The organism is Sphingobacterium sp. CZ-UAM, from assembly GCF_002000245.1.
In the GTDB taxonomy this organism is placed as follows: Bacteria; Bacteroidota; Bacteroidia; order Sphingobacteriales; family Sphingobacteriaceae; genus Sphingobacterium.
The window spans coordinates 115,344-230,686 of sequence record NZ_MTCM01000006.1 but is presented as its reverse complement, the minus strand read 5'-3'; the positions used below and the strand labels follow the sequence as shown (position 1 = coordinate 230,686).

Genomic DNA, 115,343 nt, shown 5'->3' with positions numbered 1-115,343 from the left:
TGCGTATTTCAATGGGTGCAAACCAAGAGGTCAAAAAAATGATCAGGGATACCGAGCAACTATTGGAAGGAACCGATGACAAAAAGACAATCCTCGAACTGGAAGAGCATAAGCTGAATCTTGCTATCCAAAATCATGACCTGAAGCAAGAGTTAAAAGCACGTCGGCGTATTGAACAACTCCAGGATTCATTGCGCTTCCTGGATGGTGATCCAGTTTTGTCCCAGTTGAAATTTATGGCTGACAGGCAGAAATATGCTGACAAGTTATCATTAGCCCAGGCACTCATCAAGAAAAAGCGTGCAGAGACAAGATTGTGGGTGATATTGAGCTTGTTTGTATTGGTGCTATTCTTCTTTATTTATAACGCATTTCGATACCGCTCACGGAAGCGTATGCGGGAATATGAATATCAGTTGCTTAATCTCAAATACACCAAAGCCGAATTGGACAAGGAGCTAATGAGTTCCAAGAGCCAAATAGATGAGTATATGGTCTATCTCAGACGTAATAATGAACAAATCGATCTCCTTTCGTCTATGCTTGAAGAGCGGGGGGCGGCAAGTATCAAAGACCGGGATGAGCTTAAAATACTTTTGCAGTCTCATCTTATCACCGATGAGAAATGGCAGGAATTTAAGCTTTTGATTACTAGGGAATTCCCAAATTTACTGCAAGATATCCAAGCTAAATTTCCAGATCTTACTGAATCTAATCTGCGTGTGATCGTGCTGATGAAATTGGGACTAAATAATAGAGAAGTCGCCAATGTTTTGGGCGTTACCCCCGATGCGATCAAAAAATCAATGCAACGCCTGAAAAAGAAACTTGGTGCACAAGCAGGTATATTGATGGAATATATTTCGGATAAAGAACTTGTTTAGTCATTCATTCCGAAACAGCTTGATAAAACCTCCAATGAATCGCTGAAGAATAATTACTCCTTTATCAAGCTCTTTATAGTGTATTTCTGTTACTTTTTTGAATCAAGCAGCCCATCTGGTTTAGACAATATCGTACTCAATTAATTTAAGTTATACCTTTTTCTTTCCTGATATGTTCGACCATTAGTGCCCTTTGCTGGGGACCAACTTCGTACCATGTTATTACCAACTTCGTACCATGTTATTACCAACTTTGTACTGCAAGCAGATTGAGTGTACTTTGAATCCACCTTGAGTCCACCTTTTACAGTGCTTGCACTGTGCCTGCACGTTTTTTACAAGTTGGGAGGAGGGCGAACTTGGGCCGAACTTGTCCATAAGCTGTTTACAAGAAAGGGCGAAGAAAATTGCAAGACTTGCAATTGTTATTTAGCTTTAATGAAGGATCAATGATAATGGATTTATCAAATACCTCGCGGTTCTTTGTGTAGGTATGCTAACAAAGATAATCCGATTTTACCTAGATTTGTTTCGTCACAAACAAGGTGTAGCTTTTGCAAAAAGAGAAAGGATGTAGACAATCCAATTCACTACTGCCAAAAATATGACCGTCTCAGTTCCCTGGACGGTCATAATAAGTGTAGAGCTCAATGGGCTTCTATCTAATCCAACGGATTTTCTTTTAGATTTTTTTCCCATGCCCATGCGGAGGCCATCATCTCATCGATACCCAGTGCAGCTTTCCAGTGCAATTGATTGGCCGATTTCGTTACATCCCCATATACCTTGATGATATCACCATCCCGACGGGGGCCAATTTCATAATTCAATTTTTGACCAGAGGCTTTCTCAAATGCTTTGATGGCTTCAAGTACAGAGTAGCCGTTGCCGGTGCCTACATTGAATACGTCGTATTGGCCATTCGGATTTCCTTTTTCCAATAATTTGATTGCAGCGACGTGGGCTTTTGCTAAATCGACCACATGAATATAATCACGTACACAAGAACCATCAGGTGTATCATAATCGTCCCCAAATACCGTTAATTTTTCTCTTTTACCGATAGCCGTTTGCGTAATGAAAGGAAGTAAGTTTTGAGGTACACCATTCGGCAATTCGCCAATCAGGGCAGACTCATGCGCACCTACTGGATTGAAGTAACGTAGGGCGATAATGTTATAGTTATCGTACGCAGCGGCTGTTTCTTCAAGAATCTCTTCAGCAATCTGTTTTGTATTGCCATAAGGTGAAGTCGCTTTTTTTACAGGAGCGCTTTCATTAACAGGAAGAGTATCCGGTTCGCCGTATACTGTACAGCTTGAAGAGAATACAAAATTAATTGGTTTGTTCCGATAGGACTCCAGGATGTTGATCAGGGAGAAGAAATTATTGTGGTAGTATTTTAAAGGGTTTTGAACGGATTCGCCTACCGCTTTAGATGCCGCAAAATGAATAATCCCAGATATACCGCTGTTATTTTTTACAAATTCATTTACTTTATTGGCATCACAAAGATCGAATTGATGAAATTCGGGTTTAATACCAATGATCTTCTCGATCTGATCCAAGATCTTGATATTTGAATTGGAAAGATCATCAATGATTACAGGAGTATATCCTGCCTGATGTAGTTCGACAACGGTGTGAGAACCAATATAGCCTGTTCCGCCTGTGACTAATATTTTTTTGCTCATTATTTTTGATTATAGTATGTAAAGTCTTTATGTGATAAGGTTTCCAAAGGAACCTTTCTGTAAAAATCGATGGTTTTTTCTAAGCCTAATTTTCGATCTATTTTGGGCTGCCAATTTAATTTTGCCTTCGCCAGGCCAATATCCGGTTTCCGCTGTTTGGGATCGTCCACCGGCAGGGGTTTATGGCTGATCTTGCTGGAGCTGCCCGTTAGTTCGACAATCTCCTGTGCCAGCTGTAAGAGCGATATTTCATCGGGGTTGCCTATGTTTATCGGTTGTATACAATCAGAATGCAATAATCTATAGATCCCTTCGATCTGATCATCAATATAACAGAATGACCGCGTCTGTGAGCCATCACCAAACAGCGTAATGTCTTCGCCACGAATAGCTTGGGCTATAAAAGTAGGGATGGCACGACCGTCATTGAGGCGCATTCTCGAGCCGAAAGTATTGAATATTCTGACAATACGTGTATCAAGTCCATGGGCATTATGGTAGGCCATCGTAATGGCCTCCTGAAATCTTTTGGCTTCATCGTATACCCCTCTGGGGCCGACAGGATTGACATTGCCCCAATAATCTTCTGATTGTGGCGATACCAAGGGGTCGCCATAGACTTCTGAAGTGGATGCGACTAAGATCCGGGCCTGTTTGGCCCTTGCCAGACCAAGGAGATTGTGGGTGCCCAGTGAGCCAACTTTGAGGGTTTGAATCGGAATTTTAAGATAATCTACAGGACTTGCAGGAGAAGCGAAATGGAGAATGTAATCCAAATGTCCCGGAATATGGACAAACTTTGAAACATCGTGATGATAAAAATCGAAATTCTCCAGCTTGAACAAATGTGCGATATTCTGTAGGTCGCCCGTGATCAGGTTATCCATCCCGATAACATCGTAGTCTTCGGCAATAAAGCGATCGCAAAGGTGGGAACCAAGGAAGCCTGCTGCTCCAGTGATCAAAATCCGTTTGCGATGTTTATTTTCCACTCAATGCTTCCTTATTAATGAAATGGGTTTGATATCTTTGACTAAGATAAACATTATTTTAACAACATGCGTTTGCTTTATTCAATTGGAATCTTTCTTTATGGACTCTTACTGCGTATTTTGGCCCCTTTTCATGCCAAGGCGCGGCTCATGGTGACAGGACGAAAAGACTGGTATTCACGGATGAAACAAACGGTTGATTCCAGCCAAAAACATATCTGGTTTCACTTCGCTTCCCTAGGGGAATTTGAGCAGGGCAGACCTGTTTTGGAGGCCGTAAAAAATAATTATTTGGACCATAAAATAATTGTAACATTTTATTCACCTTCAGGCTACGAAATAAGAAAGAATACTAATCTGGCGGATCATGTTTTCTATTTACCTTATGACACGTCTCAGAATGCACGGCTGTTTTTAGACCTGATCAATCCTTCATTTGCAGTCTTCACAAAATATGAATATTGGTATTATTATTTTGAAGGCTTACACAGCAGGTCTATTCCATTATTTCTTGTTTCGGCGATTTTTAGACCGGAACAGATTTTCTTTCAGGCTTATGGTACTTTTTTTCTTAAGATTCTGGGTTTCGTAACTTATTTCTTTGTACAGAACGAGGAAAGTGTGCGTTTATTGAAAGAATATGGAATTCGGAATGCGGGATTGGCGGGTGACACACGTTTTGATCGTGTAATTGACTTACCTAAGAATCGGAAAGACATACCGTTAATAGCGGATTTTGTAGGTACTGCTCCTGTTTTGGTGGCAGGAAGCACCTGGCCTGAGGATGAGAAATTATTGAAAGAGCTATTCCAACGGTTTCAAGAATATAAGCTGATCTTAGCGCCGCACGAGATCGATGAGGGCCATATTGTCAGTATATTAAATCTATGGCCTGCAGCCCTTCGTTTTTCAAAAATGAAAGAATATGATACGGCTACTTTAACGGAAGGAAAGGTATTGATCATAGACAATATCGGCTTGCTGTCTTCTTTGTACGGTTATGGTCAGGTGGCCTATATCGGCGGTGGATTTGGTGTGGGGATACATAATACATTGGAAGCAGCGACTTATGGAATGCCGGTACTGTTTGGGCCTAATTTTAAGAAATTTCAGGAAGCGAAAGATCTGATTGAACAAGGGGGAGGTTTCTCCTTTTCTAACGGCGAGGGGCTTGCCGCTGTATTTGAACAATTGCAGGATCAATACAAACGCGTGGAAGCAGCGAAATCCGCACGCCAATATGTACAGCAGAAAGCAGGGGCGACACCCATTATCATGAAATACTTGAAGAATGCCAATTTATAAAAATATGAAGAAAGCTGCTCCAAAGGTAAAAGCAAACTAACCAAGCGGCGAAGAGCCAAAAAAGAGCCACTAAGCGTAGACCAGCGAAAGTAAAGAAAAATAGGGCTCCGTTGATTTTGGATACCCTATTTTATATTGAAAATTGGATTTTAATAGTACGTGTATCTTCTTACACCTGCAATATGCCGCGATAAACGCATGACCTGATGGGAATAGCCATACTCATTATCATACCATACGTACAGTACAATATTTTTGCCATCAGCCGAAACAATGGTTGCGGGGCCATCAACAACAGCGGCAGCTGTGGTACCTATAATATCGGTCGATACAAGCTCATCATTGCTGGAGAATTTAATCTGTTCGACAAGATTTCCTTCCAATGCACTCGTTTTTAAAATTGTGTTTATTTGTTCCAAAGATGTGGCTGAGGTCAGTTCTAAATTTAATATGGCTAACGATCCATTCGGTACTGGTACGCGGATGGCATTGGAGGTGAGCTTGCCAGTTAAAGTTGGGAGGACTTTTGAAACAGCACTTCCAGCGCCGGTTTCGGTAATGACCATATTAAGAGCTGCAGCACGACCTCTTCTGGATTTTTTATGCATATTATCCACCAGGTTTTGGTCATTTGTATAGGAATGTATGGTTTCTATATGACCTTTCAGGATACCTATTTTCTCTTCGAGAACGGCCAAAACTGGCGCAATAGCATTTGTGGTACAGGATGCCGCGGAAAAAATAGCCTGTTTTTCCAGATCTATCGTGCTTTCGTTTACACCGTAAACAATGTTGGGTACGCCTTTGCCAGGTGCCGTTAACAAGACTTGCGAAGCGCCTTTAGAAACTAAATGGCGTGCAAGTTCTTTTTCATCACGAAAGGCTCCTGTATTATCGATCACCAATGCATTATTGATACCGTATGTTGTATAATCAATATCTTCAGGTTGCTTAGCAGAGATAACGTTGACTGTGATACCATTAATAATCAGCGCATTTTTTTCAGGGTCTGTATACACTTCACCCTCAAATTCCCCATGTATAGAATCGCTTTTCAGAAGAGCAGCTCTTTTTAACAATGATTTGGCATCATTGGGGTCCCTGGTGACTATTGCCCGTAGCCGAAGTTGCTTGCCAGAACCCGATTTATTAATGAGTTCGCGTGCCAGTAGGCGACCAATACGACCGAAGCCATAGAGCACAACATCGCGGGGTGTTAATTCCTGCCATTCCGCGATTCCCTGTAATTCATTGAGAATAAAAGAAGACAAATCCTCCGAATTGATCTGTCGGTTGGTGACTTTAGCCGCAAGTTGACCAATATCAATTCGAGCAGGAGCTAAAGCTGATTTTTCCAGTACACGGGCAACAGCTAATAGATCAAATATGGTCATTGTATTGCCAGTAAGGATAGTAGTTTCGCGGAGGTGATTGAGAATCACGCTCACTTTTTCATCAACAAGCTGTTCTCTGAAAAGGATGAGTTCAACAGCCTGATTATACCACAGATTGCTAATGATTTGAATCAGTTCAACAGCTGCATTTTGCTGTTCTCTGTAACTTTTGATTTCTGCATCAAAAGAAGGTCTATGTAACATAATATTTTATAATAGATTATGTTGCAAACATAGGATAAACAGCGCTAAAAATTAGACTTGATTTTCATTTTCGTAATTATCAAAACAAAAACAGGGTATTTATTGTTGTTTTGGTAAATTTTTAGCTTTTTTTGTTGCTAATTTTCAATGATAAATAATTCGGACATGATATGATCGGCCATTAGTTTGCCAGTATCTGTTAATCTTAATTTGTTATCGTCTAAAATTAATTGCTGTTGTTCGAGAAATGGCAAGGCATCTTCCATTATTTTGCTCTTAACACTGTAGTCAAATTTCTTTTCTAGTTGTTCAAGATCAAGTCCCCACATCGTACGCAGTGAGGTCATGATACACTCATTAATCTGATCACGCACAGATAGATGCTCGATTTCCAGTGGAAGCTGGTTTGTTTGTATCGAGCCGATATACTTGGCGTTATTAGCGATATTCCAGGATCTGGAATGACCATTGAATGAATGGGCTGAAGGGCCGATTCCAAGATAATGCTTACCTTTCCAATAATTGGTGTTGTGGCGCGCATATAAACCATTTTTCGCGAAATTGGAAATTTCATATTGTTCATAGCCCGCCTTTTTCAATGTTTCGATCAGCAGGTCCATCTGATCGGCAGCCTGATCTGAATCAATAGCAGGACTCGTGCCCTTCTTAATGAAATGATCCAGTGCTGTTTTGGCTTCCACGGTCATGGAGTAAGAAGAGATATGGGGGACTGCAAAATCGATCAGTTGTTGCATATTGTAGCGCCATTTTTCATCGGTCAACAGGGGGTAGCCATAAATAAGATCACAGGTGATATTCTCAAATCCTGCATCCTGTACACGCATGATTGCTGCAGATGCTTCCTGTCTGGTGTGGGCCCGATTCATCCATTTCAGATCTTCCTCAAAAAAGGACTGTATCCCTATACTGAACCTATTTATGGGAGTTGATGACCTTAATGCATTTACTTTTGCAGCGTTCAGGTCATCTGGATTTGCTTCCAGTGTAATTTCGGCCTGGTTGCTTATGTCAAATTGTTTGGCAACAGCGTCAATAATCCTAGCGATTTCATCCGCTTCCAAGAGGGAGGGCGTCCCACCACCAAAATAGATGGACTCAACTTTTCGGTCTTCCAGATAAGAAGATCGAAGTTCGATTTCTCGCAACAGGGCATCGACCATTTCAGTTTTGTATTGCAGTGAAGTACTGAAATGAAAGTCACAATAATGACAAGCCTGTTTGCAAAATGGGATATGGATGTAAATCATGGACACAAATATACCAAGACCGGATTAACTTCGTCGCTTATTCACATTTTTTCTTCTTTGCGCCGATCGGTTTAATCCTACATTAGCTACAATTGACAAGCTAAATGGGCCATTGAATTTTTGGAATGACAGACTTTGGCTTTCTTGTGCTTCCTTTTATGGAAGTTCTTTTTTGAAAATAGTGTTTGGAATAATATATAAAGAACTTGGCAACAAGTGAGTTATTTTTTATCTTGTTGTCGAGATTTAAACCGCTGTATCAAAAGGCAGACACCAATTAAAAGTATGTTATATCATCAAAAATCAATCTTATGAAACGATCTTCCCGTCGCGACTTTCTGAAAAATGTTCTTGGTGCATCGAGTATGCTGCTGCTTTCGCAGCAAGGATTTGCTGTGGATAATCGGTATGAAGAAGCATTTATTGATAAGTTGCTCCCAGCACCAAAGGGCGGCGGATTCGCTATGGAAGATTATTGGATATGGGATCCTTCAGTGATTAAGGGCGAAGATGGTCGCTATCATATGTTTGCATCACGTTGGAGCAAAAAATATGGCTTTGGTAATTGGGTAACCAATTCCGAAGTTGTTCGCGCAATTTCCGATACCCCAGAAGGGCCCTATGAATTTGTCGAGGTGGTCTTGCCGGCTCGTGGAAAAAAGTATTTTGATGGTTGTACAACCCATAATCCGCGTATTGTTAAAAATGGCGACTATTATGTACTTTATTATTTTGGAAACAATTATGAAGAGCCTAATCCTAGTTATTCCGAGAATGTTTGGGAATCGGGGCTGGGTGAGAAAGCCTGGATGCATAAACGCATCGGAATGGCTTATTCAAAGTCGATATCAGGGCCTTGGAAGCGCGTAGATCAACCGATTTTGAATCCGAGGAAGGGCGAGTGGGATGCTTCCATTACGTCAAATCCTTCTCCAGTTGTTTTGCCCGATGGAAAAGTTTATCTGATCTATAAATCATCACCGTCGAACTCCCGCCCCCCCTTGTTATTAGGGGCAGCACAGGCTGATTCGTTCCTTGGGCCCTATCTTCGTTTATCCAATAAGCCTATTTTTTCATTCCATACCGATCAAAATCATGAGAATGATGTAGAGGATCCTTTCGTATGGCATAATGGCCGGCATTTTGAATTGATTATGAAAGACCGTTATGGTAAAATCTGTGGGGAAGAGGGGGGGGGCATCCATGCCTATTCGAAAGATGGAATCGATTGGCATCTGTCAAAGGCGGTCAAAGCCTATTCCAAGACGATCCGCTGGAATGATGGGACTGTCAGTCATCAAGCTAATTTTGAACGTCCATTTTTACTATTTGAAAACGGAAAACCGACACATCTTTTTGCGGCTACAGGAGATGGATCCGAGTCTTATCAGTTTGAACGGACCTGGAATATGGTGATTCCGTTGAAGGTATAATAAAAAGAGCTGTATCATATTTTTAATACGATACAGCTCTTATGATTTTTATGATCTCATCAATGGAACATCTTTACATTAATCTGCTGCGATGCTCATGTTTAAACAGTGCCCATGTTTCAACAGTTGAATTAGCGTGTCAGGTTATTGTTCGCTGATTCTATATCTGCAAGTCGGAGCGATGGATCTATTGTGACTGTTTTTGGAGCTTTATTGACTGAAATTTTATATTCAGGGTTGGTCCAGAACCAATCCATCAGTACCGTGCGTTTTATACCCTTGTATATCTCAAAATTTTCCTCGGGTTTTTCACCGCGCATTTCACGTAAAGGGATGTAAAATAGCTCTTTGCTTCCATCTTGATATTCTACAAGTATATCGAGTGGCATCGCAAAGTTTGATTTGTTGAGCAGCTGAATTTCTGAATCAGTTACGTGACCGATTGCATAATCAATTTGACGTGTGGTATTGATAAATAAATTGAAATACCACTTCAGGTTTATTCCTGATACTTCTTCGGCAACACGTTTGAAATCATTGGGTGTAGGATGTTTGAACTTCCAGATATCGTAGAATTTCAAAAAGGTTTTCTCTAGATTCTCCTGACCGATAATGTAGCCCAACTGTTCAGCTAGCACAGCTCCTTTATTATAAGCTTCGTTACTATAGCCATAATTTGTATTATAATAGTCCGCAAGTAGGCTCATTGGTTCTTCTTTGCCTGAAAGTGCCAGCTTATAATAAGCCCGGTAGGCATCGATCAGCGGATTTGATGCGATAGCGCCCCGTTTTTCAAAAAGATGCTGCATGGCCAATTCTTCAACATACGAAGTGAATCCTTCGTCAAACCATTCATCAACGGTTTCGTTGATCCCGAATAGATGCTGATACCAGGAGTGAGCAGATTCATGGAAGATAACACCAACAAGGCTTTTTAGATTACGCCCACCGGTAATCAATGTCGCAGTGCCATATTCCATGCCACCATCACCCCCCTGAATAATGGTATAAGTCGGCCAAGGATATTTACCGAATTTAGCACTACAGAAATCGAAAAACTCAGTTGATAGGCCGAGAGCTGTTTTCCAGTTTGATATAACTTCTTTGTCAGTAGGGAGATACACCGTGTAAACTTTTATGCCATTTTTGCTTGAGGCGGAATCTACCACGAATTTGGGATCTGCAGCCCAGACAAAATCATGGATGTTTTCGGCTTTGTAATGCCAGGTTGCTTTATCTTTATTGGTTTTTATTTTAGCTTTTGTCTGATAGCCTTTCACCTCATTTGGATTTTGAAGTACCCCCGAAGCACCGACAACATAGTTCTTGTTGAGGTGTATGGTGACGTCAAAGTTGCCGAAAGGTGCGATAAACTCACGGCCGATATATTCATCAAGGTGCCAGCCAAATTCATCAAACTGTGCCATCTTTGGATACCATTGTGCCATAGAAAGCGCCACTCCTTCTGCCGAATTGCGGCCTGACCTTCGGATTTGTTCAGGTACCTGTGCAGTCCATTCTATATTAAAATTTGCTGTTTCTCCGTCCTGGATCGCAGTTGGTAGGGAAACTTCTAATATTGTACCATCAATCTTATAGCTTGTATTGACCCCATTCATGCTGAGGCTTTTGATTTTTTGGTAACCGATCTGATTGGGTTGTAGCGTTTCAATACGGCTTTGCAATATTGGTTTTTCTTTGGTGCCAATATTTGATACCATCCTTTTATCTGGATCGCTGATATTTTTCAAGCGGTAATCCATCATTGATCCTGGTTGGAATGCATTAAAATATAAATGAAAATAGACTTTTTTTAAGGATTGGCCTGAATTGTTGCTATACTTCAAAGCCATTTTTCCATCATATTGATAAGCTTTTTCATCCACGTTGACATCCATTGTATAGTCAACCTTCTGCTGCCAGAATCCTTTTCTCTGGGCCTTTACTTCCTGTCCTCCAATATTTATGACACATATAAGTGCTAGAAAGGACAATATTTTGATTTTCATGTTCCAAACTTACAAAATTGTCTCAAGAAATGCCGATTAATCAGCCCGATCCAGATCAATGTCATCAAATCTTGACGAAAAGTGATTTTTTTATTAATAATTGGCTTGGTTTTGGTTAGGAAATTTATCTGTTGAGTTAACAAATATTACACATAAATTTATGGAAAATCTGTATTATAAGCCTTCTGGGAAGGTGCCTGCTTTCGCATTAATCGGTTCGCTTGTGTTAGGTATTGTAGGATCAATTATTTTGGCAATTGTCTATATCGCCTTACAATGGTTTATTCCGATTGTCTATTTCAATGTCTTTATCACACTTGGATTTGGAGCAGGATTGTTTTATCTGCTTAATTTTTGTTTCAAGCAATGGAAGCTTCGGAACAAAGGTGTTGCGATTATAATCACACTGATCGTTGCTATAGTTGGTTTTTATGCACAGTGGGCGCTGTTTGTTTCGTTGATGTATAATGCTGAAGGTACCATGGGTGGAGACACCTGGGTGAAATCTTCTTTTAGCCTGGAAGGCTTTAAGGCATTTTTTATGCACCCCTCTTTTATCTGGGAGGCGTTACAGGGCTTAAATGAGGTCGGTACATTTAGCTTGAAGAAATCAACTGTTTCAGGGGGGATGCTTTGGGCCGTATGGGGAATTGAAATGGCAATCATTCTGATTACACCTATTATTATGGCTTTTCGGGGTATTACCATTTATCCTTTTTCAGAGAAAGATGAAATCTGGATGAACAAGAGGATTTTGCCGGGAAGATTAAAATTTGTTGAGGACAAGGATGCTATGGCGAATACTTTGGCCAATCATGATTTTGCCTATGTCTACGATCATCTTTCCGATGAAGAAGAGCATTTTTCTTTTGCGACGGCAGAAGTGTACGAATCGGATACTGATGACCATCAATATCTGACCATCTATAATCATCAATTCGTGGAGAAGAAAGGGAAGATGGAGGAAAAGAAAGATGAGGTTATTGAATTCCTACGAATTAACAGGAATAGCTTATAGAAGTAGCTGAATGGCTGAGGTTATGTAAAAATAAAATAGCTCCGGGATTTATTTCCGGAGCTATTTTTTCAATAGGCTATTTAACTAAATGACCACCTTTTTCTTTCCAGTCATTGATGGAGGCACTATATATTTTAATGTCTTTAATGCCATTTTTAGCTAAGATCGAAGCTGCAATTGTCGCCCGGTCTCCAGATTGACAATGCAGGTATAATTCTTTTGTTCGATCAATTTTGTCCAGGTTGTTTTCAATCGTTCCCACAAAGAGATGTGTGGCATGTGGTAGATGTCCTGCTGTAAATTCGGATGTATTCCTAACATCTAGAATCTGAACATTCGGATTCTCCAGTACAGCATTCATCTCCTGGAACCCAATAAGCTGCTGTTGCTCCAAGGAAATTCCCAATTGAGGAATTGTTTCCATAGTAATATATCCGGCAACATGATCGAGGCCGATGCGCATTAGCTTGCGGGCAATCTCTTCCTTTTCGTTTTCATCCATGATCAGCACAAAAGGTTTTGTGTAATCCAAGATCCAGCCAGCCCAGGTATTGAATGTCCGATTATGCTGTATATTGATGCTGCCTGGAAGATAGCCTTTGGCGAAGTCAAATTTATGCCGTGTATCAATGATCGTTGTACCTGCCTGATATAGTTTGTTGAATTCTGCCGTTGAAAGTTTCGGGTACTGAGGCACGCTTGTTTGTAGTGGTCGCTTGATTTTGTTGAGCTTCTTCATCTGGGCAAAATAACGCGGTGGCTCAGGTTGTCCTTCTAAAAGTTCAGTTATAAAACCACTTTCATTATTTTGGTATTGCAGCGCCCAGTTGCGAATCCGCTCGTAGCCCACAGTCGAACTCGGCACAGCGCCCAGCGCTTTACCACATGCCGAACCTGCACCGTGTGCAGGCCAGACCTGAATGTAGTCTGGTAAGGTTAAAAAATGCTGTAGAGACTTAAACATCTGCTTCGCACCGACTTCCTTGGTCCCAATGAGGCCAGCGGCATTCTCCAAAAGATCTGGACGGCCAATGTCTCCAACAAATACAAAATCACCTGTAAATATCATCACCGGATCCATTGTTGCTGGCGTATCAATTAAAACAAAACTAAGACTCTCAGGCGTATGTCCAGGGGTATGGAGCACCTTAAAGATTAGATTTCCAAGATGGATCTGATCACCATCTTTTAATCCGATATGGGGAAACTCATATTGCCAATCTTCGCCCCCTTCGTCGGAAAGATAACATTGGGCGCCGGTTAGTTCGGCCAATTCCAATGTTCCGGAAAGATAATCAGCATGGATATGGGTTTCAGCAATATGTGTAATTTTTAAATTGTTTTTTGCTGCAATCGCTAAGTAAGTGTCGACATCTCTTTTGGGGTCAATTACCATGGCAACACCTTTGGCCTGACAGCCAATTAAATAACTTGAATGTGCTAAAGATGACTCAAAAATGTGTTGAAAAAACATAATATTTGATTTTTAGTGATTTACGAATTGAATGATTTCGAAAGTGAAAATTAGGATACCGATACTGATCAGGAAATAACCAAAAATCCCCTGTAGTCGTACCACCTCCAATTTGTCTTTCCATTTGGAACCAATCTGAAGACCTATTAAAGTGATTAATGTAAAAGTAAGCAATATCGGCCAATTCATGTGGTTCAAGAGTTGGTAGTTGGCGACCAGACCAAAGGAGGCGTTTAACCCAATGATAAATAGCGATGTCGCGATAGCCTGTTTTAATGGTATTCCCAAAAGCAGCACCAGCGAAGGTACAATAAGAAAGCCTCCTCCAGCACCAACAAGTCCTGTCATGACACCGACAAGCAGACCCGCGCTAACTATTTTGAGGACTTGACCAATATGCATGGTGACAGCTGATATTTCGACCTGTTTCCTTCTGCGGATCATTGCCAGTGCGGAAATCAGGATGACAATCGAAAACAGCAGCATAATAATGTGATTTCTGGAGACCGCTATTTCCGCAAGATAAAATTGCGTTGGTATGGCAGCCAACAGGTGGCGCTTGGTCAAGTAGACCGATAGTAAAGACGGAACCAAAAAGAAAGCCGTGGTTTTTAGATCTATTTTACCTCTGATCAGGGGTTTAATTGAGCCGATTATGGCCAGTATTCCAATGGAAAACAGGGAATAATCAAGGGCATATTGAGGCTCAATATGAAATAGGTACACGAAGATCGGTAGTGTTAAAATACTGCCACCACTCCCCATCAAACCCATTGATAGCCCAACCAATATCGCTAATAAAAAGCCAATTATAAATAGTAGTTCCATTTTTTGCTAAATCAAATGCTATTGTTATACCTACAGACTCATGATCGTCTATTCTCGGCTTAATGAGGCAGCTTGTGTCTAATTAAACCATAGATCCATGTCCCTAGGAGAGCGAAGATCAGTACAATGCCCAATGTCCAATAGCCTGAGCCGATTAATGCAAACATAGGTCCCGGACAGGCGCCTGACATTGCCCAGCCCAGTCCGAAAATGGTACCACCGACGAGATAGCGTGTGATACTTTTGTCTTTGGCCTGAAACGCGATCTGCATGCCATTGCTGTCTTTAATCTGTTTTCGTTTGATAATTTGGACAATGATAATCGCTGTTGCGAGTGCCGTACCGATCATGCCATACATGTGGAAAGAGCGGAACTGAAACATCTCATAAATGCGATACCATGAAGCTGCTTCTGATTTGAATAAAATGATCCCAAATAAGATCCCGATCAATATAAATTTTACTACTTTCATTTATGCGAAGATTAAAGGAAATAAGACGTGAACCATGATGATGCCACCTATAAAAAAGCCAATGACAGCAATTAAAGAGGGGAGCTGGAAATTGCTGAGTCCTGAGATGGCGTGTCCTGACGAGCAGCCTCCGGCATATCTTGTCCCGAAGCCAATCAATAGCCCGCCAATGCTCAGTATTAAAAACTGAAACCAAGAGCCGTTAAAAATAAAAATAGACTCGGGAAGATAGCCCTGTAGATGATCTATTATGCCTAGTTCCTTTAAATCAGCGACACTTTTTGCATTGATTTGCGCAGCGGAGCCGTCGCTTAAAAAGTAATGGGCAATGAATCCTCCAATGGCGGTTCCGAGTACCACAAGAAGGTTCCAGGATTGCGTCTTCCAGTCGAAGCGAAAAAAAGAGGACGATTTACCGGCACCTAATACCGTACACATCGTCCGCAGATTATTCGACATCCCGAAATCTTTTCCTTGTTTTAGCAATAAGTACATGACTAATGCAATTAAGGGCCCCGAAATATACCAAGGCCATGGTTGTTTGATGTATTCCAATAACATAGCTTGTTCTTAATTTATATGACAAAGGTACATACCGCTATTACAAAAAACGGTAACAAATGTTACCGTGGAATGTATGCTATTACATATCGTAATACTCAATATTAGCCTCTTTGAGTGCTTGGGTCAATAGGGGCAGATCATCTTCTTTCTGAAATAACTTATTACGCCAGGTACGAAAAGCGGAACCTTTGTTTCGGTTTATAATAATCAAATTGCCGCCGGAGCGTCTGAGATTTCGAATATGTGAAATGTTGCTCAACGGGAATTCAACTGTTTTTTTTGAATTGCTGACGGTGAGTGTATCTTCATCCAGCCGCCATGTGGAATCCAGCGTAGAACACTTGATCGCCAAATACAGTGCAAGGGGAACCATCAAAAGAGCGATGATGATCTTATAAATTTCTTGAATCGGAACTTTCGACATCCCTATCCCTATCAATAGAATCGAGGTCAATAGAATAAACATGTATTTCCCGCGATGCAATGTTGAAAGGTAGAATGTTTGTGGATTACTCTTCATACTTTTTTATAAACTTTCCTTTTGCATTAATATAGTAAAAATTCTCCAGGTCTTCGCTGACCAAGGCTAATCCATTTTCAAAGGGTTGTGCATTTTGGAATTTAAAAGGAATGACCACTTTGCCACTATAGTCGATATATCCATAGGTATTGTCTTTAAAAACCAATAATAATTTCTCGCCAGCAAAAGATAAATATTCCTGACCTGTAGGTAACAATTTTTTGCCGGATTTGTCAACTAACTGATAGGTTAGATTTTCGATAATCAGTGCCAGATTGTCTCGATACTCCGCAATAGTTTCATATTTCGCAGGAATTAATACGTTCCCTTTTAGATCGAGTACACCAGTAAGGTCACCTTCGTTATATAAGGCATGGCTTAAACTTGGGACGGAGATGAAATCATATTTGGCAGCGAGTAATAGTTTGCCATTGTTATCCAACAGACCATATTTCTGATCTTTCATAAATACCAATGGTGCACCTTCCGTATCTAAACTCAACGATTCGTATTGACAAGGGATAACTTCTTTTCCCTGTAAGTCGATTAGGCCAAACATTTGAGCTGCATCAGTGACGATAGCATAATCACCTACATACGCATAGATGGAAGCATATTTTGCTGGCGTGAGTTTATTGCCTAGACTGTCCTGTACGCCAAAAAAGTCAGTATTGGGATCTTGATACCAAGATAAATGGTCATTTAGAGCTGAATCAGTGGAAGCTTCTTCTACTTCTCCTTCTTCATAACCTGCTGGAATTTCGAATAATGCCGTATCGTAAGGGACTTCTTCAACTTTCGTCGCTTGGATTCCCAGACCTTCGGCACCGATAGATAGTGCTGCTCCGGGTACCTTTTCTAGATAATCGTAGGTTCCCCAATATAATTTTGGTAAATTTTCCGCATACCAGACTGTGATTTCGGTTTGTTTATCTTTACTGCCTGCTAGATTAAATGTCGCTTTTTTGCAGGACAACCCTGCTATCATTTTCTTTTCATTCGGAATTAAGCTCATTTCAAAATCACTTGAGTAAGCGTAATCTCCACCTTCTGATGTTTCAATAAGCTTGCCGGTAGCAATATCCGTTGAAGTATATGTTTTGCTGTTTTCGTCGATCAGATAAGAAGTCTCGTCTTTGCTATTGCTGATCTGTATGGATTTTCCAAACAGCAAACTCTCTACACGCATTTGATCCTTACAAATATAGGCGTGCATCAATGCTTCTCCGTTTCCCGCCAAAATTTTGATAAATTCAGAAGCTGATGTATCTGTGCCAGTCTCGGGGTCGGCAAACTGATAGGTTATTTTAAAGACCTTTTGTTGAGCCAAACTGGTTTTAACAAAAACTAATGTGAAGAAGGCTATGCAAAGGAAAAAATGTTTCATTGGAAATATAAATTAAAATACGAAAGTATTGAAATTTGGCTGGTTTGTGAAATAATCTTTTGCCGATTGGTAAAAATCATGCAGAAATTTTGATATTATTGTATTCAAATGCCATCTTGTAAAATTAGGCTGATAGTAGACTGAAAAATAACAAGCATGTTTCCATCACCCTAAAAATATCATATAAAAGTCAAGAATGTTGTGAATTTTGTGGCTTTCAATAGCTTAGCGAAGACGATCAGTGATATTTTTGTATTTTACAAACCTTAAATTTACTTTTTAAACAATATCTGTGGAACTACTGCTTATAGAAGACGAACCGTCGGTCATATCCTTGATAGAAAGAGGACTAAAGGAAGAAGGCTATAACATTAGCATTGCAATGGATGGCTATACAGGTCTAAAAATGGCCGGATTAAATCATTATGACCTTATTTTGTTGGATGTGATGTTACCCGGCATGAATGGTCTTGATGTGTGTAAAAACATCCGGATGTCCAATAATGAAGTTCCGATTATTATCCTCACTGCATTGAACCAAACCGAAGATATTGTGGAAGCTTTTGAACGTGATGCAGATGATTACCTGACCAAACCGTTTCGCTTAGAAGAATTAAAGGCTCGTATAAATCGCTATAGCCGCAAATCCAAAACAGTGACCGAACAAAAGAACGTCTTGACATTTGATGATCTGCAATTGGATCGGGATAGCAAATCTGTTCAACGTGGAGAATCTCCGATCATACTTACAGCCACGGAATTCCGCTTATTGGAATTCTTGATGCTTAATCGTAATAAGGTATTGACACGTATAGATATACTAGAGGAAGTCTGGGGTATGGATGTCGATCTAAGCACCAATGTCGTGGATGTCTATGTCAATTATTTGCGTAAAAAAATTGACAAACAATTTGCCCGTAAACTGATCCATACGGTTATTGGTATGGGCTATGTCATCCGTCATGAAAATTAGGACCAAAATTGTACTTTTATTTTCTGTTATCAGCACGCTCCTGCTTGTTGTATTTGCCCTTTATGTCTCTTATTTTACCTACGATAGTCTACAGACTAAGTTTTTTCATCGGTTGGAAGAAAATGCAGTCATCGTCGGTGATCATATCGTCCACCAAAAGGAAGAAAACAAGGAACTTTATATCCAGGTAAAACGTAAATACCTCAAACAGCTTTCCGAAGGAACAGACCACTTGCTCCGTGTGGTGAAAGGAAGTGACAGTATTCGGTTTAAACCTAATCTACCGATGCCCATGAGCTTCTATAAAGAGGTTATCCAAAATGGCAGAGGTAGATATATGCATAACAAAACAGCATTTGTCGCGGTGTTCTTTAAAGACCATCTCCATCATGACAATCTTATCGTTGTGTCGGAAGGGATTGATGACTATGGGCACGAGGAGCAGCGTCAATTAGATCGTACCTTGATTACGGGTGGTTTTTTAGCTATTCTATTGATTGTCCTAATGTCTTTTTATTTTGCAGACCGACTGCTCAAGCCGATCAAGGATATCAACAGTGACTTGGGAAAAGTGGATATTGCCAATCTGGACCATAGACTGTCCAGTAAATTCAGTAATGCTAAGGACGAGTTGGGGGTATTGATTACAAACCTTAACTCCATGCTCAGTCGTTTGGATATTTCGGTACAGTCCCAGCAAAGCTTTATCGGTAATGCATCCCATTCATTAAAAACGCCTTTGACCATTATTGGTGGTGAAGCGGAACTTGCACGAAATCTGATTCCCAAAGAACATGAAGCCTACTATTCATTGGAGACGATCGCAAAGTACGCGGATAAGATGGAACTCATCATTAATAATCTGCTCCAATTATCCCGTATGGGCTTTAAGGGAGAGGTCGATAATAAAGTTGTCATCCGCATTGATGAATTGCTGTATGAAATTTATAAAGCTGAACGAAGCATCCATAAGGATTTTAGGTTGTCTTTTGATTTTACCCAGATCCCCGAAGATAGCGATGAATTAACAGTCCTTGCCAATCCTGATCTATTCTATATTGCCTTTAGCAATATCATCTCCAATGCATATAAATATGGTAATGGTGAGCAGGTCCAGGTCGCTATTAGCTGTGATGACCGAAATATTACAATTAAAGTATTTGATAAAGGGATCGGAATTCCGCAGAAAGATCAGCCCCATATTTTTACTTCGTTTTATCGCGCCTCCAATGTCGGGGATATCTATGGAAATGGCCTGGGGCTTGTTTTAGCCAAGAATATCTTTGATCTCCATGGTGCTGAGCTCAACCTTTATTCTGCAGAAGGGCAAGGTACCCAGGTTGTTGTCACGCTGCCTAAAATTGCTTTCTAATCTCATTTTAATCTCATCCTTATTCCATTTTTAATTTGCCGTGATATACTTGTACCAGAGATAGGTATATCATATGAAACCATCACGATTTATTCAAACCTATAAAAGAATAAATCTGATAGCTTCATCACCAACAAAAAGCAAGTTATACGGATGAAAAAAACACTTTCACTTATTACAACGTTGGGTTTGGGCATTGCGGCATTACATGCGCAGGAACAGGCTCCAACAGATTCCATTCCAGCAGAAAGAAATAGCTTATTATCCAGAAGTAGTTTATTGTCAAAAGAACCAGCTAGGGCAAAATCATTTCAATTGGATGTTTTGCTTCGTGCAGGTCTGCAGGCTGATAACAGCGATGGCTCCGGTCAGGCAAAAGCAAATTTGGACGATGCCCGCATCTTGATGAGCGGTGATTACAATGATCAGCTTTCGTATAAAGTACGTTTTCGTCTGAATAGATCATTTGCACCAACCAGTCAGGACAATGGATCAAGGGCATTGGATATGGCCTATATCAAATATAAGTTTGGAAAGGATCTGAAATGGTCCGTCACAGCGGGTAAGCAGAGTGCTATTGTGGGTAGCTACGAGTTTGAGAATAACCCTATTTACGAGTATAAATTCACGGATTATGTTGACCGTATCCTGAATTTATTTGTGGTAGGGGGAACATTGTCCTATGAAGTCAATCCTAATCATTCCTTACATGCACAAGTTTATAATACGACAAACGATAGTTTTATGGATTTGCATACCAAAAATGGTTTTGCAGTAGGTGATCTGGTGCGATCTGATGTGCCAATGGGTGCTTACTTTACCTGGGTAGGAGCCTTTATGGATAAAAAAATCAATACAAAATGGTCCTATAATATCTCCCAGTTTGCAAAGGGACATACCAATCATTCCATCTCTTTGGCGAACAAGTTTAAAACGCCGAAGCAAATGGTCTATTTAGATCTGCAATATTCTTATCTGGGTGTTGACCATGCCTTGATTGCATCATCGGCAATCAATGACTTTTATGGACGTACGGGGACAGGACGCGTTTTGGCAAAGGATGTCAATTACGCTTCGGCAATTGTACGGTATGATCAGTTTTTAAGTCCAAAATGGGAGGTAGCGCTGAAAGGTGGTTATGAGACTGCCGGATCGAGAGATGACGATCAGGTTGGCAAAAATTTCCGTCAAAACTGGACCTACTTTGCGACCCTGCAACATAAACCTTTTCATAATCAGGATTTGCGATTTTACCTTGGTTATGTAGGTAATACAGTGAACTACAAAGGGCATATGGATATGGGTAAAACTCAATATAACCGTGTTGCCTTTGGAGCATATTTTACAATTCCGGTCTTGTAATAATTCCTTTAACAAAATAACAAACAATTATTTTTTATGCGTTTAACACCAAGAGAAACAGAAAAGCTGCTATTGCATTTAGCAGGAGAACTGGCAGCAAAGCGACTCAAGCGCGGGGTGAAACTAAATTACCCTGAATGTATTGCCTATATCAGTGCCCAGATTATGGAGGAAGCAAGAGATGGTCGATCTGTTGCGGACTTAATGTCTTATGGTACGACCTTATTGAAAAGAAGCCAGGTGATGGAAGGTGTTCCTGAGATGATCCATGATGTGCAGATTGAGGTTACTTTTCCGGACGGTACTAAGTTGGTAACAGTTCATGATCCTATTCGTTAATAAATCTTAATCATATGATTCCAGGAGAATACATTTTAAAAAAAGAGGAAATCAAAGCTAACGTGGGGCGTAGAACCACTAGCCTTGTTGTAAAAAATGAAGGCGATAGACCGATTCAGGTGGGTTCGCACTATCATTTTTTTGAAGCGAACAAATTGCTTTCGTTTGACCGCGAAAAAGCATTTGGTATGCGCTTGAATATTCCTGCAAGTACGGCGGTACGGTTTGAACCAGGTGAACAGAAGTCTGTTGTACTGGTTGAATTTGGAGGAAGCAAAGAAATTCACGGTTTCAATGGATTGACTAATGGGAAGTTTACTGACCAAAATGTCAAATCAAAAGCTGTGGAGAAAATGAAAAAATTAAAATTCAGACAATCTAAATAATATAGAATGGGAGGATGGAATAGACGCGAATGGATTAAGGTTGTAGGACTCACGACATTGGGATCTACCGTTGGTCTACATGCGCTTGGTTTAGATAAACTAGGTTTAGACAAATCATCTGTTAAATATATTGATGGGGAGCTTTATATCCCTAGGGAAAAATATGCTGCTCTTTTTGGCCCGACCACGGGTGACAAGGTGCGTTTAGCTGATACGGAACTATTTATAGAAATTGAAAAAGATTTCAACGTATATGGCGAAGAAAATAAATTCGGTGGTGGTAAGACGATCCGTGATGGTATGGGGCAATCTGCCCGTGCCCTGCGTGATGAGGATGTTTTAGACTTCTGTATTACCAATGTGATCATTATTGACCACTGGGGTATTGTGAAAGCTGATGTTGGTATTAAGGGTGGTAAAATTGTTGGTATCGGAAAAGCAGGTAACCCTGACGTACAGGATGGTGTAACCAAAGGAATGGTCATTGGAGCTTCGACAGAAGTGCACGGAGGTGCAGGTTATATCCTTACTGCTGGCGGTATCGATACACACATTCACTTTATCTCTCCACAGCAGATCGAGACCGCATTGTACTCAGGCGTAACTACATTTATCGGTGGTGGTGCCGGACCAGCAGATGGTACACTTGCGACAACTGTTACATCAGGTAAATGGTATATCGAGCGTATGTTTGAAGCGTTTGAAAATCTACCGATCAACGTTGGTTTCTTCGGTAAAGGTAACGTTTCGACAACCAAGCCGATTGAAGAGCAAATTGAAGCTGGTGCATTAGGGGTGAAAATCCATGAGGACTGGGGCGCTACGCCGGCGACTATCGATGCAGCGTTAAAAGTTGCTGATAAGTACGACGTACAGGTGGCTATACACACGGATACATTGAATGAAGCTGGTTTCTTGGAAGATACCGTTGCTGCAATCGACGGACGTGTTATCCACACATTCCATACAGAAGGAGCTGGTGGTGGGCACGCACCTGATATCATCAAAATTGCGATGTATCCAAACATTCTCCCTGCATCTACCAACCCGACAAAACCGTTTACAGTGAATACCGCAGAAGAGCATCTTGATATGTTAATGGTCTGCCATCACTTGGACAGAAATGTAAAAGAAGATGTTGCCTTTGCAGATTCTCGTATCCGTCCACAAACGATCGCTGCTGAAGATATTCTTCAGGATATGGGGGTATTCTCCATTATGAGTTCGGATAGTCAGGCGATGGGCCGTGTGGGCGAGGTGATCTCGCGTACATTCCAGACCGCACATAAAATGAAAATTCAGCGTGGACCTTTGGCTGAAGATAAGGGTAAAGACAATGACAACTTCCGCGTAAAACGTTATGTGTCCAAATTTACAATTAACCCTGCAAAAGCGCATGGTGTTGATAAATATATCGGATCTATTGAGACAGGTAAATATGCCGATCTGATCTTGTGGAAACCAGAGTTGTTTGGTGTGAAACCAGAGTTGATTATCAAAGGCGGTATGATCCTAGGTGCGAAAATGGGGGATGCGAATGCTTCTATCCCTACACCACAGCCGATCATCTACAGACCGATGTTTGGAAACTATGGTAAGGCAGTGTCAAAATTGTGTTTCAACTTCGTTTCAAAAATATCCATAGAGAATGGAAATATCCAGAAATTGAATTTATCACGTAAATGTTTGCCGGTAGAAGGTTGTCGTACAGTGATGAAAAAGGATATGGTACATAATCATGCCACGCCAAATATCGTGGTCAATCCCGAAACGTATGAAGTAACAGTAGATGGTGTTTTAGCTACTTGTGAGCCATTAAAAGAGCTTCCAATGGCACAACGTTACTTCCTGTTCTAATTCAGAATATATGATTTTAACAAGAGACATTAAAGGCAATATTTGGACAGACGGCAAAGAGCAGGATGCTGCTGAACTGGATTTTTTACAGCTTGAATGGTTTGATACCGAGCGACGTGTCATTCGGGGATTGACCGTTCAGGGCCGGGAGATCGGATTTAGAAATCTGGGTGAAGACCCCTTGTTCGATGGTGATATTCTGTTTGAAACAGCAGACCTCCGTATCGTTGTCCGAATATTGCCCTGTCCTTGTTTGGTCGTACGGCCCAAAAATAGAATGGATATGGCGAGAGTATGCCTAGAAATAGGCAATAAGCATATACCTGTTTTTATCAACGCAGCTCATGAAATCATAGCTGCTTACGAAAATCCGCTGTGGGAACAATTACAGCGGGCAGGATTTACACCAACGAAAGAGTCACGGGTAATCGAACGAACGCATACATTGCGCATACATCAGTATGCCGTAGTGCAAAATAAAATCACACTAGCAAAGGGGGGATAATATGAATCCATTGTTGACATTGATGCAGATCAATGATTCCGTTTTTCCGATTGGAGGATTCACACATTCCTATGGATTGGAAACCTATATAACCAAAGGTCTTGTACACGACTCGAAAACTGCTAAAGAGTATGCACAGACGTTATTGGAACATAGCTTCTATTACAACGATGCGGCCTTTTTTCATAAGACTTGGCAATTATGCGAAACAAAGGCGACAAAGAAAAAGGTAGCAGAATTAGACGCCTTGATCACAGCCTTTAAGGCGCCTTATGAAATTCGGGATGCAAGTAAAAAATTGGGTATACGCTTCCTGAAGCTGACTGAAAAATTGCAGCCGGTTAAACGTTGTTCAGCTTATTTAAAAGCAATAAATACACAAGAATTGCATGGGCATTACGCTATGGCATTTGCCATGTTTGCACATGCGCAAGGGATTAGCTATACAGATGCATTGAGCGCTTTTTATTATAATTCACTCAATGGTATTATGACCAACTGTGCGAAACTGGTCCCTATCAGTCAAATGGATGCACAACAGATTCTGTTTAAGTTGCAGCCATTAATCAATAAGTTGGTTACCGCGCAACCAGCGTTGGAAGAGGATTTAATCGGTAATTGTTGTATTGCACAAGATATCCGTTGTATGCAACATGAAAAGTTATATACACGTATCTATATATCCTAAAAGTAAGATTACTGCTATACTTAAAATTTATTTTATCAGTCCCCATCCCATCGGTGGAAAAAATAAATAAGGGACATGAATAAACAAATTGATACAGATGAAAAAGACGTCAAAAAGAAATTATGTAAAAATTGGTGTTGCCGGACCTGTTGGATCGGGCAAGACAGCATTAATCGAACGCTTGACACGTTCGATGTCCGCAGATTATAGCATCTGTGTTGTTACAAATGATATTTACACACGTGAAGATGCAATGTATCTACAGCAAAATTCGGCACTACCGGCAGAACGTATCATTGGCGTAGAGACTGGCGGATGCCCACATACCGCAATCCGTGAAGATGCATCGATGAATATTGAAGCTGTGGAGGAATTGGCTAACCGTTTTGAGGATGTTGAGCTGATTTTTGTTGAAAGTGGGGGGGATAATCTGACAGCAACATTCAGCCCGGATTTGGCGGATTTAACGATTTTTGTGCTTGATGTTGCCGAAGGTGAAAAAATGCCACGTAAAGGCGGACCCGGTATCACACGTTCAGACTTATTATTGATCAATAAAATTGATTTGGCACCTTACGTGCATGCGGATTTGGAAGTTATGCGTCAGGATACATTGCGTATGCGTGGAGAACGTCCTTTTATTTTTACGAATCTGATGACATTGGAAGGTTTGGAAGATGTAAAGAAATGGATCAGAGAATATGCTTTATTAGAACAAGTCGGCTAAAAACAAAGGGATATGGATAGTAAGATAGTAATAAATGTAGCCCAAGAGGACGGTAGAAGCAGGCTGAAAGAAAGCTACCATAATGCACCTTATAAATTGACCCATTATGGAGCAGCGAATCTCACTGATCATCTGGAAATGATTATTATGAGCGCATCGCCCGGCATTATGGATACAGATCATCTTCATATTGACGTCCATGTAAAGGAAAAGGCTCAATTAAAATTGTTCACGCAGTCCTTCAATAAATTGCACCCGATGAAAACCGGCGCAAGCCAGCATACAGATGTACAGGTTGCATCGGGGGCTATATTTCATTATATCCCGCATCCAGTTACACCTTTTAAGGACTCCATATTCAAAGCAACAAATCATATCCATCTGGCGGAAGATGCGGTTTTGATGTGGGGTGATATTATCAGTGTTGGACGGATCTATATGAAAGAAGCATTTGAATTTAATCGTTTGCATACACAGACGAAGATTTTCAGATCCGGAAAGCTGGCCTTCATCGACAATCAGCTGCTGCAACCCAAAAAGCAGCCCATCCAGAAGATGCTCTTCTTTGAAGGTTACACCCATCAAGCGACCTTTTTATTCTCCGCTAATTTTGCGCAGGAGTTAAAGAACGAACTTGATGAAATATTGACTGTAGAATATAATGACATCTCTTATGGATTTACACAGGCTTCATCAGATGTCGTTATTCTACGAGCGTTGGGTTCTGACGGTGAATTACTCTATGATTTTCTGCAGATGTTGGGGCAATTGTGTTGGGATTTTACCATGCATAAACTGTCGGAGTCAAAGGAAGTTCTCGAAAATGAAGGGGCTGAGTCTTCGCCATTTGTGACGGAAACGGTTTTGGCAGAATCGATTGCGACAGAGGAAGTTGTGACAGGCTCAGTTGTCGCTAAAAAGAAAAGTACAACCAGCCCGCGGAAAAAGAGGGTAGTCAAAAGTAAAACGGAGGAAGGACTGAAATATGCGTAAATCGAAAGAGCCTACCGAAATCCTCATTGAGTCCATTCCCAATTTTGAGCATGTTAAATTCAATCGTGAATCGGATATCTTGGATCTTTCCTACTTTGAAGTAAATAAACGTGTTATCCACCGCAAAACGCGTAAGGGTAATACGGTAAAGATACAAAGGGATGACAGCACGGCCTTACAGTCAGGGCAATGTATCTATCATCGCGAAGACCTGTTTATACAGGTCAATATCTTGCCCTGTCTTTGTGTACTGCTTGACAGTCAGGATCTTTCTATGGTCGGAGAATTCTGTTTTGATGTAGGTAACCGTCATTTGCCTGTGTATCTGAAAGCTGATGGACGTTTTGCTGTCTCCTATGACGGACGCCTGTATCAGGCATTAAAAGAAAAATATAATGGTTCCATTTCCTTGGAAAATGCCATTTTGGAACCGGACGAACAGATTACATCGCTTCGTAATGCGAAAAAATAAGAGGTTTGTATTCGAACCTCTGTTTCAGGTTTTGATTTGATAACGGGAGCCGATCTTTGTTTGTACGCTGCTTGAAAATGCTGAAAAATTGTGCATTTTTGTTGTTATGACATTTGGTGCGGAATTGCAGGGGTGGTATCAACAGCATAAGCGTGATTTACCATGGCGGGAAACAAGAGATGCCTATAAAATTTGGCTCTCTGAGATTATCCTGCAACAGACTCGAGTAGAACAAGGGCTGCCTTACTATTTACGATTCGTGGAACGGTTTGAGACAGTCGTTGACTTTGCTAACGCAGAGGAAGATGATATTTTACATCTTTGGCAGGGACTGGGTTATTATTCAAGGGGGCGAAATATGCATAAGGCTGCACGAATCGTCCGTGACGAATATAACGGCATTTTTCCTGTAGATTATAAGACCTTGCTAAAGCTTCCCGGTATAGGTGAATATACCGCTGCCGCAATATCATCCTTTGCCAATAATGAGGCGCAGGCAGTACTGGATGGGAATGTGTTCCGAGTGCTTTCTAGGTATTTTGGAATAGACACCGCGATCAATTCTACTGAGGGAAAGAAAATTTTTACAGCTATCGCTCAGGAGAATTTGGATCAGGACTATCCGGCATTATACAACCAGGCCATCATGGATTTCGGTGCTATTCATTGTAAGCCAAAGCAACCTTTATGTATTACTTGTATGTTTAATACATCCTGTTATGCGGTGCTACAGGGCGATGTCGATCGATTACCAGTTAAACTTAAAGCAAAGGCGAGTAAGGATCGGTATTTTAATTATTTTATCCTTAAATACGAAGCGCAAATTTTGATGTCAAAGCGGGGGGAAGGTGATGTCTGGCAGAATTTATACGAGTTTCCTCTGATCGAGTCTGATCGTACATTAACGATACCCGAGCTCCTTGGAGATGAGGAATTTGTCCGGTATTTCGGGGGAAATGTGGAAATCAAGCTTCTACAAAAACAAACTAAACATATTCTGAGCCATCAGAATATTTATGCGACATTCTTTGAAGTGCGGTTAGAGGGCGGTCTAAATCAAAAAAAATCCAATTGGGATTATGTATTTTTAAAAGATTTAGATAAATTAGCTAAACACAAGTTGATCTTCACCTTTTTGGAAAGATCCAATTTTTAACCATTTATGCTTTTAAATTATGTCAGGAGTTAACAAAGTTATTTTAGTGGGACATCTTGGAAAAGATCCCGAAATTCGATATTTAGAAGGCAATGTCTCCGTTGCCAGTTTCCCATTGGCAACTTCAGAAACGTATAACAAGGACGGAAAACGAGTAGAACAAACCGAGTGGCACAATATTGTCATGTGGCGCGGCTTGGCAGATGTGGCGGTAAAATACCTTACTAAGGGCAAGTTGGTCTATATCGAAGGTCGATTACGTACACGTACCTACGAAGATAAAGAGGGAATCCGACGCTATGCGACTGAAGTAGTTGCTGAGACTTTTACCCTTTTGGGACGGAAATCGGATTTTGAGCCTACTGGAGCTGCTAACACGGGGAATGTTGCAAGTACCCCAGCACAGAAAGCTGAGGATAAAGAAATCGAAGTTGATTTTACCGAAAACGATCAGGAGGATAATCCGCTTCCATTTTAATCGAACTTACAGGTAGCTTTGAATAGCAGAAGATTATTGTTTTATATATAATTATGGGCAAGGAGCAGATGAAAAATCTGCTCTTTTTGATTTACAGTATATTTTCCATTCCTTTTAACCGCAGTTTAAAAATAAGGTTCCTATTCAAAGCGTTGATTAGAAAGAACTTTATCCGTTGGGTCGTGCACCTCTATCTTCTTTACGGCTTCGCTTTTGGCGCATATCGGGAGATGGCAAAATTTCTTTTTGGCGGAAATTTTGGCTATGTTTGTCCTAATTATGTTGCAAGATAAAATTACGCAGTATACTGAAGAAATTAAGGCATTTGCGCCATCTTCTTCAGCCGATGTAGAAAATTTCAGATTGAAGTTTTTGGTTTCCAAAGGGATCGTGAAGAATCTTTTTGATGAATTCAAAACAGTTACTCCTGAAGAAAAACGTACTTTGGGAAAAGTACTGAATGAATTTAAGCAGTTGGCAGAAAATACCTTCAAGGAAGCACAGGAAAAATTTGGTTCCGGTGAGAAACAGAAATCCCAGCAAATCGAAGGTGATTTAACATTGCCTGGTAATGGATTTCAATTGGGATCCAGACATCCAATCTCGTTGGTACGCAAGGAAATCGTTGAGATCTTTAAAAAGCTAGGTTTCATCGTTTCTGAGGGACCAGAGATCGAAGATGATTGGCACAATTTCTCCGCGTTGAATTTTCCTCCTGAACATCCGGCGCGTGATATGCAAGATACATTCTTTATCAAAAAACAAGAAGGTAACGATATTACACTGAGAACACATACATCTTCTGTTCAAGTGAGACTCATGGAAGCTGGTAAACCACCTTTCCGTGCGATTATGCCTGGTCGTGTTTATCGAAATGAAGCTATCTCGGCTCGCGCACATTGTTTCTTTCATCAGGTAGAAGGATTATATGTGGATGAAAATGTTTCGTTTGCTGATTTGAAGCAGACTTTATACCATTTTGTTCAAGAAATGTATGGTGAAGGCACTAAGGTTCGTTTCCGACCTTCGTACTTCCCGTTTACAGAGCCTTCTGCTGAGATGGATATTTCTTGTACGATCTGTAAAGGTGCTGGATGTAATCTTTGTAAATATTCTGGTTGGGTAGAGATTTTGGGCTGCGGAATGGTTGATCCGAATGTACTTGAAAATTGCGGAATCGACAGTAAAAAGTATTCGGGTTTTGCCTTCGGTATGGGAATCGAAAGGATCACAAATCTGAAATACGTAATCAAAGACTTGCGCCTTTTTTCTGAAAATGATACGCGTTTCTTAGCTCAGTTTGAGACTGAATTAATATAAATCAATGCTAATAAAGACTGTTGTAAGCATCACACTATTGCCAGGCTCTAAGCGTAACTTTGGCGGTTTGGGAATTGGAAATAGTGTGATGTGTGGTAGTCTTATCTGAAGAGTATGGAACCAGATCATATCATTGAATCCATAAAAAGAACAGCACGGGAACTTTTTCGTCAAAATGGTTATCATAAAACCAGTGTAAACACGTTGGCAAAAAAAGCTAAGCTTGCCAAAGCGACTGTTTATAAATACTTTGATAGTAAAGAGATGATCTTGCATGCGATTTTAATGGACTATCTGCGGGCGAGTTTGCTGGATATCTTAAAGACAACAAAGTATGAGGATGATATGGCTTCCTTTTTGGCTTCGACCATCCTACGTGTCAGCCGGCTGACTTATACGGCATGCAATGAGTTGATCGGCTGGGAATTTATCCGTGAGTCTGCCAATGCGCAAGAATATCTAAAGACATTATCTGAAGATCTGGAATTTCTGCTTTTGAGTACTTTTATTCAGAATGAAAAGATTAATGAAGCGATCAGTGAGGAAAAATTGACATTTCTGATCAAATCAAGTAAGAGCATTGTATTCTCCTTTGCTTTTACAGCGGTCTCGGATGCCGATGTGCGTAAAAATTTCATTTCTTTTCAAAAGGAAATTCTTCCTTACCTCGTGCAGGCAACTATCCTCTAAACAAAGGGTTTATCTGTTTATTGCTTTTCGGCTACGTGCCTGGTTAAATAATCTTCCATTTTTATTTTTACCGTTCCCGTCACTTTTAGGACTGAGATCCATAAACTTATATCATTTTCCATGGCGGGAGGGCTTTGATATTGCTTGGATGACTTTGAATATCAAGGGAATTTGCGTGATGGAAATGGATTGATAAGATACATGGAAGGTCTTTTTTTTAAGACAATGGTAGTCAGTGGAAAATCAATATAAAAAATTGTATTTTTGCGAACTATGAGTAGAAGAATTCCGCAAGAAAAAAAGTTCTTGAAAGATATTGCAATCATTGATATTGCCGAAGAAGGTAGAGGTGTAGGGAAAACCGACGATTTGGTTTTGTTTGTCGAAAAAGCTGTCCCCGGTGATGTTGTCGATGTGGAGTTAATGCGCAAGAAGAAGAATTTTGCCGAGGCTCGGGTGACGAGTCTTAAAGAAGCTTCTACTTACCGCGTAGATCCTTTTTGTGAGCATTTTGGTGTATGTGGCGGGTGTAAGTGGCAACACATGAGCTATGAAGCGCAATTGAAATTCAAACAACAATCTGTTGATAATGCTTTATCCCGTATTGGGAAAGTCGATACTTCCTCGATGGAGGATATTTTAGGATCGGCCCAAACAGAATATTATAGAAACAAATTAGAATATACATTTTCCAATAAGAAATGGCTGACTTCTGTTGACGAGGCTGCATCACAATTGGAAATGAATGCGCTTGGTTTTCACGTGCCTGGACGTTTTGATAAAATCTTGGATATCGATCATTGTTTTCTCCAGGAAGATCCTTCCAACGAAGTGCGGAATACCATACGGGACTTTGCTCTCAACAACGGGATGACCTTTTATGATCTCCGGGAGCATACAGGAGTATTACGCAATCTGATTATCCGTATTTCTTCTACAGGTGAGATGATGGTTATAGTGGTTTTTGCTTACCCTGAAGATGGACAAGTTGAATTGCTAATGAGTTTCATCAAAGACAAGTTCCCTCAAATTGCGTCGTTGCTATATATTGTGAATCAAAAGCGTAACGATACCATCTTCGACCAGGAGATTGAGGTATATGCGGGTCGGGATTTTATTTATGAGGAAATGGAAGGTCTTCGCTACAAGGTGGGGCCGAAGTCTTTTTATCAGACCAACTCAGCGCAAGCGTATGAGCTCTATAAGATCACGCGTGATTTTGCTGATCTAAAAGGTGATGAACTTGTGTATGACTTGTATACCGGAGCTGGTACGATTGCAAATTTTGTTGCTAAGAAAGCGAAAGAGGTGATCGGGGTTGAGTATGTTCCTAGTGCGATTGAAGATGCAAAAGTTAATTCAGCAATTAATGATATTAGCAATACGAAGTTTTATGCCGGTGATATGAAAGATGTGCTGACGCCATCTTTTATTGCCGAACATGGTAAACCGGATGTAGTAATTACTGACCCTCCACGGGCAGGTATGCATGCGGATGTTGTGGCCCGTTTGTTGGAAATGGAATCTCCCAGAATTGTTTATGTAAGTTGTAATGCAGCGACACAGGCGAGAGATTTAGTCCTGTTGGCCGATAAATATGATGTAAAACGTATCAAGCCTGTGGATATGTTTCCCCATACGCAACACGTAGAAAATGTCGTTCTATTAGAACTAAAAAAATCATAATATATGGAAGTAGAGGATTTATTTTCAGGCGGAGCCAGAAATGAGGAAACGCAATCTGCCGGGCAGAGCCCGTTGAAGAGTTTGCAGGTAGATCTTGATTTTTATAGTGAGTCAATCCGCGAAGTGGCAATGGAGATTATTGAAGAAGGTTATTCTTCCTATCCGATTTTTGTGGCACATCAACATGAAGTCTCTGTAGGAGAAGTGATCCTAGACCGTGTCGAGCTTAATACTAACTGGACAATCAATGCCTCTACTTTAGAGGAATTTGTCGAAATGGATATCATTCAGGAGGATCGTAAGGCTACTTTTGTACAAAATTATAAACCGGCAAAAGATTATATGTGTTTGTTCGTCGTTGTTGCCGAAGGAGCCAATTTTGTTTTCTACCCCTACAAATAAAGAAGGAATATTTAAACTTTTTTAACAGTACAATTGTCAAACTATTACTATTTTTAGCGAAATAGGTTGAGCATGTGAGGATTCAAAAGGCTGCAATGATAGTTCGGAGATCGGCTGTCTTGGATTAGTGAGATTTTGTCCTATCGCTTTCAATAACGCTAGTGGCTAGAAAAATGCTTAACAAACTAGCGTGATAAAACAATATATTCCAATGAGAAGAATACACATACATATAGGTGGGCTATTAGGCGTATTGATGTTGCTTTTGACCGGATTTGGTGCGAAGGCACAACATATACAAAAAGTGTCAGGTATGGTGATACAAAGGGGGACAGGCAATAGAATTGGAGATGTGGTTGTGCTAAATATGCGTACAAGCAGATCCGCGCTGACAAACTCTTTTGGCGTATTCACAATCGATGCCTCTGTAGGGGATTCTCTTTCTTTTACTAAAGTTGGCTTTTCACCAATAAAGACTATTTTAACAAATCTCAATGAATTCTATGTTGAAATGCAGGAAGGAATTAAGCTGGAAACAGTCATTGTGGAGCGTAAGTCCAAGGAAGCTGAATTGAATGATGCCATGGGAAATTATTCGAAGAAAGGAGTTTATAATGGTGGGAAGAATAAATTTGGGACTTATTTAGGTAGTCCGGCCACAGCGCTTTATAATCTTTTTGGACGGGAAGCGAAAAATGCGAAACGCTTTGGCCGCTTTATGGACAGGGAAAAGGAAGAATTACAGGTCGACCGTATTTTTTCAAGAGCAGCTGTTCAGAACTTAACAAAATTGGATAGCGCTGATTTAGATGCTTTCATGGTACGTTATCGTCCCTCATTTGATCTGGCTGAACATTGGGGGCAATATGATCTGATGCATTATGTTAAGCAATCGCTAGAAGACTTTGAGGCGAAAGGGCGTCCAAAAGGATCTTTATTGCCTGATATTGAAGTTAAGACACAAGAGAAATAAAACATTTTTCTTTTTATGCTGTTGTTTCTTTGGACAATGACCGGCTTATTTGTAGCTTATCGTCCTCAATTATCAACGTTAGAATGTATTTTTTCTGAATACCGTAACAAAAAAGTTAAAAAAGGATGCTTTTGGCACTTTGTTTGATTTTAACATCAACAGTAATTTAGTTTGAATATTAAAAGTCTTAGATAGATATGAAAATGAATAGAAAATTAGCTGTATTTGGTTTGACTGTTGCAACCTCGGCTATGTTATTTGGAAGTTGTTCAACAATCCAAAATACAAATAATGCGACTAAAGGCGGTGTGATTGGTGGTGTTGCGGGGGGTGCTTTAGGTGCATTAATTGGTGGTAAGGCTGGTAATACGGCTATTGGTACATTGGCAGGTGCGGCTATTGGTGGTGCAGCAGGTGTATTGATCGGTAAGAAAATGGATAAACAGGCTGCAGAGATTTCTAAAACCGTAGAAGGCGCTGAAGTGACTCAGTCTGCAGAGGGTATTGTTGTAAAATTTGATTCAGGTATTTTGTTCGATTTCAACAAGTCTGATTTAAAAGCATCTGCAAAAGATAATATCGCGAATTTGGTGACGACTTTAAATAAGGAGCAAGGAACAGAGATTTTGGTTATCGGACACACGGATAATGTGGGAACTTTAGCTGCAAATGATAAAGTGTCTTTGGACCGTGCTAATTCGGTACGTGCATTTGCGGTATCTAAAGGTTTGGCTTCTTCACGTATTAAAACTGAAGGAAGAAACTTCTCTGAGCCAATCGCAAGTAATGATACCGAAGCTGGCCGTGCACAAAACCGCCGCGTAGAGATCGTTATCGTTGCCGGTGACCAAATGAAGAAAGAAGCAAAACAACAAGCAGGTCAATAAGGAGCTGAGCAGATAATCCTTCGGGAATCCATACTGTTTTACAATTCGTTGAAAAGCTTGTTGGATATTTAAAAAAAGGCGTGGATAGCATCCACGCCTTTTTTTTAAATATCCAGGCTAGTAATGAAACACCGCTAATCCGAAAGGCTTATGACATCGCCAGAAAGAAAAGAAGTGACGTAGGAAATAACCTGAATATGCGATCAGACTGCTAAGAGATAACTGATTTACTTTAGAAATTTGACAAAGTATAAACCATATTTCTGGCTGACAAACTGTCATTATATGGATTTTAATTTCTAACTTTGTAGTCTTTGAAAATTGAGCTATGCTAGATTTAACACATACAACTAAGGAACACGACGAATCTCGTCAGGGTGAGGCATTGTTATTGGAACAGGATCCAAAGATCAGTAATGGACGTAAGCTGTATATCGAAAGTTACGGTTGCCAAATGAATTTTTCGGATAGTGAGATCGTTGCTTCTATTTTGTTGGACAAAGGTTTCGAAACAACAAAGAATTATCAGGAAGCAGATGTTGTCTTTATTAATACTTGTTCAATCCGTGAAAACGCAGAGCAGCGTGTTCGTAATCGATTGAAAGAATTTGAGGCGGCTAAGACCAAAAATCCCGGAATGATTGTCGGTGTGCTGGGCTGTATGGCGGAGCGTTTAAAATCGAAGTTTCTAGAGGAAGAAAAACTGGTTGATGTTGTGGTAGGGCCTGATGCATATCGTGATCTTCCTAACTTAATTGATAAGGTAGATGATGGTGCAAAAGCTGTGAATGTATTGTTGTCCCGTGAGGAGACTTATGCCGACATTAACCCGGTTCGATTAAATTCAAATGGTGTAACAGCCTTTATTTCGATCATGCGTGGTTGTGATAACATGTGCTCGTTCTGTGTAGTTCCATTTACTAGGGGACGTGAGCGTAGTCGTGATGCTCATTCTATTGTGAAAGAAGCACAAGATCTGTTCAATGCTGGCTATAAAGAAGTGACGTTGTTAGGTCAAAATGTGGATTCCTACAAATATACTGCGCCCGTTGCAGAAGGGGAAACTCCTGGCGAGACAGTCACATTTGCGAAACTATTGACCATGGTGGCGGAAGTGAGTCCTTTGTTGCGGGTTCGTTTTTCGACTTCGCATCCAAAAGATATCACGGATGAAGTTTTGTATGCGATCGCTTCACATGAAAATATCTGTAACTATATCCATTTACCGGTACAATCCGGAAATTCCAGAGTACTGGAACTTATGAACCGTACTTATGATCGTGAGTGGTATATGGAACGTGTGGACGCTATCCGCAGAATTATTCCGGATTGTGCGATCTCTACGGATGTGATTACTGGGTTCTGTACAGAAACAGAAGCGGAACATCAGGAAACACTATCGATGATGGATTATGTGAAATATGACTTTGCATATATGTTTGCATATTCTGAAAGACCTGGAACATTAGCTGCGAAGCGTTATGCGGATGATATTCCAGAAGATGTTAAAAAGCGCCGTTTGACTGAAGTGATCAACAAACAACGTGACCATAGTTTATATCGCTATCAACATTTTATTGGAAAGGTATGTAAAGTCCTTATAGAAGGTTTTTCGAAAAGATCTGAGTTTGATTTCTGTGGTCGTAATGATCAGAATGCCTTGGTCGTATTTCCTATAGACGCTCGTTACAAACAAGGTGACTATGTCAATGTGCTTGTGGAATCATGTACATCAGCAACCTTGCTCGGTAAAATTGTTGATTAAGAAAACTTAATTTAAATTTATTTCCAACTGGAAATTTATGGATAACCAAGATATAAAAAATAGATTTGGAATCATCGGTAATTCACCGTTGTTAAATCGTGCGATAGATATCGCCCGTCAGGTGGCTCCAACTGATATTTCTGTATTAATACAAGGTGAAAGTGGTAGTGGTAAAGAAGTTTTTTCGCATATTATCCATCAATTGAGTTCTCGCAAGCATGGTCCGTTTATAGCGGTCAACTGTGGGGCAATACCAGAGGGAACAATAGACTCTGAATTATTCGGCCATGAGAAAGGTTCCTTTACCGGTGCTCATGAAGCACGTAAGGGGTATTTTGAGGTCGTTGATGGCGGAACAATTTTTCTGGATGAGGTCGGAGAGTTGCCTTTGGGTACGCAGGCCCGATTGCTACGTGTTTTGGAATCTGGCGAGTACATTCGTGTGGGTTCGTCAAAAGTTCAAAAAACCAATGTGCGTGTCGTTGCTGCTACAAACGTCAACATGTTTGAAGCCGTTCAAAAAGGTAAATTTCGGGAAGACCTATATTACCGGTTAAATACAGTCCCTTTGCGTATACCTTCCCTTAGAGAACGCCCTGAGGATATCAATCTATTGTTTCGCAAATTTATTGTTGATTTTTCGGAAAAGTATCGCTCTCCTGGAGTGCAGTTGACGGAAGATGCACAAAATATGTTACGGAACTATAACTGGCCAGGAAATGTGCGTCAATTAAAAAATGTTGCTGAACAAATTGCTGTTTTGGAGAAAGAACGTATTGTCGATGCACATATACTGCAAAACTACTTGCCAAATGAGTCGCGTACAAGTTTACCGGCCATCGTTTCATCCAATACTGGCGCGAAGGAAGATTTTTCTGAAAGAGACCTCCTGTATAAGGTTCTTTTCGATATGAAAAAAGATATGGTCGATCTGAAAAAACTCGTTGTAGAGCTGATTCAGAAAGGCGTAGATTCTTCTACGTTTGATCAAAATTCGCCTTATATTAATCAGCTCTATCAGGAGATTGAACCACAAATAAAGTCTGATAATGAAGGATATGGTATTGCACCGACGCTGACAATCCATTCGCCGAATAATACTGCAAATGTATTAAAGAATCCAGTCGCGCAGGATGATTATCTACAAGATGCACAGGAAGTAGAAGAGTCTTTGTCTTTGGTAGATAAGGAATCAGACCTTATCAAAAAAGCATTGAAAAAACACCGTGGTAAACGAAAGGCTGCAGCGCAGGAATTAGGAATTTCCGAAAGAACTTTGTATAGGAAAATTAAAGACTTAAATTTAGACTAAGGTTTCGCACATGTTGTCAAAAAGAATTTTATATACCGTTCTCACAATCGCATTTCTATTCGTCATGAATAGTTGTGGGGTGAAATATGGATTCACAGGTGGGTCCATTCCAGAAGGGATGAAGACTGTCAATATTCAATATTTCGAAAATATTGCGCCTTTGGTGTATCCGACTTTAAGTCAGAATTTTACGGAAGCATTAAAGGAGCGTATTCGGAACCAATCCCGTTTGAGCCAGGTCAATCAAGATGGTGATGCCACTTTTGAAGGATTCATTACGGATTATACGATCAGTCCAGCCGCCGTTGAAGCTGGGACAGACCGTGCTGCGATGAATAGAATGACCATTACCATTAAAGTTTCCTATCATAATAAGATTAACCCTAAAGATGACTTTGAACAGCCTTTTACACGTTTCAAAGAATTTGCAGGAAATCTTCAGAGTGCACAGGAGGAAACTTTGGGCAAAGAAATTATCCAGATGTTGACAGAGGATATTTATAATAAGGCGTTTGCCAACTGGTAATCTTATTCCAAAATGAATATTACTATGCCGCTATCGAATAATGAGCTTTTCTTTCAAGCAATCAATCAGCCTGAGTCTGTTGGTGAAGAAGTGATTTTGGCCTTGATCGAAAAATATCCTTATGCACAAAGTTTACGATTTATACATGAACGTAAAATTTTTGGTGAAAGTAAACCTGTTCAGAATCTATCGGCTACCTTACTGTATGCTCCGTCTCCAAATTGGCTTTACGAGTTTATGCATAGTACAGTAGTGGTTGCAAAAGAACTCCAATTGGAAGATATCACGCTTGATGAGGAAATCGAAGATGAGGTATCGGATGATATTGTCATGGAGGAAGCGGTGGTGGCAGAGACCGAAGTTGATCAGACAGATGCTAATGTGGAAGAAGTGGAGAAGGCAGACGAATTGGAACGTTTGATTCAAGCTGGTGTGGCGCAAGATTATTTTCGTTCGAGTGAAGCAAAACAACAATCCAGCATCGTTGATGCGTCAGAGGCTGTTGAGCCGGCACATGTTGAGGTCGCTGTTCAGTCATCTAAGGATACGCAAGAGCGAGTCACAGTCTATGACGATGATACCATGCCTTATAGCTTCCTATGGTGGTTGCATAAAACCCGACTTGAATATGCTGAAACATACCAACCTTATGTAAAGTCTCCATTGGGCCGAATGACACCATCAAATGATGATATCGCCAAGATTCACGAAAAATTGGATAGTCAGCTATTGGATCAACAGATCCGGGAGAATATTTTTCATCTGCAATCGCCAGAGGCAAAACTTAGCGATGAAGTAAAAACGACGATCGCCTTTCAGATTCCACGCAAAACGGATGAGGTCATCGAAAAATTTATCCGCGAAGAGCCTATGATCCAACCATTGCAGGCTGAAAAGCTGGATTTAGAAAATAAAGCAAGAAAAAGTTCGGAAGACCAGCATTCACTAGTGACCGAGACCCTTGCAAAAATATATGCCGAACAGGGTTTATACCCTAAAGCAATAGAGGTTTACGAAAAATTAGTTTTGAAATATCCAGAAAAAAATGCTTACTTTGCGGCACGCATAACAGAATTAGAAAAGAAATTAAATTAATTACATAAAGAGATGCAAGGATTATTAATTGGTCTTATCATATTAGCTAGTATTATTTTAGCATTTTTGGTTTTAATCCAAAATCCAAAAGGCGGTGGTTTATCATCTGGTTTTTCTGGTGGAACAAACCTAATGGGTGTAAAACGTACAGGTGACTTTTTGGAAAAAGGTACATGGATCATGGTGATCGCTATTATGATTTTTAGTTTGGGTGTTAACATCATGGGGACATCGCCAAGTACATCTAAAGGTGGACTAGGTGGTCAAATTGAGGTACCGGCTCAACAAGGACCTTTGAACTTAGGTACGCCAGCGCAGAAACCTGCAGGTACATCAGCAACACAAGGGCAAGCAGCTCCAGCGCAATCTGAGCAAAAAGCGCCAGCAACTAAGCCAGCTGAAGACGCTAAAAAATAGTTTCGAACAAAGAAATTCCTAGAGCCTCGTCTAAAATTTAGACGAGGCTTTTTTTTTGCTCAATGTGTCAGTTTTTATTGATCCGTATTTTTTATTAGGGTCGCAATGGAATGGCTGCGCGCGGCTTATTGAGCAGAAAGTACTTCTGTTCATATTCAAGCAGGTGATGCTTGTAGGAATGTGAAATTAAGGTGTTACCTGTTTCGAAAGTTTGCCTATTGTTGGTGATCGTAACAGCGGGAAAGGTTTTGTAAGGATGTCAGACAAACAGTGACAGTGTGACAGTGAAATGTGCTTTTATTTATTAATATGTTAAGTTTTCGGTGAAAAATTGTCTGATACATCAGCTTATCTACAATTGGCATAAAAGATGATGTGTCTATAACGATTATAACATAAAAATAAAAATTCAATAACAGATAAAAAGTAAATTAATTATGGCATTAAGTATCAAACCTATCGGAGACAGAGTAGTAGTAGAAGCTGCTCCAGCAGAAGAAAAAACAGCTTCAGGGTTGTATATCCCCGATACAGCAAAAGAAAAACCATCTCAAGGTACAGTCGTTGCTGTAGGTACAGGTAAAGTTGACGAGCCGTTAACTGTGAAAGTTGGTGATAAAGTATTATACGGAAAATACGCAGGTACTGAAATTACTTACGAAGGAAAAGAGTACTTAATTATGCGTGAGTCTGACATTTACGCTGTTATCTAAGCAATCAATAGTTATTACAAAGTAAACATTAAAAACTGAGGTAAGTGTAGCATAGGCTTGTAAGATTGGAGTCTTTCTACCTATATCTCAAGGTACAATATTAAAGAAATGGCAAAACAAGTAAAATATAACGTTGAGGCTCGTGAGGCCCTAAAAAAAGGTGTAGACACTTTAGCAAATGCAGTTAAGGTAACATTGGGTCCAAAAGGACGTAACGTAATTATTGAGAAAAAATTTGGTGCTCCGGTAATTACTAAAGATGGTGTTTCAGTTGCGAAAGAAATCGAATTGAAAGATGCTTTAGAGAATATGGGTGCTCAGATGGTTAAAGAAGTTGCTTCTAAAACTGCTGATCAAGCAGGTGACGGTACAACTACAGCTACTGTATTAGCACAAGCAATCGTTGCTCCAGGTATTAAATCTGTTGCGGCTGGTGCAAATCCAATGGATTTAAAACGTGGTATTGACAAAGCTGTAGCAACTGTAGTTGCTAACTTGAAATCTCAATCTCAAGCAGTTGGTCAAGATAACAACAAAATCAAACAAGTAGCAGCAATATCTGCGAATAATGACGAAGTAATTGGTTCTTTAATTGCGCAAGCAATGGAAAAAGTTGGTAACGATGGTGTTATCACAGTTGAAGAAGCAAAAGGTACTGAAACAGAGGTAAAAACTGTAGAAGGTATGCAATTTGACCGTGGTTATTTGTCACCATACTTTGTTACGAACTCTGACAAAATGGAAGCGGAATTAGATAATCCTTACATTTTGATCTACGACAAGAAAATCAGCAATATGAAAGAATTGTTGCCTATCTTGGAAAAACAAGTGCAAACTGGTAAGCCATTGTTGATCATTGCTGAGGATTTAGATGGTGAAGCATTGGCAACATTGGTAGTCAATAAAATCCGTGGTTCACTGAAAGTTGCGGCAGTAAAAGCACCAGGTTTTGGTGACCGTCGTAAAGCAATGTTAGAAGATATCGCTATCCTAACAGGTGGTACTGTAATCTCTGAAGAAAGAGGTTTCAAATTAGAGAATGCGGAATTATCTTATTTAGGTCAAGCTGAGAAAGTTCAAGTTGACAAAGATAATACAACAATTATCAATGGTGGTGGTAACGTAGAAGATATCAAAGCACGCGTTGCTCAAATCCGTTCACAAATCGAAACAACAACTTCTGACTACGATCGCGAGAAATTACAAGAGCGTTTGGCAAAATTGTCAGGTGGTGTAGCTGTATTGTACGTAGGTGCTACTACAGAGGTTGAAATGAAAGAGAAAAAAGACCGTGTTGACGATGCTTTACATGCGACTCGTGCTGCAGTTGAAGAAGGTATCGTTGCTGGTGGTGGTGTTGCATTTATCCGTGCTACTGAAGCTTTGGTTAACCTGAAAGGCGAAAACGAAGATGAGCAGATCGGTATCGATATCATCAAACGTGCTATCGAAGAACCTTTGCGTCAAATCTGTAATAACGCAGGTATCGAAGGAGCAGTAATCGTTCAGAAAGTAAAAGAAGGTACAGCTGACTTTGGTTACAATGCGCGTACTGACCAATATGAGAACTTAATCGCGGCTGGTGTAATCGACCCAACTAAAGTATCTCGTATTGCTTTAGAAAATGCAGCTTCAGTTGCTTCAATGTTGTTGACAACAGAATGTGTGTTGGCTGATGAGGCTGAAGAAAACCCTGTAGGTGCTGGTGCTCCTCCAATGGGTGGTGGTATGGGCGGCATGATGTAAGATCATCCAAACTACCGGATATAAAAAAAGCTCAACTGGATTTTCCAGTTGAGCTTTTTTTATATTAATGTTTATGTCGATATCGTCTATAATACTCGTCATAATCGTTTGGCGAATAATTTTCTTTGGGACCCCATTCCTGCAATTCGTTATTGAAAAAATGCAACCAGCTCCGTTTAACATGTGTTGAATCTATGCTACCAGTAATATATTCATATATTTCTAGGACACCGTCATTGTATTTTTTTGAGGCAACAACGAGATTTGGCTTACCTATTTTTTGGATGACCTCCTGTTGATTCATACCTACTTTGATGTTGGTGAAATCCATTGGTTTCATTATTCCGCAGCTTACGAATAAACCAACTAAAGCCAAAATTAGTAATGCATTGAAAAAGTGCTTATTTAACATAAAGTTTTGATATTTATTTTTTTTGACTAAATATATCTTAAAAAGTTTAGATTGTTAATATTAAATATTGAATGTGATCAAATTTTTTCTTTTCGAAAGGATTCCGCGGTTTAAAAAGTAGCCATTACGAGTTGAGCATCAATATCCTTTTGCCGTATCATCGCCACGCGGATCGGCTCCGGTCTGTAATTTGCCGTTCGGAAGCACAAGAATATTTTCTACGCGTCCTATTGTTCCGCGGGGATTTATCACATAACCATCCTTTGCCAGTCTGTCGCGAAGTGATCCCTCAATAGCATCTTTCTCCACATCAATGCGGTCTGGTAGCCATTGATGATGGAACCGGGGTGAACTCACAGCGGATTGTGCGTTTTGTCCAAAGTCGATCACATTTAATATGGTTTGGAAAACGGAGGTAATAATCGTTGATCCGCCCGGTGTCCCTACCACCATAAAAAGCTTGCCGTTCTTCTCCAGAATGGTGGGTGTCATGGAACTCAACATCCGTTTTCCCGGCTGGATTTCATTTGCCTTTTCTCCGGTCAGCCCATACATATTGGGTACACCGGTCTTTATAGAGAAATCGTCCATTTCGTTGTTCAAAAGAAACCCCGCTCCATCTACGATGACACCGGATCCATAGGAATCATTGAGTGTCGTAGTGATGGAAACCGCATTTCCTTGTTCATCAACAATATTAAAATGTGTCGTTTGTTCGCTTTCATAACCTGGAATAACATCTGCATTGACATTTTTGCTCAATGTCGCCTGATGAAAATTAAAGGGATTGAGTTTATTGGCATTTGCTGAAGAATCCACCAATTGCTGTACAGGGACATTGATAAAATCAGGATCGCCTAAATATTTCGCTCTATTGGCATATACGTAACGTTCTGCTTCAACAATGACACGTATCGTAGAGTCAGTCTGAAAACCCCAGCGTTGAAGGGGGAATTGCTCCACAGACTTTAATAAAGCCAGTAGGGAAGTTCCGCCGCTCGATGGCGGTGGCATAGAAACAACCTTGTGGCCTCTATAACTTGATGCAATAGGGGTACGCCAAAGCGCCTTGTAGCCTGTGAGGTCCTCATGGGTAATGATTCCTTTACCTCTGTTCATCTCGGCAATAAGTAAATCAGCCGTTTTTCCTTTATAGAATCCGTCGCGTCCCTCAATGGCAATTCTTTCGATGGTATTGGCAAGATCTTGCTGTACAAATAGGTCGCCGGTTTTCCATGTTGTATTTTTGATAATTGCTGCTCCCGTGGGGTTTAGTTTGACAAAACGTTCCTTATGACTCTCAAATTCATTGGCTTGTCTTTCACTGATCTTAAAACCTTTTTTTGCGAGCTCAATCGCTGGGGCTAGTAGCTCTTTCCAGGCCAGCTTCCCATATTTTTGATGCGCGTCCCACATGCCGGCAACAGAACCGGGCACGCCCGATGCCAACTGACTGTACAAGCTCAAATCGGGAATAACATTGTTTTGCGCATCCAGATACATATCGCGGTGCGCCTTTTTGGGAGCAGTTTCCCGAAAGTCCAATGCATCATATTGACCTTGGTGATCACGGTACAGCATAAACCCACCACCGCCGATATTGCCGGCATTCGGATAGACTACAGCAAGCGCAAACTGTACCGCAACAGCAGCATCAATAGCATTTCCGCCCTTTTTCAGGATCATTACCCCGACTTCGGAGGCTAGGGGATGGGCGGTCACTACAGCTGCTTTGTTGAAGGTAGCAGGGGTAACTTTTTGATTGGAGTCAAGCTGCCTGCGGGTGTTGGAACAGGAAGCAAATAATAAACTTCCTACAAGCGAATAAATAATAAATAGTTTATTCATAATATCTGCTGTAAAATTATGTCTAAGATTGATATTTACCCTTGAATACGTATGAAATATAAAGGTATTATTTTAATTTTTCGTTGTTTTTATGGCGATCCGCGTCCCGGATGGATTTCTTTTGAAGATTCTTTTCCAATGCTTCAGTCAGGTCTATGCCCGTTTGATTTGCAAGACACATTAAAACAAATAAGACATCGGCCATTTCATCCGCCAAGTTAACTTCTTTATCTGATTTCTTGAACGACTGTTCGCCATATTGTCTAGCCATAATCCTGGCGACTTCACCGACTTCTTCCATGAGCATGGCTGTATTTGTCAATTCGTTGAAATATCGTATCCCTGTCGTATTGATCCATTTATCAATTACTTCCTGTGCTTCTTTGATTGTCATTTTTTTGGATTAAATAGTTTAAAAATTGTCCTTATCTTTTGTGTCCATTATTATGGTAACGGGACCATCATTCAAGAGATTTATTTTCATATCGGCACCGAATATTCCAAGCTGAACGGGTTGCCCGATCAGTTGGGAAAGCAATTTGGCCATTTCCTCATAAAGAGGTTTGGCACTGTCCGGTTTTGCCGCTCGAATAAATGATGGTCGATTCCCTTTTTTTGTCTGTGCAAATAAGGTGAACTGTGAAATCAGTAAAATATTACCACCAATATCCAATATGGATTTATTCATCAATCCCTGTTCATCTTCAAAAATACGTAGGTTAACGAATTTTTGTCCTAACCATTTTAAATCTTCAATTGTATCAGCTTCTTCTACTCCCAATAGGATCACTAAACCTTTTTGAATTTGCCCTGTGATCTGCTCATCGACGGTACAGGAAGCGTGTTTTACCCGTTGTATTACTGCGCGCATAATGAAAAGTATAAAACCAAAGGTAAAAATTCCAATTGTCAAACAAGATCCAATCTCGTATTTATTGGTGCCAAAATAGAAAACCTCCTTCGCTATTTCAGCAAAGGAGGTTTCTTCTATATAGGGCTTTAATTGTTAAAATTTCATGTTTAGGCCCAACATAAAGTTGGTAGGCGCCTGTGGGAAGTAGAAATTATAATATTTTCTGGTATCGCCTTCCATCCAGCCAAAGGTGTAACCATTCGTTTCGTACTTTTCGTTGAGTATGTTGTTGACCTGTAAAGTCGCACTGATGTTTTTGATGCCTAAAGCCGTAAAACTATAGTTTGCTAACAAATTGTTGACAAAATAGGAAGAGATGCTCCTTTCTTTTGCGGATGAATTATCAAGATATTGTCTTCCTACATATTTTGATAGCAATGAGAATGTCAGTGGTTCAATAGGACTATAGGAGAAGTTGCTGGATATAATTGTATTTGGAGACAGGGCGATATCGGTCTTTGGGTAAGTAATTATGAGGTCGCCGATGACTTCCTCAAAATTTTTAATCTTGTTTTGGCTGACAGTAGCGGTAGCCTTCCAGTTCAATTGTTTATTGATGTTCCACGCTCCATCAAATTCCAATCCGATTCGATAGCTATCTTTCACATTTTGACGGATAGGGGCGCCCGTATCACTGATTGCACCAGTTGGAATTAATTGATCTTTATAAAACATGCCATATCCATTCAATCCAATATTGAATTTGGTATTGCTGAATCTATATCCGACTTCAATGTCCTGCATTTTTTCTGGAGTTGGATCTGGAAGCTTGCTGTTTTTCTCAATGAAATCCTTGCGGACGGGTTCTTTTTGCGCAAAAGCGTATGAAGCATAGATATTGGCATGGTCATTTAACAGATAGGTTGCCCCGGCTTTGGGATTTAAAAAATTAAATTTTGGGTGGTAGTTATAGTTTTTAACCTTATCATCGTCGCCGTACATCTTGTAGTCTACATTTCTGTACTGTACATCCGCCATTAGGATCCATTTATCCAATTTGTAATTCACTTTTAGAAAATTGCTAAAGTCGTTTTTCTGCGATTTTCCAAAGTAATATTTGTCATCTATAAATCCTGTCGAAGCATATTGAGCCCAGATTACTTCTCCATAATGTTTACCTTTATATTGGTTGTAAGCACCCCCCCATATAATTTCAAGTTGATCGTTAGGTTTGTAATTCAAGGCGTAGGTCATGCCGTAGAAATAATTATCTAACCATCTTCTGCGGATTAGATCTGTTTTTTTAATGGTATCTTTACCTATAATAACATCTGGAAGCCCATATTTGCTGAGTTTGTCAGCTTGTCTAAACTCTTCATAGTAGCCATAGCCTCTCGTGTAATGTAGGGCCGTATTCAGTGTGAGCTTATCACTGAGGATATTGGTGTAGTGAATCTGATGATGCTTCTGGGTATAGTTGTCCGTTTGGTTTTTATAGTTATATAGATTATAGTTTCTTCCGGCATTCATAAAACGCTCTTTTTCTTTTCCCGCTATTTCAAGTCCATAATCCGCATAGTCGTCCATACGGGATCTGTCACCAGTAATCAATGGTTCTGGCACCCCGTTCCAGGCCTGATATGTTTTTTCTTTTCCCCAGAATACGATCCCTTTTAGAATATGTTTCTTGCCATAGTAGCCGCCATCGATATAAAAGGATTGTAGATCTGAGGAGCCTCTTTCAATATACCCATTACTGCTGATTCTAGATAACCGTGCATTGAAAGCAAATTTGTCGTTGATCAAACCAGTCCCGAGCTTTACCGTATTTTTCCATGTGCTGTAAGAGCCAAAGGAATTGTTAAGTTCAGCATAGGGTTGTTCGGCTAAAGTATTGGACTGAATATTCAGCGAAGCGCCGAACGAACCCGCCCCGTTTGTCGAAGTTCCGATACCTCGCTGTACCTGGATGCTTTCTGTTGAAGAGGCGAAATCAGGCAAATTCACGAAGAATGAGCCCATGCTTTCAGCATCATTTAGTGGAATACCGTTTAAGGTCACATTGATACGTTGATTATCCGAACCCCGGATTGTCATATTTGTATAGCCTATACCAGCTCCTGCATCGGAGTTTACCTGGACAGAAGGTGTCTGATTCAAGAGGTAGGGGATATCCTGCCCCAGATTATTCCGTGAAATCTCTTCTTTTGAGATATTCTTAAATGTCGTTGGAGCGTTCTTCTTAGCTCTCGTAGATACGACAAGTACTTCTTCGGTACGAATTGTTTTCGGATTCAGTTGAAGCGTTAAGACCAGATCGCGATCGACGTTCAGGTTTTGGGTCAGGGTCTGATATCCTACAAATGAAACTTGAATAGTGTGCTTTCCTTTTTCGATATTATATAGTTTGATCAGGCCTTCTTTGTCGGATTTGGCTGTAAAAGAAGTCTGTCCATCGATGGATAGGGATGCATTTTGTAGGGGCCTTAGTGTGCTCTTGTCTACAGTCTTAATCGTCAAATTGTGCTGAGCAACAACAATTTGACATAAAGTGGTAGCTAAAGCGCTACAAATCAAAAATTTGATCATGTTGATGTATTTTGTTTAAGTTAAACAAATCATAGAAAGGGGTCACTACGATCGTTCTATTTAACTAACCTCTCCCTCCGCCAGCATTACCTGGATCAGGTGCACAGAATTTAATCTGTTGGGTATAATCTCAGCCTTTATTTGTGTTTCTGACAAAACAAGGCACCCCTATTCGACGGTGCGAATATATAAATTAAAATTGGAATGGTATAGCATAGCCTGTTTTTTGACAAAAAGCCATTCTTGTTAAAAATCTGTTAAAATTTCTTCATGGTTTAAAGTTTTACGTTTAGGCTTGTTTTTGGTATTTATTGTTCTTTTTAGGTACCTTGCCAAAGAATTTTCTACTGTTAGTATGTATTCATATCGGTCAAAAATTTTTAATTACTAATTTGAGAGTGAGGAGATAAAATGTTAAAATATTTAAGCGCAAATTATATTCTACCGATTACTTCGATGCCTATAAAAGATGGTATTGTTGCGGTAGATGAGGAGGGTACAATCCAGGGTATTTATGACCCAGCGTCATTTACTTTGACTGAAAAAGCCAAAATCGAAAGGTATGAGGGCGTAATTATTCCAGGTTTTATCAATGCCCATTGTCATCTTGAATTGTCACATATGAAAGGCGTAGTACCGAGAGGTACCGGGCTACCAAACTTCCTGAGTCAAGTAATGACATCACGTAATGCTTCCATGAAGAAAATGGATGACGCGATGGCAAAAGCAGATAGGGAGATGTATGAAAATGGTATTGTTGCGGTAGGTGACCATGCAAATACTGATAATTCTTCTACCCTGAAAGAAGCATCGCAAATACTTTATCATACATTTGTGGAGGTCATTGGTGTTGAGCCTGAAGAAGCTGATTTTAAATTAAAGGAGGCTAAATCGTTGACTCAGGAATTCAGGAATGGTCATGTATCTATTACGCCACATGCACCCTATTCCTGTTCAAAAGCGCTCTTCAAGAAATTCAAAAAAGCAGTAGCAGAGACCAATATTATAAGTATCCATAACCAGGAGAGTGACGAGGAGAATAAGTTATTTAGATACAAAACGGGTGAATTTTTGGATTTTTATAAAAGCATTGGTAAAAGTGCGGATTCCATTAAAGCGCAAGCCCGGAATTCCATACAGTCTTATTTGCCTTATCTACCTTATCCGAATAAGTTGTTGTTAGTTCATAATACGTATACATCACTAAAAGATTTGGATTTTGTGGAGCGTATGGATCGGGATGTTGTGTGGTGTTTGTGTCCAAAAGCAAATTTATATATCGAAGGAGCTTTACCAAAGATTCACAATTTTATAAACGCAGGGCAGCCGCTGGTGATTGGAACAGACAGTTTAGCATCGAATGACACACTTTCGGTATTGGAGGAATTGAAGGTGTTGCATGAACATTTCGAGGATTTGGACTTTCTGCAAACTATTCAATGGGCGACGATCAATGGGGCTATTGCATTGAACATCCAGGACGAGTATGGATCGCTGGAAGTAGGCAAAAAGCCGGGCATTGTGCTTCTCCAAGGTATGGAACACATGCGTTTGACAGATAAAGTTAAAACCAAACGCTTAGCATAGTATTTAATTCCACAAAAACTTCTGTACTTTTGCTCTTATGAAACATTTGAATATTTCAATAAAGGGTAAAGTACAGGGAGTCTTTTTTCGGTTGACGGCCAAAGCCGTTGCAGATCAGGTTGGTGTAAAAGGCTTTGTACTCAATCAAAAGGATGGATCTGTCTATATCGAGGCGGAGGGTGATGATTTTGCACTTGATTCATTGTTGGACTTCTGCCAGGAAGGTCCGGAGGATGCAAATGTTGAAGCTGTTGAAGTTAAGGAAGGCGAACTGAAAGGCTTTTCTAATTTTGAAGTGATTAAAAGAGTTCAATCCTAAAGCCTAGTGTCAGCAATTAAGAAATTTCTCAGTGATACCGTCATCTATGGCGTAACTACTATTGTTTCGCGGATGATAGGGTTTTTGATGACGCCTCTTTATCTCCGCAAATTTAAAGATGCGGCGGTCTATGGTATCTATTCTAATTTTTATGCTTGGATGTCTATGTTGAATGCTGTATTGGCATTTGGTATGGAAACGACCTATTTTCGCTATCTGCAAAAAGTCGAACCACAAGATAAGAATAAGGTTTACAATAACAGTTTCTTTGTTACTTTAGTTAGCTCAGGCATTCTACTGTTATCTGTTTTTGTGTTTACACGGCCTATTGCGGCATGGTTTGCTGATGGTGCTGATGTGGATTTATATGAACAGTACATCAAGTATTTTGCTTTTATCCTTGTTGCGGATGCGCTGGCAGTTGTGCCGTTTACAAAGCTGCGTGCGGAGGGTAGGCCGTATAAATACAGTGCATTGAAATTCGTCAATATTGGTATTACCGTGATTTCAAACCTGTTTTTTATTTATTTCTTGCCTGATTGGGTGCATCAGTACAGCTTTTGGGCGGATTTTGCCGGAACATGGTTTAAAGAAGGTTGGATAGGTTATGTTTTTATTTCAAACCTGTTTGCCAGTGTGGTTACATTGATTTTGCTGTTGCCTGAATTGATGACATTTCGCTTGAAATTAGACCGGAAATTAATGAATCAAATGCTGAAGTATAGCTTCCCTATATTAATAGCCAATATTTCATTTATCATTAATGAGAATTTAGACAAGATGTTTTTCCCTAAGCTGCTTCCTGGTGAAGTAGGAATTCGGGATCTTGGCATATATGGTGCGGTTGCTAAATTAGCTGTATTCCTTAGCTTATTTGTTACGGCTTTTAGATTGGGAGCTGAACCGTTCTTCTTTTCCTATTCGAAGAACCAAAATGCGTCGAAAACCTATGCATTAATCATGGAGTATTTTGTTATTTTGATGGTAATTGCAATGGTTGGATTGACCGTTAATCTGGATTGGCTAAAATATTTTATCAAGGGCAATGAAAAAGAGATCGCAATATATTGGACAGGACTTAAAATTGTTCCGATCCTCCTTTTCAATTATGTACTTCTTGGTATATATATGAATCTATCAATTTGGTATAAGTTAACTGATCAGACGCGTTATGCGCTTTATATTTCAGGAATAGGGGCTTTAATCACCATATTGCTCAATGTGTGGCTTATCCCCACTTATTCCTATGTTGGTGCGGTTTTATCAACAACCGTAGTCTATTTGGTTATGATCGGTTTTTCACTTTATTGGGGCCAGATGTATTATCCCATACCCTATAAGATGATTAAGATTTCTACCTATCTCGGCGTAGGACTTTTGATTTCCTGGTTGAGCTTTCAGGTTTTTCATAGTAATATCTGGATCGGAAATGCTATGCTTCTGACCTTGCTTGGTGTTACTTTTTTTCTTGAAAAGAAGGAGCTTATGAAGTTAATAAGGAGAAACTAGCAGGCTTACTAAAAGCATAAAAAAGGCGATAACTAATTAAGTTATCGCCTTTTTTTAATTTTGAAAATCTTAAAATAATTCAGTTTCGAAGTTATGTTCTATATCATGGAGTACATCCAAAATTTCATCCTGCGTCTGTAAGCTGACGAGTTTCATTCTGGACTCTTTAAAATTTGGAATTCCTTTGAAATAATTTGCGTAATGTCTCCGCATTTCAAAAATTCCCAATTTATCGCCTTTCCACTCAATGGATTTATTTAAGTGTGTTCTACATACATCAACCCGTTCAGCAATTGTAGGTCCCTCCAGGCGTTCACCTGTATGGAAGAAATGCTTGATCTCTCTAAAGATCCAAGGGTAACCAATAGCTGCACGGCCGATCATAATGCCATCCACTTCGTATTCCTGTCTCCAGGCCGCTGCTTTTTCGACTGAATCCACATCACCGTTACCAAAAATTGGAATCTGAATGCGCGGATTACGTTTGATATCACGGATCATCGACCAGTCCGCTTGACCTTTATATAATTGCGCGCGCGTACGCCCATGTATCGCTAATGCTTTGATGCCGACGTCTTGCAAGCGTTCAGCTACTTCGTATACATTTTTCGTATTATCATCCCAGCCTAGCCGTGTTTTTACTGTCACCGGGAGATGGGTCGCCTCAACAACAGCTTTGGTCATTGCAACCATCTTATCGATATCTTGCAATAGGGATGAGCCAGCGCCCTTACAGACCACTTTCTTAACCGGGCAACCGTAATTGATATCGATGAGATTTGGATTTGCTTTTGTACAGATTTCAGCTGATTGCCGCATACTTTCGATATCTCCACCAAATATCTGAATACCGATCGGCCGCTCATATTCAAAAATATCAAGTTTCTGAACAGATTTAGCAGCATCACGAATCAGCCCTTCGGAAGAAATAAATTCAGTATACATTAAATCAACACCATTCTGTTTGCATACATAGCGAAATGGTGGATCACTCACATCCTCCATCGGAGCTAGTAACAAAGGGAATTCACCCAAATCAATGTTTTCACCAATCTTGACCGACATCTTCAAAAATTTTTTACAAAGGTACAAAATTTGGGATTAGTATAAAGTTAGTTAACTGTCATGAGTTTAGCGTCGGTTTTTTTATTCAGAATGCGTAGCGCTGTTGTATTCCGCTGACCACCGAAACGGTAGTGATAGGGCTGGGCTGTTGTCAGGATTGGATTTTCCTATAAAAGCAAATATACCTTCGCGGTATTGAAGGTATATTTGCAGAGAAGGCCTTATTTATGCATAGCCTCTTTCTTCTGAAAGTGCCTGTTTTCTGTTGGTCAGAAAGAACCTTCAGTTGATTTTCATCGCTGGTCGCGCATCTGGTCATGAAGGTTTTTTCAAAATGCCATTTTAGTATATAGTCATCAAGGACACTTTTATCCAGATTTGTTTTTGAATAAAATCAAATTTCTTTTACAAAATCTTTGATTGCTTTCCCTGGGTCTGTGGTTTTCATAAAATTTTCACCGATCAGAAAACTTTGGAAACCAGCCTTTTTCAATGCTTTAATTGTCTTGGGATCAGAAATGCCACTTTCGGATACTTTGATGTATTCGGATGGAATCTTATCCAAAAGATCATACGAATGTTGTAGATCGACGGTGAAATCCTTTAGGTTCCTATTGTTGACACCAATGGCATCAATATCATCGAAAAGATTGTCCAGCAGTTCCTGCTCATTGTGTACTTCAAGCAACACATTGAGTCCGATCTGATGTGCATAAGCGGCAAATTCCTGAACTTCTTCCTTTTTGAGGCAGGCCGCTATTAAAAGGATGACATCGGCACCATAAGCCTTGGCTTCGGTAATCTGATACTTGTCGACAATGAATTCCTTGCGCAATATAGGAATGTTAATTGTCTCCCTTGCTTTTGAAAGATCTTCAAGATTGCCCTTGAAAAACTCGCCATCTGTCAGCACAGATACTGCCGAGGCACCAGCTTCTTCATAGGCTTTGACGACATCTTCGACTTTTGCCGTACTGTTGATATCGCCTTTTGAGGGTGATGCGCGTTTATATTCAGCAATAATCCCTGTTTTTTCGCGATCTAATATAGATTCCCGTAATGAAAGACAGGCTACACTGAAATAGGGGTAGTTCAACAGTTCTTCGGCAGAAACCTGCGCTTTGGATTTTTCTACCTCTATTCTTTTTCGTTCAATGATTTTATCGAGTATAGTCATTTGTAGTAGTAAGATATTAGTATTGAGTATTGAGATTTTAGTACTTTGCTGTGTTCCTGTACATAGGTGATCATTTACACGACTCAGTGAGACGTAATCTTGTAAAGGTAATGTCTAAATACTCCTATCTCAATATGCTATACTAAGATAACCAGTTTTCAATTAATTTTTTCCCATTTGTTGTCAGTACAGATTCCGGATGGAACTGCATGCCTCGCACATCATACTCCGTATGTGTCAGTGCCATGATGATACCATTCTCGTCTACTGCTGTCACTTTAAGTGTACCTGGCAAGGTATCTTTGTTCACTGCCCATGAATGGTAGCGTCCTATTTTGGAATCTTTCGGAAAATCCTGAAATAGCTTTTCGGATTCATCGGTTACGATAATGTTGGTTGCAACTCCATGTAGCGGCTTTTCCATATTAAATAATGTGCCGCCAAATACTTCGGCGATTGCCTGTTGACCCAAACAGATACCTAATATACTCTTTTGTGGCGCATAGGTGCGGATCACGTCAAGCAATAAGCCCGCCTCTTCGGGAATTCCAGGGCCGGGGGAAAGTAGGATTTTATCGAATGCTTCTAGTTCCTCTAGTTTGAATTTATCATTTCTCAACACCACATAGCCCTGTCCCAACTCCTGGAGCAAATGAACCAAATTGTAGGTGAATGAATCGTAATTGTCAATGACAACGATTTTATTGTTGCTCATAACCTCTTGTTGTATAGTCCTGATTAAAGTAATTATCTATTTCCTGAAATATCGCACGGACAAATTCTACGGGCAGATCGAATCTCTTTGCCAATGTTATTTGATTGCTGCTGATATTTTTTATCCTATTTTGTTCATTATCTGTATCATCCTGCAATACTTTTGCCTTATTGAGATAGGTCTTCCGTAAGGCAAGCAATTCAACGATGCGGTTGTCGATGGTATCTATCGAAGCATTAATATGCTGGGTATTGACACAATATTCTAATGGTCTGATCATAACGTTTCTGCTAATTGTAATGCTTTTCGCAAAGCAGCTATTTTGTTGTTCACTTCCTGGAGTTCCATTTCCGGATCAGAATCTAGTACAATTCCGCCTCCGGCCTGATAATGTAAGGTGTTTTGTTTGCTCAGGAACGAGCGAATCATGATGGCATGATTGAAATCCCCATTGAAACCCATAAAGCCAATTGCTCCAGAATAGAACGAGCGCTGCAATCCTTCGTAGCGGTCAATGAGTGTCAATGCCATGTGCTTTGGAGCTCCGGAGAGTGTTCCAGCCGGGTAGGTATCTCCCACAATATCGAATGGATTGATATTATCTTTTAATACCCCTGTTACTTTTGATACCAAATGGATGATATGTGAGTAGTATTGTGGTTCCATATAGGACTCCACTTTAACCTGGGTACAGTGTCTGCTCAGGTCATTACGGGCAAGGTCTACCAACATCACATGCTCGGAGGTTTCCTTTGGATCTTGTTTTAGTCTGGAGGCAATCTTTTGGTCTTCTTCCATGTTTCCAGTTCTCTTGAATGTTCCGGCAATCGGGAAGATTGTCGCCTGCTTGCCGTGGATGCGCAATTGTGCTTCGGGCGAGGATCCAAATAGTTTAAAGTCACCATAATCAAAATAGAAAAGGTAAGGCGAGGGGTTAATCGAGCGTAATGCGCGGTAGACATTAAATTCGTCGCCCGAGAACGGGGTCCGGAAACCACGGGACGGAACGATCTGGAAGACATCGCCACGTTGGATATGTTCCTTCATCTTCTTGACCAGTTGACGGTGTTCCTCATCGCTACGATTGGAACTTTCCTCTCCCGCTAACTTGAATGTGTATTCCGGGAAATTTTTGTTCTGGATTAGGAATTGCATGCGTTCCAGCTCGGACTCCTCATCTTCCAAAAGGTGTTCGAAGATATAAAGCTGATTACGGAAATGGTCGATGGCGATCACATATTTGTAGACGTGATACTGCATAAACGGTATTTTCCGGGCCGGATCGATAGCTGTTGTCAGTTTGATATCCTCAAAATGTTCAATGCAGTCAAATGTAAAGTATCCGAATAGCCCGTTTGAGATGAGGTTCAGTTCGGCTACCGTCGAATCTTCAAAAGAATTCCGGAAATCGGAAACCTCCTGACGCAATTCGATTTCTTGGGCGTTTTTGACAATCCGTTCTTTTCCGGGATAGGTTAAGGTCAACTCGCGCTCATCCAGCTGGATCCCTGCAATGGGCTGGCAACAGATATAGCTGATATTGTTGTCACGGCTATGGTAGTCGGAACTTTCCAATAGCAGTGAATTTGGAAAGATATCCCGTAATCGAAGATAAATACTCACCGGTGTTGTTGTGTCGGCGAGCAACTTTCTGCTCTGTGTTTTGAATTTATACTTCATTTTATTCTTTTATTCGCGTTGATAATTTTTATACATAAAAAAACCCGATACGGGTTAGCATCGGGTTTGGAATTTCCATAAATGGTTTTGGTTGATTATGAAATATTATGACAATACCAATTGATTCCCGATGCTTATTGCTCCAGGCCACCACCAATTTGTATTTGTATATCTTCGTGTCATTATTACACAAATTTATAAAAAAAAATAAATAAGCAAACTTTTTGTGATAAAAAAACAAAAATATACCTTATTTCTTAATCATTTAATAAATCAGGACGTCTTTCCTGAGTTCTTTTTAGCTGTTGTTCATGCTTCCAGGTAGCGATGTTTACTTCATGTCCACTGAGCAAAATCTCGGGTACTTTGTGCCCTTTCCAGTCTGCGGGGCGTGTATAGATCGGCGCATCGAGCAATCCGTCCTGAAAAGAATCCGAAAGTGCGGAGGTTTCATCGGACAAAACTCCGGGAATCAGACGGATAATCGCGTCTGTAACAATTGCTGCCGGAAGTTCGCCACCAGACAGCACATAATCACCTACCGAGATTTCCTTTGTCACATATATATCCCGGATGCGTTGGTCTATACCTTTGTAGTGGCCACAGAGAATCATCATGTTACTTTTGGTCGAGAGCCCATTTGCAATATCCTGATTGAATGTTTCACCATCGGGAGTCATATAGATGATTTCATCGTATGTCCGTTCGGCCTGTAATTGTTCAATGCACTTGGCGAAGGGTTCGATCTGTAACACCATGCCGGAGCCACCGCCATAGGGGTAATCGTCCACACTTTTGTGCTTATTTGTTGAGTAATCTCTTAAATTGTGTACATATATCTCCGCGAGGCCTTTATTCTTTGCACGTTGCAAAATAGAGTGTGCAAATGGACTTTCCAAAAGGTCTGGTAGGACCGTAATAATATCAAAACGCATGGCGCAAAGATACACAAAAATGATCCATTGTCTATTTATAAGATTGATTCGCTTATCTTTGTGGCAAATTTAAGTGTACATACAGTGATTGACGTAAATAATATTTCTGTTTCCTTTGGGGGAACGACTCTTTTTTCGGATGTATCTTTCTCGATCAATGAGAATGATAAGATTGCATTGATGGGTAAGAACGGTGCGGGTAAATCTACCCTGTTGAAAATTATCGCTGGCGTGGGTAAGCCTACAACGGGTAATGTCGCAGGTCCAAAAGACGCGGTTATTGCCTATCTACCGCAGCATTTGCTGACCGAGGACAATGTAACTGTCTTTGAGGAGACCTCGAAAGCTTTCGAGGAGGTTTACGGCATGCGGGATGAATTGGAGCAGCTGAACGAGCAGCTGAATATCCGTACGGATTATGAGACGGATGATTACATGCAATTGATTGAGCGGGTGTCGGAACTGAGTGAGAAGTTTTATTCGATCGAAGAGGTCAATTACGATGCAGAGGTAGAAAAGGTGCTGAAAGGGCTTGGTTTTGAGCGATCGGATTTTACCAGACAGACTTCGGAGTTTTCCGGAGGATGGCGTATGCGTATCGAACTAGCTAAAATATTATTAAAAAAACCGGATCTGATTTTGTTGGATGAGCCGACCAACCATATGGATATCGAGAGTATCCAATGGCTGGAGGATTTCCTTGTCAATTCGGCCAAAGCAGTTATTGTTATTTCACACGATAGAGCCTTTGTCGATAATATTACCAACCGTACCATTGAGGTGACGATGGGGCGTATTTATGACTATAGAGCCAAGTATAGCCATTACTTGGAACTGCGTCAGGAAAGACGTCAGCATCAATTGAAAGCTTATGAGGAGCAGCAACGTTTTATTGCTGACAATCAGGAATTCATTGACCGTTTTAGAGGTACTTATTCGAAAACCTTGCAGGTGCAGTCACGTGTTAAGATGTTGGAAAAGCTGGAAATTATCGAAATTGATGAAGTTGATACTTCGGCCTTGCGTCTGAAATTTCCCCCTTCACCACGCTCGGGGCAATATCCTGTGATTGTGGAAGATCTTAGCAAAGCATATGACGATCATGTCGTATTCCAAAAAGCCAATATGGTGATTGAACGCGGAGAAAAAGTTGCTTTTGTAGGTAAGAACGGTGAGGGTAAATCAACCATGATCAAAGCGATTATGGGCGAAATAGATTTTGAAGGTACATTGAAAATAGGCCATAATGCCAAAATCGGTTACTTTGCCCAGAATCAAGCCGCTTTATTGGATGGCGAACTGACTGTTTTTGATACCATCGACCAAATTGCAGTGGGCGATGTGCGCGTAAAAATGAAAGATCTTCTGGGGGCTTTTATGTTCAGCGGGGATGACACGACGAAAAAGGTTAAAGTATTATCTGGTGGTGAGCGAACTCGTCTGGCGATGATAAAACTACTTTTGGAGCCCGTGAATGTGTTGATCCTCGATGAGCCGACCAACCATTTGGACATGAAGACCAAGGATATTATCAAAGATGCTTTAAAGGATTTTGATGGTACATTGATCCTTGTTTCACACGACCGTGACTTTTTGGACGGCTTAGCGGAGAAAGTATTTGAGTTTGGAAATAAGCGTGTCCGTGAACATTTTGAGGATATAAAAGGATTCCTGGAATATAAGAAAATGAACAGTTTAAAGGATATTGAACGATAGCTTCTAAATCAACGAAGTGTAAATGTAGGCGATTAGTCTATAGCATATAATCATACGCTACAAGTTTTTGTCCGATCCCGATATTTGCAGTACAGAAATCAGAAACTTTATCGGTAGTCTCTTGAGCTCAGCTGGTAGAGTAACTGACTTGTAACAAGTAGGTCATTGGTTCATCTCGATAGGAGAATCAGTTATAAAAAGCGGCTTTTTTATATAAAGCCGCTTTTTTGCGTTTTAAACAAAGATTACATCGAATATTCAAGCTTTTTCCCTTAATCCCAAAGTGTGTGAAAGATACTTTCCTGATCAATACGTTCATAGGTATGTGCGCCAAAATAGTCTCGTTGTGCTTGTATAATAAATTACGTCCCATTACGCCGAGTCCAACTATTCCAAAATCGTAGTTATTCAATTTATCTATACTCATCGTTCAATACCGTTTTTCAAAGATGAAATTTACCATTTTTGTTGATACTATGAAAGGCAATTATCGGCAGATTGGTATGAAGCGCTTTTTTTGCTCCAATTACTTCGCTGGTATTGAGTGTTTTGTTGTAAACTAGCAGATAATCCGTATATTGAACTCTCCTAAACATCAATTTTATTTATGATCATTGGATTAGACATTGGGACATCATCTGCGAAAGCTGTTGCATTTGACTACGAAGGTAACATCTTGTCGCAGCATAGTATACCTTATCCCATATTAAACCCGTCAGAAGGCTGGTACGAGCAAGATCCGGAGGTTGTTTATGCTGCATGTATTGAGTCTATTAGATATGTCATGATTAGCTTAAAGCAATCTAGTGCCGAAATACCGAAACCTGTATGCATTTCGGTGAGCAGTGCTATGCACGGACTGATCGCTGTTGACTCGGCGGGAGAGCCACTTAGCAATTGCATAATATGGGCAGATCGCAGAAGCGAGGATATCGCGGTTGCCTTGGAGGCAAGTGAGGTAGGCAGGCTACTTTATCAGCAAACGGGCACACCAATACATCCCATGTCTTTGCTTTGCAAATTAATGTGGATAAAGTCTAATGATCAAAAATTATTTGCGCAGTCGCACAAATTTATCGGTATCAAAGAATTTCTTTTTCACCGGCTCTTTGGTGTTTATGTGGTCGATCATTCCATTGCATCTGCAACAGGGCTTTTCGACATACATCGGCTTATATGGTCTGATCAGGCGTTAAAATTGACGGGCATATCGGAAGAACAATTAGCATCGCCAGTTCCGGTCGATTATATTTTAAATATGCCTAGCCAGGAAATCGCGGCCTTGATGCACATACCCCAAGATACCTCTTTTGTTATAGGTGGTAGCGATGGATGTTTGGCTAATCTCGGGGTAGGGGCTATAAGTCCTGGGGTGGCTTCGATAACTATTGGTACCAGTGGAGCTATTCGCGTGGCAAGTTCGCAGGCAAATCAAGAAAAAAAACAAAGGTTATTTACCTACCTACTGAGACCAAATGAATATATAATTGGTGGCGCGGTTAACAACGGGGGTGTATTACGCAACTGGTTTCGAGATAACTTCTTGCATGAATATACCCAAATGGAAACGGATGGAGATTCGTCTGTCTCGTTAAATGCTTTGGTCGACTCTGTCGTTCCGGGGGCAGAGGGCTTGATATTCTTGCCCTATTTAACCGGTGAACGGGCACCACATTGGAATTCCAATGCAAAAGGCGTTTATTTTGGGATACAGCTGCATCATGGCAGGGCGCACTTTGCGCGGGCCATGATGGAAGGGATGTTGTTTGCAATTTACAGTGTAGGAATCGCATTGGAAGAGAACACTGGCCCCATTCATACGATCTTTGCAAGCGGTGGTTTAGCGCGTTCATCGTTGTTGTTGCAAATGCTTGCAGACATTTTCAATAAACCTGTATTCACCAAAAATACGGTAGAAAGTTCTGCGTGGGGAGCAGCATTGATAGGCTTGGAAGCATTGGGTATACAGCGAGGAGAGCCTTCCGTAAAAAACAAGCAAGCGGCGGGGACACAAGATACCGAGCACTATTACAAACCGAGTGAAGAGAATCATGCCGTATATATTAAAAACTTCCAGAAATTTGAACGCCTGTACCATATATTGGAAGGTGAGTTTTAACTAGTTGTAAATTATTATGCCTCTAATCATCGTTATTTTGGGAGTAGCTTTGCTACTTCTTTTAGTCACTGTCGTCAGGTTAAACACGATCTTTTCATTACTGATAACCTCTGTTGCGGTCGGTTTTGCTATGAATATGAATGCCGTCGACATCCTTAAATCTGTTGAAACCGGAGTAAGTAGTACTATGGGCCAGTTGGCACTTTTGTTGGCTTTCGGGTCTTTACTGGGTAAATTGATGGCGGAGGGGGGCGCTGCAGAAAAGATTACAACGAAACTAACGGCGGTATTTGGCAGAAAGAACTTACCCTGGGCAATGGTTCTCACGGGCTTTTTAGTAGGAATTCCTTTATTTTACAATGTCGGTTTTATCGTCTTGGTACCGTTTGTTTTCATGGTATGTGCTTCTAATAAAATGCCCTTGCTTTACGTTGCTATTCCACTGCTGGCAGCGCTGTCTGTGACGCACGGTTATTTGCCACCGCATCCGGGAGCTACAGCCATAGCGGTTACTTACAATGCGGATATAGGTTTGACAATGGCATATGGCATTGTTGTGGCAATTCCTGCCATAATTATCGGTGGACCACTCTTTGGTAGGATGCTTAAGCGTATTCCGACCAACCCACCTGCTGAGTTCTTTCCTGAGCACAATCAAGCAGATAAGAAAGAGCTTCCCGGATTTGCAATTAGTATATTTACGGGACTGTTTCCAATAATTTTAATTGCTTTTGGGTCATTTGCACATCTCATATTCCCAGAAGGCTCCGCTTGGCTGACGACACTCCGTTTCTTGGGTGACCCGGTGGTGGCTTTAATGATTGCATCGCTAGTGGCGATGTACACGATGGGAATCCGCCAAGGTAAAAGTTTGCGGGAGCAGTCAGAAAGTGTGGAAGAAGCAATCCGTGGGATAATGATGATCCTTTTTATCATTGCAGCATCAGGCGCCTTCAAGCAAATTTTGGTAGATAGTGGTGTAGCGAACTATATCGCTGACCTAACTGCAGACCTTAGTTTGTCACCACTTGTGCTTGCCTGGTTAATAGCCGGTATCATTCGCCTAGTTATCGGTTCGGCAAGTGTTGCTGGACTCACGGCAGCGGGCATTATGCTCCCCATTGTGCGAGCAGGAGATGTTACTCCTGAATTAATGGTGCTAGCGACGGGAGCGGGCAGTCTCATGTTCTCACACGTCAACGACCCAGGGTTTTGGATGTTTAAATCTTATTTTGGAGTGAGCGTGAAGGATACATTTCGCTCATGGACGGTGATGGAAACGCTCGTTTCTGTTATTGGATTGATCGGTGTCTTGATTTTACACTGGCTTGGTCATTGATAGCTAATGACAAAGTCCCTTATCAGAAGGTGACTGTCGAAACCGCAAGGCAAACTCCGCATTCTTGATTGCCTTTGTCATCAAACGAATATTGAATTATATAGACCCATAATTGGTTGATTATGGGCTTTTTTTTGATGAAACCCTTGGTTTGATTTTTTTTTCTTAATATCGTGCTAATGAACCAAATTTTTGTTGTTTGAGTTATTCTGACAAATATGCATAGATCACAACAGCTTTATCTGTATATCTTATTTTGCCTGAGTTGCTGCTTGGGTGGGGGGGCTGTTTTTGGCCAATATACAGTTGATAATATACCCAGTCCAAAGCAGAAAGGACAAGATTATTTTGTCTCCAACCCTGATGGAATCCTGTCTTCGGGAACAGTTGCCGAGCTGGATGGCTTATCCACACAGATCGAAGCAGCTACCAAAAGTGAGTATGCCATTGTATTGGTCAATGACTATGTCGGTGACAGCGATTTTGAATTTGCATTAAAGCTATTTAATACCTGGGGTATAGGTAAGAAGGAAAGCAATAATGGGCTATTATTGTTTATTGCGAAAGACCGGCGGGAATATCGCTTCATTACGGGGTATGGCATGGAAAGCACCTTGCCGGATGCCTATCTGAAACGAATCGGCGAAAAGTATCTGGTACCTAATTTTCGAAATGGAAATTATGATCAAGGCGTCCTCGAGGCGTCGCAGTTTATCAAAACTATTCTGACATCACCCGACAGTAGGGCCGAATTGGAACGTTTGATGCCCGAAGCAACTCCAATTTGGAGTTTTAGAAGTCCTATCCTGAGAAATTCACTTTTGGTACTGGCTTTATTTGCCCTCTGTTACATCTGGCTGGGCGAAGTGACCCGTGCGATCAAGGGTAAGCTGACCAAAAAAAGTAAATATTTTCCACCACTGGTCAGTGGTTGCGGTTGTATGGGAATGTTGATGTTTGCAAGTGTATTTATATGTGCTTTTGCGTTGAATAACTTCGAAGTTGTTTATCAATGGAAGAATCTACCTTATTTTGTTTTTATATTTGGAAGCATTACGCTGGCGATGAAATATAATGCAAGCCGTACACAGATTATCAATTCCTACCGTGATGAAGAAAATATCCAGCAAGCTTTGCGTAAGTTTCGCGTTTGGGGACTTGTTCCTTTATTGTTAAGCCCTTTGGCGCTGTTTGATCTTTTTGGAATAAATAAACGTATCCGAAGGAATGAACTTAGACTGACTCCCCCGGATGACTCGGGGCGTTGGTTGCGCATGAATAAGGATGATGCCGCTACCCGGGAAAGCGCATACTTGGATCAAGGACAGCTGTTGGAAGAGAAAATTGGCAGCCGGTCTTATGAGATCTGGGTAGATCAGACAAGCAATGAGACTAAGTTGGTTCCCTGGGATGAAAATGCAGGGTACATGGATTGTCCGCAATGTCATTACCGTACGTTTAAAACCGGCCTTTCACGGACGATCCGTTCCGCAACCTACAGTACGCAGGGGCTTGAGGAACGTTTTGATAAATGTAAGAACTGTGGTCACCGTGTGTCCCATGGCGAGCACACCATACCCGTTAAAGTACGCTCTTCATCAAGCAGATCTGGTGGCGGCGGCTCCAGTGGCGGTGGCGGCGGAAGTTTTGGTGGCGGTTCGTCCGGTGGCGGTGGGGCTGGCGGAAGATGGTAATTCCTAATTTAGGGGCAAAAAAAAAGGTTTTCAAACGGGGAGAATGAAAACCTTAAATAACCAATTATAAACCTAAATTATGATGACACAAATATAGTGTATTTTTTACACTATCAAAATTTTTTTTTAAAAAAAATAAAAAAAGTAAGTTACGTAGCGCATATATGATTTCTGTTTATAAATTAAAACCAAAGTTCCAGCAGTTATTGATGCCGGTTCTGAGCTTTTTGAATCGGAAAAAGGTAACGGCCAATCAGATTACGGTTGGTTCGGTGCTCTTGTCTCTGGTTATTGCGATCCTTTTTTGGTATGCCGACCGCAGCATAGTTTTATTTCTGGCATTACCGATTGGTTTATTACTGCGTATGGCTCTCAATGCACTGGACGGGATGATGGCCCGTCTTTTCAATCAGACGAGTAAAACGGGAGAAGTCCTGAACGAGGTAGGCGATATTGTTTCTGATGTCCTGATCTTTTTTCCCCTGCTGAAATTTCATCCCGAGAGTTTATATCTGGTAGTAGGCTTTATTGTTTTGAGTGTCATCAACGAATTCTGCGGTCTGATCGGAAAGGTTATTGCCAATGATCGTCGTTATGATGGACCTATGGGTAAAAGCGACCGTGCACTGCTGCTGGGGGTATACGGGATTTTAAGTTTGTTGCATATTTCGATAACTGCATTTTCGGGTTATATTTTTGCTGTGCTATGTTCGTTATTGGTCTTGAGTTCCATAACGCGATTGAGAAAGGCATTGGTGTTGAATGAGTGAAGTATCTAATCCGAAGGATAAATTTGCTGACGTACCTGTCCGGGTCAGAAGCTGGGGCTATATTGTGCTTGTACTGGCGATTGCTTTCGTTCCGCAAATGACATCATGGCTGTTTGTTTGCTGGCTTACCTTTCAGGGCATGCGCGAATTTGTGAAGATGTTTGTGCCAAATTTTAGTCTTGCATTGCCCTTTGCTATTGTAATTGGTCTATTACAGTTGATCCTTTTAACCTACTGTTCATATAGCGGCTATCTATTCTGGGCGACACTATTGTGCCTAGGGATTGGGTTGTTTTTCCGGTTGGGGCGAAAAACAGCGACGGGTGCTGCTATGGGAATGACCTTTGGAGCGGCTGCCTGCCTACTTGCATTCAGCCAGCTAGCCTTTATTCGGGCAGTAGAAATTGATCAGAATGAGTGGATGGGATTACGGCTTGTGGCCTATATCATCGTTTTAACGGAGCTGAACGACGTATTCCAATACCTAATGGGTAAATTCTTTGGCAAACGAAAGATTGTTCCGCGCATCAGTCCAAATAAAACGGTTGCCGGATGTGTTGGTGGTATCGGACTGACGATAATGTTGAGTAATATCTTGGGTTACTTGCTATTGCCATTTGGGGATTTTATCTGCTTTTCGTTGCTTGGTCTGCTCTTTGGTACTTTAGGATTTTGTGGTGACGTACTTTTCTCCTTTTTGAAACGCAGGGCGGGAGTCAAGGATACGGGGACATTAATCCCCGGACATGGTGGATTACTGGATCGGATAGATAGCTTGGTGTTTAATGCACCTGTTTTCTATGGTTTGATTTGTTTGATAGAAATAACGAATTTGTAATGGTTTTATAAAGCGGATCGTCATCTAAATCGTGAAATTTAGAATTATGTATTCTGTTATCAGTAACCCTATAGATTGTTTACGCATGGAGAAAAATGAGATCAATCTATCAAAGGTTAAAAATTGGCATTAGGTCTTGACCTTGTAAGAGTATACACGCACATCAAATATATCGCGAAATGAATTATCAACGGGCAGTTTTATTTTCAGGTGGTGGTACTCGTTTTGGCTTGTACTTGGGAATGTATGCGGCGTTGGACGAAATGGGATTTAAACCGGATTTACTGATTGCTAGCTGCGGCGGATCATTGGCTGCTGCGCTTATTCAGGCTTTTGCAAGGGATGCTGAGCGGAAATCCTATCTCCAGTCCGAAGAGTTTTATCGCTTCTTCTGTGGACATCGGCTTACGGAGCAGCGTCATCTGGGCAAACTTGGTTTGTATGTGTTAAAAAAGCAATGGGATAAACGATCTGCTCCTTATCTGGAAGATGTGTTTGATCGTTATCTGGTCAAGATGGAGCATGATCTTTCTCCCTTATTACCGAGTCTGAGCCACCCATTTTCGGAGGAAATACCGTCGATTATTATTGGTTCAAGAATGCTTTTTGACCGTTCGGAAGTTGGGGAGAGACGTGGCGAACGTAAGCTTTATCAGAAAGTCTTGATGGGGAATGCAACGGCACTATCAAACGTAAATCTGGATGCTATTCAACTTCAAGGTGAAAACTATGGACAAAGTGCTGTTGCACCAACAATAGCGATAAATTCGGCGGTAACCTTGTTGGAGGCAGTTCGTATTTCCATGTCCGATATGTTTTATATTGAGCCGGTACAGTGGAACGGGGAGTATTATGCCGGGGGAGCCATTGATTTGGTACCTGTGGAGTTGGCGCAGTCTTTGGCGGCGGAAGTGATCTGTGAGCGGAAGCAGATGTATAAATTCCAGGAGGAAGGATTGGTCAGAGCGGTATTGGGCTTTAGTGGTAACCAACGCCTGAGGGATATTGATCAGCAATTTCAGGAAATCCGATGGATCGATACAAGGGATGCTACAGAGCAGCTGGCAGGAAGCTATTGCAAAAAAGGTATAGATTGGCGTAGATTTGAAATAACATTGTCCCTTCCGACCAGTTTGGATGAATTTGCGGCTGCGATGGAAGCACAATGGAACTATGGATATCGTAAGACGATGGAGCTGCGTATGGGCTAAAACACAATGGATAGGAATAACTGGAATTAAGAAGACATTGTACTAGTGAAGAGATCATACAAGATGTACATACATTATAAAGTTCAGTGGAGCTTGGAAGTGTTTATCATTTAATACTGGACTGTTTTAGAATTTAGTTGACAGAAATCGAAGGTTTATTTGTTTGACAAGATAGCCCGGACAGCGGGAACTATAATCGCTATTTTTTATAAAAATGAAGGTATTTATCGCAGGCGGAACAAGCGGAATAGGTTTGGCACTAGCACAAAGCTACCTCCAACAGGAGGCGGTAGTTGCGGTATGTGGTCGGGACCTTTCAAGACTGACCAATCATCCAGCATACGATGCGCTCATCAAGTTTGAAGTGGATGTATGTGATCGGGATGCTTTGGCTGCTGCCGTTGATTCTTTCTGTCATCAGGGGACGTTGGATCTTTTTATCAATTGTACAGGAAGCTATGCCGATGACGTGGCACAGGCTATCAGTTACGAAGAGGCAAGTGCAATGCTCCGAGTCAATATGCTGGGTACCCTGAACTGTTTTGACGTCGCCAGCGAAGTCATGCGTAGACAATCAAGGGGGCAGATAGTAACAATAGCATCCGTCTCGGGGAAGCTGGATTTTCCGAATTCAAGTTTGTACAGCAAAACAAAGCGAGCCGCAATCCAAGTGGCTGATGCTTATCGGCGGGCATTGCTTCCGTATGGGATTGCCGTGACAGTCATCGCGCCGGGGTATGTGGATACAACCAAGCTCCGTCAACTTAACCAGCAGGATCTCTCCAAAAAGCCTTTTTTGGTCAGTGTAGACGATGCCGCACAACGCATTTTAAAAGCCATACAGCAAAAGGAAGAAATCGTGATTTTTCCGAAGCGTATGAAATGGCTGATGGGATTTTTAGGTCTGCTCCCCCATGTATTATTAAGTAAAATCATGTTTAGGAAAGCCAAATGGATGAAAAACGATTAAAGAAGGTAGGCGGGCGGCTCCTTGTTGTCATCTATTGCCTGTTGCTTTTTCAGCTTACATATCCCTATACAGCAGCCTGCGCCGCCAGTTTAGCTACGGTACCATCCTTTGTATTCGACTTTGAACAGCATATTCCATTCATTCCATGGATGATCCTGCCCTATATGAGCAGTGGGCTGTTTTTTTGCCTCGTGCCGTTTTACTGTCAACAAAAAGGGGAGCTCTTGTGCTATGCAAAGCGATTTACATTTGTTACCCTGATTGCTGCACTATGTTTTCTCCTTTTTCCGCTGCGGTTTTCTTTTGACCGTCCGCAGGTCGAAAATCCTTTATTTACAATTTTCTTTTCTTTCTTAAGGGAATATGATTCGCCTTTTAATCAGGCGCCCTCCCTGCATGTCGCTTATGCCTGTCTTTTTTGGTCGGTGCTGCGATGGAAGTTCAACGGACGGAAGAAAATAATTTTGGGCATCTGGCTCCTGATGATGGGTATAGGAACATTGGCTGTATATCAGCACCACGTGATTGATCTATTGACAGCTTGTATACTGGTTCAGTTCAGTTTTATCGTCTTTCCGAACGCCATTGAACAGCAACATAATTTACAGCAGAAATCAGGTTTTTATACCCAAAAACTTGATAGTCTTCTTCCGGCGATCCGGAACCAACAAGTAGCGAATAGTTATTACCTCATTGGGTGGCTATTCATGCTACTGGCACTGCTCTGCGAGGGATATTTATTACTGCTGATTGCTTTTGCTTGGGTAGCCTTTGTCTGTCTTGCGGTTGGTTACAATTACCTGTGCGGTAATACAGGTTTTTTGAAGGATAATCGGGGTCGAACACCGCTGATAAAGAAAGTATTTTACGCTCCTTACCGACTTGCATACTGGTTGATGTGGCGTTTTTTTAGAAAGAAAAATAATCCGCCGCTGATAGAGTTACTGCCACGCTGTTATGTAGGGCCAAGGTTGGACGCTTCGGAACTAATAGCCTTGGGACTGGATCGCAGTCTGGTTGTTTTTGACCTCGCAGCTGAGCTGGAGGACGTAAAACTCTTGTGGGGTATGGAAAAGTATTATTCTTTCCCTTTGCTGGATATTGCGGAGATCGATGTGCATGATGCCCATGTGATCATAGACGCAATGCTATCTGCTTACCGCAATTTGGATGAGCATGAAAATATGGTCATTCATTGTACAATGGGCTATAGTAGAAGTATGATTTTTGCTATTCTGATGACGCGGGAATTATTATCTTTAGATTTAAATAAAGCTATTGATCGGGTGAAGTCGATCAATAGGCATATGGTACTGCGGGCTCATGCGATCCAGTTGATGAAAATTATCGTCGCGGACAGATCCTAATCAAAAAGGGTGGCTTGGTCTTTGTTTTTAACCTCCATATCTGAATAGATACAGAAATTGCATACGCCATTGTATAGATGGAATAAATTATAAAAAAATGAAATCAGGTTATTTTAAGAGTTTCGATCAAGGGGAACTGCTATATCGTGTTTGGAATTATCAAAAGGGACAAAAGGCTTTAGTTGTATTGCACCGTGGGCATGAACATTCAGAACGCCTACAGGAGATGGCTAGCGATCCACAGTTTGCTGGTTATTCCATCTTTGCATTCGACCTGCGTGGACATGGCCATACCAAAGTGCCCGTATCAGCGGTTTTCATGGATAATGTGCGCGATCTGGACAGTTTTGTCTCCTATATCCGCGCCGAATATGCAGTTGATACCAAGGATGTCTTTGTCATCGCCAATAGTATTGCTGGGGTTATTGTGAGTGCTTGGGTACATGATTTTGCTCCTCCGATTGCAGGTATGGCTTTATTGGCCCCTGCCTTTGAGATTAAACTGTATGTACCACTGGCCAACCAGATGATTGCGCTTGGAACCAAGCTGAAAAAGGATCTTGTTATCCAAAGCTATGTCAAAGCGAAGGTCCTGACCCATGATATTGAGCAACAACAGGCTTATGATGCTGATCCCCTAATCTCAAAATCCATTAATGGCGCTTTATTGGTCGACCTATTGAAAGCCGGTGAGCGTATCGTTGAGGATGCTGCCGCAATCGATATTCCCGTGATTGTGCTATCCGCAGAAAAGGACTATGTAGTTAAAAACTCGGTACAAAAGCAATTCTTTGTGTCTATTGCTTCTAAGCTGAAAACGTTTATTACCCTGCGCAACTTTTATCATGGTATCCTGTTTGAATCCAACAGACAGAAAGTCTATGCTTATTTAAAAGATTTTATTACGAAAGCCTACGCAAGGCAAAAGCCTGAACAGGGGCTGGAGCCTGACGAGTTTTCGGTAAAAGAATATGAAAAATTGTATCATAAGGTGATACCTGCGGCTGAGAAATTAAACTATGCCTTGCAGAAATGGACTTTGGGCAAGATCGGATCATTGAGTCATGGGATGAACTTAGGGCTTCAGTTTGGTTTTGATTCAGGAATTTCATTGGATTACGTTTATCGCAATGAGCCGAAAGGCAGAATGGGATTAGGCAAAATCATTGATAAAGGGTATTTGGAAGCGATCGGCTGGAAAGGGATCCGTATACGTAAACAGCATCTATTACGTCTATTGGAAGAGAATATTGCACAGGTGAAGTCTACGGGCCGGCCTGTGAAAATCTTGGATATCGCTGGCGGCACCGGAAATTATTTATTTGACATCAAAGAAAAATATCCTGAAGTGGAGATCGTGATCAACGAGTTTCTATTGCCCAATATTGCAGTGGGGGAGAAAATCATCAAGAAGAAAGGGCTCCAGGGAATACGTTTCACTAATTACGATTGTTTTGATCCAGAGACTTACAACAAACTGGATTTTGCACCTAATATTGTGGTAATCTCCGGTATTTTCGAATTATTTGGCAACAATGAAATGGCGAGCAGGGCGGTACATGGCGCGACTTCCATTTGTGAGGAAGACAGCCATCTGGTCTATACCGGACAGCCATGGCATCCGCAATTGAAAATGATCGCTTATGTGTTGAACAGTCATCAGAAGAAAGATTGGGTCATGCGCCGACGTTCGCAAAAAGAATTGGATCGGATTATGGCTTACAACGGAGTCGTCAAGGAGCGGATGCTTATTGACGATTACGGGATATTTACCGTTTCTTCGGGAGCTGTGAAAGCCGGATAATCGTATTTCCGAACGATCTGTATACAGAATTGTGACCAAGTAAATTATTTGTAAGTGCCCAGTTAATGGAAGTATAGGACTGTGCCGAATAGAATAAGGGGGGCAAATTGCGTCAAATATATAGCTTTCAGGTTATGGATTTGGCGCAATTTGATCTCCTGTTTACTCAAAATGCCCCCATTTTCTGCTTCCATTACTCAGAAATGCAGATCCGATCCGTTTGACAAAAAGACTTTTTTGCTTAACAAATTGTCTTTATTCCGCGTACAGCGATGTAATTGCTTAACAAAAAGACTTCTTTACTTAACAAATCGACTTTATTCCATGCACAGGGAGGGTAATGATACACTGGTGGGCTATCTTTGGAGCGAATTATCCTTATTGCAGATATGATGATATAATGATAGTAATGAGCGATGATCACCGATTGAGGCTGAGATATAGGATTGTATACAATGAGTTTCTTAAAATTATTATTAAAACTTTTGAAGATGAAGTTTGTAAAACATTGAGCATAAACTGGAAGAAAATTGCTAAATTTGAATAGTAAGTGTTAAAAGTTATGAATGCACAGACCTTAAATAAAAAATTAGAATTAATTCAATGGTTAGCGACGTTGGAAGATAGTTCTATTATCGAAAAACTACTAAAGTTTAGAGAAGAGGAGGTAAAAGACTGGTGGGATTCGGCTTCTGAGGCAGAGAAGATTTCAATTGAAAAGGGCGTTCGCGAGGCAGATAATAAAGATCTAAAAAATCACTCTTCAGCTCGAAAGATCTATGAAAAGTGGTTATAATATTCTATGGACTCCGAATGCATTAAACGAGCTAGAGAAGACAATAGAATATCTTGAAGAGAACTTTAGCGAAAAAGAGATCAAAAAATTAGCTCAAAGATTGAAAAGATCACAGTATTGATTTCTCAAAATCCTTATATTTTCCCTAAATCTGAGAGTCAAAATATCTATAAAGCAGTTATTCTGAAATTTAATACAATGTATTATCGTGTGCGAAATGATAACGTAGAGATTATTTCGTTCTTTTCAAATAGACAAAGCTTGACAAGAAGAAAGATATAGCGGTTATACACAATAGGCTTCACCTAACCTATATTACTTTTTTTATAAATCCTAATTCAATTTTTATTTCCGGCGGAAATGTTTTTCCTTAAAAAATTCCAAAGAAATGGAATTTCCTGCACTGAATTGATCCATACTTTCTTCAATACATTTTTCGATATGCTTTGGAATACGAATTCCCTTAGATTCGAAAGGCTCTTTTAAAGCTTTAAAAATTGCTTTGACCGTTTCGGGTTGTGCCAGATATTCAGTATGTGTTGTAGAAGGTCCCATAATGATGATGTTGACTTTAACAAAGCTGCCGAAATTATTGGTCTCTTCTTTTCTATTCATCATACAATTATGAAACAATTTATTTAAAAATTTTATAATTGTATAGATTATCTTTACTTTTGTTTTGAAATATCAAGTAATGGTTAGCGTAGTGCTTCATGGTACTAGTCAACATAGTGATGTTTCGAACGAGTGATAAAATAATAAACCAATATAAATTTTTATGATTATGGATAACTATGGACGTGTAGAGACTCTCTATCAGGGGACTGTTAATAAAAGCCAAAATCAGACAACCACCACAAATCATATCTATCTTCACCCTGGAGAACGAAGTGGTGAATTTGAACGATGGATGCGTGAAATTGGCGGATTGCTCCAAATAGATCGAGAGTATTCGGCTTTAAAACCACTTTTAGATCTTATTGTAGCGGTTTTGGAACCTGACCGGATTTTTCTGATACCGCATCCTGCTATTGAAAAGTGTGATGTCAAAGCCTGTATGGAGATTATCTTGATACTTGATGGCTGGAAATATGATTTAAATCGGAACGAGCCAATTGTAAGAAGTATCCTTGAGCTCGTTTGCTTGAGGCAAAGTATTATTGTGTTTAATCTATTTGCAAAGAAAGAATGGGAGAAAAAACTGGAGAAAGAATATTATTACTATATGGCGCATTGTCGATCTAAATTTCTGGTGTTTTCGGGCAATCCATATCGTTTGATCGAGTCAGAGGATAGCTCGATAGAAAATTCAAAAGAAATCTTTTCCGGTAAATTTAATAACCAAATTACGAAAACAGAGCGGTTTCTGGAAAAATGTAAAACACTGTTATCGGACGATGAAGTTATTCCAGATCTAGCCTATGCCCTTATATCATCATGTCTAAAACAGATCTACAGCCTAGTCATTAGTACTTTTTCGTTAGATATTCCAGTTTTAAGCGGAACCTGCAAAGAACTCGAGGAAATGGCTGCCAGAGTGCTGCCACAATTGCGGAGGCAGATCAAGAAAAATATTGATAATTATCCAACGTTAGATGTGCTTGATTTCGAGAATTTTGAAGATGATAAATTGCGCATGAAGAGTCGCATTCCCGATATGGTGGAACTTGAGCGTTTATTTGAAATTGCTAAGATAACCTTTGAGCAGAAGATGGTCGTATTATTTGGTCGTGAAGAAACTTTGTAGTAGATAATAAGGGTGTAGTATCATAGCTGTATAAATTCATGGGTGACATATTAAGTTTTCCACCACCTATCGTGGCGATCCTAAAATGAGAATTCTACAGGTTAATAAAGGATCTGCACTCAAGCAGTTAAACACGTCGACAGCTAAATAAAAATCAGCATTATGGAAAACCAATATTTAAAAGAACCAGATGATGAATACGAAATCCCATGGTTTTTAATAGCAGGGGGAATTTTTGAGTCTATTCAAGATGATACTTTTGAGGCCTTTAATGAGAAGTTATGGAATATATTGATCGCTTTGACATCAAGAAATAACAAAAGTGAGGAGGAACGAAAGCAATTAGTTGCGAATCTAGATAAGGTTATATTGATGGTCAAGGGCTGTCATTATTTTTTACACCATAAAAAGCGGCTACATTATAAGGAAGATTGGATCGATATAAAATGGTATAAAAATCCTTATAGGTGCAGTAAGAAGTATCGCTCAAAGGCGGACAGAAAACTCAATCATCATCTGGCCCATTTTGAATACCCATTTACAAAACTCTCCAGACAAGAGATCCAGAACTTTCCAAAGGCCTTTAAGAATTTTTTTTCGAAAATGGATCTATCCTCTTGGCTCAATCTCCTTGGTGATTGGAAAAACTGTGTACTAAACGACGAAAGCTTATTTGAGTGGATGGTAGATTATGCCCCACTGGAGACCTATGAACAATTGTTAAAATTACATGAGGCATGCATTGTGGCATATCATTGGGCTGAAATTGATTACCCTCCACCCAATAGGCATTTAATTAAAGATTATTTGTCGTCCGATTATGTAGATGGCTATCGCAGTGCAAGTCCTTATGAACGGATTGAACAAATTTTTTATGAGAAGAATCACACAGATCTTCGTGATAGCATCTTAAGTCTATATCCACTAAATCCTTCTGAAAATAAACCGCCCAATATAGAGATTGATGATCTACGTTATACATTAAGATGGTTATTGGAGACTGGTTGGTTACTGTTGCAAACGAACTATTTCCCGGAGGATTGGTTGGATCCGGATGCGGCTGACTTTTTGCGATGTCCAGTCCCAAAACGAGAATTAAGCTTCTGGAAGCCAGAGTCGTTGAGTAATAAAGAACAGAAAAATCTGAAAAAAACATTGTCCAAATTATATTATGGAATTGATGTGAGAAAAAATATTTCCGTCTTAGATGGGCGAATCATTTTCCAATATGAGCGTGGATGGTCAGCGGGTATGGGGGAAGAAGGGCTGGAAACTCGTAATCGACTGCTGAAGACATTAGATATATTAACGCTGGTTTTATTGGATCTATGCAAACGTCGAACGAAGCCTGAAGGTATTTGCTACCCACCTGAGAAAACTGAGAAAGTTGAAGAAAAAGAATGATGATAGTATCATTTGATACTATCAAAGGTAATTATTAATCAACCTAAAAGTAGCTAATGCTTAAAAAATTTTGTTGATAATCGTATCAAAACACTGCTATCTCAGCTGAACAGGCAAAAAAGGTCAGCTGGGATAGCAGTAAAAAGTTTTAATTCCTATACTCCCGAATTGCCTGAATAATACCTTCCAGATTTTCATTGAAGTCCAGTAGCTGACCGAATACTTTATCGTCTTTGGCCAGTCCACCATGTTTATTGTTCTTGCGGAAGATTTCCTTGATGGTTTCCCAACGTTCCTGTTCAACAGGGTTTAGCAGCTCGGCAAGTTCTTTTAATTTTAAAAGGTTACTTTCAGTATCCGCTGTCAGTGTCTGCGATTCGCTTTCATAGTGTGCGAGAAGAACCTGATCAATTTCCTGTTCATTCATCATCGGTACCACCTGCGCCACCAGTTTGCTCATATTCCGATAGGATCCCTGCATTTTGAATGGTGGTTCGGTGCGGTAATTATCCTGCATCGCAGCACTCTGAATATAATTCTGATTCACTTTGATCACGACATTCCTGATTTTCAGTACATGTCGCAGCACCGCGATAAAGTCATCAATATCCTGTTTCAGGTAGTTCCCCTCTAAATCGGGCAATTGATCCATAACAGACTGCGCATAATTGACTAGGGCATAGAAGTCGTTAAACGATTTGCTTGCAATCTTTTCGAGGTAGCTGTTTTCAATCGCCGCATTTTCGATTAAACTAAGGTTGAATAATGCTTCGGTGTCACCGATCACATCACCGAGATTGTACACGTCGGCACGGTTGGCAAGCATGTCGGGAATTTGAAACTTAGAGCCGCTCTCTGTGTATGGGTTTCCGGCCATTACGATGCAGAAGCGCTTGCCCCGGAGATCATAGGTCTTGCTTTCGCCCTCAAAGATGCCATCAATCTTACGCTGACCATCAGCAAGGGAAATGAATTTCTGTAAGAATTCAGGATTTAAGTGCTGGATATCGTCCAGATACAGCATGACATTATCTGCCATCTCAAAAGCCAGGTTGATCTTTTTGAGCTCTTCCCGTTCTCCGGATGTTTTCGCTTCAACTGGATCAATGGATGTAATTGAATGACCAATGGTCGGGCCATTGATTTTAACGAAATGTAAGCCCATTGTCTTAGCCAGATATTCCATTAAGGTGGTCTTACCGTAACCCGGAGGTGATATCAATAGCAGCATTCCCATACGGGCTGTACGCTTGTTGTCGCCTGCGGCTCCCAGCTGTTTGGCGAGGTTATTTCCGATCAATGGGAAGTAAACTTCGTTGATCAGCTTATTACGGACAAAGGAGGTCAGTACTTTGGGTTCAAACTCACCGATCTTTAGTTCTTTGGCATAGGACTTCGCAAGCTGTTCCTTCAATGTGGAGAATGCGAGAAAACGAGGGACATTATACTCACTGAATTGCGCCAGACGTGCTATAAACTCATGGTATTGGATATGTTCCTCTCCATTGTTCAGGATCGCATGATTGCCTTTTAATCCACTGATATGTGCTTGGTCTTTTGCGATGATCAGGTGATACGCATGGGTCGGATAAAGCAACATGATCGCTGCTTCCTCAATATACTTGCGTAGCGTAAGATATTCCGGATGCTCATCCACAAAGGAGTTGAGCCAATTTAAAGTCAGGTAAAAGCGATCTACCAAGCTAAATTGTTCGTTCTGAATATCCGCTTCAAATAGCTTGTAACTTTTCTTGGATTCCAGCAATCGAATAAAAGCCTTTTTCAGTTCATCGGATTGTTCACTGACGACAAAGGTATTGTAGCTTGTAAACGTCTGAAAAAGGTAAGTCGCGAGGTCACGGCCATGAATGGTGGAGCGATCCAAATGTGTCTCCCATGCATTGAATAACTTGGTCAGTTCATCAATGACAGACTGGTAACGATTTGAATTTGGAAACGTTTTTAATATCGTGTAGGTCGAGTGTATCAGTGCCAGCTGCTTTGTCCGTTGATCATCCGAAAGGGATTGCCAAAATAACTGAGCCATCGTACGCAATAGGGGATCATAGCGAAGAAGATCCAATTTGGTATCCAACTGTTTGACCGTATCATAGATCAACAGTGCATCCACATTGTGAACTCCTTTGACATAGCCTTCCGAATAACTTTGCTCCACAGTCTGTGTGATAAATGAGGAGGCATCAAAATCTTGTTGTCCTTTCGAAGCAAGGAATGCTTTGTAGGCGAGGTATTCTGCACGATAAACTTCCTTATTTTCAGAGACAAGTTCCTGATCCCAGATGTCCTTAAAACTGTTGATTTCCTCGGTCTGCACCTTTTGATAGAAACTTGTCCCAGTCAGGTGGAAATACAGTTCATCATTTCTGCGCAGCAAGGTAAGGCTGAGGGATTGACTATTGACTGCAAACTTATGCTTGCCCAGTGCAATGATATTTTCGCCATCTACAAAGAGATCATTTTTATCACGTAAAACCCGTAAGGCATCTTCCTGTGATTTTTTTAACAGATTTTCAAGGTTTTCTGCTTTTGAGACATCCTGCAGTGTTTTTAGCTCCTGTACCAACTGTCTGATCTTGTCGATCATCAGATCCGAGGCAAAGAAGCTGAGGATCTCTTCCCGCGTTGCGAATGTCTTGGATTTGTTCTCAATGTTCTTTAATACACGAAAACCGATCTGTTCGAGCGAGGATGTGCGCTTGTTGATCTGTTCAACGATTTGTTCTCTGCGGGAATTAAAGGCCTTGATAACCTCATCACGTTTGTCCGCGATCTTGAGAGCAAAATCTTCAAATTCAGAAAACTTACTTTCGAGCTCCTCCAGCTGAACGATGACTTTTGTGTAATATTCGTCTACCTTTTCGGTTGTCGTGGACAGTTCGAGGTAGTTGGTCACGGATTGCTCCAACAGAGTCAGCTGTGCTGAGAACTCCGCTATCGCTTCTGTACTTTTTAATGAATTGAGTTTTCGCGTAAGCTGTGCACGAACCTCATTTAAGGAGGAGAAAATAACCGAAATCTTCTCAATGATTTTGGTTGTCTGTGTGGAGTCGTCAATTTTTAGACTATTGAGGATATCAATCAATAGTTCCAGTTCGCTTGAAATGGCCGAATTGGCTTCCTCAATTGCTTTGGCATCATAGACCTTCACTATAGCCTCTACATTTTTCTTCTGCTGTTCCACCTTTTGTTCGTAAGGAAGCAGAGCCTCATCACGTAGGAGAAAAGCAATGGTTTTTTCGGCCAGCTCAGAGGTGATGCCCTGCAATTTTTCCAATAGGCTATCTATCCTGACCGTATCAATATATTTTACATTTTTAAGGTCGATGATCTCACCCTGAAGGCGACGGGAGTCGGCCAATTGATGGACGAGCTGATCGAGTTTGTCCACAACAGTACTATTGATGGAGAAGGTGAGTTCTTCCATCTTCTTTTCTGCTGCTATATTTAATTCTGCGGCATGTTTGCGTTGCGCCTGTACTTTGACGAACTCATCAATAGCGGTATTGGCGACTTCCTTGATCTGTGTTAATGGCTGGCCAAGATTTGATAAAGCGTCATCTTTTATCCAAAAATAGGAATCCAATAAAACTGTGGACTTTTTGAGGATATCTTCGTATAAACCTTCGTAGCTGTCCTCTTTGTTGATCAGCTGTATAACCTCCTGTGCCTCGGCCATCGCCTGCACGATTTGTTTATTGCCTACTTTATAAAGGGGATCATCTTTTTTCTGCTCATTTTCTTTGAGCATGGCCATATAGGGTGTTTCCCAGATCTGCACCTGATGATGTCTGGTGGCTTCCGCTTCAGTGCGGAAATAAATTAAGCTTCCATCTTTGAACAGGGTAAATCCGTTGCAGATAATCGGGGTCTCGACATGCTGCTGAATAATGTTATATGACAGTAGGATATAGGTATTGGTTTCCTCCTGACAGAATATATACAGAAAATCTTCGCCATTTGGGGAGGCTATCCTGCGTAGGAATGATACCTGTTCAAACTGGGCGTCAAAAACCTTGTGTGTGCCATTTTGTAAGTAGTATCCATTGGAAAAAATAATCCCCTGGTTGTCCGGTAACAATATAGCTGATTCATTCAGTGATTTGAGATTGACGACTTCCTTTGTGCGCTGGTTGTAGACGAAAGCCCTGAAATCTTCCTGGTACGGTTTGATACGTACCGCAATAAGGTTTCCGAGGTCCGCATAGTAATAATCGGCATCGTCCAATTGTTGGTCTGCATTAACTACTTTTTCGGAATAGATCCCTTTGCCACTGTCCGTATTGTTCTCGATCTTGAAGGTAATGTCGCCGTTGATCGCTTCAATAAAGATCTTATCCATAATGGATATATGGGGATGTTTTCCCAGTCGACGGTCTTCGAGCGTGGTTTTCGTCCAGTCAAATTCAAATTGGTTGGGTAATTTGACTTCGTGGATGCTGCGGTCATCCTGATACTGGAGCTTACCATCTTTGATTAACCATTTGAATGCTTTGAGGTCAGCAGGATTTTTGCTGGTCTGAAAGATCATGTACAGATAGTTCTCTGTCCTCCGAAATTTGGAGAATATGGAGTCCCTGTAGTATTTATATAGATTCTGGTAATCAGAGATGAAATTTTGGTCGTTGATCAGGTCGAGGGACTGCGGAATAAACTGATTTTTCTCAAATGCATAAACACTGAAAACATCTTCCAGCTTGATCTCGGTACGCAGTCCAAAATGCACATTATATCCAAAAATACATTGATTGTCCAAGGCCAGAATGCCGCGGGCAACACAGTTGTTTTCTGTGGTGATCCGTTGATTGGCTTTGAGGACAAAGCTCGTTGAATTGAAGACTTCTTTACGTGCCTCGTTCAACTGTTGGAGCTTGTTCGCTAGTTCTTCTTTTTGTGTAAGAAGTCGCTTTCGGATAATCTCATATGCACCTTGGTCAAGGCTGTCGTTCTGATTTATTACGTTTTCTTCTGGCATAAGTTCCGCTAGTTCTTGACTTATTTAACTTTATTGAATTTTAATTCCTGACCATTTTGATACAGTGTCAGTGCTGTGATCTGATCATTTTCTTTGCTGAATTTCAGCTCGGCTTGTACAGCCGTATAAAATAACTCTAAATCATTCCTGGGATAGACCTCAATAGCTGATTGCCCCGATAATTGGGCAAATAGATTACCATCATCATCCGCGGTAATTTTGAATTTCAATTCAGGTTGTTTCGTATATTCATATGTTCCCAGGAGCTGTTTGATCTGAAACTCCATCAGTACAATTGCACCTGTAAGTTTTTCACGTTCAATAACTGGAGTCTTTCTTTTTTGAAGAATTGCATTAACAGCGGATGTCAATGGATATACATCAATCGTATTCCATTTGTTCATTAAGGCGATGAAATATTTTTGTTCTTTAAAATCTCGAATGTTGATCGTTTTATAGCCTGGATATCCTCCTGTGTGAAAATGCATCTTGCTTTCGCTGTTGGTACTGTCAGTAAAGAGCCAGCCAAAACCATAATACAAACCTGCCATTTTAATTGAATTGCCATTATTGAGTGTGTCGACAGTGATGGCTTTCATAAAATTTTGACGCGTCAATAGCGTATTGTTTTGAATAGCCTGATTCCATTTAAATAAATCTTGAGCCGTACTACTTATTCCATAGGGGCCACTTCCGCCATCAAAATAGGTTAAATAGCTAAATGCAGGAAAGTCATCAACATTTTTGAAACGCTTGGTCTTCGCATCATAGGCCATTCCTTTAGCATAGTTTTTTAGGTTGGCATTGGGTGATCGTGCCGAAAATACAGCTGTGTTTTCCATTCCTGCAGGTTTGAATATATACTGCTGCATATAGGTGGCAAAAGATTGTCCAGATACTTTTTCTACAATTAAGGCCAAAAGCAAGTAGTTTGTATTGGAATAAGCATATTGATTACCCGGTTTAAATAAGGTACTGTCAATCTTTGTTTCAATTACTTTTAGGAAATCTTGGTTTGTATTTATTTTTTTTCGGTCAATCCATTGTGGGGCCCATGCCAAGAACTCGGGTATTCCGGAAGTGTTGCGCAGCAAATGCTTGATACGGACATTTCTGAATTTTATATGCGGGAAATATTTGCTAATATCATCCTCATAAGAGAGCTTGCGCTGTGCTTCCAGCTGCATAATGGCCATAGCAGTAAACTGCTTGCTGACTGAGGCGAGTTCAAAACGACTGTTACTCGTTATCTTATTTGTTTTCTCTGAGTTTTCAAACCCCAGATATTTTTCAAAAATAACTTTACCACTGTCGACTACCAAAAATGCTCCACTCAATTCACTGTCCGTATTTAGGAATTGGAATAGTGAATCCAATCGTTGCTGAACAGTCTGGGCCGTTAGAGACAGGATGTTTAAGCACAGGAAAGCAGGAAAAATGATAAAACGTATCATGTGATTGCTTTGGTTTTTAGAATATTATCTTGAGCCTGTTAAAGATTTGATACTTTACAAGGCTCAAGATGATATATGTGGTTACAGCTTTTTATTGGAAATGCCTAAGTTTTTTGCCAATCCAAATAGGGAATTGATAAAACCTGCATCTTCACCGTTCTCAGCATCGGTAGCTGCTTGTTGCAATTTGATCAACGCCGCAGAAACTGTTAAGTTCTTGATATCATTGGATGAGATGCCATATTTATCTGCTAATCCACGTACTTTTTCCGCAAGATCACCTTTCCCGTCCGGGCCCAACAATGAATTCTTGATATCAGTTGCATGTTTGGAGTTATCGATCAGATGATCAAAACCTTTGGAATTGGACACCTGACGTACAATGTTTTCGAAGAACATGGTTTCACCGCCGACGATGTCAATCTTCGCTGTTTTAAGCGCTTCGGACAATACACCAGCCTGTGCTTGCGCAATATCTTTTTGGATGTTGATCTGGGCAAGTTCGATGTCACGTTCTTTCTGTAACTGTAATTTGAACTCTTCGTGGTCTTTGCCCACACCATCCAGTTTTTTCATGGCTTCGGCTTTCTCTTCGATACCTTTCGCTTCGGCAAGTGCTTTTTCACGAACAACTTCCGCCTGTGCTAAACCTTCTTTGCGCATGGCTTCGGCTTTTTTCTCGATCACAGTGGCCTGTACAGTACCTTGCTTTTCTTCGGCTTCGGCTTTTGCAACCATTACTTCGGCTTCCGACAAACCTATTGCGGCTTCTTCTTTCGCTTGAGCTTCTGCGATGATCTTACGGCTCTCAGCCTCTTTGAGTGATGCTTCTTTTTTCGCTTCGGCGTCTATTAATAATTCCTGAGCACGTTTTTCAGCGATTTTACGCGCTGCTTCGGCGTCTATTACTTTTTTCTCAGCTTCCTGTTCTGCTGCAATTTTCGCTGCTTCAGCCGCTTTTACCGTAGAAATTAATTTTTCTTCGGCCTCTTGTGATGCCGCAATAACACCTGCTTGTTTCTTCCGTTCTACTTCACGGAATACTTCAATGTCTTTGACTCCTTGTTGTTCTTCGATAACGCCTTTTTCCAATTGGACGCGTTCTTTGATCACACCTTGGATACTTTTCTTTTCGGTCTCAATCGAACGTTCTTTGTCGATCTGAGCTAAAGTGACTATACGTTCACGTTCGGTTTGTTCCAGCGCGCGGTCTTTTTCCACACGTTCTGCTTCGACAGCATCAGTACGTTGTTTGTTTTTCTCAGCAATGATGATCTGACGTAGCTTGTTTTCTTCCTGTACAGCCAGCTGCTCTTCGGTCGAGATGCGGACACTCTCATATTTCAAACGCTCTTCTTCACGTACCTTTGCTATCTCTGCTTCCTCACGGGCCCTGATATTGTCGATTTCGCGTTTTTGTTTTTCTTCTTTTTCGGCAAGTTGACGATCCAGTTCTAAGATTGCCTCACGTGCTTCGACGTTTTGTTTTTTGATCAATTTTTCTTCGTCACGACGGATGAAGTTAGCATTGATATTTTGTTTTGCTGTCAGCTCAGTGATCTTCTTGATACCTTCACTATCCAGGATATTGCTGGGATTCAAATGTTCGATATCTGTCTGCTCCAGATAGTCTATAGCACAGTCATCAAGGATATAACCGTTTAGGTCTGTACCGATGATGTCGAGGATCTCATCGCGAAACTCACGCCGGGCTTCATACAATTCGATGAAGTCAAATTTCTTACCTACAGTCTTGAGTGCTTCAGAAAATTTGGATTCAAAGATGCTCTTTAACGTTTCAGGTTCGCTGGCACGGTCACAGCCTAGGTTCTGGGCAACGTTGATCACATCGTCCACATTTTTGTTGACACGGACAAAGAAGGCTACCTTGATATCAGCGCGGATATTGTCTTTACAGATCAGTCCTTCCCCTTGCATACGGGCAATCTCAATTTTTTTGATGGAAATGTCCATGATCTCCATCTTGTGGAAAACCGGGACGACATACATACCCTTGTTAAAGGCAACTTTTGTCCCTCCGACACCTGTCCGTACAATCGCCTTTCCCTGCGGGATTTTTTTATAGAATGCACTCAGTACAACAAAGAATGCAAAAATTAGAAAGACAGCTAAACCGACAATTAGCAATATAATTCCGTTTAAGCCGCTTAAGAATAAAAGAGGTTGATATAGCATATGATTAGTATTTATTTAGATTTTAGTAGTTAGATATGCGTATTTAGATTTTGCCGTGCAAGCTTATAGCTGGCAAGGCGGTTCTGTTTTAATCATCCATTTTAAATATTGTCTATGGTGATTTCCTTGGTGACATAATAATATTTTTTGTCCTTGGATTCGTCCACGATAATGACATCATCTCCGTAGCCGATCTTTTCACCGTTATGGCTCACGACATTGAGACGGATCGGGTCTTGTTGGATGATAAATTCAGCAGAACCTATTTTTGTACCTTCAATGCTTGCCCGCATTTTACCCATGCGACCCAGGAAGTCATGGCTTTCTTCGCCATTGTAGCCAATATTTTTGAACATTCTCGCTAAAGGTTTGGTCAGGAAATGCATTAAGAAAAAAGTAACGATAAAAACAGGGATCAGGATCAATACCGACTTTATTCCCCAGGATGCGACATCGATATACAACGAGGATACAATAGTAATCACCCAGCCAATGAACTTAAACATGGCCACAATAAGCATAATCGGCACTTTGCCGACATTGATATAATCCATTGCTTTGGCAAAAAAGCCCGGCTCGCTGGGTGCGTCAGAGTCTGTATGGTGATGCGGATGATCCGAAGCCCCGGCATCAATATCATGTGAACCATCTACGTCGCTCACATCGGGGGTAGGGTGTAAATCCACATCTGCATCCGCATCAAATAGATGCACACCATCCCCCATGAGGAACATAAATAACCAATACACTACAGACAGGCCTGTCAGAACCGTCATGATGCCATTTGACAATGGGTTGAACAAGATATTGATTAATTCTGTCATCGTATTTTTTTAAATTTTTTCTCTTTTGAAGGTGTAATGAAAGGACCAAGAATGACCATTGACCTCAAGATCTTGCATGGTGACCAATTCCCAGCCCTGATTACCTAGATCATTCAGGATCTCGTCGATTTTCTCCGGATCCAATTTGGTTCCCCAGAAACCACTAGGTTCGATCTTGATCGTTTTATACTCAAATCTCCGCATCGCCATTTGATTTTCGTTTTAATTCTTCCAGTTCATTGTTGACGGAGTCTGAACCACCAATGGATTCATTGATTTCATCTACCTTACTTTTGTTGCCCATTGCGATCTCACCATAAGCTTTGGCCAGAGCCTCGTCCTCTTCGACTTTTTCTTTCATGCGCTCCAGCATGGAAATGGTGCTGTTAGAGTCTATATTGGCTAGTTGCCGGTTGACCATTTTAGCCGCATTCGATACTTTAACTCTTGCTTTTAAGGTTGATAATTCACTTTCCCATTTAGATATATTGAATTTAAGTATATCCACATTTTTATGCAACTCTTCTGCAGAGTTTTGATGAATTGTCGCCTGTTTTTCCAGCTCAGTGGCTTCGATCAACAATTGTTTTTTCAGTAGTAAGGCCTCTTTGGCTAAGCTCTCTGCTTTTTCAGGAGAAAGTTCACCTTTTTGAGCCTTTTGCAATAATAAAATAGCTTTGTTTTCAAATTCATTGGCCTCTTCTTTTTTCTTTTCACAGTTATTCTGCGTACGTATGGCTAAGGCCTTTACTTTTGCATATGCTTCTAGCGATTGCTCCAGGTCTTCTTTCATCTCACGGATCCCTTGTTCCGTCATTTTGATGGGGTCTTCCATTTTGTCCACTACAGCGTGGATTTCTGCTTGACCGATTCTGAAAATTCTCTTAAAAATATTCATTATTCTATAATTTTGAAAAACTAATTAACTGATTATAATATTCGCTGATCAAAAGGCTCAGTGAATTGATGGCTGCATCAAATTCATTTTGATCAAGATTATGTATTTGCATGGTATATCGAAATATGACCTTTTTGCCATCCTCTGTCAAGGCAAAACCACCATGGATGATATCTCTATTTTTGATCAGCAACGATTTGAACATGTCCATGTTTTCATTGCTTATGGTAAACAGGTACTGCTCGAAAATTATGATCGGCTGCGCAATGCCCACAATGAGATTGCGAATACCATCATCTTCGTTTTCGATAACAAAAACACCTTCTTTTTGATCCTTATGGGTGATGTTATAACCGATATTGGCGATATAATTTTCAATTTTTGAGAAGTACATAATCAAGTTTTTTATATATTGCACATATTCTTTGCATAAAGATAATGAATTGCAAAAATATTTTGCAAGAAAAAATTAATTTTTTTTTAAAATGAGTAACGTCGGGAATAATATTAAGAAGCTGAGAAAGGTGAAAGGATTGAGTCAACAGGCTTTTGGAGATGTTTTTAATCTCACTAGGGGTAATATTTCATCTTACGAAGAGATGCGTGCGGAACCAAAAATCGAGATTGTCTTAAAAATTGCAAATTATTTTGGCATTCCTGTGCAGCATCTGATTGAAAAAAATCTATCCGTTAATGAGATCCTTAATTTTAACGATTATTTTCAACCCGATACTCCTACATTAGGTGGCAAACGACTGTCGCAGGTTCCGCTGTTGGAAAGGGAAGTATTGTTAGATGCCTGTACCTATGTGTCAAAATTGAATGAGCTTCCGGTGATTGAATTCCCCCTACAGAGCCGCAATCGTTTTATTGCGATAGAGTATATGAATGCTATACCAGTACCTGGTGATTTTGCTGTAACAGCACAGTCGATTCTATTTTTTGAAGAAATTGATATTGAAAGCTTACATACACTAAATAATGCCTTTGGTCTGTGTTTTTCTGTGGAGGAGTTCTTTATTGGAAAATATACGATGGTAGAAACAGAAATAAGCCTGGTGTTAAACGCTTGGAAAAAAGTAGACTTTGTATTGGCCGAGAAGGGAAACTTCTGGAAATTGTATGGTAAATTTGAAAGAATATAGGTTAGCATTGGTGTTCGGAACCAAACACGAGCTCATTTAAACCGATGGGGTCAACAGGTATACCACCAAAGGCAGCGTGAACCGAAGAACCGAATGATTGAGCTCAAAAATACCAATTTAATGAGTAAACGAGCTCATGAATGCCATTGAAAATAAATACTTAAGAATAACACGTTAATCTAAAAATAATTGACGAACAAATAGCTTATACAAATGAAAAAACAGATCTTATTTGTCCTTTTGATATCATTCTTTGTTTTTATCAGCTGTCAAAACAATGAGTCTAATAAAGCGAAAAGTGACCAAATACCTCAAAAACCAGCTGTAGAGAAAATTAAAAATTCAGCTAAAATGGGCGAGAAAACTGGTTGTTCAACAGAAAAGGCGATGAAATTAATCTTGGCGCTGAAAGAGGTTGAGAAAAGCAAAAGAAATTTGGATAGCTTGACTGATCACAAAGCCAATATCTCGTTTATGATCGATAGCTTGAAACAGGATGGAAAGGAGTTGTATTCCCTTACCGCAGGATATAATAGTGAAGAAAGATTTGAACCCTATTATCATTTCTATTTGGACAAGAGTGACTGTAAGAATATCCAGATCTTGGACATCGTTTCGGGAGAATATCTTCCATTGGAGGACTGGAGACAGTCGAAAATGGGAACAGCCGAATAGGTCTGATTATTGTTATCTTATTTATTGTCAATGACTCTTGACTCAAGCCCTGTTTTTGTTACAATTGGAAGGCTATTCTAGTCCTTGGTATATGTATAAAAAGAAGATAAATGCGATTTTTTAACAATTATTTGTTTTTATGAATAGATATATTTGGATTGTAAAATAAAATAATCCAATTTTAAGTTGGTAAATAACTTTAATTTATTATAAACTTATTTGTTTCATGAAAAAAATGATATTACCTGTAGCAATTGCTGCACTTTTCTTTGCATCTTGTAATAACACAGACAGCAAAAAAGTAGAAACTAAAGATACAACCACTACGGTTGACACTCAAGGTGGTGTTGCACAGACAACAACAACGGAAACGACCACTACTACAGCTGTACCCAAATTTAGCAACCCAGAGACGCAACAGCTGGCTGAAGATTACACGAAATATGTGAATGAGTATGTTGCTGCTGCTAAAAGTGGAGATGCAACTAAAATACAAGAGTTAGCTAGCAAACAACAGGAGTGGGCTACCAAAACAGCAGCAGCTGTCACTAAGTTGACTCCGGAAGATGCTAAGCTGTGGACCGAGTACGCGCAAAAGTTGACGGCCGAGTTAACAGCGAGTGCAACAAAATAATTTTTTTGACATAAAGCGGAAAGTAGGACCACCTAAAAAGTCCTACTTTCTTTTTAACCGTACATTAGAAAGGTAGCTCATCTTCCTCCTCATCCTGGCTTATTGGAAGATCCTCTTTGGAGCAGTTTTGATCAGATAGAATTAGAAAGCTATCTACCTTGATCTCTGTGATATATCTTTTTGCACCCTCAGCATTTTCATAATTACGGTAGGTCAGTTTCCCTTCAACCATTAGTTTGGTCCCACGGCTACATTTCTTTTCAATGGTATTGTTCTGGTTGCCCCAAACGACTAGCGTATGCCATTGTACCTCTTCAACCCACTCGCCAGCTTTGTTTTTGAAAAGATCATTAGTAGCAAGTCGTAATACAGAGTAATTTGTCCCCGTTGAAGTGGTTTTGATAATAGGATCATTTCCTAAATGACCGATCAATTGTACTTTGTTACGTAATGTGCTCATGTTGTCTAATTTTTAAATGTTTCTAATAATTCTTATTTTAGTTATTGGTCATAACCATCAATTTATGTGGAATGACCTTGAGCAAAGATGAATAGGAATTGAAATAATAATCGTCTGTTTACCATTTGTATTCGACTATAGTCGATTGTAACCGTTTGTTGTCGTTTAAATTGATACTAAACACTATGGAAAAGGTCTGTTTGGAATGTGGACAAAATATAAGAGGAAGATCGGACAAACGCTTCTGTGATGACTCTTGCCGGAATGCATATAACAATAAACTGAATAGTGACCAAACGAATCTCGTTCGCAATGTAAATAACATCCTGCGGAAGAACCGACGTATTCTAATGGACGTACTGAAGGAGGAAGAGAGGGGGATGACAAAGGTACAAGGGGAAAAATTAAAAAGACTGGGTTTTGATTTCAAATTCCACACACATACATTTGCTAATAATAAAGGGCAAACCTATAAATTTATCTATGAGATGGGTTACCTCATGCTAGAAAATGACTGGGTATTGATTGTCCAAAAGAAGCCATGATAAGACTCTTTTAAGCTTTCTTTCTTCTATCCTTTCTTTTGGAAGAAAGAGGCCTTCTGATTTTATAAAATCTATTCATACAGCTGTATTTTCAGCTTGCACGGATCATGAATTTCGATTCGCGCAAGCTGAATACCAGGTTAATCTTGACTTTCATCGGATCCTTTAATTCGAAAATAGTTCACTACTGTGAAAATGATAATCACGACATAATAGCATACGGGGAGTAGCAGAAAAAGCCAGCTGTTAAAGATGTAATTTAAAGATGAAGGCAACCCAATTTTTAAAAAATCTGCTGCAAGAATATAACCTATAAAGGCGCCGAGAAATAAAAGACCTGTTGCATGTATGATGATTCTTTTTTAGATGCTTGCTGTATTGTGCATCTTTATTTTGCTTGGTGTAGCCCATAATGGCCGGAACCAATAAGCCCAATAGCGGGTTGACTAAGAAAGTTAGAGAAGCTAGATAAAGCGCCTTTATACTTCCGCTTTGATTGTTGTCGATACTGATTTGATTTACATTTGGCATAATTAATTGTTCTAAAGGAATTTCTAAAACCTGACTGATTTGTCTTAAACTGAAACCACTGATCTCTTCAGTACCCTTTTCGATTCGTTGTACTGTTCTTAAAGATAGACCCGCTTGATTGGCGAGATCTTGTTGTGTCAGTCCTCTGCGCTTTCTAGATTGTTTGATGAGTTGATTTACTGTTTGACTTTCCATGAAACGAAAATGAACAAAAGGTTTATGATTTTAAAAAAAACGATATGACAATAATATGCCAATGATATAACATGTTTATAAGTTATTAGTAATCAAATATTTTGTAATTTGATAAATATTTTGAATCTTTGCAGCACAATAAGGTATTAATATAAAATAAAAAACGGAAGAATATGTTTGCTACACTAAAAACCCCAGCTTCGTCCTTAAAGAAGAGTCTTGGGCATATTCTCCGGAATACTGCACTCTCCTAATCTTTTCAGGACTAATATTGGCACTTGTATAGGACATCGGATTGTATGTCTGTATCGCCAAGAGATCGTTTGAGACGATCTAACCGATAAAAAGGAACTGGCATCTGTATGGCTAAAGATGGCCTCTAGGAAGCTTAATACTCATGTTATATTTAAAAGACACAATGAATTCAGTGAATAAATATGTCCTTCAGGCATTGGATAACTATCCATATTATCTGGAAGGTACATTAGAATCCTTATCTTATGCCTTATCATACGATGAATCCAACACCATGGCATTATGCTTAATGGGAAGGGTGTATTCGGAACAATTATTTGATTATGAACAGGCAAAGAAATATTTCCAGGAAGCTTTGGCGTATAATGTGCAAGCATTGGAAGTGTATCCTTATTTCATTCAGACATTGATTGATATGGGAGAATATGAAGCTGCGAAAAATACAATTAAATTTGCTGTGACCTTACCGGGCATGCCTTTGGCCGAAATCTGGATCAAGAAAGCACTTCTATTTGAAAAATTGAGAAAATTCAAAAAGGCTTTAAAAATCAGCAAAATGGCGAAGATGGATAATCTCGACAGTAACCTGTCCAGCACTATAAAGTCTATCGAAGATCGGATCAAAAGCAAATTGGAAATGAATAAAACGAATAATAAGCGTAATAAATAAGTGACTGAGACGCTTGATTCCGAATAGTCAAAAAAGAAGCCCAAGATGAAATTTCATCTTGGGCTTTTATCAATATAGTTTAAGAATTATTCTGCTCTTAGGATTTTCGCAGCTTCAACCATAGATTCTAAAGCAGCCTTAGTTTCAGGCCAAGCACGTGTTTTCAAACCACAATCAGGGTTAACCCAAAGTTGCTCTGCAGGGACTACTGCTTTTGCTTTGCGCAATAGGTCTACCATCTCGTCTTTGCTTGGTACACGTGGTGAGTGGATATCATATACACCAGGACCAATATCGTTCGGGTATTTGAAATCACCAGCGAAAGCATTCAATAATTTCATTTGTGAACGTGAAGTTTCGATCGTGATAACGTCAGCATCCATTGCTGCGATATCTTCGATCACGTTGTTGAACTCAGAATAACACATGTGTGTGTGGATCTGCGTATCATCTTCTACATTGGATGAAGAAACACGGAATGCACGTACAGCCCAGTTCAGGTAATCTTTTTGATCTGCTTTGCGCAATGGCAATCCCTCACGGATAGCTGGCTCATCGATCTGAATGATTTTGATACCTGCTTTTTCCAACGCTTGTACTTCATCCAAGATCGCTAATGCAATTTGGTAAGTCGTTGTTGAACGCGGTTGGTCGTTACGTACGAAAGACCATTGTAAGATTGTTACAGGGCCAGTCAACATCCCTTTAACCGGACGGTTAGTCAATGATTGAGCGTATGAAGACCAACGTACCGTCATATCGTTTGGACGGTATACATCACCATAAATAATCGGAGGTTTTACACAGCGTGAACCGTAGGATTGTACCCAACCATTTTGTGTGAATGCATATCCGGCCAATTGCTCACCGAAGTATTCAACCATGTCGTTACGTTCGAATTCGCCGTGAACCAATACGTCGATATCCAATTGCTCTTGAAGACGGATTGTGTTTTCAGTCTCTTCGGCAATCGCTTTATCATACTCTTCCTGTGTGATCGCTCCTTTTTTCAAATCAGCTCTCCATTTACGCACATCTTTTGTTTGTGGGAAAGAACCGATTGTTGTCGTAGGGAATGCTGGCAAGTTGAATTTCGCTTGTTGTGCCGCTTTACGGTCAGCAAAAACAGATGTACGTTTCGCATCATCATCAGTAATGTTGCTTGTACGCTCTTTTACCTCTGGCTTGTGGATCAATGGAGAAGTACGGCGGCTTTCAGCTGCTGCTTTGTTTGCTTCATAACGTTTTGCTGTTTCGGCATCAACTTCACCTTCTGCTAAAACTGCTAGGTCTTTTACCTCTGCTAATTTTTGTTTAGCGAACGCTAACCAGTTTTTCACTTCAGCAGGCAATGATTGCTCATTGTGCTCATTGTCCAAGTCAAAAGGAACGTGCAATAAAGAAGAAGAAGGAGCGATCCAAACGCGGTCTTTGCCTAATGCATCAACTGCCTGTTTGATTTTAACCAACGACTTTTCGTAATCGTTTTTCCAGATGTTACGGCCTTCAACAATACCTAAAGATAATGTCAATGAAGCCGGAACTTTAGCTAAAACGGTATCCAGTTGATTTTCTCCACGTACAAGATCCAGGTGTAATGCATGGATCGGTAAGTTAATAGCGATATCTTCGTTGTCTTTTAAAGCTTCGAAGTAAGTTGTCGCGATCAATTTGATGTTTTTGGCAGCAGCAGCCAATTTCTCAAACGTAGGTTGGTATAATGCTTTTACTTTTGCGTCTAGATCCAAAGCTAGGAAAGGCTCGTCGATCTGAACATATTGTGCGCCAGCTTCTGCCAACTTAGACAAGATCTGCTCATATACAGGAACCAATTTGTCCAATAGGTCAATACGGTCGAAACCAGCTTCTTTTTCTTTACCGATCAAAAGGTAAGTGATTGGGCCAAGTAATACTGGTTTTGTCTCAATACCCAATGATTTTGCTTCGTTGTATTCGTTTAAGAATTTCTCGGAAGTCAATTTGAATTCTTGATCTTTTGTGAATTCTGGAACCATATAGTGGTAGTTGGTGTCCAACCACTTGGTCATTTCCATTGCAGTTACGTCAATTCCCTCTTGTTGGAAACCGCGCGCCATCGCAAAATATAAGTCTAAGCTGTAGTTGTTGTCTACTTTATTCAATAAAGAATGGTAACGGGCAGGAATTGCACCAACAGTAAGGGTCAAATCCAATACCTGATCGTAAAAAGAGAAGTCGTTGGAAGGGATCAAATCTATTCCAGCATCTTTTTGTGTTTTCCAATTGCCTTCACGAATTTTTTTTGCTGTGTCCAATAATTCCTCAACAGAAGATTTTTTAGCCCAATAGGCCTCATTGGCTTTTTTCAATTCGCGGAACGCGCCCACACGAGGGTAACCTAAATTGTTAGTCAATAACATAATAATGTTTTTAATATTTCTTTTTCAACTATATTTCTTGCTAGAGAGAAGGACACACTAGAATTCGGTGACTTCGGCTTATCATTCCCATGTCAAGTAGGGTAGAATTTAGCACCTTGTCAAGGGACAGGTTGCTAAGGCTTCATCGGGTCTATTCCCTCTGCCTTTCTCTATAAGCGACGCTAAGTTAGCACATTTCTTTTTGATATGCAAATTTTTTATAAAAGTGCATCTATTTTTTGTATTATGCTAAGGATAGAAATGTTTTATTTCTTTCTTTTCATTGGAAAGGAGGGTGGAATAGACCCTAGGCATCCCGCCCTCCATGCCTTTAGCTCACCAGGAGTTTGTAACCTTTTCCGTGGACATTGACGATTTCAACCTTGCTGTCTTCTCTTAGGTATTTACGAAGTTTGCTGAGAAATACATCCATACTTCTTCCGGTGAAATAGTTGTCATCATGCCATATTTTTAACAAAGCTTCTTCACGGGTCAATACATCATTCTTTTTTAAACAAAGCAGGCGAAGTAGTTCGGCTTCTTTGGTCGAAAGCTTTTGTGTCTGACCTTTATAGGAAATCTGCTGACTTGTATAATCGAAGAAGTAATCTCCAATTTCAAACTTATCTGCGACTACTTCATCCTCTTTGTCCCTGACACTGCGTTTCAGTAAGGCATTGATCCGAAGAAGTAACTCCTCAACACGGAAGGGTTTTGTGATATAATCATCTCCACCTAATTCAAATGCTTCTGTCTTGTCCTCCATCATGCCTTTTGCAGTGGCGAAGATGATCGGTACGGTGCTATTTGTTTTTCTGATCTCACGGCCCACGGTAAATCCGTCTTTTTTGGGCATCATGACATCGAAAATGCATAAATCATAATCATTTTTTTTGAACTGGGAGACAGCTTCGTCTCCATCGGTACAGAGTGTAACGTCAAATTTTCCCTTTAATTCGAGATAGTCCTTTAAAAGATCCCCCAAATTGGGATCATCCTCTGCTAATAATATCTTTTGCATAATGAATCTATTAATTTTCACTAATGTTCCCTGAATATACAAAAAAGGAACGTGTTATTTTTTTAAGGGTAAAATTACTTCAAAGGTTGTGCCCTTATCTTTTTCACTTTTTACGGTGATTCTTCCATTGAGTCTTCTCAAAATATCCTGTACATAACTTAAGCCCAAGCCAAAGCCTTTGACATTGTGAACATTTCCGGTGGGAATACGGTAAAATTGATCAAATATCTTTTGCAAGTGATCCCGGCTCATCCCGATTCCATTGTCGGCAATGGTGATCACAATATTGTCACCAACATTTTTAGAACTGATATTTACATGTAGATCTCCTTTGCTGTACTTAATTGCATTGTCCATTAAGTTGTAGAAAACATTGGAAAAATGCAGTTCATCTCCGACAACGATGTCCTTCGTTGCAGCGAGATCGACACTGAATTTTCCGCCAATGTTCTGCATCCGGAGCTGCATGCTGTCTGTGACAGCGGCAACAAGATCATTGATATGAACATCTTCGCGGTCAAGTTTCAATGTTTCTTTTTCAAGTTTTGCTAAATCTAAAACCCGCTCAATATGGTTTCCGAGGCGAACATTCTCATCGTATATGATGTTGGCCAACTTCTGTACGCGTTTATGGTCGGCATTGATATCAGGATCTTTGAGCGACTCACTGGCGATCATAATCGTGGCCACAGGAGTTTTAAACTCATGGGTCATATTATTGATGAAGTCAGTTTTCATCTCAGAGACCTTCTTTTGCCTGAAGATAATAATAAGCGTATATGCAAAACACCCGACCAATAGGAACAGCAGAGCGAGCATAGGCAACAGCAGATAGCTCATGTTGTCTGCTATGATCGCTTTTTTATTAGGGAAGTAAATGGTCAGTTTTCCCGGTGCGGCCCCAATGTCGCCTTTAAAAAGAGCGGTAGAATACTTTGTGTTATTTTTAGAGCTGTTTAATTCTGCTTCATTTAGAATATTATTTAGCAAAATATTGCTTGTGCTCCATATTTCTATGTTAAATGGTACTTTGATCTCACGTTGGGCCAACTCTTCCTTCAGGAGTTCCTGAACAATAATAATGTTCAACCGGTCTTTAAGTGGTCTTTTAGCGAGCTCCATTCCGATGGCAACATCCTCGATGTAGTCTGCCTTTTTCCCGCCAAGCATAGCCACGGAGTCGTAGACGTTGAAACCCTGACCTGCATTTTTTTTCGATAACTTATTTAATTTGATTTCGAGCTCAAAGATCTTTTGTGATAATTTTGGATCTGATCTTGGAGGGAGTACAAATAGATCTCTTCCTACCAGCCTTTTTAAATCGTCAAAATGGACGACAAGAAACCTTGTGCTGTCGTCTTTAGCTTCAATCCGTGGAATCGGTTTGATCGCATTGACCTCAATTTGCTCTTCATAATAGAGCGGAGTAGAAGTCGGTTTTTTTACAATAGAAATTTCTACGAGATCTTGATATTGTGGTCTTCTTACGTAAGTCTCATAGAACCAATTATCAATATAGATAATATTAGGGTAAAGTCTGTTTAGACGGTCTTCTTGGTTTTTAAATTTTTGATAAACCCGATTTAATTTGCCTCTTAGATCTTCAATCTGGGTCTGGAGCTGAAGCTGCTCCGTTAGCAGCTGCTGTTTGGCCTGTTCCTGTTTGGATTTTTCGATATTACGTTCCTGTTGTACCTTTGCGAAATCCACGACCTCACGGCGTTCGAGTTTTCCCGCTACAGCCGTAAGCGCCGCATTGACCGATTCATCAAAAAGTTGTGATTTTTGACGATAGGAATCTCGTAGAAAATAGAATTGCATAGCCAAAACCCCAATTAGCGCCAAAGACATTAGTCCGATGATTAATACAATACTATTTTTCTTCATGAAATTATGTTTTGTAAATATATGTTCCCACTCGCATCATGAACCTTTTAAATCCTGTGATTCTGAGCCATTCCTACATCCCATCTTCTACTTTACCTGAATTGTTACAAATATAAAGATGCTAGTTCGTTTTGGAGTTGTTTTAACAATGTTTAACAGCAATTGCTTTAGATCTTGGCAATCTTGTTGTAAATTAGGGGTTAAAATAGATTATGTTATGAAAACTTATGTATTATCATTGGCATTATCTTTTACAGTGGGGATTGCCGTTGGCCAGGTTAAGTTGAAGGAGCATCGTCCTCTACTCCAGGATAAACCATCCAAGATGCCCGTCCTTGGGTTAGATACGACATCAGCCAAGTATAAAATGCCTGTCCAGAAATTCAAGAAACTCGATAGTCTAGCGCCAATGCCGGGAACGGAAAAGTCTTCTAAACGAAGGAAATCAGTACAGGATACATCGCGGTTTAAGTTGTTGGAAGATAGCTTGAAAGTGAAGGATTTCAAATTGAAGATTGATTCTCTTTATCCAAAGAAATAAAATTTTTACTGCTTCCTTATACATCAATAGCGATGCAGGAGACTAAAGAGATCCTTTCTGTTGAATGCAAATAAACACAGCGAGTGTGTTGATGGTTTGGCAAAAAAATAGGGATCGTTAAAGGACTGATCGTATCTCAGAAAAAAAGAAAGGCATTCGCGTGAAGTGAATGCCTTTCTTTTTAATGGTCCTGTTTCTTACAGCTGAGAAACACGGATTGTATTTGTTTTACCCTTTTCAATTAGCGGAGTGGATGCCGTATTGATAATAATCGATCCCGGTTTAACGTAATTGTTTTTGACGATAAATTTATTGACATCATGGATAGAGCCATCTGTACTCTCAAATTTGTCGTAGATAAATGTTTTTACACCCCAAAGCAAACTCAATTGTTTCAATAGTTTCTGTGTGCCTGTGAATACCAAGATATCTACATTCGGTCTATAGCTCGTAATTTCAAATGCAGTTGCACCAGAAGAAGTCAAGACAGCAATTGCAGAAGCATTTGTTTTTTGAGCGAGGTAAACTGAGGAAGCACAAATTGCATCTGGAATAAGCGTTCCGTCGTGGATTTCACTAACTTTCTCATTATAATAAGGATAAGAAGTTTGTTCCACGTGGATGATAATCTTACTCATTGTTTCGATTACGATCTCTGGAAACTCACCGACAGAAGTCTCGCCGCTCAGCATCACTGCATCTGCGCCATCCAATACCGAATTGGCAACATCGTTTACTTCCGCACGCGTAGGACGAGGTGTCGTTATCATGCTCTCTAGCATTTGCGTGGCAATAATTACAGGTTTTGAAAGATCTCTACATTTTTGAACGATGATCTTCTGAAGTCCTGGGACCTCTTCCATTGGAAGTTCAACACCCAAGTCACCCCGAGCCACCATGACAGCGTCTGTTGCCTCGATGATTGCATCGATGTTTTCGATTGCTTCCGGCTTCTCTATTTTCGCGATTACACGGGCATGGCTTCCTTTTTCGGCGATGATTTTTTTACATTGTGCAATATCCTCTGCCGAACGAACAAATGACATTGCAATCCAATCAGCACCGTGTTCTAAAGCGAAGTTCAAGTTGTCCAAATCCTCTTCAGTCAATGAAGGAATAGATACTTTGGTGTTTGGTAAGTTTACACCTTTGCGTGAAGTAAGGATACCCCCATGCACCACTTCACATGTAACAGTGTCTTTATGGTTGGTCTCTAAAACACGAAGTTGAAGTTTTCCGTCATCAAGTAATATGATTTCGTTAGCTTCAACATCGTTTGGAAAGTTTTCGTATGTAATGTAGATTCTGTTTTCATCTCCGACCAGTTCATGCGTGGTAATTTCAACTTTCGAACCATTTACGAGAACAGCACCACCTTCTTTCATTTTACCGATCCGAATCTTTGGACCTTGTAAGTCAGCTAAGATGGCAACATTGAATCCGGTTTCATTATTTATTGCATTTATAGTTTCGATTACCTTAAGGTGATCGGCTTGGCTGCCATGAGAGAAATTCAACCGACACACATCAACCCCTTTGGCAATCATGTTGGTCAAAACTTGTTTGTCTGCCGAAGCAGGGCCTAATGTTGCGACAATTTTAGTCCTTTTTTGAACTTTTTCCATCTGTTATTTTGTATTTTTAATGTTCTTCATTTATAACAACAAACAGCAATCTGTATTGTTGTCTTTTGTCAAAACTAAATCGAATTAATTTAGATTTACAGTTAGGTGTATTTGCTACACTAACCTACAGTCTGCTAAAATATGAGATTTTCTTTAGATTTCAATATTTTTGGTGATATTTCTTTTGCAATGACCACTTCGGGTAATTTGCTGATCCTTTTGATTATATGTTCAATATCCTCTTCACAGATGTAATTTTTGATGATGACAAAGAAATCAAAATGGGGGTTTTCGGGGATTAAAAAGGTTCCCTCAATACTTTTGTTGTTAATAAGAAAATATTCAGTATCCGAATCTGGACTAAGGTAATGAAAAGCGGTGAAGTGATAGCTTATTTTTTTCTTAGCGTCAAAGATGATATGATATTCAAGTTCTTCTTCTGATTTATTCTTCGGACGGCCATCATGATCATATTTACTTTCTTTGCCTCTGGAAAAATTCAGGTTTGTCACTTTGTTGATAAAGTGGCAGAGACGATAATCTTTCAGGGGGCAGGTGATGGCGAGTAGGGTGAAATCCAACTCTTCATCCATGTCCATATCTAACCTTGCTACTAACTTATTGACCACTTTGTTCCTAAAATATATGTTCTTCTCCTAACGAAGGTACTAATAATTTTGAGCGGGGAATATACTTTTTATGTAAAATTTGAGTTAATTAGCTGAGCGTTTGGAATACAAAATAATTTTTGTTATACTTGAACTAAGTTAATATAGAGTGGGTTAGCTAGTATAAGACGCGAATAAGTTCTGTCGCCTAACATGGTGACTTTCATCTAAATATCAATTTAGGTTTGAATTTTGATGAAATTTATTTTTCTTTGCACAGATTTATTAAACAATTAAACTATAAAATCATGTCAGATATCGCTTCAAGAGTAAAAGCAATTATCGTTGAAAAATTAGGTGTAGACGAAAACGAAGTAACACCAGAAGCTTCATTCACTAATGATTTAGGTGCTGATTCACTTGACACTGTTGAGTTGATCATGGAGTTTGAAAAAGAATTCAACGTTGCTATTCCTGATGACCAAGCAGAGACTATTGGTACTGTTGGTCAAGCAATCGCTTATTTAGAAAAAAACGTTAACTAACTAATTTAATTAGGCTAATCGTAATAAATGGAGCTTAAAAGAGTAGTAGTAACAGGATTAGGCGCCCTTACACCAATTGGTAATACCGTTCCAGCTTACTGGGAGGCGTTAATAAATGGTGTAAGCGGAGCTGCTCCTATTACGCATTTTGATGCGTCAAAATTCAAAACTCAGTTTGCGTGTGAGGTAAAGGGGTTTGATCCACATGATTTTATGGATCGTAAAGAAGCTCGTAAAGTCGATCCTTTTGTACAGTATGCAATTGCGTCTACTGATGAGGCAATTAAAGATGCTGGCTTAGATTTTGAAAAATTAGATACAAATCGTATCGGAGTGATCTGGGGCTCAGGAATTGGGGGGCTGACAACTTTTACAGAAGAAGTTGCCAACTTTGCAAAGGGAGATGGAACACCACGTTTCAATCCTTTCTTTATTCCTAAGATGCTCGTCGATATCGCTCCAGGACATATTTCAATGCGTCATGGCCTTCGTGGTCCTAACTTTTCAGCAGTATCGGCCTGTGCCTCTGCTACCAATGCAATGATTGATGCTTTCAACTATATTCGTATGGGAAAAGCAGATGTGATTGTTACGGGTGGATCTGAAGCGACGGTCAATGAAGCTGGAATTGGCGGGTTCAACGCTATGCATGCTTTGTCAACAAGAAATGATGATCCCAAAACAGCTTCCCGTCCTTTTGATAAAGATAGAGATGGTTTTGTTTCGGGTGAAGGTTCGGGTGCTTTGATCTTAGAAAGCTTAGAACATGCTTTAGCACGTGGTGCAAAAATCTATGCAGAGGTTGCAGGTGGTGGAATGAGTGCCGATGCGCACCATATCACAGCTTCGCATCCAGAAGGATTGGGCGCTAAACTGGCAATGACAATGGCTGTCAATGATGCAGGTCTGAATTTTTCAGATATTGATTATATCAATGTCCATGGAACATCTACACCGGTCGGCGATATCAGTGAAACGAAAGCTATTGTTGACCTGTTTGGTGAACACGCCTATAAATTGAATATCAGTTCAACGAAATCAATGACTGGACACCTTTTGGGTGCTGCGGGCGCTATCGAAACGATCGCTTCTATTTTAGCTGTGCAAAATGATATTGTCCCTCCGACAATCAATCACTTCACAGATGATCCAGAAATTGATAATAAACTGAATTTTACATTCAACAAAGCACAAAAACGTACAGTGAATGCGGCGTTGAGTAATACATTTGGATTCGGTGGCCATAATGCTACCGTGATTGTAAAAAAGTATAAAGCTTAATGTTTGATCCTTCAAACATGGTTTGGTAATATGAGCTAGCGACAGGTTCTTTAATTAGAACTTGTCGCCTTATTTTTAGATGAGATGCCTTTTTCAAGGATATACAAGTTATATATTTCGCCGGATCGGGAATATGTTAAAAAACTAAAAAACCTATTGGGTTTTATTCCCGGAAATGTGCATTTGTACAAGATGGCATTTAGACATAAGTCTGTTGCAGTAACAATCAAAGAAGGGGCTAAGAACAGTAACGAACGTCTAGAATTTCTGGGCGATGCTGTTTTAGGTTCAGTCGTTGCCGAATTGTTATTCAAGAAATATCCTTATAAAGACGAAGGTTTCCTGACTGAAATGCGTTCCAAAATCGTGAGCCGGGCAAATTTGAACCAGCTTTCCAGAAAATTAGGCTTTAATGAAATGATACAGTTCGATGCCCGGATGATCAGCTTTCCCAATAAGCAGGGCTCTTTATTGGGGGATGCATTTGAGGCGCTGATCGGTGCAGTGTATCTGGACAAAGGTTATGTCTTTACAAAAAGTTTTCTCCTGAACCGTATTATTAAACCACATGTCGATATCCAATTACTGGAGCAGACTGAGACTAATTTCAAAAGTCGATTGATCGAATGGTGTCAGCATACGGGTAAAGAAATCCTATTTCAACAAACGGATAATCCTGAGGGAGAATCTTCGAAAATGTTCAGTATCGAAGCTGTTGTAGATGGGGTTGTATGTGGTTTGGGACGTGATTTTAATAAAAAATCAGCGGAAAAATTAGCTGCAGAGAAAGCCTGCGAATTCCTCAAGATTCTGGAAGTAGAATAAAGGATTTTTATTCTTTAATTTATTTAGTCCCCGCTAAATATTAACTTTGCCGGATATGGCAACAGTAAAACCTTCCTTGGCGAAAGGAACCCGTGATTTTTCGCCTTCCGAAATGATCAAACGTAATTATATTTTTGACACATTGAAAGCTGTGTTTAAAAAATATGGTTACAATGAAATACAGACGCCTTCATTTGAGAATTTAACGACCTTAACAGGTAAATATGGTGATGAAGGTGATAAATTGATCTTTAAGATCCTTAATTCCGGAGATTATCTGGCAAAAGCCCCAGATGATCTACTTCATGATAAAAATTCAAATAAACTCATTCCACATATTAGTGAAAAAGCATTGCGATATGATCTAACGGTGCCTTTTGCACGTTACGTGGTGATGCACCAAAACGATATTTCCCTACCGTTTAAGCGTTTTCAGGTACAGCCTGTCTGGCGCGCAGACCGCCCGCAAAGAGGTCGTTACCGTGAATTTTACCAATGCGATGTTGACGTGGTAGGTTCAGAAAGCCTATTAAACGAAGCAGAGTTTGTTCTGATTTATCAAGAGGCTTTCGAGCGTTTTGGGCTGAAAGATTTTAATATCAAAATCAACAACCGGAAGATCCTCTCCGGCATTGCCGAAATTATCGGAAAGCCAGAACTTATTGTGGATATGACTGTAGCCATTGATAAATTGGATAAAATCGGATTAGACGGTGTCAATAAAGAATTGTTGGAAAGAGGTTTTACCGAAGCTGATCTGGACGTATTGAAACCAATTATCTTATTGGAGGGGTCAAATGAAGAAAAGCTGGCATCGTTAAAATCTATCTTGGCGGACTCTTCGGTCGGTTTAAAAGGTATTGCTGAAATAGAGGAAGTCTTCGATTATATTACCAAGTTGAGCGGCGACACGGACCTGTTGACCCGTATTCTTGATCTGGATATTACGTTGGCACGCGGTCTCAATTATTATACAGGCTGTATTTTTGAAGTGAAGACAAATGAAGTCGCAATGGGAAGTATCGGTGGCGGAGGACGCTACGATGACCTCACGGGGATGTTCGGATTGAAGGATCTGACAGGGGTGGGAGTCTCATTCGGTGCTGATCGTATATACGACGTTTTGGAAGAGCTAAATTTATTCCCGGCAAATAAAGCGGATTCTACCAAGCTATTGATCATCAATTTTGATAAACAACTTGAAGGCTATACACTTGCTTTGCTCAATAAACTGCGTAAGGAAAATATCGCCTCAGAACTGTATGCTGCTCCGGTGAAGTTGAAAAAGCAGATGGGATACGCAGATGGAAAGGGAATACCTTATGTCTTATTGGTTGGAGAGGAAGAGGTTTCCTCAGGTCAACTGTCCCTTAAAGATATGGAAAGTGGGGAGCAGGTGAAGGTTACCGAAAGTGAGCTTATCCAAAAACTTCGTTAGCAAACAATTTCTATAAAATAGATTAAGCCAAATGATTATTAGGTCGTTTGGCTTTTTTATTTTCATAAGTTTTTGATTTATTTGATTGTGCCTTTCATTTATTTGCTGAAAAATGCTATATACTTTAAATCAAATGTCTTAGAAGTGTCTTAAAGTGTAAATAAAATTGATTTTTGACCAAGGAAATTCATCCAAAATTATTAGATTTGTAGTCTAGAATTGTAAGAAAATCAAAACTTTGAAATGAGTTCAACACCTATAACAAAAGAGACATATTTGGAGTGGTATAAGTCGATGTTACTTATGCGTAAGTTTGAAGAAAAAGCAGGTCAACTTTACGGACAGCAAAAGATTCGTGGTTTCTGTCACTTGTACATAGGACAAGAGGCTGTAGTCGCTGGAACGATGTCGGTTATCAAACCTGAAGATTCTTTAATTACTGCTTATCGTGATCACGCCCACGCTTTGGCTAAAGGCGTTTCTGCAAATGCTTGTATGGCAGAATTGTATGGAAAGATCACTGGTTGTTCAAAAGGTAAAGGAGGCTCTATGCACTTCTTTTCTAAAGAGCATAAATTCATGGGTGGCCATGGTATTGTAGGTGGTCAGATTCCTTTAGGTGCTGGTATCGCTTTTGCTGAGAAATATCTTGGTACAGATAATGTAAACATCTGTTATATGGGCGATGGAGCTGTACGTCAAGGTGCATTCAACGAAACGTTGAACATGGCGATGTTATGGAAACTTCCAGTGATCTTCGTGTGTGAAAACAACGGTTATGCAATGGGTACTTCTGTACAACGTACAACGAACATGCAGGATATTTACAAAATGGGATTAGGTTTTGATATGCCTTCTGCTCCGGTAGATGGAATGGATGTAGTCGCTGTACACAATGCAATGGATGAAGCTGTTCAACGTGCGCGTGCTGGTGAAGGTCCTACATTCTTGGAAATCCGTACATACCGTTATAAAGGACACTCCATGTCTGACCCCGCGAAATATCGTACAAAAGAAGAATTAGAAGCTTATAAAGACCGTGATCCATTGTTGTCTACGAAACACGCTATTTTGGAAAACAACTATGCAGACGAAGCTTGGTTTGCTGAGGTTGAAGCTGACGTGAAAAAAGTAGTTGATGAGTCCGTAAAATTTGCAGAGGAATCTCCTTATCCAACTGCAGATGAATTGTACAAAGATGTTTACGTACAACAAGACTATCCATTTATTTTAGATTAATACTCTTTAACTTGATAATATAATACAGAATGGCTGAAGTAGTAAGAATGCCCAAAATGAGCGACACAATGACCGAAGGGGTCATCGCAAAATGGCACAAAAATGTTGGTGATAAAGTAAATTCTGGTGATTTAGTGGCTGAAATTGAAACAGATAAAGCTACAATGGACTTCGAGTCCTACCAAGAAGGTACTCTTTTATATATTGGCCCGAAAGAAGGTGAAGCAGTAGCGATTGATGCTGTTATTGCTGTTTTGGGTGAACCAGGTGAAGATTTTCAGGCTTTATTGAATGGTGATGCTCCTGCAGCTGAAAAAGCACCGGAAAAAACTGAAGAAAAGAAAGAAGAAGTTTCTGCTCCGGCAGAATCTTCGGCTAGCACGGTCACTCCTGAGGAATTGGGATGTACGGTGATCACAATGCCATTGTTGAGCGACACCATGAAAGAAGGTGTTATTGCGCAATGGAATTTCAAAGTTGGTGATACGATCAAATCGGATGATGCTATCGCTGATGTAGAAACAGACAAAGCGACAATGGAAGTCACAGCTTATGCTGATGGTACATTGCTATATGTCGGTCTTGAAGCTGGGGAAGCTGCGAAAGTAAATGATATTATTGCTATCGTTGGCCCTGCCGGAACCGATATTACTCCTTTATTAAATCAAAAATCTGCTCCTGCAAAAGCAGAGACTGCAGAAGCGCCTAAAGCTGATTCAGCTCCAGCTGCAACTGCTGCACCGGTAGCATCCGCTTCAAACGATGATGCCCGTGTAAAAGCTTCTCCGTTAGCGCGTAAGATTGCTAAAGAAAAAGGAATCAACTTGAGCGATATCAAAGGATCAGCAGATGGTGGCCGTATCGTGAAAAAAGATGTTGAATCCTTTGTTCCGGCTGCTACTAAACCTGCTGAAACTTCAGCTGCAGCGGCTCCTGCGACGGAAACAAAAGCAATCACTTTACCTACATATGTTGGTGAAGAACGTTATACAGAGAAACCTGTCAACCAAATGCGCAAAACAATTGCGCGTCGTTTGGGTGAATCATTGTTTACTGCACCGCACTTCTATTTGACGGTGTCTATCGATATGGATAATGCTATGGTGGCGCGTGCTCAAATCAATGAGGTCGCTCCTGTAAAAGTGTCATTCAATGATATCGTGGTAAAAGCTGTTGCAGTGGCGTTGAAAAAACACCCTGCAGTGAATTCATCTTGGCAAGGAGACAAAATCCGTTTCAACGAACATACCAACATCGGTGTAGCAATGGCTGTTGAAGATGGTTTATTGGTTCCTGTTGTACGTTTTGCAGATGGTAAGTCATTATCACACATCTCAGCTGAGGTGAAAGATTTCGCACAGAAAGCTAAAGCTAAAAAATTACAACCAGCGGATTGGGAAGGTTCTACTTTCACTGTATCCAACTTAGGGATGTTTGGTATCGATGAGTTTACATCTATCATTAACTCTCCTGATGGAGCTATTCTTTCAGTAGGAGCTATCCAAGCTTTTCCTGTTGTGAAAAATGGTGCGGTAGTTCCTGGTAACGTAATGAAGGTGACTTTAGGCTGTGACCACCGTGTGGTAGATGGCGCAACAGGTGCTGCATTTTTACAGACTTTAAAAGCATTGGTCGAAAATCCAGTTAGATTACTAGCATAGATTCTACAAACCAATAAAATATTAGCCACTTTAGTAATAAAGTGGCTTTTTTTTGCTCTAAAAATTCGTTTTTTTATACTAAAATATTCATTTTAGCATTATTATCTTTAAGCCCGGTTCTTTATTGAAAATCAAAAAGATTACACATTAATCAAAGTTAGAATGGGATAATTACGATGTGAACGCTTTTAGATCATAAGGTACAGAGAGGCCATAAAGAGAGGACAAACACAACACAAAAAATCCAGGAGAAGCAATACGTGAAATTATTTTTTTTAAAGGGAATGGCAGCTCTTTTGTTCGTATCTACAATTGCTTGTAGTTCAAAAGAGAAAAAACAAAAAGAAGCGGCGATCGCGCAGGCGAAAATAGATAGTACAAGACTCATTTACAACCCTCAGGATGCAGATCAAAAGATCGACGCCTTTATGAAAAACTTACATTCAAAGGCTGCATTCAACGGAAATGTATTGATTGCCAAGGATGGTAAAATTTTATATCAAAATACTTTCGGCTGGGCCAACTACCTAAAGCGGGATAGCCTGGAAATCGATGATAAATTTGAATTGGCTTCCGTCACCAAACCCATAACGGCGGTGGGTGTATTGAAGTTGGTTGAGGCTGGAAAACTACGCTTGGATCAGACTATTAATGATTTTTATCCGGATTTTCCGTACCCGGGTATCACCATTAAAATGTTATTGACTCATCGCTCGGGCTTGCCCAACTATGTCTATTTTTCGGAGAAGCATTGGCCTGACCGCAAAAAGGGAATGACCAATCAAGATGTTATGAAAATGCTGACGGAATTTAAGCCGAACAGATACGGGGCTCCGGGGGGACGATTTTTCTATAATAACTCCAACTTTATGGTACTAGGAGCTATTATCGAAAAGGTGACGAAGCAAGATTATGCAGTATATATGAAAGATAGTGTCTTTAATGTTGCAGGCATGACCAACACCGCTGCATTATCCAAAGCTGTCTACGATAAAATCCCTACAAATGTCATCGGTCACGATAAGGTGTGGCGGAGGTCTGTCGTACAGAACTTTCAGGATGGACCATTGGGCGACAAAGGGGTGTATAGTACAGTACGTGACCTCTATCGTTTTGACCTCGCATTGCGAGATGGTCGATTGTTGAAGCAATCGACTTTGGATTCAGCATATCGCGGTTATCCCGACGCCAAAAAAGGGATTTTTAGCTATGGTTATGGATGGAGAACCTTTGAACATGGAAACGACCATATCGTTTATCATACGGGATGGTGGCACGGTTTTCGTCACATCTATGTACGCGATCTGAAAAGAAATATTGTGATTGTCTTACTTTCAAATATGACAAATGGTAGCTTGGTGAAATTGGATGAGCTTTATAAAATTTTAGGAATGCCAGTTTTACGTAAAAATGCCTATAGCTCCCATGGCGATTTTATTATTGATGAATAGATCAATTCGCTTCATCAATGAGAAAGTTTAAATAGGACGCATACACGAAGGGACAGAATTTAAGAATTCATATTGACGAAAACTATATAAATGCATAAAGTTGCGTAATAGATGAACAAATAAAAAGTATTAGGATGAAAAAGACATTAATCTTAGGTGCCAGTACGAATCCTTCGCGCTATTCAAATAAAGCTGCGAATATGCTCCGTAAGCATGGACACGACATTGTTAATATCGGTCTAAGCGGTGGAGAAGCTGCAGGTGTTACTATTGAAACAAAAGGTGAAGTGCATACCGATATTGATACCATAACCATGTATCTTGGCGAGCAGAATCAGAAGGGGTATTATGACTATATACTGGCAACAAAGCCAAAGCGTATTATCTTTAATCCGGGGGCGGAGAATGCTGAACTGGAGCGCTTGGCTATGGAAAATGGCATAAAAACCGAAAGAGCCTGTACTCTGGTCTTATTGAGTACAGGTCAGTTTTAAATTTTGGACTTCTGGAGTAATTCGACAGACAGATATTTTGTAATAAAATAGTTTGTCAAACCGATTGTATTACTGTCCAGATTCAGGCTGGAAACTTTTATATCGCAATGTTCTTTTAAGATAGCCATTGTGTATGAATTGATGGCCTGTTGTATCGGGATCGTAATGAGTTCATTGGCTTTGGCGATTTTACCCCCCAGCACAATGAGTTCTGGATTGAGCAGTTGGATCAAAGAGGCAAATGCTTTGCCTAGATTTGTTCCCAATTTAGAAATTTGATTGATGGCAAACTGATCCCCTTTATTGGCCGCTTCGATCACATGTGTCGGTGTGAGGTGATCTAACTCTTCCTTCTGTAATTCATTGAGTTTGGTCAATTCACCTTTTTGGATTTCCTGTTTTGCATTGTTGACCAAAGCAATTCCTGAAGCCACCGTTTCAAGACAGCCTCTTTTACCACAATAACACAATTCGCCGTTATCGATGAATGGCATATGGCCCACTTCCCCGGAATAACCATCGCGGCCGAGATAAACTTCGCCATTTGAAACTATTCCAAGACCTATCCCCCAATCCATTAAAATAATGAGACTATTCCGGGTGTTTTTGGCAAGGCCAAATTTCAGTTCGGCATAGGCAGCTCCCTTTACGTCATTGAGTATATAAACAGGTTTTCTGTATTTGGTTTCGAAAAATGCTGTAATAGATTGGGAAGCGTCATGCAAAAACGTTTCATTGGTTCCTTCCTCCGCATTGATCAGACCCGGCATACTAATGATCAGCCCGGTTAAATTTTCGGTGTCCACTGATTTCTCCAGCAGATATTGATCGATAATCTGCGTAATATCATGGAGGTTGTCTGCATTGCGTGAAAGCTCATTGTCCAGTTCTACTGTTTCAGCAACTACATTTTGATTGTTGTCCATGATACTCAATGTGATGGAAAAGCGCTGTAGTTCGATGCATAGGACTTGAAACAGTCCATCACACAGGCGATATAGGTTTGGTTTGCGACCACCGATAGATTCTCCCTTGTCAAATTGAAGAACAATATTGTCCTCCAATAGTTCCGCAATCAAGCTGTTGACTGTAGGAAGGCTTAGGGATAGGTTTTTTACAATGTCGTTTACTGATACAGATCCTAATTCGGCGATTAATTTGATAATTGAAAGTTTATTGAACAGATTTTTCTTTTCGGGTTTACTGTCCAATTTTTTGTTAATCAGTAAGTTTACGGCTTTTGTCATAAAACATCATATTTTGAATTAGAATCCTAGCGCTTTAATTTAATAAAAGTTTTGGAATCATTCGGTTATTTTCTCACTTGTCAAACAAGCCGGTCTTTTAGAAAAAAGGGGATAAGATACCTTATCCCCTCTCTTTTACGCTTCGTAAGACTATTTGAGTCTTTTTACGCGGATATCTTTGAAGAATACTTCTGTTCCGTGTCCCAAGAAACCGATATGGCCACTTGTACGTTTTAAACCTGGGTGCTCTTTACCATCCAGCGTTCCGTTTTTACTCGCTTCGGCAATATCAGCATCGACAATGACGGTGCCATTCAACGTCACTTTCACACGGTTGCCTTTTACATAGATTTCTTCGGAGTTCCACTCGCCCAAAGGTTTTAGATAACCTCTTTTTGCTGTTACCACGCCATAGATCGAACCATGGTATTGATAAGGTTTTAGATCTTTATAGACATCGGCATCATTATCAAGCACCTGGATCTCCATGGCTTCATAAGCCGCGTCGCCTTCTAATGGGGCACGTATTCCGACACCATTATTAGCTCCTGGAGTCAATTTGAAGTCGAAACGATATACAAAGTCCGAGTACTCTTCTTTTGTATAGAGGTTCCCGCCAAATTTAGCATTAGGGTATACCCAGATATAACCTTCATCATTAACGATGTAAGCTTTGTTCTCAGTCCATTTGTCTAGGTTTGTTCCGTCAAATAGCACCTCAAAACCTTCTCTTTTCTCCTGATCGCTCATTTTAAAGATCTGTTTTCTAGGAAATTCTTTGATGAAGAGATCTCTATAATATACAACAGAACCGTGAGCTTGAAGTTCGATCTGTTCAGTAGGGAAAATAGATTGGTTTCTGTCCCAATAATTTTCTAACGGAATATTATCTGTGACCAGTTGTCCATTTAACCAAACTGTGACTTTATCGTCGACCATTTTGATTTTAAACGTATTCCATTCACCTGTGGCGTTGTCAGCAACCTTGAGCGGTTTGCTTTCATTTTTCTGGTTGTTATATAATCCACCGGAGCCAACTTGGGCACCAACTCTGGTATTGGCAATATCCCAAATTTGTACTTGCGGAGTACCTCTCAAGTAAATACCGGCATCACCGTCTACACCGCCATAGTTCTCCAATTTCCAATCTACAAGCATCTCAAAATCTCCGTATTGTTTTATTGTAGCCAGATTATCTCCTTTGCCACTAAAAACGATCTCCCCATTTGAAACAGACCAACCTTTACGCATGATCTCGTCTGCTTTCGCTTGTTCGGCTGCCAAAGTCTTGGTATTCATTTTACTACGTTTGATCGGATCAGCAACTAAACCCTTCCAGCCGCTAAGATCCTTGCCGTTGAAAAGCGATACATAACCTTCTTTTATTGGCATCTCAGAGAGATAACGCACAACTGCTTCTTTCAAGTACCCACTTTCGCTACCGGACAGTTTACCGATGACCTGTTCTAGGACTTCTCTAACTTTACTGCCATAATATTTATTGTCCATGGCAATATTCATGGCTGTATTTGCAGCGGCTTCTCCCAACTGGGAATCAGCCATTTTATCCGCGGCAAAAATGAAGGCTTGATAGGTTCCTGTTGGCTGAAGAGCTGATAGTGCAGCTTTCTTCTGTTCCACAGTTTTTGCAACACGAAATGCATCGCGCAATAGAAGCGTTTTTTGATCTGCTGTATTAGCCGAAGATGAAATGGATTTGATTAATCCTCTGTACACCGTGCTGAATAGGTTGTCATCTTTTTCCGTTCTTGATAGCGCTATCAATTCAGGAAGGGCATTCGCAGATGACCAGCTAGACAATGAGGTAATGGCTGCAGCCCTTAACCCCGGATTATTATTATTCACGTAATTGCTGACTGCTTTTAAGGATTGATCATCACCGAGTCCAGCAAAAATAGGAAAATACTTTGAAGCGCTAGGAGCTGCCGATTTTGAAATATTGGCAGCTAGTTTTTCTGTTAGCCCTTTTGCATTGGAGCTTGATTGAACAACATTGACAATCGCCTTTTGCAACAGCTTCGCGGAGTTTGGATCAGAGGTTGTATTCAACCTATTGAAAAGTTCTTCAAGGTCGGATTCCTGAGCAACATTCGGTAATGCCTTATTTATTGCTTCTGCTACTGTCGGATTTGTTGTTTTGATCGCCAGAACAGCTTTGGAAGAAGCATTATTGGAGCGTTTGCTCAATATATCCAGTAGCTGAACTTTTTTATTGTCATCAACAGATGCGAGAGCAGTATTGACATCATTGATCACATTTGCATCCTTTGAAGAGAGGATAAGTGCCTTAACAGAATTGTTGAATTCTTGATCCGTGTCGAAGGCTTGTATTAAGGTATTGGTCTCTTTGCCTTGGGAAAGCGTATTGATAGCACTTAATCCTGCTAATTTTGTTACCGGTGAAGTTGTTTTACCGACCAAGGCCTGAATTGCATTTAAACTACTTGCCGATCCATTATGTGCAAGGTAGTTGAGGACACTTTCCTGTACTTCCGGAGTACCTTTACTTGCTAGGGTGAGCAGGCTTTTAGCATCACCACCTTTTCCGTACTTTCCAAGCAGTTGTAATGCAAGGTTTCGGTATGCACCATTGTCGCTTTTTACAGCAGACAGAAGATTTTTCTTTTGTTTATTTGGATCGATGGCTGCCAATAATTTCAATGAAGCAAATTGGCCGTTAATGGATTTTGCTTTTTGTGATTCCTGGAAGAATTTATTCAGGAATTTGACCGCATCCTGCTCATGTTTATTGTCGATCAGCGATTGCGCGTAATCAATACCTAGGCCTACAGCGTCAAATTTATCGTAGCTATACGCCGCATCGTTTAATTTATTTTGAAATAAAGGCGCCGAAGCTGTACCGCCAATTTTACTCAGAGCGATCAACGCTGTACGTTGGAAAGCATCTGAACTATATTTTTGGGTTAAATTCAAAATCGCAGTTTCGGCATTTGCAACCTTTAGATCACCTAATGCTGTAACAAGAGCGATTGCAGTTTTTTCGGTCGTAGAAGCTGCTAATGCCTTTTCTAGGGCCGCAGCAGACTCGTTGGTACCGATAGATACCAAAGTTCTTGCTGCAGCATCAGCTAGGCCATCGTTCGTTAGACAATTCGCGACAGCTGGAATTGCGGTGTTATCCGCGCATTGACGTAGCAATCGTAGAGCAAAAACCTGATTTGTAGGCTCACTCAGTTGTGCGATGGATTTTGCCAGGCCTTCAACAAATACTTTTTTTTGCTGCTCTTTTCCTGGTTGATTAACATAAAAAGAATAGCTATTGGCTGCAAATTCAATAGGCGCATTATTACTTCCGGGAGCTTTTAGGCCTTTTAGGAACGCAACGATGTCATCGGAAGTAAATCCTTCCAGCTCATGCATGGCGAGTAGAAACTTTTCTTTTTCCTCCGCCGGTTGTTGGGCGAGCACGTCAGCTATTTTGGTAGCTGTAGTTCTATTTTGTGGTTGCTGGGCATATGAGGCACTCGAGATGAGGAGTAATACGGCCAGCGAATTAAATATCTTTTTCATTGAGATTTTTATCTTTTATCAGCATGAAGCTATCATGGCAATTGCTGTCCATCCGTTTTCAGATGTCTCTTTTTGTTCATGATATTTCATCGGATTATAAATGTTAGATGGACCAAGGACCCCGCATTGGTTGGTGAATTAAACGGTTTGCCGCATCATCATCAATAAATTGCTCATTTTGAGAATCGTATTTCAATGAGCGGTTGAGACGAAGGGCTGCCAATCCCATGTTGACCAATGTACAGGAGCGGTGTCCATTTATTTCATTGAGGGCAAATTTTTCGCGTGTCCGGACAGACTCCAAAAAGTCTGTAATCTGTGGAGCAGGCTCAGGATACTGTGCCAATTTTCTTTCCAAATCTGGAATGTCGGACGCAAATCCTTTGTACAGTTTGCCTTTAGGTCCTTCGATGTATGCTGCTTTTTCATCTTTAGCCTCGCCATCCAAAATGATCTGACAGCCATCGGCATAAGTGAAAGTAATACGTCTCCAGGTACCAACGGCATCTGGATGTTGTTGCGGAGCATCGACATCTACACTCACAGGGCTTTCATTGTCCTTACCTAGGAAATATTGTACCGGGTCCATATAATGCTGACCCATATCACCTAATCCGCCACCGTCATAATCCCAATATCCTCTAAAAGTAGTGTGTACACGGTGTTTGTTATAGGGCTTATACGGTGCTGGGCCCAACCAAAAGTCATAGTCCAATTCAGCGGGAACTTGTTCCTCAGGTAGATTTTCTTTTCCAACCCAATAGAATTTCCAGTCAAATCCTGTATGTTTACTTATCGTCACTTTTAATGGCCAACCCAACATGCCTGTATCCACCAGTTTTTTGATTTTACTGACAGGAACATTCATTCCATAAAAATCATCTTTGAAGCGGAACCATGTATTTAAACGGAACATATTTCCGTGCTGTGCTATTGCTTCTTTGACTTTTTTACCTTCACCGATGGTCCGTGTCATTGGTTTTTCACACCAGATATCTTTTCCTGCTTTAGCGGCTTCGATGGACATAAGGCCATGCCAGTGTGGTGGAGTGGCAATGTGGACAATGTCTACTTCAGGAGATTTGATTAATTCTCTGAAATCGTGGTATTCTTTTACACCGCCCCCCAAGTCACTTTGCGCAGCCGCAAGATGACTTTTGTCAACGTCACAAATGGCAACTGTTTTTGTCCCGGCATAGCCGAAATGTCCGCGGCCCATATTTCCGACGCCAATTACTCCTTTAGTTAGATGATCACTCGGAGCAAGATAGCCTTGGCCTCCAAGTACAAAGCGTGGTACAATAGAAAATGCTGCGGCACCTACCACTGATTTTTTAATGAAATCACGCCTTGATGAATTCTGTTCTTTCATGTTGGTTGGATTAGTTGTTTTATAATTGATCCTTTTAGGCTGTTAAAATAACTGCAATTGGATATTGAACCTAAAAATAGATAAAAAACTGTTAAATATAAACTGATAACTAAAATTTTACGTATTGTTTCTTCTTGTTTTATGAAAAAATAATAAAAGACTGCTCCTAAAATTATTTCTTTCATATATAGACTTCGATTTTTCTGTTAGGAAGTAATATTTAGTTACAGAATTGTTACATGTACGATCTTCCCAACTTGACTACTATATGCAACATATAATCAATCACACCAATAGCTAGCTATTCTGAATCTTGCTGATTGTATTTATTTTTAATAGAATAGAGCGATCTATATGTGGGTATTTACCCATGGGTTCTTGTCCCGGTGATTTTTTGACAATAAAGAGTTGTTTGACACTGCTGCCCTGCTAATCACTCAATCGTTTTCGTAAAACGAGCTTGCTTATACTTAAAGAATCAGGCATCTTTATGGGGTCTTCAAAAGAAGCGAACCGATATGATGAGACCAAAAATACTATTGACTATTATTTGTGCGCTGATCCTACCAGCAATCGGACTCGCGCAGTTTAAAGTTGCGCCGCTCGGAAATACGATATATGAAGGCGTATTTACCGGTAATGGTCTATTGGGAACGATGACTTACCTGTCCGGTAAAAAATCTGTGCGTATTGATGTCGGGCGGACGGATGTCTACGATCATCGTGCAAATTCGGAAGACAAGTTGTTCGATAAAGCCCGTCTGCCATTGGGGTACTTTGACCTGGATCTGGGAAGTGCAATCCTCCAAAGTAGGGGGGATATCTATCTGAAGGAGGCTTATGCTGTGGCAACTGTCTTGACGGATCAGGGAAAGATCAAAGTGAGAACGACAACACTTTCTAATGATAATATTATCTTATTAGAGGTATTAAAACAAGATTTTCGGGGAAAGTACTCGCTCAATTGGGTTGCTGATTCGGCAATCAGTCCTCGCATGAAATTTTCCTATACCCAAAAACCGAAGAAGTATCTTGCCAATCCTGCTGGAAAGAATGGACGACAAGGCCACATAAAATACTATGAACAAGCCTTAACAGCGGGCGGCGGGTATACAACAGCTTATCTAACTCGATCGACGAAAGATACGGATACCTATGTGATTACAGTGGGTTATAGTCAAAAATCAACGGATTTTACCCAACAAACGTTAGCGTATCTTAAAAAATATCGTGTAGAGGAAATAAATACAGATTTGAAAGAACATCGTCAATGGTGGGCGAGCTATTTTAAGGCCTCTACACTTGAATTGCCTGATTCAATCTACCAAGGCTTTTACGATATGCAATTGTACAAGCTGGCAAGCGCAACCCGATCGGGCAACCCGGCTATGGATCTGCAGGGGCCGTGGACAAGTCCCACTCCCTGGCCAGCTTATTGGCTCAATCTAAATATGCAGCTTGCATATTCACCGACATTTAAAGCAAATCATCTGGATATCGCCAATTCCTTGATTCAAATGATTGACCAAAACAAAGATAATCTGCGTCTCAATGCTCCGAAACCCTATCGTTACAACAGCATCGCCGTGGGGCGTTCTTCAGCAGCAGATTTATGGAGCCCCGTTCTGTTGCAAAAAGGTGTCTCGTTAGAACAGGCATCCGACGGGGAGAAGGAACTTGGTAACCTGGTATGGTTACTTCATAGTTACTACCAGTATTATCGGGCAACAATGTCAAAAGATGTTTATGACCGTTTATTTCCGCTTTTGAAAGAAGCTGTCAACTATTATTTGCATTTATTGGAAAAGGACCAAACCGGAAAATACTATATCGCCGTTAAAACCTACTCCCCTGAATATCCGAAAGGATTTGCCTATAATACAAATTATGACCTATCAATCCTAAGATGGGGTCTGAAGACTCTTCTGGAA

101 protein-coding genes, 1 pseudogene and 2 riboswitches (2 of these 104 cut by a window edge) are annotated in these 115,343 nt (G+C 40.3%); of the genes and pseudogenes, 61 read left to right on the top strand and 41 right to left on the bottom strand.

The features are described from left to right. Positions 1-884, top strand: the 3' portion of a protein-coding gene (locus tag BWD42_RS20325; RefSeq protein ID WP_077438231.1) for a tetratricopeptide repeat protein. 859 nt of this gene lie to the left of the window's left edge; 884 of the gene's 1,743 nt are visible here — the last part of the coding sequence; its start codon lies off the left edge, out of view; it ends in the stop codon at positions 882-884. Between the two features lie 662 nt (positions 885-1,546). On the opposite strand, the gene galE is transcribed toward BWD42_RS20325, so the two are convergent. Further along, positions 1,547-2,578 carry a UDP-glucose 4-epimerase GalE gene (gene galE, locus BWD42_RS20320; protein ID WP_077438230.1) on the bottom strand — a complete coding sequence of 344 codons (1,032 nt, stop codon included), beginning with the start codon at positions 2,576-2,578 and terminating at the stop codon, positions 1,547-1,549. Beyond that, positions 2,578-3,570 (bottom strand): UDP-glucuronic acid decarboxylase family protein, encoded by a 993-nt coding sequence (locus tag BWD42_RS20315; protein ID WP_077438229.1) that lies wholly within the window; start codon positions 3,568-3,570, stop codon positions 2,578-2,580. Before BWD42_RS20315 ends, galE begins: the two co-directional genes overlap by 1 nt. A gap of 66 nt (positions 3,571-3,636) precedes the next feature. On the opposite strand from BWD42_RS20315, the gene BWD42_RS20310 reads away from it, so the two are divergent. Continuing rightward, positions 3,637-4,875 (top strand): 3-deoxy-D-manno-octulosonic acid transferase, encoded by a 1,239-nt coding sequence (locus BWD42_RS20310; RefSeq protein ID WP_077438228.1) that lies wholly within the window; start codon positions 3,637-3,639, stop codon positions 4,873-4,875. Between the two features lie 149 nt (positions 4,876-5,024). On the opposite strand, the gene BWD42_RS20305 is transcribed toward BWD42_RS20310, so the two are convergent. Next, positions 5,025-6,473 carry a glyceraldehyde-3-phosphate dehydrogenase gene (locus tag BWD42_RS20305; protein ID WP_077438227.1) on the bottom strand — a complete coding sequence of 483 codons (1,449 nt, stop codon included), beginning with the start codon at positions 6,471-6,473 and terminating at the stop codon, positions 5,025-5,027. Positions 6,474-6,610: 137 nt separating this feature from the next. Continuing rightward, positions 6,611-7,741, bottom strand: coding sequence for a radical SAM family heme chaperone HemW (gene hemW, locus BWD42_RS20300; RefSeq protein WP_077438226.1), 1,131 nt, complete (start codon positions 7,739-7,741; stop codon positions 6,611-6,613). A 311-nt stretch (positions 7,742-8,052) separates the two neighbouring features. Here hemW and BWD42_RS20295 point away from each other — a divergent pair, with 311 nt between their 5' ends. Beyond that, entirely contained in the window at positions 8,053-9,174 is a 1,122-nt protein-coding gene (locus BWD42_RS20295) for a glycoside hydrolase family protein (RefSeq protein WP_217700108.1), read from the top strand. Between the two features lie 131 nt (positions 9,175-9,305). Here the strand turns inward: BWD42_RS20295 and BWD42_RS20290 are convergent, their stop codons facing one another. Next, positions 9,306-11,183 carry a M1 family metallopeptidase gene (locus tag BWD42_RS20290; protein ID WP_077438225.1) on the bottom strand — a complete coding sequence of 626 codons (1,878 nt, stop codon included), beginning with the start codon at positions 11,181-11,183 and terminating at the stop codon, positions 9,306-9,308. Positions 11,184-11,343: 160 nt separating this feature from the next. On the opposite strand from BWD42_RS20290, the gene BWD42_RS20285 reads away from it, so the two are divergent. After that, positions 11,344-12,201 carry a hypothetical protein gene (locus BWD42_RS20285; protein WP_077438224.1) on the top strand — a complete coding sequence of 286 codons (858 nt, stop codon included), beginning with the start codon at positions 11,344-11,346 and terminating at the stop codon, positions 12,199-12,201. Positions 12,202-12,277: 76 nt separating this feature from the next. Here BWD42_RS20285 and BWD42_RS20280 read toward each other — a convergent pair whose 3' ends face one another. From BWD42_RS20280 to BWD42_RS20255, 6 genes are all read right to left on the bottom strand, one after another. Next, a complete protein-coding gene (locus BWD42_RS20280) occupies positions 12,278-13,675 on the bottom strand; it encodes an MBL fold metallo-hydrolase (protein WP_077438223.1) in 1,398 nt (465 codons plus the stop codon). A 12-nt stretch (positions 13,676-13,687) separates the two neighbouring features. Continuing rightward, the gene (locus BWD42_RS20275) at positions 13,688-14,503 is read right to left on the bottom strand and encodes a sulfite exporter TauE/SafE family protein (RefSeq protein ID WP_077438222.1); all 816 of its coding nucleotides are present in this window, start codon (positions 14,501-14,503) and stop codon (positions 13,688-13,690) included. 59 nt (positions 14,504-14,562) lie between these two features. Next, positions 14,563-14,976: a DUF6691 family protein gene (locus tag BWD42_RS20270; RefSeq protein WP_077438221.1), complete on the bottom strand. Its 414-nt coding sequence runs from the start codon at positions 14,974-14,976 to the stop codon at positions 14,563-14,565. Further along, positions 14,977-15,471: a YeeE/YedE family protein gene (locus BWD42_RS20265; protein ID WP_254846286.1), complete on the bottom strand. Its 495-nt coding sequence runs from the start codon at positions 15,469-15,471 to the stop codon at positions 14,977-14,979. 148 nt (positions 15,472-15,619) lie between these two features. Then, a complete protein-coding gene (locus tag BWD42_RS20260; RefSeq protein ID WP_077438220.1) occupies positions 15,620-16,060 on the bottom strand; it encodes a hypothetical protein in 441 nt (146 codons plus the stop codon). After that, the gene (locus BWD42_RS20255; protein ID WP_077438219.1) at positions 16,050-17,447 is read right to left on the bottom strand and encodes a WG repeat-containing protein; all 1,398 of its coding nucleotides are present in this window, start codon (positions 17,445-17,447) and stop codon (positions 16,050-16,052) included. The genes BWD42_RS20260 and BWD42_RS20255 overlap by 11 nt, the downstream gene beginning before the upstream one ends. A 292-nt stretch (positions 17,448-17,739) precedes the next feature. Between BWD42_RS20255 and BWD42_RS20250 the strand changes: the two genes are divergently transcribed. The 26 genes and pseudogenes from BWD42_RS20250 to groL all read left to right on the top strand — a co-directional run bounded on the left by BWD42_RS20250 (position 17,740) and on the right by groL (position 42,287). After that, on the top strand, positions 17,740-18,420 hold the full coding sequence (locus BWD42_RS20250) for a response regulator transcription factor (RefSeq protein WP_077438218.1): 681 nt from the start codon (positions 17,740-17,742) through the stop codon (positions 18,418-18,420). Then, entirely contained in the window at positions 18,410-19,792 is a 1,383-nt protein-coding gene (locus tag BWD42_RS20245) for a sensor histidine kinase (RefSeq protein ID WP_175992105.1), read from the top strand. Before BWD42_RS20250 ends, BWD42_RS20245 begins: the two co-directional genes overlap by 11 nt. A 153-nt stretch (positions 19,793-19,945) precedes the next feature. Then, positions 19,946-21,154, top strand: coding sequence for a porin (locus BWD42_RS20240; protein ID WP_077438216.1), 1,209 nt, complete (start codon positions 19,946-19,948; stop codon positions 21,152-21,154). 36 nt (positions 21,155-21,190) lie between these two features. Then, complete coding sequence (gene ureA / locus BWD42_RS20235) at positions 21,191-21,493, top strand: urease subunit gamma (protein WP_046674789.1); 303 nt, start codon at positions 21,191-21,193, stop codon at positions 21,491-21,493. A gap of 14 nt (positions 21,494-21,507) precedes the next feature. Further along, positions 21,508-21,804 (top strand): annotated as a pseudogene (ureB, locus tag BWD42_RS25020) (urease subunit beta); the annotation flags it as partial. A gap of 81 nt (positions 21,805-21,885) precedes the next feature. Continuing rightward, positions 21,886-23,736, top strand: a complete 1,851-nt coding sequence (gene ureC / locus BWD42_RS20230) for an urease subunit alpha (protein WP_139351225.1) — start codon at positions 21,886-21,888, stop codon at positions 23,734-23,736. Positions 23,737-23,746: 10 nt separating this feature from the next. Further along, the gene (locus BWD42_RS20225) at positions 23,747-24,241 is read left to right on the top strand and encodes a hypothetical protein (RefSeq protein WP_077438215.1); all 495 of its coding nucleotides are present in this window, start codon (positions 23,747-23,749) and stop codon (positions 24,239-24,241) included. 1 nt (position 24,242) lies between these two features. Next, a complete protein-coding gene (locus BWD42_RS20220; RefSeq protein WP_077438214.1) occupies positions 24,243-24,929 on the top strand; it encodes an urease accessory protein UreF in 687 nt (228 codons plus the stop codon). A 97-nt stretch (positions 24,930-25,026) separates the two neighbouring features. Next, entirely contained in the window at positions 25,027-25,656 is a 630-nt protein-coding gene (ureG, locus tag BWD42_RS20215) for an urease accessory protein UreG (RefSeq protein WP_077438213.1), read from the top strand. 12 nt (positions 25,657-25,668) lie between these two features. Beyond that, complete coding sequence (locus BWD42_RS20210; RefSeq protein WP_077438212.1) at positions 25,669-26,649, top strand: urease accessory protein UreD; 981 nt, start codon at positions 25,669-25,671, stop codon at positions 26,647-26,649. Then, the gene (locus tag BWD42_RS20205) at positions 26,642-27,121 is read left to right on the top strand and encodes a hypothetical protein (protein WP_077438211.1); all 480 of its coding nucleotides are present in this window, start codon (positions 26,642-26,644) and stop codon (positions 27,119-27,121) included. The genes BWD42_RS20210 and BWD42_RS20205 overlap by 8 nt, the downstream gene beginning before the upstream one ends. A gap of 106 nt (positions 27,122-27,227) precedes the next feature. After that, complete coding sequence (gene mutY / locus BWD42_RS20200; RefSeq protein ID WP_077438210.1) at positions 27,228-28,277, top strand: A/G-specific adenine glycosylase; 1,050 nt, start codon at positions 27,228-27,230, stop codon at positions 28,275-28,277. Between the two features lie 19 nt (positions 28,278-28,296). After that, positions 28,297-28,755, top strand: coding sequence for a single-stranded DNA-binding protein (locus BWD42_RS20195; RefSeq protein ID WP_077438209.1), 459 nt, complete (start codon positions 28,297-28,299; stop codon positions 28,753-28,755). Positions 28,756-29,034: 279 nt separating this feature from the next. Then, a complete protein-coding gene (pheS, locus tag BWD42_RS20185) occupies positions 29,035-30,075 on the top strand; it encodes a phenylalanine--tRNA ligase subunit alpha (RefSeq protein WP_077438207.1) in 1,041 nt (346 codons plus the stop codon). Between the two features lie 114 nt (positions 30,076-30,189). Beyond that, positions 30,190-30,765 (top strand): TetR/AcrR family transcriptional regulator, encoded by a 576-nt coding sequence (locus tag BWD42_RS20180; protein WP_077438206.1) that lies wholly within the window; start codon positions 30,190-30,192, stop codon positions 30,763-30,765. A 273-nt stretch (positions 30,766-31,038) separates the two neighbouring features. Beyond that, entirely contained in the window at positions 31,039-32,451 is a 1,413-nt protein-coding gene (rlmD, locus tag BWD42_RS20175; protein ID WP_077438205.1) for a 23S rRNA (uracil(1939)-C(5))-methyltransferase RlmD, read from the top strand. 3 nt (positions 32,452-32,454) lie between these two features. Beyond that, positions 32,455-32,853 (top strand): hypothetical protein, encoded by a 399-nt coding sequence (locus BWD42_RS20170; RefSeq protein ID WP_077438204.1) that lies wholly within the window; start codon positions 32,455-32,457, stop codon positions 32,851-32,853. 211 nt (positions 32,854-33,064) lie between these two features. Further along, entirely contained in the window at positions 33,065-33,826 is a 762-nt protein-coding gene (locus tag BWD42_RS20165) for a hypothetical protein (RefSeq protein ID WP_077438203.1), read from the top strand. Between the two features lie 203 nt (positions 33,827-34,029). Further along, positions 34,030-34,713 carry an OmpA family protein gene (locus BWD42_RS20160; RefSeq protein ID WP_410528294.1) on the top strand — a complete coding sequence of 228 codons (684 nt, stop codon included), beginning with the start codon at positions 34,030-34,032 and terminating at the stop codon, positions 34,711-34,713. A 328-nt stretch (positions 34,714-35,041) separates the two neighbouring features. Then, positions 35,042-36,478: a tRNA (N6-isopentenyl adenosine(37)-C2)-methylthiotransferase MiaB gene (gene miaB / locus BWD42_RS20155; RefSeq protein WP_077438201.1), complete on the top strand. Its 1,437-nt coding sequence runs from the start codon at positions 35,042-35,044 to the stop codon at positions 36,476-36,478. Between the two features lie 37 nt (positions 36,479-36,515). Continuing rightward, complete coding sequence (locus BWD42_RS20150) at positions 36,516-37,790, top strand: sigma-54 interaction domain-containing protein (RefSeq protein WP_077438200.1); 1,275 nt, start codon at positions 36,516-36,518, stop codon at positions 37,788-37,790. Positions 37,791-37,800: 10 nt separating this feature from the next. Then, positions 37,801-38,316: an LptE family protein gene (locus BWD42_RS20145; protein ID WP_077438199.1), complete on the top strand. Its 516-nt coding sequence runs from the start codon at positions 37,801-37,803 to the stop codon at positions 38,314-38,316. 12 nt (positions 38,317-38,328) lie between these two features. Then, positions 38,329-39,411, top strand: a complete 1,083-nt coding sequence (locus BWD42_RS20140; protein ID WP_139351224.1) for a hypothetical protein — start codon at positions 38,329-38,331, stop codon at positions 39,409-39,411. A gap of 12 nt (positions 39,412-39,423) precedes the next feature. Beyond that, positions 39,424-39,828: a preprotein translocase subunit SecG gene (gene secG, locus BWD42_RS20135; protein ID WP_077438197.1), complete on the top strand. Its 405-nt coding sequence runs from the start codon at positions 39,424-39,426 to the stop codon at positions 39,826-39,828. A gap of 437 nt (positions 39,829-40,265) precedes the next feature. Further along, complete coding sequence (gene groES, locus BWD42_RS20130; protein ID WP_028070710.1) at positions 40,266-40,541, top strand: co-chaperone GroES; 276 nt, start codon at positions 40,266-40,268, stop codon at positions 40,539-40,541. Positions 40,542-40,649: 108 nt separating this feature from the next. Next, a complete protein-coding gene (gene groL, locus BWD42_RS20125; protein ID WP_077438196.1) occupies positions 40,650-42,287 on the top strand; it encodes a chaperonin GroEL in 1,638 nt (545 codons plus the stop codon). Between the two features lie 64 nt (positions 42,288-42,351). On the opposite strand, the gene BWD42_RS20120 is transcribed toward groL, so the two are convergent. The 5 genes from BWD42_RS20120 to BWD42_RS20100 all read right to left on the bottom strand — a co-directional run bounded on the left by BWD42_RS20120 (position 42,352) and on the right by BWD42_RS20100 (position 47,989). After that, on the bottom strand, positions 42,352-42,699 hold the full coding sequence (locus tag BWD42_RS20120; RefSeq protein ID WP_077438195.1) for a hypothetical protein: 348 nt from the start codon (positions 42,697-42,699) through the stop codon (positions 42,352-42,354). Between the two features lie 138 nt (positions 42,700-42,837). Continuing rightward, positions 42,838-44,547, bottom strand: coding sequence for a gamma-glutamyltransferase (ggt, locus tag BWD42_RS20115; RefSeq protein WP_077438194.1), 1,710 nt, complete (start codon positions 44,545-44,547; stop codon positions 42,838-42,840). Between the two features lie 67 nt (positions 44,548-44,614). Beyond that, positions 44,615-44,941, bottom strand: a complete 327-nt coding sequence (locus BWD42_RS20110) for a nucleotide pyrophosphohydrolase (RefSeq protein WP_077438193.1) — start codon at positions 44,939-44,941, stop codon at positions 44,615-44,617. An 18-nt stretch (positions 44,942-44,959) separates the two neighbouring features. After that, entirely contained in the window at positions 44,960-45,418 is a 459-nt protein-coding gene (dtd, locus tag BWD42_RS20105) for a D-aminoacyl-tRNA deacylase (RefSeq protein WP_077438192.1), read from the bottom strand. A 135-nt stretch (positions 45,419-45,553) separates the two neighbouring features. Next, positions 45,554-47,989 (bottom strand): TonB-dependent receptor, encoded by a 2,436-nt coding sequence (locus tag BWD42_RS20100; RefSeq protein WP_077438191.1) that lies wholly within the window; start codon positions 47,987-47,989, stop codon positions 45,554-45,556. A gap of 54 nt (positions 47,990-48,043) precedes the next feature. Then, positions 48,044-48,169: riboswitch (TPP riboswitch) on the bottom strand. Between the two features lie 231 nt (positions 48,170-48,400). Here BWD42_RS20100 and BWD42_RS20095 point away from each other — a divergent pair. Genes BWD42_RS20095 through BWD42_RS20085 form a run of 3 tightly spaced genes read left to right on the top strand, consistent with a single transcriptional unit; the run spans position 48,401 to position 51,404 of the window. Beyond that, a complete protein-coding gene (locus BWD42_RS20095) occupies positions 48,401-49,576 on the top strand; it encodes an amidohydrolase family protein (RefSeq protein WP_077438190.1) in 1,176 nt (391 codons plus the stop codon). A gap of 37 nt (positions 49,577-49,613) precedes the next feature. Further along, positions 49,614-49,895, top strand: a complete 282-nt coding sequence (locus tag BWD42_RS20090) for an acylphosphatase (protein ID WP_077438189.1) — start codon at positions 49,614-49,616, stop codon at positions 49,893-49,895. Between the two features lie 6 nt (positions 49,896-49,901). Beyond that, positions 49,902-51,404, top strand: a complete 1,503-nt coding sequence (locus BWD42_RS20085; protein ID WP_254846285.1) for a lipopolysaccharide biosynthesis protein — start codon at positions 49,902-49,904, stop codon at positions 51,402-51,404. A gap of 69 nt (positions 51,405-51,473) precedes the next feature. Here BWD42_RS20085 and dusB read toward each other — a convergent pair whose 3' ends face one another. The 6 genes from dusB to trmD form a co-directional block, all read right to left on the bottom strand. Further along, positions 51,474-52,469 carry a tRNA dihydrouridine synthase DusB gene (dusB, locus tag BWD42_RS20080; protein WP_077438187.1) on the bottom strand — a complete coding sequence of 332 codons (996 nt, stop codon included), beginning with the start codon at positions 52,467-52,469 and terminating at the stop codon, positions 51,474-51,476. 394 nt (positions 52,470-52,863) lie between these two features. Next, entirely contained in the window at positions 52,864-53,646 is a 783-nt protein-coding gene (gene trpC / locus BWD42_RS20075) for an indole-3-glycerol phosphate synthase TrpC (RefSeq protein WP_077438186.1), read from the bottom strand. A 142-nt stretch (positions 53,647-53,788) separates the two neighbouring features. Further along, positions 53,789-54,361 (bottom strand): anthranilate synthase component II, encoded by a 573-nt coding sequence (locus tag BWD42_RS20070; protein WP_077438185.1) that lies wholly within the window; start codon positions 54,359-54,361, stop codon positions 53,789-53,791. Then, positions 54,348-54,641, bottom strand: a complete 294-nt coding sequence (locus BWD42_RS20065) for a chorismate mutase (RefSeq protein WP_077438184.1) — start codon at positions 54,639-54,641, stop codon at positions 54,348-54,350. The genes BWD42_RS20070 and BWD42_RS20065 overlap by 14 nt, the downstream gene beginning before the upstream one ends. After that, positions 54,638-56,041 (bottom strand): anthranilate synthase component I family protein, encoded by a 1,404-nt coding sequence (locus tag BWD42_RS20060; RefSeq protein ID WP_077438183.1) that lies wholly within the window; start codon positions 56,039-56,041, stop codon positions 54,638-54,640. Before BWD42_RS20060 ends, BWD42_RS20065 begins: the two co-directional genes overlap by 4 nt. 257 nt (positions 56,042-56,298) lie before the next feature. Continuing rightward, positions 56,299-56,976 carry a tRNA (guanosine(37)-N1)-methyltransferase TrmD gene (gene trmD / locus BWD42_RS20050; protein ID WP_077438181.1) on the bottom strand — a complete coding sequence of 226 codons (678 nt, stop codon included), beginning with the start codon at positions 56,974-56,976 and terminating at the stop codon, positions 56,299-56,301. 84 nt (positions 56,977-57,060) lie between these two features. Here trmD and BWD42_RS20045 point away from each other — a divergent pair, with 84 nt between their 5' ends. After that, entirely contained in the window at positions 57,061-58,692 is a 1,632-nt protein-coding gene (locus BWD42_RS20045; protein WP_077438306.1) for an ABC-F family ATP-binding cassette domain-containing protein, read from the top strand. A 272-nt stretch (positions 58,693-58,964) separates the two neighbouring features. Here the strand turns inward: BWD42_RS20045 and BWD42_RS20035 are convergent, their stop codons facing one another. Further along, entirely contained in the window at positions 58,965-59,048 is an 84-nt protein-coding gene (locus BWD42_RS20035) for a hypothetical protein (RefSeq protein WP_254846290.1), read from the bottom strand. Between the two features lie 251 nt (positions 59,049-59,299). Between BWD42_RS20035 and BWD42_RS20030 the strand changes: the two genes are divergently transcribed. The 10 genes from BWD42_RS20030 (at position 59,300) to BWD42_RS19980 (ending at position 71,600) form a co-directional block, all read left to right on the top strand. Continuing rightward, on the top strand, positions 59,300-60,811 hold the full coding sequence (locus tag BWD42_RS20030; RefSeq protein ID WP_077438180.1) for a gluconokinase: 1,512 nt from the start codon (positions 59,300-59,302) through the stop codon (positions 60,809-60,811). Between the two features lie 16 nt (positions 60,812-60,827). Next, positions 60,828-62,150, top strand: coding sequence for a gluconate:H+ symporter (locus BWD42_RS20025; protein ID WP_077438179.1), 1,323 nt, complete (start codon positions 60,828-60,830; stop codon positions 62,148-62,150). Positions 62,151-62,368: 218 nt separating this feature from the next. Beyond that, complete coding sequence (locus BWD42_RS24810; protein ID WP_175992103.1) at positions 62,369-63,844, top strand: TPM domain-containing protein; 1,476 nt, start codon at positions 62,369-62,371, stop codon at positions 63,842-63,844. A 164-nt stretch (positions 63,845-64,008) separates the two neighbouring features. Then, positions 64,009-64,614, top strand: coding sequence for a CDP-alcohol phosphatidyltransferase family protein (locus BWD42_RS20015; protein ID WP_077438178.1), 606 nt, complete (start codon positions 64,009-64,011; stop codon positions 64,612-64,614). Next, positions 64,607-65,452, top strand: coding sequence for a phosphatidate cytidylyltransferase (locus BWD42_RS20010; RefSeq protein WP_077438177.1), 846 nt, complete (start codon positions 64,607-64,609; stop codon positions 65,450-65,452). Before BWD42_RS20015 ends, BWD42_RS20010 begins: the two co-directional genes overlap by 8 nt. A 179-nt stretch (positions 65,453-65,631) precedes the next feature. Next, the gene (locus BWD42_RS20005) at positions 65,632-66,663 is read left to right on the top strand and encodes a patatin-like phospholipase family protein (RefSeq protein WP_077438176.1); all 1,032 of its coding nucleotides are present in this window, start codon (positions 65,632-65,634) and stop codon (positions 66,661-66,663) included. 214 nt (positions 66,664-66,877) lie between these two features. Continuing rightward, on the top strand, positions 66,878-67,633 hold the full coding sequence (locus tag BWD42_RS20000; protein WP_077438175.1) for an SDR family NAD(P)-dependent oxidoreductase: 756 nt from the start codon (positions 66,878-66,880) through the stop codon (positions 67,631-67,633). Further along, positions 67,615-69,000 carry a phosphatase PAP2 family protein gene (locus tag BWD42_RS19995; RefSeq protein ID WP_077438174.1) on the top strand — a complete coding sequence of 462 codons (1,386 nt, stop codon included), beginning with the start codon at positions 67,615-67,617 and terminating at the stop codon, positions 68,998-69,000. Before BWD42_RS20000 ends, BWD42_RS19995 begins: the two co-directional genes overlap by 19 nt. A gap of 97 nt (positions 69,001-69,097) precedes the next feature. Then, positions 69,098-70,804 carry a bifunctional alpha/beta hydrolase/class I SAM-dependent methyltransferase gene (locus BWD42_RS19990; RefSeq protein ID WP_077438173.1) on the top strand — a complete coding sequence of 569 codons (1,707 nt, stop codon included), beginning with the start codon at positions 69,098-69,100 and terminating at the stop codon, positions 70,802-70,804. 562 nt (positions 70,805-71,366) lie between these two features. Next, complete coding sequence (locus BWD42_RS19980; protein WP_077438171.1) at positions 71,367-71,600, top strand: hypothetical protein; 234 nt, start codon at positions 71,367-71,369, stop codon at positions 71,598-71,600. A gap of 345 nt (positions 71,601-71,945) precedes the next feature. Here the strand turns inward: BWD42_RS19980 and BWD42_RS19970 are convergent, their stop codons facing one another. After that, positions 71,946-72,218: a hypothetical protein gene (locus BWD42_RS19970; protein WP_077438170.1), complete on the bottom strand. Its 273-nt coding sequence runs from the start codon at positions 72,216-72,218 to the stop codon at positions 71,946-71,948. 166 nt (positions 72,219-72,384) lie between these two features. Between BWD42_RS19970 and BWD42_RS19965 the strand changes: the two genes are divergently transcribed. Together BWD42_RS19965 and BWD42_RS19960 are read left to right on the top strand one after the other, a co-directional pair. Further along, positions 72,385-73,347, top strand: a complete 963-nt coding sequence (locus BWD42_RS19965; protein ID WP_077438169.1) for a hypothetical protein — start codon at positions 72,385-72,387, stop codon at positions 73,345-73,347. A 162-nt stretch (positions 73,348-73,509) separates the two neighbouring features. Then, the gene (locus BWD42_RS19960) at positions 73,510-74,751 is read left to right on the top strand and encodes a hypothetical protein (protein WP_077438168.1); all 1,242 of its coding nucleotides are present in this window, start codon (positions 73,510-73,512) and stop codon (positions 74,749-74,751) included. Positions 74,752-74,899: 148 nt separating this feature from the next. Here the strand turns inward: BWD42_RS19960 and BWD42_RS19955 are convergent, their stop codons facing one another. From BWD42_RS19955 to BWD42_RS19925, 7 genes are all read right to left on the bottom strand, one after another. Further along, complete coding sequence (locus BWD42_RS19955; RefSeq protein ID WP_077438167.1) at positions 74,900-79,744, bottom strand: DNA repair ATPase; 4,845 nt, start codon at positions 79,742-79,744, stop codon at positions 74,900-74,902. 20 nt (positions 79,745-79,764) lie between these two features. Beyond that, a complete protein-coding gene (locus tag BWD42_RS19950) occupies positions 79,765-81,198 on the bottom strand; it encodes a serine hydrolase domain-containing protein (protein WP_077438166.1) in 1,434 nt (477 codons plus the stop codon). 81 nt (positions 81,199-81,279) lie between these two features. Further along, on the bottom strand, positions 81,280-83,394 hold the full coding sequence (locus BWD42_RS19945) for a flotillin family protein (protein ID WP_077438165.1): 2,115 nt from the start codon (positions 83,392-83,394) through the stop codon (positions 81,280-81,282). A 101-nt stretch (positions 83,395-83,495) separates the two neighbouring features. Then, positions 83,496-84,218 carry an OB-fold-containig protein gene (locus BWD42_RS19940; protein ID WP_077438164.1) on the bottom strand — a complete coding sequence of 241 codons (723 nt, stop codon included), beginning with the start codon at positions 84,216-84,218 and terminating at the stop codon, positions 83,496-83,498. 9 nt (positions 84,219-84,227) lie between these two features. Continuing rightward, positions 84,228-84,422, bottom strand: a complete 195-nt coding sequence (locus BWD42_RS19935; RefSeq protein WP_175992102.1) for a DUF4177 domain-containing protein — start codon at positions 84,420-84,422, stop codon at positions 84,228-84,230. Continuing rightward, positions 84,409-85,116: a PspA/IM30 family protein gene (locus BWD42_RS19930; protein ID WP_077438162.1), complete on the bottom strand. Its 708-nt coding sequence runs from the start codon at positions 85,114-85,116 to the stop codon at positions 84,409-84,411. Before BWD42_RS19930 ends, BWD42_RS19935 begins: the two co-directional genes overlap by 14 nt. A gap of 4 nt (positions 85,117-85,120) precedes the next feature. Beyond that, the gene (locus BWD42_RS19925; RefSeq protein ID WP_077438161.1) at positions 85,121-85,510 is read right to left on the bottom strand and encodes a YbjN domain-containing protein; all 390 of its coding nucleotides are present in this window, start codon (positions 85,508-85,510) and stop codon (positions 85,121-85,123) included. 91 nt (positions 85,511-85,601) lie between these two features. Between BWD42_RS19925 and BWD42_RS19920 the strand changes: the two genes are divergently transcribed. From BWD42_RS19920 to BWD42_RS19910, 3 genes are all read left to right on the top strand, one after another. Next, positions 85,602-86,261 (top strand): helix-turn-helix domain-containing protein, encoded by a 660-nt coding sequence (locus BWD42_RS19920; protein ID WP_077438160.1) that lies wholly within the window; start codon positions 85,602-85,604, stop codon positions 86,259-86,261. Between the two features lie 213 nt (positions 86,262-86,474). Next, positions 86,475-86,936, top strand: a complete 462-nt coding sequence (locus tag BWD42_RS19915) for a hypothetical protein (protein WP_077438159.1) — start codon at positions 86,475-86,477, stop codon at positions 86,934-86,936. Positions 86,937-87,162: 226 nt separating this feature from the next. Beyond that, positions 87,163-87,570 (top strand): hypothetical protein, encoded by a 408-nt coding sequence (locus BWD42_RS19910; protein WP_077438158.1) that lies wholly within the window; start codon positions 87,163-87,165, stop codon positions 87,568-87,570. A gap of 64 nt (positions 87,571-87,634) precedes the next feature. Here BWD42_RS19910 and BWD42_RS19905 read toward each other — a convergent pair whose 3' ends face one another. After that, positions 87,635-88,030 carry a single-stranded DNA-binding protein gene (locus BWD42_RS19905; protein WP_077438157.1) on the bottom strand — a complete coding sequence of 132 codons (396 nt, stop codon included), beginning with the start codon at positions 88,028-88,030 and terminating at the stop codon, positions 87,635-87,637. Between the two features lie 185 nt (positions 88,031-88,215). Between BWD42_RS19905 and BWD42_RS19900 the strand changes: the two genes are divergently transcribed. Beyond that, on the top strand, positions 88,216-88,575 hold the full coding sequence (locus BWD42_RS19900; protein WP_077438156.1) for a hypothetical protein: 360 nt from the start codon (positions 88,216-88,218) through the stop codon (positions 88,573-88,575). A gap of 246 nt (positions 88,576-88,821) precedes the next feature. Here BWD42_RS19900 and BWD42_RS19895 read toward each other — a convergent pair whose 3' ends face one another. After that, the gene (locus BWD42_RS19895) at positions 88,822-89,301 is read right to left on the bottom strand and encodes a helix-turn-helix domain-containing protein (RefSeq protein ID WP_077438155.1); all 480 of its coding nucleotides are present in this window, start codon (positions 89,299-89,301) and stop codon (positions 88,822-88,824) included. Between the two features lie 418 nt (positions 89,302-89,719). Here BWD42_RS19895 and BWD42_RS19890 point away from each other — a divergent pair, with 418 nt between their 5' ends. Continuing rightward, positions 89,720-90,226, top strand: a complete 507-nt coding sequence (locus BWD42_RS19890) for a tetratricopeptide repeat protein (RefSeq protein WP_077438154.1) — start codon at positions 89,720-89,722, stop codon at positions 90,224-90,226. A gap of 86 nt (positions 90,227-90,312) precedes the next feature. Here BWD42_RS19890 and metE read toward each other — a convergent pair whose 3' ends face one another. From metE to BWD42_RS19875, 3 genes are all read right to left on the bottom strand, one after another. Further along, the gene (gene metE, locus BWD42_RS19885) at positions 90,313-92,625 is read right to left on the bottom strand and encodes a 5-methyltetrahydropteroyltriglutamate--homocysteine S-methyltransferase (protein WP_077438153.1); all 2,313 of its coding nucleotides are present in this window, start codon (positions 92,623-92,625) and stop codon (positions 90,313-90,315) included. A gap of 75 nt (positions 92,626-92,700) precedes the next feature. Further along, positions 92,701-92,804, bottom strand: a riboswitch (SAM riboswitch). 152 nt (positions 92,805-92,956) lie between these two features. Next, entirely contained in the window at positions 92,957-93,646 is a 690-nt protein-coding gene (locus BWD42_RS19880) for a response regulator transcription factor (protein WP_077438152.1), read from the bottom strand. A gap of 54 nt (positions 93,647-93,700) precedes the next feature. After that, a complete protein-coding gene (locus BWD42_RS19875) occupies positions 93,701-95,533 on the bottom strand; it encodes a sensor histidine kinase (RefSeq protein ID WP_077438151.1) in 1,833 nt (610 codons plus the stop codon). A 217-nt stretch (positions 95,534-95,750) separates the two neighbouring features. On the opposite strand from BWD42_RS19875, the gene BWD42_RS19870 reads away from it, so the two are divergent. Next, on the top strand, positions 95,751-96,074 hold the full coding sequence (locus tag BWD42_RS19870) for a hypothetical protein (RefSeq protein WP_139351223.1): 324 nt from the start codon (positions 95,751-95,753) through the stop codon (positions 96,072-96,074). 197 nt (positions 96,075-96,271) lie between these two features. Here the strand turns inward: BWD42_RS19870 and pyk are convergent, their stop codons facing one another. Together pyk and BWD42_RS19860 are read right to left on the bottom strand one after the other, a co-directional pair. Next, positions 96,272-97,699 (bottom strand): pyruvate kinase, encoded by a 1,428-nt coding sequence (gene pyk / locus BWD42_RS19865; protein ID WP_077438149.1) that lies wholly within the window; start codon positions 97,697-97,699, stop codon positions 96,272-96,274. 134 nt (positions 97,700-97,833) lie between these two features. Continuing rightward, entirely contained in the window at positions 97,834-98,328 is a 495-nt protein-coding gene (locus tag BWD42_RS19860) for an IPExxxVDY family protein (protein ID WP_254846284.1), read from the bottom strand. 287 nt (positions 98,329-98,615) lie between these two features. Between BWD42_RS19860 and BWD42_RS19855 the strand changes: the two genes are divergently transcribed. The 8 genes from BWD42_RS19855 (at position 98,616) to BWD42_RS19820 (ending at position 107,241) form a co-directional block, all read left to right on the top strand. Continuing rightward, positions 98,616-98,852 carry an acyl carrier protein gene (locus BWD42_RS19855; protein WP_028070665.1) on the top strand — a complete coding sequence of 79 codons (237 nt, stop codon included), beginning with the start codon at positions 98,616-98,618 and terminating at the stop codon, positions 98,850-98,852. A 27-nt stretch (positions 98,853-98,879) separates the two neighbouring features. Continuing rightward, positions 98,880-100,133, top strand: a complete 1,254-nt coding sequence (gene fabF, locus BWD42_RS19850) for a beta-ketoacyl-ACP synthase II (protein ID WP_077438147.1) — start codon at positions 98,880-98,882, stop codon at positions 100,131-100,133. A gap of 84 nt (positions 100,134-100,217) precedes the next feature. Next, positions 100,218-100,958 carry a ribonuclease III gene (gene rnc / locus BWD42_RS19845; protein ID WP_077438146.1) on the top strand — a complete coding sequence of 247 codons (741 nt, stop codon included), beginning with the start codon at positions 100,218-100,220 and terminating at the stop codon, positions 100,956-100,958. A gap of 55 nt (positions 100,959-101,013) precedes the next feature. Continuing rightward, positions 101,014-102,396: a histidine--tRNA ligase gene (hisS, locus tag BWD42_RS19840; protein WP_077438145.1), complete on the top strand. Its 1,383-nt coding sequence runs from the start codon at positions 101,014-101,016 to the stop codon at positions 102,394-102,396. 243 nt (positions 102,397-102,639) lie between these two features. Continuing rightward, a complete protein-coding gene (gene pdhA / locus BWD42_RS19835; RefSeq protein ID WP_077438144.1) occupies positions 102,640-103,635 on the top strand; it encodes a pyruvate dehydrogenase (acetyl-transferring) E1 component subunit alpha in 996 nt (331 codons plus the stop codon). A 29-nt stretch (positions 103,636-103,664) separates the two neighbouring features. Beyond that, entirely contained in the window at positions 103,665-105,296 is a 1,632-nt protein-coding gene (locus tag BWD42_RS19830; protein ID WP_077438143.1) for a pyruvate dehydrogenase complex dihydrolipoamide acetyltransferase, read from the top strand. 260 nt (positions 105,297-105,556) lie between these two features. Then, entirely contained in the window at positions 105,557-106,747 is a 1,191-nt protein-coding gene (locus BWD42_RS19825) for a serine hydrolase domain-containing protein (protein WP_077438142.1), read from the top strand. A gap of 134 nt (positions 106,748-106,881) precedes the next feature. Beyond that, complete coding sequence (locus BWD42_RS19820; protein ID WP_077438141.1) at positions 106,882-107,241, top strand: CoA-binding protein; 360 nt, start codon at positions 106,882-106,884, stop codon at positions 107,239-107,241. Here the strand turns inward: BWD42_RS19820 and BWD42_RS19815 are convergent. From BWD42_RS19815 to BWD42_RS19805, 3 genes are all read right to left on the bottom strand, one after another. After that, positions 107,238-108,488 carry an ROK family protein gene (locus BWD42_RS19815; protein WP_077438140.1) on the bottom strand — a complete coding sequence of 417 codons (1,251 nt, stop codon included), beginning with the start codon at positions 108,486-108,488 and terminating at the stop codon, positions 107,238-107,240. The genes BWD42_RS19820 and BWD42_RS19815 overlap by 4 nt on opposite strands. Positions 108,489-108,638: 150 nt before the next feature. Further along, positions 108,639-112,040, bottom strand: a complete 3,402-nt coding sequence (locus BWD42_RS19810) for a DUF1080 domain-containing protein (protein WP_077438139.1) — start codon at positions 112,038-112,040, stop codon at positions 108,639-108,641. A 103-nt stretch (positions 112,041-112,143) separates the two neighbouring features. Then, positions 112,144-113,412 (bottom strand): Gfo/Idh/MocA family oxidoreductase, encoded by a 1,269-nt coding sequence (locus BWD42_RS19805; RefSeq protein ID WP_077438138.1) that lies wholly within the window; start codon positions 113,410-113,412, stop codon positions 112,144-112,146. Positions 113,413-113,930: 518 nt separating this feature from the next. Here BWD42_RS19805 and BWD42_RS19800 point away from each other — a divergent pair. After that, a protein-coding gene (locus BWD42_RS19800; RefSeq protein WP_139351221.1) for a glycosyl hydrolase family 95 catalytic domain-containing protein crosses the window boundary here: on the top strand, positions 113,931-115,343 show its 5' portion. 732 nt of this gene lie beyond the right edge of the window; only the first 1,413 of its 2,145 coding nucleotides appear in the window; it begins with the start codon at positions 113,931-113,933; its stop codon lies beyond the right edge, outside the window.

Bases quoted from the DNA above. Each gene is read 5' to 3' on its own strand.
- BWD42_RS20255 (WP_077438219.1), bottom strand. From the start codon at position 17,447: ATGAAACATTTTTTCCTTTGCATAGCCTTCTTCACATTAGTTTTTGTT.
- BWD42_RS20010 (WP_077438177.1), top strand. From the start codon at position 64,607: ATGAGTGAAGTATCTAATCCGAAGGATAAATTTGCTGACGTACCTGTC.
- BWD42_RS20005 (WP_077438176.1), top strand. From the start codon at position 65,632: ATGAATTATCAACGGGCAGTTTTATTTTCAGGTGGTGGTACTCGTTTT.
- ureG (WP_077438213.1), top strand. From the start codon at position 25,027: ATGAAAAAGACGTCAAAAAGAAATTATGTAAAAATTGGTGTTGCCGGA.
- BWD42_RS19915 (WP_077438159.1), top strand. From the start codon at position 86,475: ATGAAAAAACAGATCTTATTTGTCCTTTTGATATCATTCTTTGTTTTT.
- BWD42_RS19960 (WP_077438168.1), top strand. From the start codon at position 73,510: ATGGAAAACCAATATTTAAAAGAACCAGATGATGAATACGAAATCCCA.
- BWD42_RS20070 (WP_077438185.1), bottom strand. From the start codon at position 54,361: ATGAGCAACAATAAAATCGTTGTCATTGACAATTACGATTCATTCACC.
- BWD42_RS20145 (WP_077438199.1), top strand. From the start codon at position 37,801: ATGTTGTCAAAAAGAATTTTATATACCGTTCTCACAATCGCATTTCTA.
- BWD42_RS19920 (WP_077438160.1), top strand. From the start codon at position 85,602: ATGAGTAACGTCGGGAATAATATTAAGAAGCTGAGAAAGGTGAAAGGA.
- BWD42_RS20310 (WP_077438228.1), top strand. From the start codon at position 3,637: ATGCGTTTGCTTTATTCAATTGGAATCTTTCTTTATGGACTCTTACTG.
- BWD42_RS20280 (WP_077438223.1), bottom strand. From the start codon at position 13,675: ATGTTTTTTCAACACATTTTTGAGTCATCTTTAGCACATTCAAGTTAT.
- metE (WP_077438153.1), bottom strand. From the start codon at position 92,625: ATGTTATTGACTAACAATTTAGGTTACCCTCGTGTGGGCGCGTTCCGC.
- BWD42_RS19880 (WP_077438152.1), bottom strand. From the start codon at position 93,646: ATGCAAAAGATATTATTAGCAGAGGATGATCCCAATTTGGGGGATCTT.
- BWD42_RS20225 (WP_077438215.1), top strand. From the start codon at position 23,747: ATGATTTTAACAAGAGACATTAAAGGCAATATTTGGACAGACGGCAAA.
- BWD42_RS20095 (WP_077438190.1), top strand. From the start codon at position 48,401: ATGTTAAAATATTTAAGCGCAAATTATATTCTACCGATTACTTCGATG.
- BWD42_RS19935 (WP_175992102.1), bottom strand. From the start codon at position 84,422: ATGCGGAGATTTGAGTATAAAACGATCAAGATCGAACCTAGTGGTTTC.
- rlmD (WP_077438205.1), top strand. From the start codon at position 31,039: ATGAGTAGAAGAATTCCGCAAGAAAAAAAGTTCTTGAAAGATATTGCA.
- BWD42_RS20305 (WP_077438227.1), bottom strand. From the start codon at position 6,473: ATGTTACATAGACCTTCTTTTGATGCAGAAATCAAAAGTTACAGAGAA.
- BWD42_RS20015 (WP_077438178.1), top strand. From the start codon at position 64,009: ATGATTTCTGTTTATAAATTAAAACCAAAGTTCCAGCAGTTATTGATG.
- dtd (WP_077438192.1), bottom strand. From the start codon at position 45,418: ATGCGCGCAGTAATACAACGGGTAAAACACGCTTCCTGTACCGTCGAT.
- ureA (WP_046674789.1), top strand. From the start codon at position 21,191: ATGCGTTTAACACCAAGAGAAACAGAAAAGCTGCTATTGCATTTAGCA.
- BWD42_RS20065 (WP_077438184.1), bottom strand. From the start codon at position 54,641: ATGATCAGACCATTAGAATATTGTGTCAATACCCAGCATATTAATGCT.
- miaB (WP_077438201.1), top strand. From the start codon at position 35,042: ATGCTAGATTTAACACATACAACTAAGGAACACGACGAATCTCGTCAG.
- BWD42_RS19905 (WP_077438157.1), bottom strand. From the start codon at position 88,030: ATGAGCACATTACGTAACAAAGTACAATTGATCGGTCATTTAGGAAAT.
- BWD42_RS19815 (WP_077438140.1), bottom strand. From the start codon at position 108,488: ATGACAAAAGCCGTAAACTTACTGATTAACAAAAAATTGGACAGTAAA.
- BWD42_RS20295 (WP_217700108.1), top strand. From the start codon at position 8,053: ATGAAACGATCTTCCCGTCGCGACTTTCTGAAAAATGTTCTTGGTGCA.
- BWD42_RS20025 (WP_077438179.1), top strand. From the start codon at position 60,828: ATGCCTCTAATCATCGTTATTTTGGGAGTAGCTTTGCTACTTCTTTTA.
- BWD42_RS20120 (WP_077438195.1), bottom strand. From the start codon at position 42,699: ATGTTAAATAAGCACTTTTTCAATGCATTACTAATTTTGGCTTTAGTT.
- pyk (WP_077438149.1), bottom strand. From the start codon at position 97,699: ATGGAAAAAGTTCAAAAAAGGACTAAAATTGTCGCAACATTAGGCCCT.
- BWD42_RS20165 (WP_077438203.1), top strand. From the start codon at position 33,065: ATGAGAAGAATACACATACATATAGGTGGGCTATTAGGCGTATTGATG.
- pdhA (WP_077438144.1), top strand. From the start codon at position 102,640: ATGAGTTCAACACCTATAACAAAAGAGACATATTTGGAGTGGTATAAG.
- BWD42_RS19945 (WP_077438165.1), bottom strand. From the start codon at position 83,394: ATGCTATATCAACCTCTTTTATTCTTAAGCGGCTTAAACGGAATTATA.
- BWD42_RS20220 (WP_077438214.1), top strand. From the start codon at position 24,243: ATGAATCCATTGTTGACATTGATGCAGATCAATGATTCCGTTTTTCCG.
- BWD42_RS20100 (WP_077438191.1), bottom strand. From the start codon at position 47,989: ATGATCAAATTTTTGATTTGTAGCGCTTTAGCTACCACTTTATGTCAA.
- BWD42_RS20170 (WP_077438204.1), top strand. From the start codon at position 32,455: ATGGAAGTAGAGGATTTATTTTCAGGCGGAGCCAGAAATGAGGAAACG.
- BWD42_RS19855 (WP_028070665.1), top strand. From the start codon at position 98,616: ATGTCAGATATCGCTTCAAGAGTAAAAGCAATTATCGTTGAAAAATTA.
- BWD42_RS20265 (WP_254846286.1), bottom strand. From the start codon at position 15,471: ATGTACTTATTGCTAAAACAAGGAAAAGATTTCGGGATGTCGAATAAT.
- groES (WP_028070710.1), top strand. From the start codon at position 40,266: ATGGCATTAAGTATCAAACCTATCGGAGACAGAGTAGTAGTAGAAGCT.
- BWD42_RS19805 (WP_077438138.1), bottom strand. From the start codon at position 113,412: ATGAAAGAACAGAATTCATCAAGGCGTGATTTCATTAAAAAATCAGTG.
- ggt (WP_077438194.1), bottom strand. From the start codon at position 44,547: ATGAATAAACTATTTATTATTTATTCGCTTGTAGGAAGTTTATTATTT.
- BWD42_RS19890 (WP_077438154.1), top strand. From the start codon at position 89,720: ATGAATTCAGTGAATAAATATGTCCTTCAGGCATTGGATAACTATCCA.
- BWD42_RS20275 (WP_077438222.1), bottom strand. From the start codon at position 14,503: ATGGAACTACTATTTATAATTGGCTTTTTATTAGCGATATTGGTTGGG.
- BWD42_RS19940 (WP_077438164.1), bottom strand. From the start codon at position 84,218: ATGACAGAATTAATCAATATCTTGTTCAACCCATTGTCAAATGGCATC.
- dusB (WP_077438187.1), bottom strand. From the start codon at position 52,469: ATGTCGGTCAAGATTGGTGAAAACATTGATTTGGGTGAATTCCCTTTG.
- hisS (WP_077438145.1), top strand. From the start codon at position 101,014: ATGGCAACAGTAAAACCTTCCTTGGCGAAAGGAACCCGTGATTTTTCG.
- BWD42_RS20110 (WP_077438193.1), bottom strand. From the start codon at position 44,941: ATGACAATCAAAGAAGCACAGGAAGTAATTGATAAATGGATCAATACG.
- BWD42_RS20210 (WP_077438212.1), top strand. From the start codon at position 25,669: ATGGATAGTAAGATAGTAATAAATGTAGCCCAAGAGGACGGTAGAAGC.
- BWD42_RS19930 (WP_077438162.1), bottom strand. From the start codon at position 85,116: ATGAATATTTTTAAGAGAATTTTCAGAATCGGTCAAGCAGAAATCCAC.
- trpC (WP_077438186.1), bottom strand. From the start codon at position 53,646: ATGACTATACTCGATAAAATCATTGAACGAAAAAGAATAGAGGTAGAA.
- trmD (WP_077438181.1), bottom strand. From the start codon at position 56,976: ATGCGTTTTGATATTATTACGGTCCTACCAGACCTTTTGGAAAGTCCA.
- BWD42_RS20270 (WP_077438221.1), bottom strand. From the start codon at position 14,976: ATGAAAGTAGTAAAATTTATATTGATCGGGATCTTATTTGGGATCATT.
- BWD42_RS19955 (WP_077438167.1), bottom strand. From the start codon at position 79,744: ATGCCAGAAGAAAACGTAATAAATCAGAACGACAGCCTTGACCAAGGT.
- BWD42_RS19875 (WP_077438151.1), bottom strand. From the start codon at position 95,533: ATGAAGAAAAATAGTATTGTATTAATCATCGGACTAATGTCTTTGGCG.
- BWD42_RS19820 (WP_077438141.1), top strand. From the start codon at position 106,882: ATGAAAAAGACATTAATCTTAGGTGCCAGTACGAATCCTTCGCGCTAT.
- BWD42_RS24810 (WP_175992103.1), top strand. From the start codon at position 62,369: ATGCATAGATCACAACAGCTTTATCTGTATATCTTATTTTGCCTGAGT.
- BWD42_RS19810 (WP_077438139.1), bottom strand. From the start codon at position 112,040: ATGAAAAAGATATTTAATTCGCTGGCCGTATTACTCCTCATCTCGAGT.
- BWD42_RS19925 (WP_077438161.1), bottom strand. From the start codon at position 85,510: ATGTACTTCTCAAAAATTGAAAATTATATCGCCAATATCGGTTATAAC.
- hemW (WP_077438226.1), bottom strand. From the start codon at position 7,741: ATGATTTACATCCATATCCCATTTTGCAAACAGGCTTGTCATTATTGT.
- mutY (WP_077438210.1), top strand. From the start codon at position 27,228: ATGACATTTGGTGCGGAATTGCAGGGGTGGTATCAACAGCATAAGCGT.
- BWD42_RS20140 (WP_139351224.1), top strand. From the start codon at position 38,329: ATGAATATTACTATGCCGCTATCGAATAATGAGCTTTTCTTTCAAGCA.
- BWD42_RS19895 (WP_077438155.1), bottom strand. From the start codon at position 89,301: ATGGAAAGTCAAACAGTAAATCAACTCATCAAACAATCTAGAAAGCGC.
- BWD42_RS20260 (WP_077438220.1), bottom strand. From the start codon at position 16,060: ATGAAGAGTAATCCACAAACATTCTACCTTTCAACATTGCATCGCGGG.
- groL (WP_077438196.1), top strand. From the start codon at position 40,650: ATGGCAAAACAAGTAAAATATAACGTTGAGGCTCGTGAGGCCCTAAAA.
- fabF (WP_077438147.1), top strand. From the start codon at position 98,880: ATGGAGCTTAAAAGAGTAGTAGTAACAGGATTAGGCGCCCTTACACCA.
- BWD42_RS19910 (WP_077438158.1), top strand. From the start codon at position 87,163: ATGAAAAAAATGATATTACCTGTAGCAATTGCTGCACTTTTCTTTGCA.
- BWD42_RS19870 (WP_139351223.1), top strand. From the start codon at position 95,751: ATGAAAACTTATGTATTATCATTGGCATTATCTTTTACAGTGGGGATT.
- rnc (WP_077438146.1), top strand. From the start codon at position 100,218: ATGCCTTTTTCAAGGATATACAAGTTATATATTTCGCCGGATCGGGAA.
- galE (WP_077438230.1), bottom strand. From the start codon at position 2,578: ATGAGCAAAAAAATATTAGTCACAGGCGGAACAGGCTATATTGGTTCT.
- BWD42_RS20150 (WP_077438200.1), top strand. From the start codon at position 36,516: ATGGATAACCAAGATATAAAAAATAGATTTGGAATCATCGGTAATTCA.
- BWD42_RS20205 (WP_077438211.1), top strand. From the start codon at position 26,642: ATGCGTAAATCGAAAGAGCCTACCGAAATCCTCATTGAGTCCATTCCC.
- BWD42_RS19950 (WP_077438166.1), bottom strand. From the start codon at position 81,198: ATGATACGTTTTATCATTTTTCCTGCTTTCCTGTGCTTAAACATCCTG.
- BWD42_RS20090 (WP_077438189.1), top strand. From the start codon at position 49,614: ATGAAACATTTGAATATTTCAATAAAGGGTAAAGTACAGGGAGTCTTT.
- BWD42_RS19980 (WP_077438171.1), top strand. From the start codon at position 71,367: ATGAATGCACAGACCTTAAATAAAAAATTAGAATTAATTCAATGGTTA.
- BWD42_RS19900 (WP_077438156.1), top strand. From the start codon at position 88,216: ATGGAAAAGGTCTGTTTGGAATGTGGACAAAATATAAGAGGAAGATCG.
- BWD42_RS19830 (WP_077438143.1), top strand. From the start codon at position 103,665: ATGGCTGAAGTAGTAAGAATGCCCAAAATGAGCGACACAATGACCGAA.
- BWD42_RS20160 (WP_410528294.1), top strand. From the start codon at position 34,030: ATGAATAGAAAATTAGCTGTATTTGGTTTGACTGTTGCAACCTCGGCT.
- BWD42_RS19995 (WP_077438174.1), top strand. From the start codon at position 67,615: ATGGATGAAAAACGATTAAAGAAGGTAGGCGGGCGGCTCCTTGTTGTC.
- BWD42_RS19970 (WP_077438170.1), bottom strand. From the start codon at position 72,218: ATGATGAATAGAAAAGAAGAGACCAATAATTTCGGCAGCTTTGTTAAA.
- BWD42_RS20030 (WP_077438180.1), top strand. From the start codon at position 59,300: ATGATCATTGGATTAGACATTGGGACATCATCTGCGAAAGCTGTTGCA.
- BWD42_RS20060 (WP_077438183.1), bottom strand. From the start codon at position 56,041: ATGAAGTATAAATTCAAAACACAGAGCAGAAAGTTGCTCGCCGACACA.
- BWD42_RS20285 (WP_077438224.1), top strand. From the start codon at position 11,344: ATGGAAAATCTGTATTATAAGCCTTCTGGGAAGGTGCCTGCTTTCGCA.
- BWD42_RS20180 (WP_077438206.1), top strand. From the start codon at position 30,190: ATGGAACCAGATCATATCATTGAATCCATAAAAAGAACAGCACGGGAA.
- pheS (WP_077438207.1), top strand. From the start codon at position 29,035: ATGTTGCAAGATAAAATTACGCAGTATACTGAAGAAATTAAGGCATTT.
- ureC (WP_139351225.1), top strand. From the start codon at position 21,886: ATGGGAGGATGGAATAGACGCGAATGGATTAAGGTTGTAGGACTCACG.
- BWD42_RS19990 (WP_077438173.1), top strand. From the start codon at position 69,098: ATGAAATCAGGTTATTTTAAGAGTTTCGATCAAGGGGAACTGCTATAT.
- BWD42_RS20290 (WP_077438225.1), bottom strand. From the start codon at position 11,183: ATGAAAATCAAAATATTGTCCTTTCTAGCACTTATATGTGTCATAAAT.
- BWD42_RS20240 (WP_077438216.1), top strand. From the start codon at position 19,946: ATGAAAAAAACACTTTCACTTATTACAACGTTGGGTTTGGGCATTGCG.
- secG (WP_077438197.1), top strand. From the start codon at position 39,424: ATGCAAGGATTATTAATTGGTCTTATCATATTAGCTAGTATTATTTTA.
- BWD42_RS19965 (WP_077438169.1), top strand. From the start codon at position 72,385: ATGGATAACTATGGACGTGTAGAGACTCTCTATCAGGGGACTGTTAAT.
- BWD42_RS20195 (WP_077438209.1), top strand. From the start codon at position 28,297: ATGTCAGGAGTTAACAAAGTTATTTTAGTGGGACATCTTGGAAAAGAT.
- BWD42_RS20245 (WP_175992105.1), top strand. From the start codon at position 18,410: ATGAAAATTAGGACCAAAATTGTACTTTTATTTTCTGTTATCAGCACG.
- BWD42_RS20000 (WP_077438175.1), top strand. From the start codon at position 66,878: ATGAAGGTATTTATCGCAGGCGGAACAAGCGGAATAGGTTTGGCACTA.